The organism is Roseovarius aestuarii (assembly GCF_019966515.1).
Classification (GTDB): domain Bacteria; phylum Pseudomonadota; class Alphaproteobacteria; order Rhodobacterales; family Rhodobacteraceae; genus Roseovarius; species Roseovarius aestuarii.
In genome coordinates this window covers 571,586-662,973 of sequence record NZ_JAIMIB010000001.1, presented here as the reverse complement: position 1 = coordinate 662,973, position 91,388 = coordinate 571,586, and the positions used below count along the sequence as shown (strand labels likewise).

Annotated in this window: 84 protein-coding genes and 2 pseudogenes (1 of these 86 cut by a window edge); 41 read left to right on the top strand and 45 right to left on the bottom strand. The window is 58.5% G+C overall.

Going from position 1 to position 91,388, the window contains the following annotated elements; genetic code table 11:
• Positions 1 to 183: 183 nt before the first annotated feature.
• Positions 184 to 729 (bottom strand): AAA family ATPase, encoded by a 546-nt coding sequence (locus tag LC334_RS03110; protein WP_085798740.1) that lies wholly within the window; start codon positions 727 to 729, stop codon positions 184 to 186.
• A gap of 287 nt (positions 730 to 1,016) precedes the next feature.
• Between LC334_RS03110 and LC334_RS03105 the strand changes: the two genes are divergently transcribed.
• On the top strand, positions 1,017 to 3,023 hold the full coding sequence (locus LC334_RS03105) for an alpha/beta hydrolase family protein (RefSeq protein ID WP_085798739.1): 2,007 nt from the start codon (positions 1,017 to 1,019) through the stop codon (positions 3,021 to 3,023).
• 618 nt (positions 3,024 to 3,641) lie between these two features.
• Complete coding sequence (locus tag LC334_RS03100) at positions 3,642 to 4,061, top strand: hypothetical protein (protein WP_085798737.1); 420 nt, start codon at positions 3,642 to 3,644, stop codon at positions 4,059 to 4,061.
• Positions 4,062 to 4,081: 20 nt separating this feature from the next.
• On the opposite strand, the pseudogene LC334_RS03095 reads toward LC334_RS03100, so the two are convergent.
• Positions 4,082 to 4,525: pseudogene (locus LC334_RS03095) on the bottom strand (transposase); the annotation flags it as partial.
• Between LC334_RS03095 and LC334_RS03090 the strand changes: the two are divergent.
• The 6 genes from LC334_RS03090 to ccoP all read left to right on the top strand — a co-directional run bounded on the left by LC334_RS03090 (position 4,500) and on the right by ccoP (position 9,782).
• Entirely contained in the window at positions 4,500 to 5,213 is a 714-nt protein-coding gene (locus LC334_RS03090) for an aminomethyltransferase family protein (protein ID WP_223412859.1), read from the top strand. The pseudogene LC334_RS03095 and the gene LC334_RS03090 sit on opposite strands and share 26 nt — an antisense overlap.
• A 148-nt stretch (positions 5,214 to 5,361) precedes the next feature.
• Positions 5,362 to 5,865, top strand: coding sequence for a GntR family transcriptional regulator (locus tag LC334_RS03085; protein WP_223412858.1), 504 nt, complete (start codon positions 5,362 to 5,364; stop codon positions 5,863 to 5,865).
• 492 nt (positions 5,866 to 6,357) lie between these two features.
• Positions 6,358 to 7,962 carry a cytochrome-c oxidase, cbb3-type subunit I gene (gene ccoN / locus LC334_RS03080; RefSeq protein WP_085798735.1) on the top strand — a complete coding sequence of 535 codons (1,605 nt, stop codon included), beginning with the start codon at positions 6,358 to 6,360 and terminating at the stop codon, positions 7,960 to 7,962.
• Positions 7,963 to 7,976: 14 nt separating this feature from the next.
• Positions 7,977 to 8,705, top strand: coding sequence for a cytochrome-c oxidase, cbb3-type subunit II (gene ccoO, locus LC334_RS03075; protein WP_085798734.1), 729 nt, complete (start codon positions 7,977 to 7,979; stop codon positions 8,703 to 8,705).
• A 13-nt stretch (positions 8,706 to 8,718) separates the two neighbouring features.
• Positions 8,719 to 8,913, top strand: a complete 195-nt coding sequence (locus LC334_RS03070; protein WP_085798733.1) for a cbb3-type cytochrome c oxidase subunit 3 — start codon at positions 8,719 to 8,721, stop codon at positions 8,911 to 8,913.
• Positions 8,914 to 8,918: 5 nt separating this feature from the next.
• Complete coding sequence (gene ccoP / locus LC334_RS03065) at positions 8,919 to 9,782, top strand: cytochrome-c oxidase, cbb3-type subunit III (protein WP_085798732.1); 864 nt, start codon at positions 8,919 to 8,921, stop codon at positions 9,780 to 9,782.
• A 317-nt stretch (positions 9,783 to 10,099) separates the two neighbouring features.
• Here the strand turns inward: ccoP and LC334_RS03060 are convergent, their stop codons facing one another.
• Positions 10,100 to 10,237 carry a hypothetical protein gene (locus LC334_RS03060; protein WP_176237605.1) on the bottom strand — a complete coding sequence of 46 codons (138 nt, stop codon included), beginning with the start codon at positions 10,235 to 10,237 and terminating at the stop codon, positions 10,100 to 10,102.
• 101 nt (positions 10,238 to 10,338) lie between these two features.
• Here LC334_RS03060 and LC334_RS03055 point away from each other — a divergent pair, with 101 nt between their 5' ends.
• From LC334_RS03055 to ccoS, 5 genes are all read left to right on the top strand, one after another.
• Positions 10,339 to 11,226 (top strand): LysR family transcriptional regulator, encoded by an 888-nt coding sequence (locus LC334_RS03055; RefSeq protein WP_085798731.1) that lies wholly within the window; start codon positions 10,339 to 10,341, stop codon positions 11,224 to 11,226.
• 97 nt (positions 11,227 to 11,323) lie between these two features.
• Complete coding sequence (ccoG, locus tag LC334_RS03050) at positions 11,324 to 12,760, top strand: cytochrome c oxidase accessory protein CcoG (protein ID WP_085798730.1); 1,437 nt, start codon at positions 11,324 to 11,326, stop codon at positions 12,758 to 12,760.
• The gene (locus LC334_RS03045) at positions 12,760 to 13,215 is read left to right on the top strand and encodes a FixH family protein (protein WP_176237604.1); all 456 of its coding nucleotides are present in this window, start codon (positions 12,760 to 12,762) and stop codon (positions 13,213 to 13,215) included. Before ccoG ends, LC334_RS03045 begins: the two co-directional genes overlap by 1 nt.
• Complete coding sequence (locus LC334_RS03040) at positions 13,212 to 15,395, top strand: heavy metal translocating P-type ATPase (protein WP_085798728.1); 2,184 nt, start codon at positions 13,212 to 13,214, stop codon at positions 15,393 to 15,395. The genes LC334_RS03045 and LC334_RS03040 overlap by 4 nt, the downstream gene beginning before the upstream one ends.
• A gap of 6 nt (positions 15,396 to 15,401) precedes the next feature.
• A complete protein-coding gene (ccoS, locus tag LC334_RS03035) occupies positions 15,402 to 15,560 on the top strand; it encodes a cbb3-type cytochrome oxidase assembly protein CcoS (protein WP_085798727.1) in 159 nt (52 codons plus the stop codon).
• A 38-nt stretch (positions 15,561 to 15,598) separates the two neighbouring features.
• Here the strand turns inward: ccoS and LC334_RS03030 are convergent, their stop codons facing one another.
• The 8 genes from LC334_RS03030 to LC334_RS02995 form a co-directional block, all read right to left on the bottom strand.
• Complete coding sequence (locus LC334_RS03030) at positions 15,599 to 17,023, bottom strand: D-alanyl-D-alanine carboxypeptidase family protein (RefSeq protein ID WP_085798726.1); 1,425 nt, start codon at positions 17,021 to 17,023, stop codon at positions 15,599 to 15,601.
• A gap of 270 nt (positions 17,024 to 17,293) precedes the next feature.
• Positions 17,294 to 18,298 (bottom strand): ABC transporter substrate-binding protein, encoded by a 1,005-nt coding sequence (locus LC334_RS03025; protein WP_085798725.1) that lies wholly within the window; start codon positions 18,296 to 18,298, stop codon positions 17,294 to 17,296.
• A 29-nt stretch (positions 18,299 to 18,327) separates the two neighbouring features.
• Complete coding sequence (locus LC334_RS03020) at positions 18,328 to 19,167, bottom strand: ABC transporter permease (RefSeq protein WP_085798724.1); 840 nt, start codon at positions 19,165 to 19,167, stop codon at positions 18,328 to 18,330.
• The gene (locus tag LC334_RS03015) at positions 19,167 to 20,039 is read right to left on the bottom strand and encodes an ABC transporter permease (protein ID WP_085798723.1); all 873 of its coding nucleotides are present in this window, start codon (positions 20,037 to 20,039) and stop codon (positions 19,167 to 19,169) included. The genes LC334_RS03020 and LC334_RS03015 overlap by 1 nt, the downstream gene beginning before the upstream one ends.
• Before the next feature lie 18 nt (positions 20,040 to 20,057).
• On the bottom strand, positions 20,058 to 20,843 hold the full coding sequence (locus LC334_RS03010) for an ABC transporter ATP-binding protein (RefSeq protein ID WP_085798722.1): 786 nt from the start codon (positions 20,841 to 20,843) through the stop codon (positions 20,058 to 20,060).
• Between the two features lie 15 nt (positions 20,844 to 20,858).
• Positions 20,859 to 22,322 carry a dihydropyrimidinase gene (gene hydA / locus LC334_RS03005; protein ID WP_085798721.1) on the bottom strand — a complete coding sequence of 488 codons (1,464 nt, stop codon included), beginning with the start codon at positions 22,320 to 22,322 and terminating at the stop codon, positions 20,859 to 20,861.
• Complete coding sequence (locus LC334_RS03000) at positions 22,319 to 23,041, bottom strand: hypothetical protein (RefSeq protein WP_139836278.1); 723 nt, start codon at positions 23,039 to 23,041, stop codon at positions 22,319 to 22,321. Before LC334_RS03000 ends, hydA begins: the two co-directional genes overlap by 4 nt.
• The gene (locus LC334_RS02995) at positions 23,041 to 24,291 is read right to left on the bottom strand and encodes a Zn-dependent hydrolase (RefSeq protein ID WP_085798719.1); all 1,251 of its coding nucleotides are present in this window, start codon (positions 24,289 to 24,291) and stop codon (positions 23,041 to 23,043) included. Before LC334_RS02995 ends, LC334_RS03000 begins: the two co-directional genes overlap by 1 nt.
• A 126-nt stretch (positions 24,292 to 24,417) precedes the next feature.
• On the opposite strand from LC334_RS02995, the gene LC334_RS02990 reads away from it, so the two are divergent.
• The 3 genes from LC334_RS02990 to LC334_RS02980 all read left to right on the top strand — a co-directional run bounded on the left by LC334_RS02990 (position 24,418) and on the right by LC334_RS02980 (position 26,382).
• A complete protein-coding gene (locus LC334_RS02990) occupies positions 24,418 to 25,053 on the top strand; it encodes a TetR/AcrR family transcriptional regulator (protein WP_085798718.1) in 636 nt (211 codons plus the stop codon).
• 80 nt (positions 25,054 to 25,133) lie between these two features.
• The gene (locus LC334_RS02985) at positions 25,134 to 25,754 is read left to right on the top strand and encodes a TetR family transcriptional regulator C-terminal domain-containing protein (protein ID WP_085798717.1); all 621 of its coding nucleotides are present in this window, start codon (positions 25,134 to 25,136) and stop codon (positions 25,752 to 25,754) included.
• Positions 25,755 to 26,070: 316 nt separating this feature from the next.
• On the top strand, positions 26,071 to 26,382 hold the full coding sequence (locus tag LC334_RS02980; RefSeq protein ID WP_223412857.1) for a hypothetical protein: 312 nt from the start codon (positions 26,071 to 26,073) through the stop codon (positions 26,380 to 26,382).
• Between the two features lie 8 nt (positions 26,383 to 26,390).
• Here the strand turns inward: LC334_RS02980 and preA are convergent, their stop codons facing one another.
• The 4 genes from preA to LC334_RS02960 all read right to left on the bottom strand — a co-directional run bounded on the left by preA (position 26,391) and on the right by LC334_RS02960 (position 30,943).
• Complete coding sequence (gene preA, locus LC334_RS02975; protein WP_085798715.1) at positions 26,391 to 27,695, bottom strand: NAD-dependent dihydropyrimidine dehydrogenase subunit PreA; 1,305 nt, start codon at positions 27,693 to 27,695, stop codon at positions 26,391 to 26,393.
• Between the two features lie 28 nt (positions 27,696 to 27,723).
• Entirely contained in the window at positions 27,724 to 28,560 is an 837-nt protein-coding gene (locus LC334_RS02970; protein WP_085798714.1) for a class I SAM-dependent methyltransferase, read from the bottom strand.
• Between the two features lie 42 nt (positions 28,561 to 28,602).
• Positions 28,603 to 29,925 carry an NAD(P)-dependent oxidoreductase gene (locus LC334_RS02965; RefSeq protein WP_085798713.1) on the bottom strand — a complete coding sequence of 441 codons (1,323 nt, stop codon included), beginning with the start codon at positions 29,923 to 29,925 and terminating at the stop codon, positions 28,603 to 28,605.
• Between the two features lie 250 nt (positions 29,926 to 30,175).
• Complete coding sequence (locus LC334_RS02960; RefSeq protein WP_085798712.1) at positions 30,176 to 30,943, bottom strand: FadR/GntR family transcriptional regulator; 768 nt, start codon at positions 30,941 to 30,943, stop codon at positions 30,176 to 30,178.
• Between the two features lie 75 nt (positions 30,944 to 31,018).
• On the opposite strand from LC334_RS02960, the gene LC334_RS02955 reads away from it, so the two are divergent.
• The gene (locus tag LC334_RS02955) at positions 31,019 to 31,723 is read left to right on the top strand and encodes a hypothetical protein (RefSeq protein ID WP_139836277.1); all 705 of its coding nucleotides are present in this window, start codon (positions 31,019 to 31,021) and stop codon (positions 31,721 to 31,723) included.
• A gap of 198 nt (positions 31,724 to 31,921) precedes the next feature.
• Here the strand turns inward: LC334_RS02955 and LC334_RS02950 are convergent, their stop codons facing one another.
• Together LC334_RS02950 and LC334_RS02945 are read right to left on the bottom strand one after the other, a co-directional pair.
• Complete coding sequence (locus LC334_RS02950; protein ID WP_085798710.1) at positions 31,922 to 32,284, bottom strand: Lin0512 family protein; 363 nt, start codon at positions 32,282 to 32,284, stop codon at positions 31,922 to 31,924.
• Positions 32,281 to 32,627, bottom strand: a pseudogene (locus tag LC334_RS02945) (Lin0512 family protein). The gene LC334_RS02950 and the pseudogene LC334_RS02945 overlap by 4 nt, the downstream one beginning before the upstream one ends.
• A gap of 151 nt (positions 32,628 to 32,778) precedes the next feature.
• Here LC334_RS02945 and LC334_RS02940 point away from each other — a divergent pair.
• Positions 32,779 to 33,159, top strand: coding sequence for a hypothetical protein (locus LC334_RS02940; RefSeq protein ID WP_085798709.1), 381 nt, complete (start codon positions 32,779 to 32,781; stop codon positions 33,157 to 33,159).
• On the opposite strand, the gene LC334_RS02935 is transcribed toward LC334_RS02940, so the two are convergent.
• The 3 genes from LC334_RS02935 to LC334_RS02925 form a co-directional block, all read right to left on the bottom strand.
• Positions 33,156 to 33,524 (bottom strand): GFA family protein, encoded by a 369-nt coding sequence (locus LC334_RS02935; protein WP_085798708.1) that lies wholly within the window; start codon positions 33,522 to 33,524, stop codon positions 33,156 to 33,158. The genes LC334_RS02940 and LC334_RS02935 overlap by 4 nt on opposite strands.
• 124 nt (positions 33,525 to 33,648) lie before the next feature.
• Positions 33,649 to 34,101, bottom strand: coding sequence for a GNAT family N-acetyltransferase (locus LC334_RS02930; protein WP_085798707.1), 453 nt, complete (start codon positions 34,099 to 34,101; stop codon positions 33,649 to 33,651).
• Positions 34,102 to 34,126: 25 nt separating this feature from the next.
• Positions 34,127 to 34,609 carry a hypothetical protein gene (locus tag LC334_RS02925; RefSeq protein ID WP_085798706.1) on the bottom strand — a complete coding sequence of 161 codons (483 nt, stop codon included), beginning with the start codon at positions 34,607 to 34,609 and terminating at the stop codon, positions 34,127 to 34,129.
• A gap of 211 nt (positions 34,610 to 34,820) precedes the next feature.
• On the opposite strand from LC334_RS02925, the gene smc reads away from it, so the two are divergent.
• Positions 34,821 to 38,276, top strand: a complete 3,456-nt coding sequence (gene smc, locus LC334_RS02920) for a chromosome segregation protein SMC (RefSeq protein WP_085798805.1) — start codon at positions 34,821 to 34,823, stop codon at positions 38,274 to 38,276.
• 8 nt (positions 38,277 to 38,284) lie between these two features.
• On the opposite strand, the gene LC334_RS02915 is transcribed toward smc, so the two are convergent.
• From LC334_RS02915 to LC334_RS02900, 4 genes are all read right to left on the bottom strand, one after another.
• The gene (locus LC334_RS02915; protein ID WP_085798705.1) at positions 38,285 to 39,508 is read right to left on the bottom strand and encodes a DMT family transporter; all 1,224 of its coding nucleotides are present in this window, start codon (positions 39,506 to 39,508) and stop codon (positions 38,285 to 38,287) included.
• Between the two features lie 236 nt (positions 39,509 to 39,744).
• On the bottom strand, positions 39,745 to 40,908 hold the full coding sequence (locus tag LC334_RS02910) for a lytic murein transglycosylase (protein ID WP_085798704.1): 1,164 nt from the start codon (positions 40,906 to 40,908) through the stop codon (positions 39,745 to 39,747).
• A 39-nt stretch (positions 40,909 to 40,947) separates the two neighbouring features.
• A complete protein-coding gene (gene cbiB / locus LC334_RS02905) occupies positions 40,948 to 41,865 on the bottom strand; it encodes an adenosylcobinamide-phosphate synthase CbiB (RefSeq protein WP_085798703.1) in 918 nt (305 codons plus the stop codon).
• Positions 41,862 to 42,797, bottom strand: a complete 936-nt coding sequence (locus tag LC334_RS02900; RefSeq protein WP_085798702.1) for a threonine-phosphate decarboxylase — start codon at positions 42,795 to 42,797, stop codon at positions 41,862 to 41,864. Before LC334_RS02900 ends, cbiB begins: the two co-directional genes overlap by 4 nt.
• 337 nt (positions 42,798 to 43,134) lie before the next feature.
• On the opposite strand from LC334_RS02900, the gene LC334_RS02895 reads away from it, so the two are divergent.
• Positions 43,135 to 43,497 carry a response regulator gene (locus LC334_RS02895; RefSeq protein WP_085798701.1) on the top strand — a complete coding sequence of 121 codons (363 nt, stop codon included), beginning with the start codon at positions 43,135 to 43,137 and terminating at the stop codon, positions 43,495 to 43,497.
• 16 nt (positions 43,498 to 43,513) lie between these two features.
• Here LC334_RS02895 and LC334_RS02890 read toward each other — a convergent pair whose 3' ends face one another.
• Positions 43,514 to 44,488, bottom strand: coding sequence for a glutathione S-transferase family protein (locus LC334_RS02890; RefSeq protein WP_085798700.1), 975 nt, complete (start codon positions 44,486 to 44,488; stop codon positions 43,514 to 43,516).
• A gap of 176 nt (positions 44,489 to 44,664) precedes the next feature.
• Between LC334_RS02890 and cbiE the strand changes: the two genes are divergently transcribed.
• The 5 genes from cbiE (at position 44,665) to LC334_RS02865 (ending at position 49,634) form a co-directional block, all read left to right on the top strand.
• On the top strand, positions 44,665 to 45,858 hold the full coding sequence (gene cbiE / locus LC334_RS02885; protein WP_085798699.1) for a precorrin-6y C5,15-methyltransferase (decarboxylating) subunit CbiE: 1,194 nt from the start codon (positions 44,665 to 44,667) through the stop codon (positions 45,856 to 45,858).
• Between the two features lie 25 nt (positions 45,859 to 45,883).
• On the top strand, positions 45,884 to 46,396 hold the full coding sequence (locus tag LC334_RS02880) for a DUF6882 domain-containing protein (RefSeq protein ID WP_085798698.1): 513 nt from the start codon (positions 45,884 to 45,886) through the stop codon (positions 46,394 to 46,396).
• Between the two features lie 184 nt (positions 46,397 to 46,580).
• Entirely contained in the window at positions 46,581 to 46,925 is a 345-nt protein-coding gene (locus LC334_RS02875) for a hypothetical protein (protein ID WP_085798697.1), read from the top strand.
• Between the two features lie 468 nt (positions 46,926 to 47,393).
• A complete protein-coding gene (locus LC334_RS02870) occupies positions 47,394 to 48,317 on the top strand; it encodes a DMT family transporter (RefSeq protein ID WP_223412856.1) in 924 nt (307 codons plus the stop codon).
• 273 nt (positions 48,318 to 48,590) lie between these two features.
• Complete coding sequence (locus LC334_RS02865) at positions 48,591 to 49,634, top strand: aldo/keto reductase (RefSeq protein ID WP_085798696.1); 1,044 nt, start codon at positions 48,591 to 48,593, stop codon at positions 49,632 to 49,634.
• 19 nt (positions 49,635 to 49,653) lie between these two features.
• On the opposite strand, the gene LC334_RS02860 is transcribed toward LC334_RS02865, so the two are convergent.
• Complete coding sequence (locus LC334_RS02860) at positions 49,654 to 50,589, bottom strand: LysR family transcriptional regulator (protein ID WP_085798695.1); 936 nt, start codon at positions 50,587 to 50,589, stop codon at positions 49,654 to 49,656.
• Positions 50,590 to 50,697: 108 nt separating this feature from the next.
• Here LC334_RS02860 and LC334_RS02855 point away from each other — a divergent pair, with 108 nt between their 5' ends.
• A complete protein-coding gene (locus LC334_RS02855; RefSeq protein ID WP_085798694.1) occupies positions 50,698 to 51,702 on the top strand; it encodes a D-cysteate sulfo-lyase in 1,005 nt (334 codons plus the stop codon).
• The gene (locus LC334_RS02850) at positions 51,699 to 52,388 is read left to right on the top strand and encodes a cysteate racemase (RefSeq protein WP_085798693.1); all 690 of its coding nucleotides are present in this window, start codon (positions 51,699 to 51,701) and stop codon (positions 52,386 to 52,388) included. The genes LC334_RS02855 and LC334_RS02850 overlap by 4 nt, the downstream gene beginning before the upstream one ends.
• On the opposite strand, the gene LC334_RS02845 is transcribed toward LC334_RS02850, so the two are convergent.
• Together LC334_RS02845 and LC334_RS02840 are read right to left on the bottom strand one after the other, a co-directional pair.
• Positions 52,385 to 52,735 (bottom strand): hypothetical protein, encoded by a 351-nt coding sequence (locus tag LC334_RS02845; protein ID WP_223412855.1) that lies wholly within the window; start codon positions 52,733 to 52,735, stop codon positions 52,385 to 52,387. The genes LC334_RS02850 and LC334_RS02845 overlap by 4 nt on opposite strands.
• Positions 52,736 to 52,880: 145 nt before the next feature.
• Complete coding sequence (locus tag LC334_RS02840) at positions 52,881 to 53,927, bottom strand: Glu/Leu/Phe/Val family dehydrogenase (protein ID WP_085798692.1); 1,047 nt, start codon at positions 53,925 to 53,927, stop codon at positions 52,881 to 52,883.
• Positions 53,928 to 54,047: 120 nt separating this feature from the next.
• Here LC334_RS02840 and LC334_RS02835 point away from each other — a divergent pair, with 120 nt between their 5' ends.
• A complete protein-coding gene (locus LC334_RS02835; protein ID WP_085798691.1) occupies positions 54,048 to 54,503 on the top strand; it encodes an Lrp/AsnC family transcriptional regulator in 456 nt (151 codons plus the stop codon).
• Positions 54,504 to 54,806: 303 nt separating this feature from the next.
• Here the strand turns inward: LC334_RS02835 and lptE are convergent, their stop codons facing one another.
• Positions 54,807 to 55,280 carry an LPS assembly lipoprotein LptE gene (lptE, locus tag LC334_RS02830; protein ID WP_085798690.1) on the bottom strand — a complete coding sequence of 158 codons (474 nt, stop codon included), beginning with the start codon at positions 55,278 to 55,280 and terminating at the stop codon, positions 54,807 to 54,809.
• Between the two features lie 249 nt (positions 55,281 to 55,529).
• Between lptE and LC334_RS02825 the strand changes: the two genes are divergently transcribed.
• Positions 55,530 to 56,480 carry a glycosyltransferase gene (locus LC334_RS02825; protein ID WP_085798689.1) on the top strand — a complete coding sequence of 317 codons (951 nt, stop codon included), beginning with the start codon at positions 55,530 to 55,532 and terminating at the stop codon, positions 56,478 to 56,480.
• A gap of 234 nt (positions 56,481 to 56,714) precedes the next feature.
• On the top strand, positions 56,715 to 58,400 hold the full coding sequence (locus LC334_RS02820; RefSeq protein ID WP_223412854.1) for an ABC transporter ATP-binding protein: 1,686 nt from the start codon (positions 56,715 to 56,717) through the stop codon (positions 58,398 to 58,400).
• A gap of 7 nt (positions 58,401 to 58,407) precedes the next feature.
• On the opposite strand, the gene LC334_RS02815 is transcribed toward LC334_RS02820, so the two are convergent.
• The 3 genes from LC334_RS02815 to LC334_RS02805 form a co-directional block, all read right to left on the bottom strand.
• Entirely contained in the window at positions 58,408 to 59,376 is a 969-nt protein-coding gene (locus tag LC334_RS02815; protein ID WP_085798687.1) for a glycosyltransferase, read from the bottom strand.
• Positions 59,373 to 60,080 (bottom strand): sulfotransferase, encoded by a 708-nt coding sequence (locus LC334_RS02810; RefSeq protein ID WP_085798686.1) that lies wholly within the window; start codon positions 60,078 to 60,080, stop codon positions 59,373 to 59,375. Before LC334_RS02810 ends, LC334_RS02815 begins: the two co-directional genes overlap by 4 nt.
• A gap of 185 nt (positions 60,081 to 60,265) precedes the next feature.
• Complete coding sequence (locus LC334_RS02805; RefSeq protein WP_139836275.1) at positions 60,266 to 61,267, bottom strand: sulfotransferase family protein; 1,002 nt, start codon at positions 61,265 to 61,267, stop codon at positions 60,266 to 60,268.
• Positions 61,268 to 61,395: 128 nt separating this feature from the next.
• On the opposite strand from LC334_RS02805, the gene LC334_RS02800 reads away from it, so the two are divergent.
• Positions 61,396 to 62,079, top strand: coding sequence for a WbqC family protein (locus LC334_RS02800; RefSeq protein WP_217809097.1), 684 nt, complete (start codon positions 61,396 to 61,398; stop codon positions 62,077 to 62,079).
• 62 nt (positions 62,080 to 62,141) lie between these two features.
• Complete coding sequence (locus LC334_RS02795) at positions 62,142 to 63,206, top strand: DegT/DnrJ/EryC1/StrS family aminotransferase (RefSeq protein ID WP_176237603.1); 1,065 nt, start codon at positions 62,142 to 62,144, stop codon at positions 63,204 to 63,206.
• A gap of 64 nt (positions 63,207 to 63,270) precedes the next feature.
• On the opposite strand, the gene LC334_RS02790 is transcribed toward LC334_RS02795, so the two are convergent.
• The 8 genes from LC334_RS02790 to cysK all read right to left on the bottom strand — a co-directional run bounded on the left by LC334_RS02790 (position 63,271) and on the right by cysK (position 71,450).
• Positions 63,271 to 64,248: a sulfotransferase gene (locus LC334_RS02790; RefSeq protein ID WP_139836274.1), complete on the bottom strand. Its 978-nt coding sequence runs from the start codon at positions 64,246 to 64,248 to the stop codon at positions 63,271 to 63,273.
• A gap of 73 nt (positions 64,249 to 64,321) precedes the next feature.
• Entirely contained in the window at positions 64,322 to 65,209 is an 888-nt protein-coding gene (locus tag LC334_RS02785; RefSeq protein ID WP_085798681.1) for a glycosyltransferase, read from the bottom strand.
• A 148-nt stretch (positions 65,210 to 65,357) separates the two neighbouring features.
• Positions 65,358 to 66,818 (bottom strand): ATP-binding protein, encoded by a 1,461-nt coding sequence (locus tag LC334_RS02780; protein WP_085798680.1) that lies wholly within the window; start codon positions 66,816 to 66,818, stop codon positions 65,358 to 65,360.
• 7 nt (positions 66,819 to 66,825) lie between these two features.
• On the bottom strand, positions 66,826 to 67,869 hold the full coding sequence (locus tag LC334_RS02775; RefSeq protein WP_085798679.1) for an adenylate/guanylate cyclase domain-containing protein: 1,044 nt from the start codon (positions 67,867 to 67,869) through the stop codon (positions 66,826 to 66,828).
• Positions 67,859 to 68,230, bottom strand: coding sequence for a group I truncated hemoglobin (locus tag LC334_RS02770; RefSeq protein WP_085798678.1), 372 nt, complete (start codon positions 68,228 to 68,230; stop codon positions 67,859 to 67,861). The genes LC334_RS02775 and LC334_RS02770 overlap by 11 nt, the downstream gene beginning before the upstream one ends.
• A gap of 182 nt (positions 68,231 to 68,412) precedes the next feature.
• Positions 68,413 to 68,553 carry a hypothetical protein gene (locus LC334_RS02765; RefSeq protein WP_176237602.1) on the bottom strand — a complete coding sequence of 47 codons (141 nt, stop codon included), beginning with the start codon at positions 68,551 to 68,553 and terminating at the stop codon, positions 68,413 to 68,415.
• A 302-nt stretch (positions 68,554 to 68,855) separates the two neighbouring features.
• Positions 68,856 to 70,271, bottom strand: a complete 1,416-nt coding sequence (locus LC334_RS02760; RefSeq protein ID WP_085798677.1) for a pyridoxal phosphate-dependent decarboxylase family protein — start codon at positions 70,269 to 70,271, stop codon at positions 68,856 to 68,858.
• Between the two features lie 27 nt (positions 70,272 to 70,298).
• Entirely contained in the window at positions 70,299 to 71,450 is a 1,152-nt protein-coding gene (gene cysK / locus LC334_RS02755) for a cysteine synthase A (protein ID WP_085798802.1), read from the bottom strand.
• A gap of 388 nt (positions 71,451 to 71,838) precedes the next feature.
• Between cysK and LC334_RS02750 the strand changes: the two genes are divergently transcribed.
• Together LC334_RS02750 and LC334_RS02745 are read left to right on the top strand one after the other, a co-directional pair.
• The gene (locus LC334_RS02750) at positions 71,839 to 74,097 is read left to right on the top strand and encodes an ATP-binding protein (RefSeq protein ID WP_085798676.1); all 2,259 of its coding nucleotides are present in this window, start codon (positions 71,839 to 71,841) and stop codon (positions 74,095 to 74,097) included.
• Positions 74,094 to 74,804, top strand: coding sequence for a response regulator (locus LC334_RS02745; protein ID WP_085798675.1), 711 nt, complete (start codon positions 74,094 to 74,096; stop codon positions 74,802 to 74,804). Before LC334_RS02750 ends, LC334_RS02745 begins: the two co-directional genes overlap by 4 nt.
• A 14-nt stretch (positions 74,805 to 74,818) precedes the next feature.
• Here the strand turns inward: LC334_RS02745 and LC334_RS02740 are convergent, their stop codons facing one another.
• Positions 74,819 to 75,880, bottom strand: a complete 1,062-nt coding sequence (locus LC334_RS02740) for a DMT family transporter (protein WP_223412853.1) — start codon at positions 75,878 to 75,880, stop codon at positions 74,819 to 74,821.
• 345 nt (positions 75,881 to 76,225) lie between these two features.
• Here LC334_RS02740 and LC334_RS02735 point away from each other — a divergent pair, with 345 nt between their 5' ends.
• The 3 genes from LC334_RS02735 to LC334_RS02725 all read left to right on the top strand — a co-directional run bounded on the left by LC334_RS02735 (position 76,226) and on the right by LC334_RS02725 (position 81,755).
• On the top strand, positions 76,226 to 77,353 hold the full coding sequence (locus LC334_RS02735; RefSeq protein ID WP_085798801.1) for an efflux RND transporter periplasmic adaptor subunit: 1,128 nt from the start codon (positions 76,226 to 76,228) through the stop codon (positions 77,351 to 77,353).
• 1 nt (position 77,354) lies between these two features.
• Entirely contained in the window at positions 77,355 to 80,483 is a 3,129-nt protein-coding gene (locus LC334_RS02730; protein ID WP_085798673.1) for an efflux RND transporter permease subunit, read from the top strand.
• A gap of 480 nt (positions 80,484 to 80,963) precedes the next feature.
• Complete coding sequence (locus tag LC334_RS02725; RefSeq protein ID WP_085798672.1) at positions 80,964 to 81,755, top strand: DUF3800 domain-containing protein; 792 nt, start codon at positions 80,964 to 80,966, stop codon at positions 81,753 to 81,755.
• Positions 81,756 to 81,765: 10 nt separating this feature from the next.
• Here the strand turns inward: LC334_RS02725 and uvrB are convergent, their stop codons facing one another.
• Both uvrB and LC334_RS02715 read right to left on the bottom strand, forming a co-directional pair.
• Positions 81,766 to 83,967: an excinuclease ABC subunit UvrB gene (gene uvrB / locus LC334_RS02720; protein WP_085798671.1), complete on the bottom strand. Its 2,202-nt coding sequence runs from the start codon at positions 83,965 to 83,967 to the stop codon at positions 81,766 to 81,768.
• A 190-nt stretch (positions 83,968 to 84,157) separates the two neighbouring features.
• The gene (locus LC334_RS02715; RefSeq protein ID WP_085798670.1) at positions 84,158 to 85,147 is read right to left on the bottom strand and encodes a type I glyceraldehyde-3-phosphate dehydrogenase; all 990 of its coding nucleotides are present in this window, start codon (positions 85,145 to 85,147) and stop codon (positions 84,158 to 84,160) included.
• Positions 85,148 to 85,318: 171 nt separating this feature from the next.
• Between LC334_RS02715 and LC334_RS02710 the strand changes: the two genes are divergently transcribed.
• The 3 genes from LC334_RS02710 to LC334_RS02700 all read left to right on the top strand — a co-directional run bounded on the left by LC334_RS02710 (position 85,319) and on the right by LC334_RS02700 (position 87,975).
• Positions 85,319 to 86,551, top strand: a complete 1,233-nt coding sequence (locus LC334_RS02710) for an MFS transporter (protein ID WP_085798669.1) — start codon at positions 85,319 to 85,321, stop codon at positions 86,549 to 86,551.
• 87 nt (positions 86,552 to 86,638) lie between these two features.
• On the top strand, positions 86,639 to 87,523 hold the full coding sequence (locus tag LC334_RS02705) for a 50S ribosomal protein L11 methyltransferase (RefSeq protein ID WP_085798668.1): 885 nt from the start codon (positions 86,639 to 86,641) through the stop codon (positions 87,521 to 87,523).
• A 107-nt stretch (positions 87,524 to 87,630) separates the two neighbouring features.
• Positions 87,631 to 87,975, top strand: coding sequence for a hypothetical protein (locus LC334_RS02700; RefSeq protein ID WP_085798667.1), 345 nt, complete (start codon positions 87,631 to 87,633; stop codon positions 87,973 to 87,975).
• A 236-nt stretch (positions 87,976 to 88,211) separates the two neighbouring features.
• Here LC334_RS02700 and LC334_RS02695 read toward each other — a convergent pair whose 3' ends face one another.
• Complete coding sequence (locus tag LC334_RS02695; RefSeq protein WP_085798666.1) at positions 88,212 to 89,135, bottom strand: dimethylarginine dimethylaminohydrolase family protein; 924 nt, start codon at positions 89,133 to 89,135, stop codon at positions 88,212 to 88,214.
• Positions 89,136 to 89,155: 20 nt separating this feature from the next.
• Complete coding sequence (locus tag LC334_RS02690) at positions 89,156 to 90,715, bottom strand: zinc-binding metallopeptidase family protein (RefSeq protein WP_085798800.1); 1,560 nt, start codon at positions 90,713 to 90,715, stop codon at positions 89,156 to 89,158.
• 145 nt (positions 90,716 to 90,860) lie between these two features.
• Here LC334_RS02690 and LC334_RS02685 point away from each other — a divergent pair, with 145 nt between their 5' ends.
• On the top strand, positions 90,861 to 91,388 hold the 5' portion of the coding sequence (locus LC334_RS02685; RefSeq protein ID WP_085798665.1) for a LysR substrate-binding domain-containing protein. 372 nt of this gene lie beyond the right edge of the window; the window shows 528 of its 900 coding nt (coding positions 1-528); it begins with the start codon at positions 90,861 to 90,863; the stop codon falls past the right edge of the window.

The window sequence follows — 91,388 nt, the reverse complement described above, 5'->3', positions numbered from 1 at the left end:
ACACAAGACCGCATCTGACAAACAGCACACTTCAACTCAAAAAAGTCTTGCTATGCAGGAGACATCCACACAAGACATTCGCTGCGGGAGCGAAAACCGGAGCTGCTCCTATTAACTGTCTGCGGGACTTTCCGACCTTCGTTGCGTTTGCGCCAAGTACTGCCTGCTACAGTTGCGAAAAGCTCACGGCCCGTGCGCAGTGGAGATTTGAAAGTGCTTTGCTATAATGGAAGCAGTTTGACTAGCGCTTGCATTCTCTGTCGAGAGGCTAAGACAATTGTCTCTAGGCATGGCAACAAAGTTGTACCTATCCAAATAGGTTTTCAGGTCCTCTGGCGTGGCAAGTTTACCTCTTTTCTGACGCTCTGATGCAGATACGCGCGCCATCAATGTCTCTTTTGAGCAATAGAGATGGATGGGTTCGATTGTGCCCCCAAACTCCTCAATTGCACGTTCATAGTCTTGCACAAGAGGGTCATCTTCAGGTTTGCTATAAGCAGCGGTTGTGATGAGCTCTAGTATATTTGCCCTTGCAGCACCGTGCAGAGTTGCCACGCGCAAATCATGCACGAGATCCCAGAACCCTGGCTTAGCGAAACCAAACACCATTCTTGCAATATCTATGGCAGCGTGATTGTCGACGAGCGGCAACCCGGTAAGTGATGAGAGTGCACGCCCTACTGTCAATTTCCCCGTAGCTGGAGCACCGTGGATTAAAAAAAGTTTCATACGTGAGCACACTAAGATCTAACCGATCGTCAAACAACACGTCAGCATCACTCAGTTTATGGGCTCGCTTCAAACTCTGCCTGCAGTTTTTTGGGGTCGAGCGGGACAGCAATGCAATTTTAAATCGTAGCTTTGCAGTTGCAGAACAATTTTCAAACGGCCCCTCGATAATGACTAGTGCCGGTTCACGGACGCGAAGACTTGTTTGATTATTTCTACATCTCTAGGATGAACGCATATAAGATTTGGTCATTTTGCGAATAGCTCGTTTACAAGGAATCGCCTCCATGAAAAGCGCATACTCAAGGTATTCAGCTTTTAAATTCACTGCTACTTTGACGGCCGCCTTATTTTTCTGGCCGGTTTATTCGGTTGCGGATTCCTCCAACCCATTCATCCTAACCTACCAAGGGCGCAGCATTGACAGTGCACCTTATTCCTTTGCCTTTCCGTACCGACTTGAACACGCAACGATTGAGCATCAAAAAATTTACTTCAGCCGCCACGTGGAAGGGGAAGGTAAGCATCTCTTCGTCACGGATTGGGACCCATTAAAACCAATATCACTCGATAGCCAGTCGGCCACGAAAGTCACCAATACAGACCTCAACTCAATTAACTTCTGGCGCAGATATCTCAACACGCGCCTTGGCGGACTGGTTGCTGAAGCGGATGAGGACAAAGCGGAGCGGATAAACCTTTGGCTTTTCGCAGATGGAGCGGACAAGCCGCGCAGGTTGACAGACGTAGATTACATCTACGAATTTACTCAATCAAAAGATCACAGTGCGATCTACTACACTGCTCGGTATGGTTCGTCAGATGCGGCCAAAGGGTGCTTAGAAGAGCTGACAATCCAAAATAATGGCAGCACACAAACCCGTCAGTTGATATGCGATGATAATCCTGCGATGCCCGCGCGCATCAACTGGTGGACCAAACTCCGGGCAGATTCCGAGCGCGTGGTGTTTCCTGCGCTGAAGGACGGAGACCGTAATAAACAGGAACTGTACACCTACGATTTGTCTGATGGCTCTGTTTCCCTGATGTTCGAAGGTCATGGAAAGAGTTGGGTGGACGTGTGGCATGGTTGGGGTGACGAAGCTCAAGCACTGTTTTCAGCTGACCGTGATCTTTATCGCTACGATTTTAAAGCGGATGAGGCGGTTTTGTTACGTCGCTTTGATCGTGCCCTTTCAGGGTTTCGACCTGCAGGCTCTGGCGAAGCTCCAAATATCATGGTCACAACCGAAACGCCCTTTGAGACAAAGCTAGAAGTTTTTGCCGTCGCACCTGACCGTTTGACACTTCTTTCGACGACTACACTCTCTGAAGATGTTTGGCTTGCTGACGGTTACGATGGTCAAGTTATGGTCGGCAAATTTTCCCCAGAAACTTACGCTGCATTCGATATGCTAACGGTAGTGCATGATGGCAGCTTCACGTCACAGAACGCAATCAAAGGTCTAGCTGAGATAAATGACCAACTCAGCCAGTGTAACGTCGAACGGGTGCAAGTCACTCATGAGGACACAAGTAGTCAATCGCCTGGTACCCAAACTCTAGATGTGTTTATTTACCGCCCAAGAGACTTGCCTCCCGTCGAAGATCAGAAATTTATTGTAACCGCTTACTATGGCGGCAAGAATGAGTTTTCGTCCTACCACCATCTGTTCTGCGCCTTAGGCTTGACCAAAGTCAGCCCCGCCGTGCGCGGAGATTGGCGATATGGCACGGAGTTTGCCAACAGTAATGATCGTGAAAAGGCTGATGCGCCAATCCGCGATACTTTGGCTGTCGCACGTTATCTTATGGAACAGTTCGATATTCCAAACAGCCGACAGATCGGCACAACAGGATACAGCCACGGCGGGTGGGCCGCTGTTCGTGCGGTCAGCTATCCAGGACCAGAACGACTTGATCTGGGTTTTGCCATCGCAGGCGGTGGATTTTACGATCTGCCCGCTATCGTTGATCCTACAAAAAACGGTGAGACCAATATCCACGGCTGGTTCGACAAGGAATTTGGCACTGCCGATCAGCAGGAGCTCTTGCGTGTTCTGTCTCCCAGCCAGAATCTGGACGAGATTACAGCACCTATATTCCTATATCACGCTGATCGCGACACACGTGTCTCTCCCAACCAATCTTACAGTTTTGCGGAACGCTTGGCTGAGGCCGGAAAAACCCACGAGTTGATGATAATTCCGGACCAAGGTCATAGCATCCGCGGCCCCGAAATCTGGGCTGAAATCCGGCAACGCCTGCTGGATTTTGTCTCTCAAACTCCGTGACGCTCGACGACATGTAGGGTTCTTCGCGGCCATTAGATCGGTTTCAGCATGTTCACTGGTCCCTTTTGGTTACTCTTGCAAGGACGGCCCACAGCCGACATTTGGCTCTGCTCAAATTTGCTTAGCCGATTTCGTGAAAGCCGCCGTTCATGCACAACACAGCATTTTGGATTTTTAAGCGGCTACGCTTACTAGCAACAGTTGCGGCCCATTTTATCAAGGACCGCCTTAATTCTGATCGGCGTCCGCGATTTTACAATTCGAAGCAGACACAACAAGCTCTGTTTACTGCAGTCAGATGTTGCTGCCTTTCTCAAGCCCTCCTCGCCCTGGATCTCCGGACCGAATGTCTGAACGGAAACTTGTTCATGGACCTTGCCGATGCCCGCGAGAAATTGCAGGCTTGAGTACGAGAGCATGAGGAGGTCAAGCCCTTTAACTCGATCAGGTATGACGTTCCGGTCGAACGCCACATTCCCGGTGGTGCAGTAGCCCTTAGGCAAAATGGGAATAGGATTCCAGACCCCGGACGTTATGAAATATTTACAGAGTATCTCGCGCAAAGGCATTCTTACACTATGGTTTATTATTTTCAGCAATTGAGGGGTTTTCTACAAAATGAAGCAAGCCATTGTGATCATGCATGGAATGGGCGAACAGATCCCGATGTCAACCTTGAACTCCTTTGTTCATTCCGTCTGGACCACGGATGACCGATTGGTCGATCAGGGCAAACCTGATCCCAACACTGGAGGCGCGCGGAGCGGAAATACGTCGTGGGCCAAACCAGATAACCGAAACAACTCGACTGAACTTCGGCGCGTTACAACAGAGAAGGACGCATCGGTCAATTACACAGATTTCTACGAATTCTATTGGGCCCATTTGATGCAGGGCCTTAACCTACCATACTACCCAGCAGCCAATGTCCGGAATCCTTTAAGAACATCCCAGATTTGCACTTGTAGCGAAAGTCTCCTTTCCGCCGATTCTGTTGAAAAAAACGCGTTGCGAGCGCAGAATGTAGCAATGGAATGAGTGCGCGAGCGCCTTTCTGATCAGGCGGTTCCCGGTTTCTGCGGTGCAGGAAAGATATTCGCCAGTTTACTATGGTTCTGGGCGGTGGCAGCGAGGTGGAATTCGTCATTTGCGCCGCATGGGCCGCGTAGCCGGAGACGTCCCAGGCCGAGGGTGTGTTTGAGATGGGCAAAGAGTATCTCGACCTTCTTCCGAAGCTTCATCGAGATGTCGTATTGTCTGGTCTTGGCAATGTCGCGGGCGACCTGGTGGGCGTCTTCATGTTCTTCGCGGGTAATCTTGCGGGCATCGGCATTCGGGCAGCATTTTGACTTCGAGGGGCAGGCCTGGCAGGTCAGCTTCAACGCCTGATAGTTGACGACACCCTTGCCCGTGGGGCCACGGTTCGGGTCTGAGTAGTTTCGGCGGAACTGCTTGAGCGTCTCGCCTTCCGGACAGATGCATTGGTTGTTCCGGGCGTCCCATACCCGCTTGCGCCCATCGCCCTATTACGAGGCATCACTTGCAGAAGGCGTCACCTCATTCGCGCCCTATAACCAGATGCTGATCCCACTGGGATACGGCGATGCCGATGCGGAATATGACCGGTTGATGAACGGTGTCAGCATGTGGGACGTAGGCGGCCAGAGGCAGGTTCAGATCAAGAGGCGCGACGCCGCTCGGCTGGCGCAGAACCTGTCGCCACGCCATCTATCCGGGCAAGTCGCCGGACAAGGCAAATATGTGCCAATGTGCGATCACGCCGGTACTCTGATCAACGATCCCGTTGTCAACAAGTTGGACGATGATCTGTTCTGGTTTTCGATCACGGACAGCGACGTGAAACTCTGGGCGCGCTGCATCGTTACCGAACGTGGGCCTGAGGTGGAAATCACCGAACCGGACGTTTCGCCGATGGCCATTCAGCGCCCAATGGCGGCAGATGTCGTAGCGTCGATCTTTGGGAACTGGGTGCGGAATCAGAAATACTTCTGGTTCGGCGATGCCGAGATCGGCGGCATTCCGGTCAAGATCGCCCGATCCGGATTCTCGAAACAAGGCGGCTTTGAGATTAACCTGATGGACGGATTCAGCGGAGTCGAGCTTTGGAACATCGTGCATGAGGCGGGCACGTCTTTCGGGGTCGGTCCAGAATGCCCCAACCCCCCGTGAACGGATCGAAAGCGGCCTTCTGTCCTGCGGTGGGGATTCCGGCGACGCGACCAACCCATTCGAAGTGCGCCTCAGCAGATATAGCGACATGGACAAGATCATGAAAACCCTTTCAGACGCCGAAGCGACCTTTCAGGAACGCGAGGAAATGAATGTTCTGACCGAGTTGAAGCCGGGTGTAATGTATTCCGAAAAGGAACTTGCCGAGGATGTTGGATTCGACCGTACACCAGTTCGCAAGGCGTTGCAGCGCCTCGAAATCGAAGGGCTGCTGGCCATAAAGCAGCGCCGAGGCATTCAGATCACAGAAGTCGATGCGGATGTGCAATTGCGTCTGCTGGAAATCCGGCGACCACTCCAGAATTTCGCCGCTGAATATGCGGCAATCCGTGGCACAGACGACGACCGACGTATCATGCAGACATTTGGTGAAGAGTCGCTCGAGGCCAGCAAGGCGCCACCGGCATCACGCTCCCAGGCTCTGTCGGCGGTAAGAACCGCCCATGACCTTGTGGTCGACGCATGCCACAACGAGTTTGCCCAAAAAAACCATGCGTGTTGTCCAGGGCTTGTCGCGCCGTTTCTGGATTTTTCACATGAAGTGCGAAGATTTCAACATCGCCGCCGAATTGCACGCGCGGCTATTGCTTGACGTGGCAAATGGCTAGGCCGTGGCCGCAGTCGCCGCCTCAAATTTGTTGGTCGACTGTCTCGAGGCTTTCGCACGAGAAACCAAAGACTGGAAATGACCGATCTTTCTTTCTGCGGGTAAGCTTTGCGAATGACCAACATTCGTACCAAATCGCGGAATCGACAGGCCGGCAGAAACGGCCGCTTCTAGCGTCATGACCCACGACAACGTCTGCTTCACGCGCTTTGTAATCATTAGCGCTCTGTGCAGCATAAGTAAGTCTGGGCTCGAAGCAGACCCTCGGAGCCTCTGCCCCCAACCGCCGTCGGTCCACCCGGGCCGGTCTGATTGATGGTGCATAACTGTCTGCGGGTCGCCAACTTAAAGCTCCGCCAGCGCTGATACTTGATACAGATCAAGGTGCTCCGCTTTGGCTTCGTCCATTCAGGTCATGTCTGGACGCGCACGCGCGACTCGCCCGAGTCGCGCGGACAGAGACGAGGAAATGAAAAAATGATGAACTATTTCAAGCTGATCGCGCTTGGTCTGATCACGCTATTTGCGTTGATTGCGGCCAATTATGCCCGCGATCTGGCCTATATGGTCAATGCACTGGTTGTGGCATTGGCAGCTGCAGGCATGTTCCTGTGGGTGCTGCGCCAGACCGACGAACCGGTCGAACAGGCTGACCTGTCGGGCGAATATATGGACGGCGTGATCCGTGCCGGGGTGATTGCCACAGCGCTCTGGGGTGTGGTGGGTTTCTTGGCGGGCACGTTCATTGCCTTCCAGCTGGCCTTTCCCGCACTCAACTTCGAGTGGGCGCAAGGACTTGCCAACTTTGGCAGGCTCAGGCCCCTGCATACCAGCGCCGTGATCTTTGCCTTTGGCGGAAACGCCCTCATCTGCACCTCGTTCTACGTCGTACAACGCACCTCGGCGGCCCGCCTCTGGGGCGGCAATCTGGCCTGGTTCGTGTTCTGGGGCTATCAGCTTGTGATCGTGCTGGCGGCTTCGGGCTATCTGTTGGGCGCCACCCAGTCGAAGGAATATGCCGAACCGGAATGGTATGTCGACCTGTGGCTGACCATTGTCTGGCTGGCCTATCTGGCCGTCTTCCTGGGCACGATCGTCAAACGCAAAGAGCCGCATATCTACGTCGCCAACTGGTTCTACCTTAGCTTCATCATCACCGTGGCGATGCTGCATGTGATCAACAACCTCAGCATTCCGGTGTCGATCTTTGGCTCGAAATCCGTGCAGGTCTTTTCCGGCGTGCAGGATGCGATGGTACAGTGGTGGTATGGCCACAACGCCGTAGGCTTCTTCCTGACGGCGGGTTTCCTTGGCATGATGTATTATTTCATCCCGAAACAGGCCGAACGTCCGGTCTATTCCTACAAGCTTTCGATCATCCACTTCTGGTCGCTGATCTTCCTTTATATCTGGGCCGGTCCGCACCACCTGCACTATACCGCGCTGCCCGACTGGGCCTCGACGCTGGGTATGGTGTTCTCGATCGTGCTGTGGATGCCCTCGTGGGGTGGCATGATCAACGGGCTGATGACGCTTCAGGGTGCCTGGGACAAACTTCGCACCGATCCGATTATCCGGATGATGGTAATTTCACTGGGTTTCTACGGCATGTCCACCTTCGAGGGTCCGATGATGTCGATCCGCGCGGTCAACTCGCTCAGCCACTATACCGACTGGACCATCGGTCACGTGCATTCCGGCGCGCTTGGCTGGAATGGCATGATCACCTTTGGCGCGCTTTACTTCCTGGTGCCGCGGCTGTGGAATCGCGAGCGGCTTTACAGCCTCAGCATGGTCAGCTGGCACTTCTGGCTCGCGACCATCGGCATCATCCTCTACGCCGCCTCGATGTGGGTAACCGGCATCATGGAAGGGCTGATGTGGCGCGAGGTCGATGCCAACGGCTTCCTGGTGAACTCTTTCGCCGATACCGTTGCCGCCAAACTTCCGATGTATGTGGTGCGTGGCCTGGGCGGGGTGCTCTACATCACCGGTGCAATCATCATGTGCTATAACCTTTACATGACCGTCAGACGGAGCCCGGCTGTTGCCGCCACCAACTCCGTTGTCCCGGCAGAATAAGGGAGGGTCAGACAATGGGAATTCTCAAAAAGCACCATCATCTTGAACGCAACGTAACCCTGCTGGCCATCTTCGCCTTTTTGGTCGTCACCATCGGCGGGCTGGTGCAGATCGCACCGCTCTTCTGGCTGGAAAACACGATCGAGGATGTCGAGGGGATGCGCCCCTATACCCCGCTGGAGCTGGTCGGGCGCGATGTCTATGTCCGCGAGGGCTGCTATGTTTGCCACAGCCAGATGATCCGCCCGATGCGGGACGAGGTCGAACGCTATGGCCACTATTCCCTCGCGGCAGAATCTAAATACGACCATCCGCACCAATGGGGGTCAAAACGCACGGGGCCCGACCTGGCCCGTGTTGGCGGGCGGTATTCCGATGAATGGCATGTTGATCACCTGCGCGACCCGCAGGCGGTGGTGCCGGAATCGGTGATGCCGAAATACGGGTTTCTCGAAAACCGGCTGATCGACGGTAAATATATCGAGGACCGGATCAGGACCGAACGTCTGGTAGGCGTACCCTACACCGACGAGATGGTGGAAAACGCTGCAGCCGACTTCCGGGCGCAATCCAATCCGGACGCCGACACTGACGGTCTGCTGGAGCGCTACGGCGAGGCCGTGCCGATCCGCAATTTCGACGGTGCGGCAGGCATTTCCGAGGCTGACGCACTGATCGCCTATCTGCAAATGCTGGGCACGCTGGTCGATTTCTCGACCTTCACCCCTGTGGCAAGCCGGTAAGGGAGGGCAAGACATGGAAACCTATTCATTCCTGCGCGAACTGGCCGACAGCTGGATGCTTCTGTTCCTGTTTCTCTTTTTCGCAGGCGTGGTGTTCTGGGTCTTCCGGCCCGGATCGACGCGAACCTACGATAACCCCGCAGGTATCCCTTTCCGGCATGAAGACAAACCCGCGTCCGATGGTGACGCGGCCTCCAGGGAGGCATGAGAGATATGGACAAGAAATCGCAAATCCACGAAGGCGACCCGAATACGACCGGCCACGAATGGGACGGCATTCAGGAGTTTGACAATCCGATGCCACGCTGGTGGCTCTGGACGCTCTACGCGACCATCATCTGGGGCATCGGTTACGTGATCGCCTATCCGGCCTGGCCGGGCATCTCTTCGGCCACTGCGGGGATGCTGGGCTGGTCCACCCGCGCTGATGTCGCCAATGACATTGCCGCTGCCGACGCGGCCAATGCCACGATCAACGCCCGCCTGGCCGGGGTCGAGCTGACCGCAATCAGCAGTGACCCGGAACTGTCGGGCTATGCCACCTCGGCAGGGGCGGCCGTGTTCAAGACCTTTTGCGCGCAATGCCACGGTTCAGGCGCAGCAGGCGCCAAGGGCTATCCCAACCTGCTTGATAATGACTGGCTCTGGGGTGGGGATATCGAGGCGATCCATACAACGATTGCTCATGGTATCCGCAACGAGGAAGATGCCGATGCGCGCTATTCCGAGATGCCTGCCTTTGGCGAGATCCTGGAAAAGGATGAGATCAGCGCTGTCACCAACTACGTGATCTCGCTCTCGGGTGAGCCGGATGACGCCTCGCAAGTCGAGGCCGGACAAACTGTTTTCGCTGATAACTGCGCCTCCTGCCACGGCGATGCGGGTCTGGGTGATCGAGATCAAGGCGCGCCCAATCTTGCGGATGCAATCTGGCTTTATGGCGGTGATCACGAAACGGTTCTGCAAACCGTTACCTATAGCCGCTTTGGCGTGATGCCCGGATGGTCGACCCGTCTGAGCGAAGCCGAAATTCGCGCAGTCTCCGCTTATGTCCACCAGCTCGGTGGCGGGGAATAAACAAGAACACCCGCGAGATTATTCCCGCGGGTCAGGCACCGGCCCTTCCGTCCTGTTCGCGCGTTTCCTGGAAGGCCGGTGCCGCCCCTGATTGGGCCACAGAGGGAGAAGGCTGTGGCCCAAAAATTCTCTGGGTGGGCTGCTAGGCAGTTATGTACGTTTTGAGCGTACATTCTGTACGGGACGTACGTTTCTATCAACCATCCCGTTTGGCCGGGGCCGGCGGTGCGTGGCGCACCCACCGGCGGCCACGCCACGGCCAATGCCGGAACCGGCCGCCGTTACCAACGGCCGGTTCAAGGTCAAAGATGCGCGGTTCAAACACGCTTTCCGCTTGTGTTATGCGGAAACAGATCAAGGTCGCGGCGGTCGTTGAACCGGTCATGTTTGCCCCAGTGGTTGCGGGCGTCGGTCCGGGTGGCGGTATTGAAAGTTTTTGCGAAAATTCCCAGCATGTCGTTTCCTTTCGTGGTGTTAATTTCTGCATTGAATATTGCATCCGGGCTGGCTTTATGCGACCCAGGAAAAATTCAAAAATGTAAGGTGAGATTACATAATGGATTGGCTGGGATTTCCACCGCTATCGGCGCTCAGGGCGTTTTCAGCTCTGGCCGAAACCGGCGCGGTCGTGACGGCGGGCGAAAAGCTAAATGTCAGCCATGCCGCGATCAGCCAGCAAATCAAGACGCTTGAGGCTCACACAGGGCTGAAGCTGGTGGATCGCAGCGGGCGCAGCCTGACGCTGACACCCGAAGGGCAGCAACTGGCCGATGCGCTGACTCAGGGCTTTGACATCATCGCGCAGAAAATCAATGTCCTTACCGGCGCAGACGCCAACCGCCCCCTGCATATCGCCACGACGCCGATGCTGGCGGCGGCCTGGCTGATGCCGCAACTGGGCGGGTTTCACACCGAACACCCCGATATCAACCTGATCCTCAGCACCAGCCCCAAGGTCGAGCCGATGGAAAGCAACGATATCGACGTGGCGCTGCGCTATGGCGCTGGCAATTGGCCGCGTCTCGACAGTGAACCGCTGTTTCTGTCGCGCATGGTGGTCGTGGCGGCGCCGTCACTGGTGGGGGATCAGACGTTCCAAACCTTTGATGAACTTGCGGATTTTCCCTGGCTGATCGACGCGGGCCTGTCCGAAGCCAATAGCTGGTTGGCGGGGATCGGCACGCTGGAAAAACTGTCGCAGGGGTCGATCCAACTGCCCGGAAACCTCTTGCTTGATGGTGCGCGGGACGGACAGGGGGTGGCCGTCACCGTTCAGGCTTTTGCCGAAAAAGACTTGCAGGCCGGACGTTTGCGCAAATTGTTCGAAAGCGATGCGGTCAAGGGGTATCATATGGTCACCCGCCCCGGCGTGCAGCGCCCGGCCCTGCGCAAGTTCCTCAAATGGTTGCGAAAACAGGTGAAAACCTGTGAAATGGATAAATAGATCAGTTTCAGACTCAGAATTTGATTCAGGTCAAAGTCTGCCCGTGCCGCACCTGCCAATAACGGCCTGACAGGACCTGACATACCGGAGTGATTCCGTGGCCGATAACCAGCCCGACGCACCCAACAGCCTTTTTGCCGCCCGTGAACCGGTCTTTCCGAAGAAGGTCTATGGCCCGTTTCGCAATCTGAAATGGGTGATCATGGCGGTGACCCTTGGCATTTACTACCTGACACCGTGGATCAGATGGGATCGTGGCCCCAACCTGCCGGATCAGGCCGTGTTGGTCGACCTGGCGGGGCGTCGTTTCTTTTTCTTCTGGATCGAGATCTGGCCGCACGAGTTTTACTTCATCGCCGGTTTGCTGGTGATGGCGGGGCTGGGGCTTTTTCTTTTTACCTCGGCGCTTGGCCGGGTCTGGTGTGGTTATGCCTGTCCACAGACCGTATGGACAGATCTGTTTATCCTGGTCGAGCGCTGGATTGAAGGCGACAGGAACGCACGTTTGCGTCTGCACCGTCAGAAGAAATGGGACTTCCGTAAGTTCAGGTTACGGGTGATCAAATGGATCACCTGGCTTTTCATAGCCATGGCGACGGGCGGTGCCTGGGTGTTTTACTTCGCCGATGCGCCTTCGTTGCTGATCGATCTGTTCACTCTGAACGCCCATCCGGTGGCGTATACAACCGTCGCCATCCTGACTGCCACGACCTTCCTGTTTGGCGGCATTGCACGGGAACAGATCTGCATCTACGCCTGTCCGTGGCCTCGCATCCAGGCGGCGATGATGGACGAGGAAACGCTGGTCGTCGGCTATCGCGAATGGCGCGGCGAACCCCGCAAAAATTCCGACGCCGTCAAATCCGGCGAACCACAGGGCGACTGCATCGACTGCATGGCCTGCGTCAACGTCTGCCCCGTGGGCATCGACATCCGCGATGGTCAGCAGATGGAGTGCATCACCTGCGCATTATGTATCGACGCCTGTGATGACATCATGGCCAAGATCGGCAAGCCGCGTGGTCTGATCGACTATATGGCCCTGACCGACGAGGAAAACGAACGCGCGGGCAAAGACCCCAAACCGATCCTCAAACATGTCCTGCGGCCACGCACGATCTTGTATACCGCGCTCTGGTCGCTTGTCGGGTTTGGCCTGCTCTTTGCGCTTTTCATCCGTTCTGACATAGAAATGACGGTGGCCCCCGTGCGCAACCCGACCTTTGTCACCATGTCCGACGGCACTATCCGCAATACCTACGAGGTGCGGTTACTGAACAAACATGGTGAAGACCGGCCCTTCCGGTTGACGGTGTCGGGCGACCCGTCAATCCGGCTTCTGGTCGAGGGGCAATCCAGGGTAACCGTCAATGCCCCCGCGGATACAACGCTGAACCAGCGGGTCTATCTTCAGGCTCGACCCGGCTCAGACCCGGCGCTGGCGGAACGCACGGCTGTACGCATTTGGGTTGAAGATATAAAAAGTGGTGACCGGGCCTACAAGGACACGGTCTTTAACGGAAAGGGCAACTGATGGTGGTACGGCAGATCACGGGGCGGCATGTGCTTATGGGGTTCGTCGCGGCTTTTGGCCTGATCATCGGCGTCAACCTGCTGCTCGCTTGGAACGCGGTCAAAACCTTTCCGGGACTCGAAGTCAAGAATTCCTACGTTGCGAGTCAGCAGTTCGATGACCGCAAGACGGCGCAGGAAGCCCTGGGCTGGACAATCCGCGCTGATCACGAGGCTGGCATCTTGCGGCTTGCCATCACCGACGCGGTTGGCGGCGCGGTTGCTGTGCACAGCCTCGAGGCGACAGTTGGTCGCGCCACCCATGTCTACGATGACCAGAACCCGGATTTTAGCTTTGACGGGTCGGCCTATGTTGCGCCGGTTGATCTGGGTGAGGGCAACTGGAATATCCGTATGCTGGCCACGGCCAAAGATGGCACCGAATTCAGGCAGCGTGTGGTGCTGCACAAGAAATGACAGCCGTTCTGCGCCCTCCCGCGTCGGCCTGTCCGGCCTGTGCTGCCGCCCCGGTGGCGGCGCCGGAGGCCCCTGTCGAGAGAGAGGCGGCGCAGATCGCCCTGTCCCTTCCCACGATCCATTGCTCGGCCTGTATTGCAAAGGTTGAGCGCATCCTGAACGGCCATCCGCAGGTAAGGTCGGCGCGGGTGAATCTAACGCTCAAACGTGCCAGCATTGACGCGGCACCCGGTGTCACAGCGCAGGAACTGGCCGAACTGGTCGGCGGGCTTGGCTATGAGGCGCATGAGCTGGATGCGGGCACGCTCAGCGCTACAGCGAGCGATAAGGCGGGGCGGGATCTGCTGATGCGGCTGGCGGTGGCTGGCTTTGCCTCGATGAACGTGATGCTGTTGTCGGTCGCCGTCTGGTCCGGGGCCGAGGCTGCAACCCGCGATCTCTTCCACTGGATTTCCGCCGCCATCGCGCTGCCAACGATTGCCTTTGCAGGGCAGCCGTTTTTCCACAACGCCTGGGCGGCGCTGTCGAAGCGCCGGTTGAACATGGATGTGCCGATCACGCTGGCCATTCTGCTGGCGCTAGTCTCGTCGCTCTGGGAGACCTCCCTGTCGGGCGAACATGCCTATTTCGACGCGGCGCTGGCACTGGTGTTCTTCCTGCTAGCGGGCCGATATCTTGATCACCGCACCCGGGCTGTTGCCCGTTCCGCGGCGCAGGAACTCAGCGCGTTGGAAGTGCCTCGCGCGATCCGGGTTGAGAACGGCATTGAACGTGAGGTCATGCAGGCCGAGTTGAATGTGGATGATCTGGTTCTTGTGCGACCGGGTGGGCGCATGCCCGTGGATGGAGAGATCGTTACCGGCACGTCCGAGATTGACCGCTCTTTGCTGACCGGAGAGACCCTGCCTGTTCTGGCGCAGCCGGGGCAGGCGGTGTCAGCGGGAGAGGTCAACCTGACAGGCCCCCTGACCATCCGGGCGTCAGCCGTGGGCAGGGATACGTCGCTGCACCAGATGGCGGATCTGGTTGCTATCGCTGAATCGGGTCGCTCGCGCTATACCTCGCTATCGGATCAGGCGGCTAGGCTCTACGCGCCGGGTGTACATATCCTCTCGGCACTCAGTTTCATTGGCTGGTATCTCTATAGCGGCGATCTGCGCACTGCGCTCAATATCGCCGCCGCCGTGCTGATCATTACCTGTCCCTGCGCCCTCGGGTTGGCCGTTCCTGCCGTGACCACGGCCGCGTCTGGAAGGCTGTTTCAGCGCGGGATGCTGATCAAGGACGCCACCGCGCTGGAGCGTTTGGCGCAGGTCGATACGGTGGTATTCGACAAGACCGGCACGTTGACGGCAGGCACGCCCCAGCTGACCAACCTTGCTGACTTACCACAACAGGCGGTGGCATTGGCCGCCAGTTTGGCCAACGGGTCGTCACACCCGCTGGCCCGGGCGATCGTGCTGGCCGCTGCTGAGGCCGGAACCGCGCCGGTTCAGGTTGACGAGGTTACCGAGGAGCCGGGGTTTGGCACCAGGGGGCTTTGGCAAGGGCGGCAAGTGCGCCTGGGGCGTGCAAGTTGGATCGGGGCGCAACCGGCGACCGAGACCGCCACGTTCCTGCAAGTCGGTGATGGCGACCCCGTTGCCTTCACCTTTACCGACAGGCTGCGCGACGGCGCGGCAGAGGCCGTCCGGGCCCTGCAGGAAAGCGGCAAGAAAGTGTTTCTGATGTCGGGTGACACGACTGCGCCCGTCGAGGCGCTTGCCAGCCGTCTGGGCATCTCTCATTGGCTCGCCGAGGCGCTGCCCGCGGACAAAGCCGCCCGTATCCAGGAGCTTTCCGAACAGGGCGCCCATGTGCTGATGGTGGGCGATGGCATGAATGATACGGCTGCATTGACTGCGGCCCATGTCTCGATTTCACCGGCGTCCGCATTGGATGCCGCTCGCGTTGCCAGCGACATCGTGCTTTTGGGTGGCGATCTTGAACCTATCGCTGCGGCATGTGAAACCGCGCAACGGGCCACGCGGCGCATCCGTGATAACTTTCGTATCGCCACAATTTACAACCTGATTGCCGTGCCGCTCGCCGTGGCTGGTCTGGCAACACCGCTGATCGCGGCCCTCGCCATGTCGACAAGCTCGATCACCGTGTCTCTGAATGCGCTGAGAGTAAGGTGATCCGCGATGAATGTATTGGCTTATCTGATACCAATTTCACTGCTGCTAGGAGGCGTCGGGCTGATCGCTTTCATCTACACGGTCAGGTCGAACCAGTATGATGACCCCGAGGGCGACAGTCGCCGCATATTGGATGACGAATACGATAAACACCCCAAAGGGTAGGGCGCTTATATTCGCTGTCAGTTGTTTAGAATGCCGTCTTAGCTAGGCCCGATCATGAAGCAGGTCACCTGTTTGGCCTGAAGCCTGCGGCAGGCAAGGTCTGCGGTTTCGCGGGTCAGCCCCATGAAATTGGCATCATATCCGTTTGAACGTGCCACGACCTTGCGCAGGCTTCCATCCAGTGTGCTCATCTCGTTCAGGGCGGTCTGCAACAGGATCGAACGCGCCTTGTACTGGCTGGGATAACGTCCGACATTGATACCCCAGAGCCGCCCGCCAGAGGTGGAAAGCCGCGTCACGACCTCGGCTGCCTGGTCTTTGCGGGGAGCTTTCGCCTCGAGAATCGACTTGGGCCGGGCGTTGGGTTTTACCATGCGGATGGTTGCCGCCTCGGCGCCTTTAGGTTTTTCGAGCGCAGCCACCTCGGTGGTCTGGGCGGCCATGACCGCCTTGTCGATATCATCCTTGGCCGCTACCAGAATAGGTGTGTTCTGGGGGCGCGGCCGCAGTGCTGGGCGCAGGCTTTTCCTGACAGCCGCTGCTGCGGCAAGACGCACGGTCTTGCCCACGCCGCCAGGGGTGTCGTTGCCGATCTTGCCATAATATGCAGGTCGGCCCGGGCGATGCACCGCCACACGGCTTGGTGCGCGCTTGAAGCCCAAATCCAACAACTCGGCGACCTTGGCATTGCGCGTCCGGGTGGAGCGTCCACCAAAGACAGTGGCGATGATACGTTCGCGCCCGCGTTCGGCGCTGGCTACCAGGTTGAAACCTGCTGCACGGGTGTAGCCGGTCTTGATGCCATCGGCGCCGCGATAGCTCGCCAGCAGCTTGCGATTGGTGTGATAGACGGTTTTCACACCTGCATTTGCAGTCATGCGCGAGAACAGGTTGTAATATTCCGGGTAATCGTAAAACAGATGCCGGCCCAGCGTGGTCATGTCCCGAGCGGTCGATAGATGACCCGATTCCGTCAGGCCGTGGGCGTTTTTGAAGGTCGTGCGGGTCATGCCAAGGGCCTTGGCAGTGCGGTTCATCCGGCGGGCAAAGCGCGCCTCCGACCCTTCGATTGCCTCGGCCAGAGCCGTTGCCGCGTCATTTGCGGACTTAACTGCCGCCGCCCGCACCAGATACCGCAGCGCAATGCGCTGACCGGCTTTCAAGCCCAGCTTACTTGGTGGTTCGCTGGCGGCGTGTTTGGAGATACGCACCTTGGTATCAAGGCTGATCTCGCCATTCTCGACGGCCTCGAAAACAATATAGAGGGTCATCATCTTGGTCAGGGATGCCGGGTGCAGCCGCGTATCCGCGTTTCGCGAATGCAGCGCTTTTCCCGATCGTGCGTCGATCACCATCGCCGCATATGGCGCTGCCGCCGCACTGAGCGGCACAACGATTAACATCCAGATTGTGGCTAACGCCACCAGGCCCCAACGGACCGGCTGCCTGCTCCGCGCCTTCATGGAACTACTCTTTTCTGCCTCATGCCGCCGGTTTTCCGGCTGGCTTTTGTTTTGTCCTCTCAGGCTATCATAGCGATCTTGGTAAATAAAGCGTTCATTCCCAAGGAATTATTGCGGAGTGTTACACTGCGTCATCCAGATATAGCGGTTTTCGATAACCTGCCTACGACACCGGCGATTGTGGCCGCAATGTGGCGAGGTTGCCGGATATCGCTTAGACCGAAAAAAGGGCGCCGCGATGGGCGCCCTGATCATGGTTTTCTATCGCTGTCAGTTCAGCGCCTTGTCGGTAATGGCATGGGTCCAGGCAGCCTCGCCGGGGTTTGCGGTGATCACCGGATCGGAGCCACCAGACAGTAGCGATTCGACTGTGCGCTCGAAATCAGCCGGGTCCAGCGCGCCGTTGGAACCTGCGGTCAGCTTGGCGATCTCGCCCATCATCCGCTTCTGATGCTCTTCGGTCTGTGCGCCCGAGGCATCGTTATCCAGCACGATCATCGCGGCTTCATCCGGGTTCTCCTCGGCCCATTTCCAGCCTTTCATCGAGGCGCGCACAAACCGCACCATCTTGTCCTCAAAGGCCGGGTCGCTCAGGTTCTCTTCCAGAACATACATGCCGTCCTCAAGCGTGGCGACGCCCTGATCTTCGTATTTGAACACCACCAGATCCTCGGATGTAAGGCCCGCATCAATGATCTGCCAGTACTCGTTATAGGTCATGGTCGAGACGCAGGCCGCCTGTCCCTGCAGGATCGGATCGACGTTGAAACCCTGCTTAAGCACGGTCACGCCGTCTTCACCCCCATCGGTCGGAATGCCCAGCTGGCTCATCCAGCTCAGGAACGGGTATTCGTTGCCAAAGAACCAGACTCCCAGCGTCTTGCCCTTGAAATCATCCGGGCTTTTGATGCCCGCATCCTTGCGGCAGGTCAGCATCATGCCCGAGCTTTTGAACGGCTGGGCGATGTTGACAAGCGCCAGACCTTTCTCGCGGCTGGCCAATGCCGATGGCATCCAGTCCAGCACCACATCGGCGCCGCCCCCGGCGATCACCTGCGCAGGCGCGATATCCGGCCCGCCGGGCTTTATCGTGACGTTCAGGTCTTCTTCTTCGTAGAACCCCTGATCCTGCGCCACGTAATAGCCCGCGAACTGTGCCTGTGTGACCCATTTGAGTTGCAGCGTGACATCATCCGCCGCCTGCGCGGCAGTCGTGCCCAAGGTGGTCCAGGCCCCTACCGCGGCAAAGCCGATTGCCTTTGTGAAACTGTTCATTTGTTTTCTCCCTTGTTGTTATCAGGTGTTCAGCGCCGCTGAGATGGGTGCCAGAATGTCATTGTCTTTTCGAGAAGTGCAACCCCGCCATAAAAGCCCGAGCCGACGATTGCCGCCACCACGATCTCGGCCCAGACCAGATCCATCGCCAATTGTCCGACCGAGGTCGAGATGCGGAACCCCATGCCGCGCACGGGTGAACCAAAGAACTCGGCCACGATGGCCCCGATCAGCGCCAATGTTGTGGCGATTTTCAGTCCGTTGAAGATGAAGGGCATTGCCGCCGGCAGCCGCAATTTCAGCAGCGTTTTCCAGTACCCCGCCGCATAGGTCCGCATCAGGTCGCGCTGCATGGCATCGGTGTCCTGCAAGCCTTGCACGGTGTTGACCAGCATCGGAAAGAACACCATCACCACGACCACCGCCGCCTTGGACTGCCAGTCGAACCCGAACCACATCACCAGGATGGGTGCCATGCCGATGATCGGCAGCGCGGCCACAAAATTGCCCACCGGCAGCAGGCCTCGTTGCAGGAAGGGAAAGCGGTCAATGGCAATCGCGATCAAGAACGCGCTGCCACAGCCCAGAATGTACCCGGACAATGCACCTTTCAGCACGGTCTGCACGAAATCCTCCCACAGGATTGCGGTCGAGGCGGCAAAGGTCTGGGCGATCTGGGTCGGTGCGGGCAACAGCACCGGCGAAATCTTCAGCCCCCAGACGATGCATTCCCAGACCACGATGATCGTCAGGCCAAAGATGACCGGCACCGCCAGCCGCGTGAACTGCGTTCGCGGCCTGTGCGAAAGCCTTGAATTGAGCTTCCACCCCACAAGCCACGCGATAAAGCCAAAGACCAGCCAGCCCATCACGCCATCCCCATGCGTTTGAGAGTGATGCGCTGCAACAGCCCGATGATCCCGACCAGCACCGCCGCCAGTGTCGCGGCCATGATCAGCGCGCTCCAGATCTGGATGGTCTGACCATAGTAGCTGCCCGCCAGAAGCCGCGCGCCCAGACCCGCCACCGCCCCGGTCGGCAGTTCGCCCACAATGGCCCCCACAAGGCTCGCGGCCATGGCGATCTTGAGCGAGGTGAAAAGGTACGGCATCGACGAAGGCAGCCGCAGCCGCCAGAAGGTCTGACTGGCACTCGCGTTCCAGGTGCGCATCTGGTCGAGCTGCATCGCACTCGGGCTGCGCAGCCCCTTGACCATGCCCACGACGACCGGGAAGAACGACAGATACATCGAGATCATCGCCTTGGGAAGCAGGCCCGAAATGCCCACTGCGTTCAGCACCACGATGATCATCGGCGCGATGGCAAGGATCGGGATGGTTTGCGAGGCGATGACCCAGGGCATCACGCTCATATCCATCGTGCGGTTATAGACGATCCCGACCGCCAGCGCGATGCCAAGCCCCGTGCCCAGCAGAAACCCCAGCATGGTCGCACTGAACGTGACCCAGCTGTGATAAATCAGCGAGCGTTTCGAGAACCCTCGGCCCTTGGCCACCATCTCGCCGGTCGTCTTCCAAAGCTCGGCGCCCACCTGATGTGGCACGGGCAGTTTCGGTTTCTTTTGGCTCCAGGTATCGGTCACCATCTCGCTGAAGCTCAGCTCGGTGCCAGCGCGGGCGGCCTTGTCCAACGCCCAGGGTTTGTTGAGCTGGATCGCCGCCCCGTACCAAAGCGCGATAATCGCCGCCACGACCGTCAGAATGGGCAGGGTACGGTTCATGTCTGCGCCCGCCCGGTGTCACACGTCATCGCCATGCCCCGCCCTGAGCCCGTCGCGCACCCGGTGGGCGATCTCGATAAACTCCGGCGTGTCCCTGATTTCCAAGGGCCGTTCGCGGGGCAGGGTGCTTTCGATCACATCCGCGATCCGCCCGGGCCGGGGGGACATGACAACGATCTTGGTGCTCAGGTAGACCGCCTCGGGGATCGAGTGGGTGACAAAGCAGATCGTCTTATGGGTCGTGTCCCAAAGCTGCAGCAATTGCTCGTTCAGATGGTCGCGCACGATTTCGTCCAACGCGCCGAAGGGTTCGTCCATCAAGAGAAGATCGGCATCAAAGGCCAGCGCCCGCGCGATCGAGGCCCGCTGCTGCATCCCGCCGGAGAGCTGCCAGGGGAATTTCTTTTCAAATCCCGCAAGCTCGACCAGTTCCAGCACTTTGCGCACGCGTGCGTCTTGATCGGATTTCTCATAACCCATGATCTCAAGCGGCAGGCGGATATTGCCGCCAATCGTCCGCCACGGATAAAGCCCCGCCGCCTGAAACACATAGCCGTAGGCCCGCGATTTCCGCGCCTCTTCCGGGCTGACACCATTCACGGTAATCGTCCCGCCGGTTTGCTGCTCAAGATCGGCCATGACCCGCAGAAAGGTTGTCTTGCCACAGCCCGACGGCCCGATGAAACTGACGAAATCGCCCTTTTGCACCTCAAGGTTCACGTCCTTGAGCGCGTGTACCGGGCCGTCATTGGTCTGAAAGGTCAGGCTGAGGTTTTCAGCGCGGATGACTGCTTGCTCGCTCACTGGCTGGCTTTCTTGTCAGATCCCCGAGGGGATGTTCAACGGATCGCGTTCGATCATCTTCGGTGCGGTCAGGGCCTTCCATTTGCTCAGCGCTTCATGGGCTGAGGGGAAGGCCGGGCGGGGGACGAAGCGGCCTCGGCCCGGTTGGGGTTGGGAGTTCTGACCCCAGGCCCAGATCACCTCGCCGCGCGAGATCGTGTAGCGGGAATTGGCCGTCACCTCGAAGCCCTCGAAGACGTTGTAATCGAGGATCGAATGGTGGTTCGCGGGCGAAATCGTCTTGCTGATCTTCGGATCCCAGACGGTGATATCCGCATCCGCGCCTTCGACGATGGCGCCCTTTTTCGGGTATATATTCAATATCTTGGCGACATTCGTGCTGGTCGCGGCGACGAATTCATTCGGTGTCAGGCGGCCGGTCTCAACCCCATGCGTCCAGAGCACCGGCATCCGTTCCTCCAGCCCGTTCGAGCCGTTGGGGATGATCCGGAAATCATCGCGGCCTGCGCGTTTCTGCTCGGTATTGAAAGCCGCATGATCGGTCGCCACCACCTGCAGGGATCCCGCCTGCAACCCGGCCCAGAGGCTGTCCTGATGGTCCTTGGACCGGAAGGGTGGCGACATGACCCGCCGCGCGGCGTGGTCCCAATCCTTGTTGAAATATTCGCTTTCATCCAGCGTCAGGAACTGCACCAGCGGCTCGCCGTAGACCCGCATGCCTTTCTGACGCGCGCGCCTTATCGCCTCATGCGCCTGCTCGCAGCTCACATGCACGATATAGAGCGGCACACCGGCGGCATCGGCGATGCAGATCGCGCGATTGGCGGCCTCACCCTCGAACTCGGGCGGGCGACTATACGCATGACCCTCGGGGCCGGTGATGCCCTGATCGAAGTATTTTTGCTGCATCTCGGCCACCAGATCGCCGTTCTCGGCATGGACCATCGGCAGCGCGCCCAGTTCGGCGCAGCGCTTGAAGCTGGCGAACATCTCGTCATCCTCGATCATCAGCGCGCCCTTATAGGCCATGAAATGCTTGAACGAGTTGACGCCCATGTCGACGGCATCCTTCATCTCGTTGAAGATGTTTTCGTTCCAGCCGGTGATCGCCATGTGATAGCCGATATCCGAGCAGATCTGCGGCGCGGATTTGCGGTGCCATTCGTTGATCGCGTTCTTGATCGACCCGTCCGCGCCCGGCAGGCAGAAATCCACCAGCATCGTGGTGCCGCCGCAGGCCGCGGCCCAGGTGCCGGTCTCAAACGTCTCCGCCGCCGTGGTGCCCATGAAGGGCATTTCCAGATGGGTATGCGGGTCGATGCCCCCGGGGATCACATAGGCGCCCTCGGCATCGATATATTCATCGCCCGAGAGGTCCTCACCGATCTGCTTGATCGTTTCGCCTTCGATCAGGACATCGGCCTTCCAGGTGCGATCCGCCGTGCAGACGGTGCCGCTCTTGATGACTTTGGTGGTCATTGGTGTCTCCTGTCGTCTGATTGATTGCGAGGTTGCATGATGGCTTTGATGTTTTGCTGTGCGAGGAACTCGAACCGAGAGGAGGTCTCGCTGTCACTCGAACTACAGAAATTCATGGTGGTTGTTGCTTTGCGCCGACCATCCAAATAGGCATCTGTAACATCCAAGGCTTCGCTTAGACGGTTCTCCAAAACCAAAGCGGATATCAAAGCTCGCCCATAATCGTCACGACCATGAGGGCATCTGTAGTCAGCAACATAATCTGCAAATGACGAGTCCTTGATGCCATCCAGTCTTTTATCTGACGTAGCCGCAACTTTCAAAAATGTTGCCACATTTGCATCGATATCTGTCTGTTCGTCTTTCCACCACTCTTCGTACAATGGAGGAACCTCACAATTGCCAAATCCCAGTGCTCTATACGAATTCGATAACCTTTTGGGATCTTGAGCGTTTGCCAATTGCAACATGATATCGTCCAGCGCGAGTGGCTTTACTCGGAATTTTGCGCAAGTCTTGGGATAGTTGTTCGAAACCTCCAGATCGACCACGATGAGCCAGTCACCTTTTTCTCGATAGACGCAATCATCGCGTTTACGCCAGCCAGCCGCTACGGCCGCAGGGCGGAGCGCTTTCACCATAGCTTTGTGATACGAACGCCTGAGCTTTTCATCCACCATTTGTTTTGGTGAGCGAGGCCAAGTGTTGTAGATTGACATTACTCCACGATCCCCGCCGTTTCGACCACCGCGTGCATCAGCACATCCGCGCCGGCGGTGGCCCAGTCCTTGGAGATTTCCTCGGCCTCGTTATGGCTGAGCCCATCGACGCAGGGGCACATGACCATGGCCGTGGGGGCGACGCGGTTGATCCAGCAGGCGTCGTGGCCCGCGCCCGAGATCAGGTTGCGGTGGCTATACCCCAGACGCTCGGCAGCGTTGCGGACTGCGGTGACGCAGTTTTCGTCAAAGGTGACCGGGTCGAACCCGCCCGCTACTTCGAACTCCACGCCAAGGCCCATTTCGTCGCAAATCTCGGTTGCGGCGGCCTTCATGCGGGCCACCATGTCATTGATCACATCCAGATTGGGCGAGCGGAAATCGACGGTGAAGACCGCCTTGCCGGGGATCACGTTGCGCGAGTTGGGATAGATGTCGATATGGCCCGCCGCGCCGACTGCATCGGGGGCATGGGAAAGCGCAATCTCTTCGACCTTTTCCAGCACCCGGGCCATGCCCAGACCCGCATTGCGGCGCATCGGCATTGGGGTTGAGCCGGTGTGGGCATCCTTGCCGGTAATCGTTACCTGCGTCCAGCTGAGGCCCTGACCGTGGGTGACGACGCCGATATCCTTGCCTTCGGCCTCGAGAATGGGCCCCTGTTCGATATGGAGTTCGAAAAACGCATGCATCTTACGCTGCCCCACCGGTTCCTCGCCGCGCCAGCCGATGCGCTTCAGTTCATCGCCGAATTTCAGCCCTTCGGCATCTTCGCGGTCATAGGCCCAGTCTTCCTCGTGGATACCGGCAAACACGCCCGAGGCCAGCATGGCCGGGGCAAACCGCGTGCCTTCCTCGTTGGTCCAGTTGGTCACGACGATGGGATGCTTGGTCTTGATGTCCAGATCGTTCAGCGTGCGGATCAGTTCCAGTCCCGCCAGCACGCCCAAGACCCCATCATATTTGCCGCCCGTCGGCTGCGTATCGAGGTGGGAACCGACATAGACCGGGAGAGCGTCTGGGTCGGTTCCCTCTCGTCGTGCGAACATGTTGCCCATGGTGTCCAGCCCCATGGACATGCCCGCCGCCTCGCACCAGCTTTGAAATAGCTCCCGGCCCTCGCCATCTTCATCGGTGACGGTCTGTCGGTTGTTGCCGCCCGCAACGCCGGGGCCGATCTTAGCCATCTCCATCAGGCTGTCCCACAGACGCTCGCCATTGATTTTCAGATTCTCACCCGGTGCGGCCATGTCTCTCTCCCTTGGCTCGGGGCATCTGTCGGCCCTCTTGCAATCACTCGCATCCTGACCGTATGGTCAGGAAGAGAGCACCACATCCTGACCAACCGGTCAAGAACTTTTTGAGAGATACGCGCGATGTCCCAAACTGCCCGACCGCTGAGCAAGAAGGAAATCCGGCAGGAGAATGAGCGTGTCATTCTTGAAGCAGCGGAAAAAGTCTTTGCCGAGGCGGGGTTTGGCGGGGCGACGATGCAGTTGATCGCCGATCTGGCAGGGTTACCGAAAGCCAATCTTCACTATTACTTCCCCACCAAAGAGGCGCTCTACCGACAGGTGGTGCAGACGATTTTCCAGGACTGGCTGAAGGCCGCCGACAGCTTTGACGACGCACCCGGACCGGTCGAGGGATTCGGCGCCTATATCGATGCCAAGCTCGAAATCAGCCGTAAATATCCGGAACGCTCCAAGGTCTGGGCCTCGGAAATTATGCACCGCGCACCGGTCATTCAGGACTACCTGGAAACCACTTTGGTGGAATGGACCGATGGTCGCATGGCGGTGATCCAGCGCTGGATCGATGAGGGTAAAATGGATGCGATCGACCCGCGCCACCTGCTCTACATGCTCTGGGCGACGACGCAGCACTACGCCGATTTCGGCCACCAGATCGAGACATTGAACGGTGGTGTGCCCCTGTCGGACGAGCAATGGGAGGCGGCCAAAGACTCGGTCAAATCCATCATACTGGCGGGGATCGGAGCAAAGCGCTGATACGCCCCGACCTGGCTGGTCTTTCCCCCGGGGTGAAAATGCCGCATGCTGTCACCATACCTCATTGACTGAGCCTGAAGATGAATGACGCCCAACCGGTCAAGAAAGTCAGCCGAATCCAACAGCGTAACCGTGAGTTGATTCTGGATGCGGCGCTTGAGGTGTTCTCAAAGCAGGGGTTTCGGGGGGCAACGCTGGATCAGATCGCGACCCAGGCGGGTTTGAGCAAGCCCAACATCCTCTATTATTTCGAAGGCAAGGAGGATATTCACGTCACCCTTCTGAACCAGTTGATGGATACTTGGCTGGATCCTTTGCGGCGGATTGATCCCGAGGGGGACCCTCTGGAAGAACTTATGCGCTACATGCATCTCAAGCTTGACATGAGCCGCGAATATCCGCGGGAAAGTCGCCTGTTTGCCAACGAAATCCTGCAGGGCGCGCCAAGAATGCTGCCACATCTCGAAACCGGGCTGAAGCAACTGGTCGATGAGAAAGCGGCTATAATCACAGGATGGATTGACGCGGGCAAGCTCGCCCCGGTCGATCCGCGACATCTGATCTTTTCGATCTGGGCCACGACACAGCACTATGCTGATTTTGATGCCCAGGTGCAGATCCTGATGCCCGGGGGCGGTGCGAATTCGGATGGCGCTCGCGGTTATCTGGATACGCTTTTTCGCAAAGTGTTGACGCCGTGACATCCTGGCTGTGCACGCGGGCAACATAACCAATCGTTAATTAAGATTAGGAAAAACCGTTCCGCTATGCTCCTGCGGCTGGTATTTTGGTGGTGTTGGGGGGAGGTGTTTTAAGACACATACCAACGGAGCAGATATGCTGAACACATTGGAAACAGGTACTTTACAAGTTCATTCGGTCGCTGAACGGCGCCAGCAACTGCCACGAGATGCTCTTACCCAGTTTTCCACAGCCAAGGTGCGCGATGGTGCTCCGGATGCCTCTTACCGCCCCCCTTTGGCTGCGCAGAGCCAGGCCGGAAAATTGAAATCAACAATGTTGAAACAGATGTTGGCATCGGACCGGTCCGTAACCGAACGTGCGGCTGACCCCGCACCAGCTCCCGCCCCGGCCCCGGAATCACAGGCACAAAGCATCGTAGCGGCTCAGGTCGGTGATTTCCTGGCCAAATGGTTCGAAAGCGGCGGCCTTTCACGACGAAGCAGCTTTGAGTTGCCGACCGCAGGTGTCAGCGATGCGGCGGAAGAAGTATTCGAGTATCCGACGCTTGATGCGGCCTGGAAGATTATACCGACCGCAAGCTTTGACGCGGACACCCAGCGGGGATCTGTCGAGCTGCTGGTCTGACGCGCCTCTTATTCGGCGGCACATGTCCCCGGATTATTGGGATGTGTTGTCCAGTTGGCATATTCTTTCTCGACCACCTTACCGGTGCGCGGATCGGTGGTGCCGGGGGCCATCTGCTCCATGGTGATGCAACCTTCAACCGGGCAGACATTGACACAGAGATTGCAGGCCACGCATTCGTCGTCGATCACCTCAAAAACGCGATCCTCGGACATTGAAATTGCCTGATGCGATGTGTCCTCGCAGGCGGCAAAGCAGCGGCCACAATTGATGCAGAGATCCTGATTGATCTTGGCCTTGGCAACGTAATTCAGGTTCAGGTGCTGCCAGTCGCTGCAATTAGGCACGGCACGGCGCACGATATCGGCGGTATCGGTGATGCCTTTCTCGTCCATCCACTGGCTGAGCCCCGAAATCATTTCCTGCACGATCTTGAAGCCATAGGTCATGGCGGCGGTGCAGACCTGCACATTGCCAGCGCCAAGGGCCATGAATTCAGCAGCATCGCGCCAGGTGGTGACGCCACCAATGCCGCTGATCGGCAGGTCGGCCATCTCCGGGGAGCGGGCGATTTCCGCGACCATGTTCAACGCAATCGGCTTGACCGCCGGGCCGCAATAGCCGCCATGCGCGCCTTTGCCGTCGATGGTGGGCTCGGGTGCAAAGAGGTCAAGATCGACGCTGGTGATTGAATTGATCGTGTTGATCAGGCTGACCGCATCGGCGCCGCCTTCCATCGCGGCGCGGGCAGGGTTACGAATGTCGGTGATGTTGGGGGTCAGCTTGACGATCACCGGCAGATCCGAGTGCTTCTTGCACCAATGCGCGACCTGGCCGACATATTCCGGTACTTGGCCCACGGCGCTACCCATGCCGCGTTCACTCATCCCGTGGGGGCAACCGAAATTCAGCTCGACCCCGTCGCAGCCGGTATCCTCGACCCGGCGTAGGATCTCTTTCCAGGCGTCCTCATTCACCGGCACCATAAGCGAGGCGATCAGGGCGCGATCAGGGTAGTCCTTCTTGACCCGTTTCATCTCTTCAAGGTTCACCTCGAGCGGCCGGTCGGTGATCAGCTCGATATTATTGAGCCCCAAGAGACGCCGGTCCGCGCCCCAGATCGCGCCGTATCGCGGGCCGTTCACGTTGACGACCGGTGGTCCTGCTTCGCCCAGAGTTTTCCAGACGACGCCACCCCAACCGGCCTCGAAAGCGCGGCGGACATTGTATTCCTTATCCGTGGGCGGTGCCGAGGCCAGCCAGAACGGATTGGGGGATGTGATCCCGATGAAGTTGGACGTCAGATCAGCCATTGGCTTTCCTTCCCTATTGTCGCAGGCCCTATGCGGGCAGGCGAAAGATCATTTCCGTCGGGGCAATGTCGCCTGCCGACAGGTGGGTGATATAGTTTTCGATTTTGGTCTTGCCGGTCTCGTGCATGAGCAGGTGAATGCCCACGGGTGGCGGGCCTCCGGCCTGGGCGATCCGGGCAAAGACACGATCAAAGAAGTCCTTGGCAAAATCGGACCGGTCGCGTTCGGCCACCTGTTCGAACCCTGCCGCCGTGGCGGCGGTGCGATAATCCCCGGGTGGGCTGACGAAGGAAAATGCCGCCTCTTCCGCCCATGGAAAGGGATAGGTCAGTGGCGCGTCCGAGCCGCGCATGACATCGAAAAGCGCAAAGGTACCACCCGGAGCCAGCACTCGCGCGGCTTCGCTGCAAAGCGTGGTTTTGTCCTCGATATTCATGCCGACGTGGAACATCAGCGCCAGATCGGCACTGTCGTCAGGCTCGGGGATGTCGAGGGCGCTGCCGACCTGAAAATTGGTCTGATCCGCCATTCCGACCAGATCGGAAAGCGCAGTTGCCGTGGTAACGAAATCCGGCGTCAGGTCGAATCCCCGCACATGCGCTCCGGTCCGCGCCGCCACATGGCGGGCCGCGCCACCGATGCCGCAGCCGATATCCAGAACGCGGGTATCGGCGGTGATCGTCAGTTGATCCAGCAGTGCATCGGTGGCCTCCGACCCGCCGGTGTGAAACTCGTCCACGGGTTTGAGATCTTCGATACCGGGCGCGTCCGGATCAACGCCCGCCTCTTTCAACGCGGCGCGGATGTTGTCGAGCAGGGTTGCTCCCGCGTAGTGGCGCGCAACAAGGGTTTCGGTATCGGTCATGGCATAAATCCTCTGTAGGTAATGAAATATGCCCTCAGTTTATCACGAAATCAGGGTCGCGTGGATATCCTCGGCGGCATCGCGACCTTCGGCGACAGCCGTCACGGTCAGGTCATCGCCGCCGGTCGCGCAATCGCCACCCGCCCAGACACCCTCGATACTGGTACGTCCGGCGCCGGTGATCGCGATTTTGCGACCGTCCAGCGCGGGCAGATCATCGCCGTCAAGTGTTTGGCCAATTGCCTTGAAAACCTGATCGGCGGGCAGGCGCACGGTCTCGCCGGTCGGGTTCAGATCATTGTCGGTATATTCAAACTCGATCTCACGAACGGCCCCATTGCCGTGGACTGCCTTGGGTGAGGCGTTGGTAATAATGCGCACGCCCTTGGAGGCTGCTAGGTCTTGCTCGAACCCGCTGGCATTCATCCGGCCGCGGCCCCGACGGTAGACGAGGCTGACGTTGAGCGCGCCCAAAAGCTTGGCCTGAACCGCGGCATCCACGGCGGTCATGCCACCGCCGATGACCACGACATCGCGACCGATGGGCAGGCTTGACAGGTCATTGGATTGTCTCAAATCAGAAATGAAATCAACGGCATCCAGCATGCCGTCCTTGTCCTCGCCCGGCAATCCCAACGCGTTGACGCCGCCAAGGCCGATGCCGAGGAAAACGGCGTCATGGTCAGATTTCAGCTGATCGAGGGTCATGTCCCGGCCCAGCCGTTTGCCGGTTTCCAAGATGATGCCACCGATTTGCATCAGCCAGGTCACCTCGCGTTCGGCAAAGCTGTCGACGGTTTTGTAGGTGGCGATGCCGAATTCGTTCAGACCGCCGGGTTTATCGCGGCCGTCATAGAGCGTGACGTCATGGCCTTTCATCGCCAAACGATGAGCACAGGCCAGTCCCGCAGGGCCGGCGCCGACAACGGCAATCGTCTTGCCGGTCGGTTCGGCGCGCATGAAGGGATGTGTGCCCTTTTCCATAACCGTATCTGTGGCATAGCGCTGAAGCTGGCCGATCAGAACCGGTTTGCCTTCGGCGGCTTCGCGCACGCAGGCCTGTTCGCAGAGTGTCTCGGTCGGGCAGACGCGAGCGCACATGCCGCCAAGGATATTCTGGCCCAGAATGGTTTTCGCTGCCGCCTCGGGCGTGCCGGTGGCGATCTGGCGAATAAAGAGCGGGATATCGATATCCGTAGGGCAGGCGGTGATGCAGGGAGCATCATGACAGAAATAACAGCGATCGGCCGCCACTAGTGCCTCATGATGATCCAGCGGCGGATGCAGGTCTGAGAAGTTATCGGCATAGGCGGTCTGGTCGAGCCGTCCGGCGGCGATGCCGGGGGTCAGCGCATTGTTGGTCATGGCTTCCTCATCGGTGGCAAACTAGCTGCTTTTAGTGTGACACAATTAAAAATTTTATCAATTGGTAAAATTTTTAATTTATCGGGCTTGAGCTGTTACGCGGCACAATCACGGCTGGTCAGGTAGTAACGGGCTGTTTGGTAACAGAAAAAACTGCATCTCGATCTTGCCAATAGTGCACCGGAACGGATCACTAACTCATCCGGGATGACCGGATACGAAGCCGCATATGTAGGTGAGAAGGGTACGGTCAGCGCGCGTTTTCGTGTTCGAATCGCTGATTGGCGATGACCTCGTTCCGGTCCGCCTTTTGCTGGTCACTCAGCGATTTCTCGACATAATCCAGATGTGTTGTGACCGCGTTTCGTGCGGCCCGTGCATCGCGTGCTTGCAGCGCATCATTGATGGCGCGGTGCTGGTCCAGCAGCATGTCCCGAGTGGTGCGCTGCTTGAACATCACCTGCCGGTTATAGAAAACACCTTCGCTGAGCAGCTGGAACATCGACCGCATCATATGCAGCATTACGACATTATGGCTGGCCTCGATGATCGCCATGTGGAAATCGGCATCCAGCTGCGCTTCATCCCTTGGGTTGGACTTGGCATGGGCGGCATTCATCTTGTCAAAGACCGCTTGGATGACCTTGAGATCGGTATCCGATGCGAAACGGGCGGCACGTTCAGCCGCCATGCCTTCGAGGTCGCGGCGGAAGGTGATGTAGTCAAACACCGCCTCGTCATGTTCGGCAAAGAGTTGGACCAGCGCGGGCGAAAACGCGTTGCCCAGAACATCCGCCACAAAGATACCGGCGCCTGCGCGCGCGGCCAGCAAACCCTTTTCCTGCAATTCGGACACCGCTTCGCGCAACGAGGGGCGCGAAACGCCCAGGCGCTCGGCCAGCTCACGTTCCGCAGGCAGGCGCTCCCCGGGCCGCAGGATACCGCGCAAGATCAGTTTTTCGATCTGGCGAGTGACAGCGGTCGAGAGCTTCTCGGGCGTGACTTTCTGGAAGGGCATTGGCGTTCCTTGCATGATTGGTCAGATTATATGACCGCCCTTACGCAGGAACAAGCGCGGGTTTAGGGAGGATTGATGGATCGGTTAAGGGTCAATTTGAACCCAAAGCAGACGAAAAGCCAAATCACGGCCAAATTGAAGGAGCAAGCTGAAAACCTTTCTCCATATCGCCATCGTTTCACCAACTTTCCCGCTGAAGTTGCCGGTAGGATTTTGACACGGAGATTATGGATGAAACGTTATGTGGCCATTGCCATGATTTGCTTGCTCTCAGCTTGCAGCGGCGCCCCTCAGTACAACAACGCCTCCGGGGCCTTCAGCGGTGGGGCAGGGTATAGCCTTGATCCGCAGATATCAGTGGCGCCGCAACGGGCACCAGATGCCTCGAATTTCGCTCCATTGGCCACACATACTGCCCCGCCGACCTCGCTTCCGTTTCATTCAGAAAAGTCACGCCAATATTCAAGGCGCGGTAAAGCGCTGAACCAACGATCCGCAGCGCTTGCAGCCTTCCGGTCACGCGAGTCGTTCTGGCGACAGGGTGAATCAGAGGCCGTAAATCTTGGGAAGTACAAGTTGCTGATGCGTCAGGTGCGCGTGGACACTCACGACTTTGTCGTGGTGCAACATGCGTCGCACACCTTTGGCGCGCGTAAGTTTAACCTGAGTGCCAAAACTAAAGAGGCAGCGGATGCCAGGACATCGTGCAGTGTAACCGGTGATGGGTATTTTGTACGCGACAACTATGTGACGGGTATGGTCTTTCCACTGAGCTGTTGATGAATGTGACGGGCAATTTGAGAGCGCATATGCGCATCGCACGCTCTGTCCTGTCTTCCTTGGTGAAAGTCACGGATACAAACTGGCTGTTGGCAACTGCTAGCATCGTGTACTCGGCCTCCTTTTCGATCTTGGCCTTTTCTTCGGATTGGGCATTGAAAAGCCAAATCGGATGTCCGCTTTATCCGCTAAGCATCTTCATCCAACCCGCCACTTATCTCCCTGATACGGCAGGAATGCCTCAATGGCGGCGGTGGCGATGACCAGCGTTTCGCCGGTTTCCGGGTTGGTCACGTTCTGGCCACCCTTGACTGCCAATACGGCAGCGCGGCCCCGTGGTAGCATGTCGGCGAGCGCACCGGTGTCGAGCTGATTGGGCTCCTGCACGCCAATGGTGACCTGAACGCGCATCTCGGTGTGTTCAAGGCGAGTGGTCTGAAAGATCGGTAGGGTGGAATGGCGAAAGGCGTCCTCAATCGCGCGCCGCGCCGCTTTTTGGTAATCCATCCCGTGCAGGTCGTTGCCTATGCCCATTTCGATGATGAAACGTTGATCGCTCATGATGTGCGCACCATGTCGAAACTTACGGAAATCGCTGCATTTGCGATCACCGTGGGATTTCCCACGGGACGCGGGATATCGAGGCCACCGTGGGTGGTGGTGACGCTGATCTGGCCATAGGGAAAAACGCTGGTCAGTTGGCCTATGTCGACCTGATCGGGCTGTTGCACGGCGATCTCGACATCGATCAGCATCGCTTCCTTTTCGAAGCCAAACAGTTCGGCCATGTTGATGGAGTTATGCCAGAGCGCGTCTTTGAGCGCCCTTTTGCGGCTTCGGTATAGTCCTGACGGCGCAGGCTGCTGCCCATGCCGAACTCGGTGAGAACGCGATGTTTTGGCATCAGAAGACCTTTCGGGCTGAGCATGTGCGGGTAATCATGATGACTCCTGTTTTTGCTGTCGCGACTTTGGTGGTGCGGGGCGTCGAGGTGCAAGGGTGAAATTGGTCTCGGATAAGGTTTTGTTAACTCTGATAATGCCACGCTACGGGGCATGAGATGTATGGTCGCGATGGCATTGTTGGCGGTGATCGGGTGCGATGCGCCCGGGCCAGCATTTCGCCATGCAGACGTGACCAGGATCAGAATTGATCAGAGTGTTTTCGCCGTGCGGGTTCTGGACCTCCGGGCGCAGGCGATCCGGTTGAATGCCGAACCAGCGCCGAGGCTGGCGGCGGTAGCACCACGCGGGGTGATGGCCATTGAAAAGGCCAGCGGCTGCCGGGTGCGGCGGCTTGAGGGCGATGCAGCGGTGATGCAGGCATGGCTGGATTGCGGCGGGCAACTGAAGCCATTGCCGCGGGATGTCGAGTTCGAATGCCAGATTGACGTGGTCTATGACAGCATTGCCGACCTGAGTTGCGCGCCGATTTAGGCTGTCGCGTCCAGATGCCAGGGCAAGCGTTCGTCTTCATGGTAAATTTCTGAAGGCTTCACGGCTGCGGGGGTTTCAAGCAGTGCGGCGTGAAAATGCATCTCGTCGGGATACCGGTCCGAGGCATAAGCCACCGAACTGCCGCAGGTCGGGCAGAAATACCGGTAGTTGCCTGCGGATGACGTGAATTGCGTGGGGCGCGCGCCGGTCCAGCGCCAATGGCCGTTGGGATGGCCGATGAAGGTCACGACTGGCGCACCCGCCCCGCGTCGGCAACTGTCGCAATGGCAATGGCCGACCCAATTGTGTGGCCCGGTCAGCTCGAAACAGATAGATTTGCACAGGCAGTGGCCGCGTATGGGCATAGGAAAACCCTCGATGATGAACTTATCGTGCTTGGGTTTTGGTTTCGTGTCCAGCCTTGTGGCGCCCCCTCGGCGGAACGCCCACCCGCCCACCCCGTTCCGCCGAGGGGGCGGACCTTTGAGGTCAGGTCAGGTTCTTCTCCATGAAGATGCTGAATTGGTTGGGTTGGTAGTCGCCGAAAGCATCGCAACGATTAAATCCATGACGTTCATAAAGGCGAACAGCCTCGGCCAGTTCCTCGCCGGTTTCGAGCTTGATCTGGGACAGGTCGAGGCTGCGGGCCTGATCTTCGAGTTGGCGCAGCAGGGCCGCAGCCACGCCCTTGCCCCGCGCTTCGGGAGCGGTGAACATGGCTTTGACCTCGCCATACCCGTCGCGCACTGCAAGCGCGCCGGTTCCAAGCGTCTGCCCGCCGTCGCGTGCGGCGAAGAAGTGAATGTCCGGGGCGCAGAGGGCGTCGATATCGAGCGCAAAATTATCCTCGGGCGGGTAGAGGTCCAGCATCAGTGCATGGCTGGATTGAATGAGGGCGCTTGGGCCGGGGCTGCGGGGGTGGGCGGGTTCAACGATCAGCATGGTGGTTGCTCTGGGGTTTTCGGCATCATTCAATCGTTACCGTGGTTGTCGCTTCTATGGGTGCGCCACCTATGGCCAGCGCCGTATGGTCATTGGCGTTGAGCGTCACGCGGATGGTGTGGGTGCCCTTTGGCAGCGCCGCCAGTTGCATCCAGGCACCATAGGCACGGGCGATCTTGATGTTGTTGACATAGATATGGGCATGCCCTTGGCCGGGAACGTGCGGGCCGTTGACCGCCCCTGGGGCGAAAGTAAAATTAGTGACCCCGATATGCAGATTGCGGCTTTGGCGCCCGTCCGGGTGCAAGGTAAGGATCAGCGTCGGCACCAGGCCGCTGACATCGGTCAGCCGGGTATGCTCGGTGTTGTTGCCGTGATCATGCGCCGAATGGTCATGTGCTGATGCATCGGATGAGGGCGGTGCTTGATACGTGGCGGTAGCAAGCAGGAAACCAACGCCCATACCCAAAAGAAGGCCGATGGAGAGCAGGAGAAGAGGTTTTGACATATCCACTCGTTTCGGTGTCAGGGTTTGATGGTTGACGGGCGCGCCCGATCACAGTTGCTGCGCAGAATAGCAATCTGATCGGCATCATCTAGCGCAATATCTTGTGGATAACTGAGCGCGTTTAGCCATATTATGGGGTTTGCCGTTGACAGATGGCTTTGGCACCCCGCACATTTGGCTCTGATTGGAATCATTTGAACAGGGCGTGCCGTTGCAATTTTCCAAACTCCGACTGACCGGCTTCAAAAGCTTCGTGGATCCGACGGACCTGTTAATTCATGACGGGTTGACCGGGGTTGTCGGGCCGAATGGTTGTGGCAAATCCAACCTGCTGGAAGCGCTGCGTTGGGTGATGGGAGAGAACCGGCCCACGGCGATGCGCGGCGGCGGCATGGAGGATGTGATCTTTGCCGGGGCCTCGACACGGCCGGCGCGTAACTTTGCCGAGGTCAGCGTGCATATCGACAATGCCGACCGGTTGGCGCCCGCCGGGTTCAACGATGCCGATCATATTGAGATCGTCCGTCGGATCACCCGCGATGTTGGAAGCGCCTATAAGGTCAATGGCAAGGATGTGCGGGCGCGTGACGTTCAGATGCTGTTTGCCGATGCCTCGACTGGCGCACATAGCCCGGCGCTGGTGCGGCAGGGGCAGATCAGCGAGCTCATCAATGCCAAACCCAAGGCACGGCGTCGCATTCTGGAAGAGGCGGCGGGGATTTCGGGCCTCTATCAGCGCCGCCACGAGGCGGAGCTGAAACTGAAAGGCGCCGAGACCAACCTGACCCGCGTTGATGACGTCATCGAACAGCTGGCGAGCCAGTTGGCACAACTGGCCCGGCAGGCAAAGCAGGCCGCAAGGTATCGTGCGATCGGCGAAGAGTTGCGGCAGGCCGAGGGCCTGTTGCTGTATCGACGTTGGAAAGAAGCTGATGAGGCGTGCGCCCGCGCTGAGGCGGAATTGCGCGAGCGGACCACCGCCGCGGCGCAATCCGAAAGTGCAGCGCGTGCAGCGGCTACGCTGCGCCTGACATCGGACGAGGCCCTGCCGCCGCTGCGGGAAGAAGAGGCAATAGCGGCAGCGGTTCTGCAACGGCTTCAGGTGCAGCGCGATACGCTCAATGAGCAGGAGGCAGGTGCGCGCGACCGGATCGCCACGCTTGAGAAACGGATCGAGCAGCTAGCCCATGATATTGAGCGCGAGAGTGGCCTCAACCGCGATGCGGGCGAGACCATCGAGCGGCTGGAATGGGAAGCAAAAGAGCTTGCCAAGGCGGGCGACGGTCATGACGCACGGCTTGAGGCGGCGGCAGCTGAAGCGCGCGATGCGGCCAGTATCCTGCAGGAACGGGAAAGTGACCTGAGCCAGCTCACCGAAGATGTGGCGCGTTTGGCCGCACGGCACCAATCTGCGCAACGGTTGCTGAGTGACAGCCAGAAGACATTGGAGCGGTCCGAGGCCGAGGCGGCACGGGCCCGAGAGGCAGTGACTTCGTCTGAAGAGGCATTGGCGACGTCGCGGGCGGATCATGACGCCGCGCATGTGGCCGAGAAAGAAGCGGTTGCTGCTGCGCAGGCCGCCGAGGTCGCGCTGATTGCTGCCGATGATGCCCGGGCTGATACACAGGCCCGCGAGGTCGAGGCACGGGGCGAGCGCTCGGAAGCTGAGGGCGAAGTCAATGCGCTGAGGGCCGAGGTTACGGCACTGGCCAAACTGGTCGAGCGCGATACGGCTGAGGACGGTCAGATCATGGACCGGCTCAAGGTCGAACAGGGCTATGAAAAGGCGCTTGGCGCGGCGCTGGCGGATGATCTGCGCGCACCGGAAGTCAGTGGCGATGGCCCGTCGGGCTGGGTCACGCTGGCGGGGTACGCGCAGGCGCAACCGCTGCCTGACGGCGTTAATGCGCTGTCGAATTATGTCTCTGTCCCCGAGGTGTTGGTACGCCGGATGGGCCAGATCGGGCTGGTGGACGCCGAGGACGGCCCGCGCTTGCAGGCCGCGCTGAAACCCGGCCAACGGCTGGTCAGTGCGCAGGGCGATCTATGGCGGTGGGACGGGTTCCGCGCCTGGGCCGAGGATGCGCCAAGCGCCGCGGCATTGCGGTTGCAGCAGCTCAACCGGCTCGAAGTGCTGAAGCAGGAGTTGGAACACGCTTCCGCCCGGGCAGATGGCGCGCGTCTGGCGCATGAAGTACTGGGTGCCAAGCTGGCTGAGGTTACAAAGGCTGACCACGATGCGCGGCAGGCACGGCGTGCGGCGGACGTGGCAGTTAACGAGGCCAACCGGGCGCTGTCCAAGGCCGAGGCGGACCGCAATCTGGCACAGTCGCGGCTGGAGTCGCTTGGGCTGGCCGTGACCCGCCACGAAGAAGAAGCGATGGGTGCGCGCAAGCAACTGATCGAGGCCGAGAAGGGGCTTGCCGATCTGGGTGATCTTGATTCAGCGCGGGCGGGTGTCGAGGACGTCAAGATGACGGTCGAGGCCTCGCGCATGACAATGATGGCGCGGCGATCGGCTCATGACGAGTTGCGCCGCGAGGGGGAAGCCCGGACCAGACGGTCGCAGGAAGTCACCAAGGAGTTGAGCGGCTGGCGGCACCGGTTGGAGACCGCCGAAAAGCGCAGCGCTGAGCTGGCAGAGCGCAAGGCGACATCAGAGCAGGAGTTGGCGCAGGCGAAGGCAGCACCCGAAGAGATTGCAGCCAAACGCGCTGAGTTGAGCACAGAGATCGATAAGGCCGATGCGCGCCGGGCCGGGGCCGCTGATGCTTTGTCATCTGCAGAAGGGGCTGCTCGTCAGGCGGTCGAGGCAGAGCGTGATGCCGAACGTGCCGCCAGTGAGGCACGAGAGGCGCGGGCGCGGTCCGAGGCGCGATCCGAGGCGGCGCGTGAGACCCGCGATCAGGCCGCGAGCCGGGTCACCGAGGATCTGGAAACCACGCCCGAGCGCCTGCTGGAAACGCTGGAGGCTGATCCTGGGAACATGCCCGCGGCGGACGCGATCGAGGCAGATGTGAACCGGCTGAAACGACAGCGCGATGCCTTGGGCGCGGTCAATCTGCGGGCCGAGGAAGATGCCCGCGAGGTCGAGGAAGAACATGACACGCTGGTGGCCGAAAAGACCGATCTGGAAGAGGCGATCAAGACCCTGCGCAGCGGCATTGCCAGCCTCAACCGCGAGGGGCGCGAACGGCTGCTGACGGCGTTTGAGCAGGTGAACAGTAACTTCTCGCTGCTGTTCAAACATCTTTTTGGCGGTGGCGAGGCTAATCTGGTGATGGTCGAAAGCGACGATCCACTGGATGCAGGGCTTGAGATCATGTGCCAGCCACCGGGCAAGAAACTGGCAACGCTCAGCTTGCTTTCAGGTGGGGAACAGACCCTGACCGCGCTGGCGTTGATCTTCGCGGTATTCCTTGCCAATCCGGCGCCGATCTGTGTGCTTGACGAGGTCGACGCGCCGCTTGACGATGCCAATGTAGGCCGGTTCTGCGATCTGCTGGATGAGATGTGCCGCCGGACGGAAACGCGGTTCCTGATCATCACCCACCACGCGGTCACGATGAGTCGGATGGATCGTCTGTTTGGCGTGACCATGGCCGAGCAGGGTGTAAGCCAGCTGGTCAGTGTTGATCTTAAGAAAGCCGAACAGATGGTGGCCTGAGGAGCCCGTCAACTGCTCTGGAATTTTCCGTTCAGAAGAGGTGGAAAGTGACGCCGTTGTAGGGATGGCATGGTTTGTCGATCCGTCCGGCCCTTTGAGCGCGCCTTGTCACCTGGAGGAGGTGTCGCCAACGCGGCGGTACTCGTTAGGGGCCGGACGGCGACGTGGTTTGGCATCCAGCCCGGTATCTCCCAATAGGGGCGGATGACCACGTGTCTGTCCTTGGATTTCGCAGTCTGATCCTTTGCCGTATCCCTGCCAAGGTGGCCAATGACGATCGCGATCACGATCAGCACACCGCCGGGGATCAGGCCGGGGCCGGGATCCTCACCCAGCAGCGCCATTGCAATAAGGATTGCCGCCATCGGCGAAAACGAGGTGGCAAGCGATACCTCCCCCGCGCGGGCATGTTTGAGGCCGAAGTTCCAGGCGATCTGGCCCAGCACGATTACAACAATTGCATAAAGCCAGACCCACTGCCATAGCACCGGTGCGAACAGGTCCTGAAACTGATCCGCACCAAAGATCGCGGTGACAAGGATGAAATAAAGGCTGGCACCAATGACCGTGCGGAAAACTGCAAAGACGCCGATGGGCACATCGCGCAGCCCAGCGCGGGTCACGATGGTGGAAGCGATAAAAGAAAGTGTGGCGGCGACGGTCGCAAGTTCCCCCTTACCAAAGCTGACCATACCGCTATCCGCGCCGATGATCACAATCGCGCCGACTAGGGCTACAAGACCCGCTAGCATGGCCCAGGGGTTCAGCCGTTCACGCAGGAAAAACCAGGTGGCCAGCAGAAACAGCGGCGGCTCGATCCGGCCAACAAGCACGATATTGGTGACGGTGGTATGTTCAAGCGCATAGAAAAATAGCCCCGGTGTCAGTACCGAGGAAAGTACGGCAGAAACCGTCAGCAGCGACCAGTGGCGGCGGGTGAGGCGGCGCAGGTTGTCGCGTTTCAGATCCCGGCGATACAGCAGCGCCAGCGGCAGCAACGAGATCACCGAACCCAGTATGTAGAGGTTGGTATAGGTTATGGCATTGCGTCCGCCCGCGACCGGGTTCATCTGACCGATATCCACTAGGGCGGTGACGATGGAGTTCGATGAGGCATAAAGGATCACGGCGATCCAGGCCGCAAGTGCGCCAAGCGCAGCAACGGACGGCGCACGGAACCCGAATAGAGCGCCAAAGGTCGCCTGAAACTGATATGTGCCGGTCCGTACCATCTTTTCTGTTTTCCCTTGGGCCAAGGCCCGCTAAATGCACGACCTTGTTTGGTGTGCTGTCAGGGAGAGATACGAATTGCGGGAGCGAAAAATTTCAGTGTGGCAGTAATATGTTGCTCACGAAGCTGTTATGTCTTAAAATATTGTTTAAATACAATATTTTAGCTTAAATTATAGCTGTTCACGCCATCGCGACAACTGTTTCAATCAGCAGTCTGAACGGCGAAATGAGCCTCTCAGAGCTTCGACAAAAGTGCCTTGGTCGGCCAGGCATCGGCGGGCAGGCCAAGTTCCTTTTGAACATCCTGGACGGCCGCGCGGGTGCCAGCACCAAGAATGCCGTCGATGTCGCCAACATCATAGCCGCGCGCGGCCAGTTTCTTTTGCAAGCGCTTCATCTGTTTGGAGTCGAGGCCCGTGTCGGGGCGGCCCGCGTCGAAAACCGGCGCGCCCTCGAGCCGGTTGGCGAAATAGGCGGCGGTGAGCACATAGGTAAAGCTCTGGTTCCACTCGAAATAGACATTGAAATTCGGATAGGCGAGGAAGGCAGGGCCTTTCCGACCTTGGGGCAGAATGATACTGGCGGGCAGATCGGCGATCTGACCGTGACGGGGTGTGACACCCATTGCCGCCCATTCGGAAGCCGGTTTTGTGGTGCGTAGCCCGGTTTGCGACCAGTCGAGAGACTCTGGCACGCTGACCTCTTGCAGCCAGGGCTCTCCGGCGCGCCAACCCAGGTGCGACAGCATCTTTCCGCCGGACATCAACGCGTCGCGCGGGGATTTTTTCAGGTCGACCTTGCCGTCGCCATCGCCGTCGACACCATTGTCGAGGATATCGCGAGGCAGCATCTGGACCATGCCGATCTCACCCGCCCACGCACCGGTGGTGCGCGCAGGATCAAAGTCACCTCGCTCAAAAAGCTCAAGGGCAGCAAAGACCTGTGGGCGGAAAAGCTCGGGGCGGCGGCAATCATGCGATAGCGTGACGAGGGCATTCAGCGTGTTGAAATCGCCCTGAAACGTGCCGTAGTCGGTTTCAAACGCCCAGAAGGCCAGCAATACACCGCGACTGACGCCGTAGTCGCGCTCGATCCGGTCGAACGTGTCGCTGTAGGTCTTGGCTTTGCCACGTCCGGTGGTCATCCGGCCCTTGCTGATCAGGCGGCGCGCGAAATCTGTAAAGCTAAGCTGGAAGACGCCTTGCCGCCGGTCGGCGCTGATCACCTTGGGGTCTTGCCGGGTGACGGCGAAGAAACGATCAACGTCGGCGGGATTGTGGCCGCGGCTGACTGCTTCTGACCTCATCTCGGTCACGAAGCTGTTGAAATTGCCACCGCAACTGGCGTGAGCGGCAAGAGGGGCTATACCGATGGCCATTACAAGACTGAGCGCGCGCATGAATTCTCCGGGTCAATTGATCCGGTCAAGGTAGGGATGCTACCCGCCCGTGACAACCGCAACAGCAACGCTTGCCAGCAGCGCTGTGGCCCATGTGCGCCACAGGGCGGTGCAGGCCGAATCTATTTGCGGTGCGCCGATCTGCCTTTGACCGGCGTCAAAGACATAAGGGAAATCGTGCATTTCGCCTTCGTAAGAGCGTGGCCCCGCGAGCGCGACGTTCAGAGCCCGCGCCATCGCGGCCTCGGGCCAGCCGGCATTGGGCGAGCGATGTTGGCGGGCATCTGCAGCAATGTCGACCAGCGCGCGCATTTGCCCGTGAGACAGGGCAATCAGCAACGCGGTCAGGCGGGCAGGGATCAGATTGAGCAGATCGTCCAACCGAGCAGCGGCCCAGCCGAACGCCTCGTAGCGGTCATTGCGGTAGCCGATCATGCTGTCCGCGGTATTGGTGATCTTATAAAGCAGCAATCCCGGCAGCCCCCCGATCAAATACCAGAAAGCGGGCGCAATCACCCCGTCCGATAGGTTCTCGGCAGCCGATTCGATGGCTCCTCTGGCGATGGCGGGGGCTTGCATCGCGGTGGTATCACGGCCAACGATACGGGCCACGGCGCGGCGGGCATCGCCCAGCGACAGGCGCAGCGCGTCCGCCACGGCGCGGACATGATCGATCAGTGATCGCTGAGCCAGCAGGATCGCAACTATAATGATTTCGATAAATGGGCCGAACCAGCTTAGTACCCAACCTAGCAGAAGTGCGCAGACGCCCAGCAGTAGCATAGCGGTTACTCCCCTCGCTCGGCGCAGGGTGCCGCTGTTGAGGTACTCATCGGTCCAGCCGACGGCACGCCCCATCAGCACCGCCGGATGTGGCAGGCGCGACCAGAGCCAACGTGGCTCGCCCAGCAAAGCGTCGAGGATCATCGCTATGACCAGGATTAGCGCGGTGCTCATAGCACGGCCTCAACCCGCGCCCAGTCGCCGGGCGCTGGCAACCCGAGGCGGATCAGATCATCGGCATAGGGAAAGATACGGGTCCAGATATGTTGGCGTGCGAGGCGATCTTGCCAGGCAGCGGCGTTCGTGACGCGGTAGAGCCGAAACAGCAATGTGCCGCCCGCGACTTTGGCCCCGGCATCGGTCATCAGGGCGTCGAGGCGTGCGGCGTCGCCTTCAAGACGCTTTCGTGTGGCCATCGCCCAGTCGTGATCACGCAACGCGGCTGTGGCGATATCCTGCGCCGGACCAGAAACAGGCCAGGGGCCGGTCAACTGGGAAAGCTGCGCAATGAGATCCTCCGGACCAATGGCAAAACCCAGGCGCAGCCCGGCGAGGCCCCAGAACTTGCCAAAGCTTTTCAGCACGATCCGCCCCGGCTGGTCGGCCAGATGGATCAGTGATCGGTCAGCAGCAACATCGGCAAAGCTTTCGTCGATGATTGTCAGCGGGGCCGTCACTTCTGCGGCGTCATACCAGTGGCCAGTGGGGTTGTTCGGGTGCACGATGACTTTTGCAGACACGTTATCCGAGCCCATTTGCCAGCCTTGTGCCGCAAAGGCGGCGGCGTGTTCGTTATAGGTGGGGGCGGGGATGTCGACCACGCCTGCGGGTGCGAGCGCCGGAATGCGGGCGATGATCGCCGAGGCACCGGGTGTGGCCAGGATGGCCGCACTGTCCGGCACCCGCCAAAAAGATCGCGCTGCCGCTTCGAGGGCCTGTGATGCGGCCTCGTCAGGCAGCGCTGTCCAGGCCTCCGGCCGGATAGGAGGCAGCGGATAGGGCACCGGGTTGATGCCTGTCGACAGGTCGATCCAATCGGCCCGCGTACCGCCATAGGCGATGGCAGCGGCATCCACACCACCACCGTGATCACGTGGCTTTGTCACCTTATTCAGATCCCTCGCTGACGGTGGCAGACCGTGTTAACCGACAGGTCATTTCCGGCCGGTTCAGGCGTCTTGAGCCTGTTGCGCCACCCAGGAGAAATGTCCAGCCCAGGCGAGCGCGCCGCGCTATGTAATTTCTGGGAGTCATGCCGCAAAAGTCCAATTTTTACTCTTTCAAGCGGAAAACCGCGCAAGAAACAAGCGCTGGCGCTCACGGGTGAACACAAACTGTAACTGTTAACGCTTTGTTAACCGTTGGGGCGAGAGAGTCATATACATTAGCATAGTTCCACATAACCCAAATTATCTTTTCATGCCTTGGTTGATCGGAGCGGAAATGAGAGTTTTGATTGTCGAAAGCCAACCGGATTTAGGCGCTCTGTGGCGCAAACACATGGAGCGTCAGGGTATGGTTGTGCGCCTGGAGCATAGTCAGGCGGGCGCCGCCAACGCGCTTCAGACCCAAAGTTTTGATATTATTGTTCTTGATCTTGTACTTGATCAGGGCAGTGCCTTTGCGATTGCAGATCTGGCCAGCTATCGCTACCCCGACACGCAAGTGATCTTCGTGACCAACACGTCGTTTTTCTCAGACGGGTCCATCTTTAACCTTAGCGCCAACGCATGTGCCTATCTGCAGACTGATACGCCGCCAGAGGATCTGACGGCGATGGTTGAACATTACGGGCGCGCCTGCTGACCTTCGTTGTTTTGCTTTATCCACGCCCGTGCGGAATGTCGAAATCAATTTCTGGGTTGATCGGTATGATCCGATGCGGATTAACGGTGTCATGGCTGTAGTGGTAATGCCGCACGATGTGGTCAAAGTTAACCGTCCCGGCCACGCCCGGCCATTGGTATAGCTCGCGCAGATACTGCCACAGGTTCGGAAAATCGACGATCCGCGCGCGGTTGCATTTGAAATGCAGGTGATAGACCAGATCGAAACGGATCAGCGTCGTGAATAGCCGCCAGTCGGCCTCGGTTATTTGTTCACCCATCAGATAGCGGTTCCCGGCAAGGCGCTGTTCAAGCCAAACAAGGCTGTCGAAAAGAGGCACTACAGCGGCGTCATACGCGTCCTGCGACGTGGCAAAGCCCGCCTTGTAGACGCCATTGTTGACGGTGTCGTAAATGCGCTGATTGATCGGCTCGATCTTCTCGCGCAACACCTCGGGCCAATAATCATCGGTATTGCCGGTTATACCGTCAAAGGCGCAGTTGAACATACGAATGATCTCGGCGCTTTCGTTCGAGACGATGGTTTCGCGTTCCCGGTCCCATAGGATGGGCACCGTCACGCGCCCCGAGATGTCGGGGTCGACCTTCAGATAAAGATCGCGGACGAACGGAAGGCCATGAAGCCTGTCGCCAGTGGCCCACGGGTAGCTGTCATCGAAGGTCCAGCCATCAGCGATCATATCGGGATGCACGACCGAAACGCCGATATGATCGCTGAGGCCTTTGAGAACCCGGAAGATCAATGTTCGGTGTGCCCAGGGGCAAGCGTATGAGACATAAAGGTGGTAGCGCCCGGATTGCGCCGCGAAGCCGCCCTCACCTGATGGGCCGGGGGCGCCGTCCGGGGTGATCCAGTTGCGAAATTTTGCGTTGGAACGGACGAACTTGCCGCCCGAGGATTTCGTGTCGTACCAGCGATCTTCCCAGACGCCGTTTACCAGTTGCCCCATGTCTCATACTCCTTTGCGCAGGAATGTAACGCCACATGCGAAATCGGAAATGCCGATCCCCGCGCATGGCTGGTGCGCTTGCGCACAATGCAGTCCGGCGGAGATATCGTTTTGCAACCTATGCCAAGGCACATTAGACGAGACAGTGAGACGCAAAGAGATGTTTTAGAGGCGGGATGCCGACTACCTGGTTGCATATCGTGGGCATTGGCGAGGATGGGTTGGCGGGGTTGCAGCTGGCGACCCGGGCCGTGGTGGAAGCGGCTGATGTGGTTATCGGCGGGGATCGGCATGAGCTTCTTTCTGAGACGCTGCGGGCTGAGCGGCTGGACTGGCCGGAACAGTTCGACGACCTGATCGCGCTACTGAACGATCTCAGGCCGCGCCGGGTGGTGATGCTGGCCACCGGTGATCCGTTGTGGTTTTCCATTGGTGCGCGGATCGGTCGGGCGATCGACCCGGCGCAGATCACTTATCACCCGCAGATCAGTGCGTTTCAGATGGCGGCGGCTCGCATGGGCTGGTCGATGGCCGATCTTGAGACGTTGACCGCGCATGGTCGTCCGGTCGAGCAGATGATTGCCTTTATTCAACCACATGTGCGTTTGCTGATCCTGACAACCGGCCCCGAGACACCGGGGCAGATCGCGCGCTTTCTGACCGAACGCGGTTTTGGCGCCTCGCCGATGACTGTGCTGGCGGCGATGGGCGGACCCGAAGAGGAGCGGTTTGACGGAGTGGCTGAAACCTGGTCACACACGGTGCCCGCGTTCAATACGTTGGCGGTCGAATGCGTCGCCGCGCCCGATGCGGCGTTGTTGCCGCGTGTACCCGGGCTGGCGGATGAGCTGTTTCAACGTGATGAAACACTGACCAGGCAGGAAGTACGCGCTGTGACACTGGCCAAACTGATGCCGATGCGCGGCGCGCCTTTATGGGATATCGGCACTGGGTGCGGGTCGGTCGCGGTCGAATGGATGCGGGCCGCGCGCTATGCACGGGCCATAGGGGTCGAGCCACGTGCCGGCCGTCGGACCATGGCGGCGGCAAACGCGCTGGCGCTGGGTACGCCGCGGCTGGAACTGGTGGCGGGTCACGCACCCGAAGCACTGGAAGGGCTGGCAGCTCCCGATGCGGTGTTCATAGGCGGAGGGTTGTCCGAGGATGTGTTCCGCGCAACCTGGATGGCCTTACGTCCGCTGGGGCGGGTGGTTTGCAATGCGGTAACGGTGGAAGATGCGGTTTTATTGTCGGATTTACACAAACATCACGGCGGTCAGTTGGTGAAACTCACAGGCGCGCGCGCCGATGGTGCGGGCAACTGGCAAGAGCTGGATGAGATCACGCAATGGAGTTTGGTCCGACGTTGAATGTCGGGCGCAGGGAGAGACACGGATGAGAGATTTTTTAACGGAATTCGTGAACCGGAAAGCGGATCAGGGCGTGCGCTCGGTGCCGAAGAACTTCAAGAAACTTACCCGTGAAGCCAAGGCATATGTGGCGGATATAAAAGCGAAAAACCCGGTGCCGGATGTCACGGGTTTTGAGTTGGACCTTGAAACCGGAGATCTGGAGTTGAAATGCGAGGGTGAAGCGGGCCTGAACGTGATTGCGCAGGTGGCGGGCACCTATGCGGAAGACGGGTCTTTCATGTGGGGCTGGGGGCATCCGTCGGTGCCGCCGCCTATGCAGCAAGCCGCATGGGCGGCACAGCGCTATGGCGACCGGCAAGAGATCGAGGAACTTCTGTCACGCGGCGGAAAAGCGACAGCAAAACAGGTCGAGGAGTTTACCGCGATCACAGCTTATCTTGCCCATGCAGACGGGGTTTTTATCGGGGATCACGGTGGCGGTGGATCGGTTTGCGCGGTTTGGTTTTACCCGGAAAATACAAAACCTTACGAATAACCCCTCACTCCTGGCAGAACTGTTTCTCGGATCGACACAATCTGTTGAATATAGCGGAACAATTCACGTTTTAGCCATGAAAATACCGCCAATTGGTCCTAAATATGGGTATTCGCCATATTTAACGTGACCGTCACATATGCGTGCGACATTCTTTGGCTGTAATGGTTAAGGGAATCACCCCATGTCGACGTTTTTGTCACCGGAAGTTCAGGCTGGCCTGGATGCTGCGCGCAAGCAGGCGCTGAAGAAAAGCAACCGCCTGAGTGTGCGGGCGGGTGACCGGAGCTTCAAGATATTACGTAGTTGGAATAACGGCTTCTCGCTCGATGCTGATGAAGCACCACATCTGCGCGGGCTGGTGGATATGTTCGACGGCACCACGCATTTGTCGCGCTGCCTGATCGTGGCAAGCGGTGAGGAGGGCGACGAGATCGAGTTTGAGTACAAGCGCACGACCGAAGCCGCCGACCGTCAGCCGCTTGATTTCTATCGCCGCCCGGACGCGCCCATCGCGCTGTTGGAGTAGGGGCAGAACGTACGTTCCGTACATCCTATACGCGGGAAACGTACGCAATCAGATCTGATGTCGCTGGATAGCCACAGCAACATGTACAGCGCTGGTGTTGCTTCGACTCGGGCCGCCATTTTCACATTCGGTTCCACTCTCGTCGGATTGAGTTTCTCTATCCGGCTTGCGTGATGCGGGCGCCACGCCAGATATCGGCGCAAGATGTCGAGAGTTTTCGCCATTCAGGATGTTCGGACTGTGTTCCAAAACATCGCTGAGACCGATCACAAGCTTGGCACGACCGCTGAGTGGATGAGGTGCGGGACGAAGCGGAGAAAAGCTATGGGCGCCCCAAGACCTGCTTCGACATCCCATCCTTTTGACCTTTGTCGCGTTTTTAAATTCTATCCGCATGAAACGGGTCGTTTCTCTCCGGTCGAATAAGGTACCAGGGTATGACAAATTAGAAAACTGGACCTGCCGAGCATGACCAAAGCGCCCACGCTGACCCTGGATCGGACGTCCACTCTCATGCTGTTGCTGCTAGCAGCGGTTTGGGGAGGGTCGTTTTTCTTCGGCGAAATTGCTCTGCGTGAGGTGCCGCCGCTCACCATTACCCTTCATCGGGTCATCTGGGCTGTGCCGGTTTTGGCGTTGATTGTGCTTTTTAAAGGCATTGCGGTGCCTCGCTCCCTCCGGGTCTGGGGAGCTTATCTGGTGATGGGTGCGCTGAATAATGCCATTCCCTTTTCGTTGATATTCTGGGGGCAGACGCAGATCGAAAGCGGGCTGGCTTCCATTCTGAATGGAACGACCGCCATGTTCGCTGCCGTTGTCGCAGGTCTTTTGCTTCCGGATGAACCTTTGACGGCAAAGAAAATCATTGGTGCTGCCTTGGGAATTGCAGGTGTGGCGTTCATCATGGGGCCAAGCGCATTGACAGAGTTCAATCCCAGCAATCTGGCTCAACTCGCCATTCTTGGGGCGACGCTATCTTACGCCTTTGCTGGTGTCTGGGGCAAGGCAGCGCTAGCTGGTCAATCACCGCTCATGAACGCGCTCGGCATGTTGATCGGGAGTACAGTTTTGATGATCCCAATCGTGCTCGTGTTCGATGGCCCGCCAAGTTTTGCTCTCTCCGCAAGTGTATGGGGCGCTCTTATCGGAATGGCAGTTTTGTCGACGGCGCTGGCGTATTTCCTCTACTTTGCCATTCTGATACGTGCCGGGGCCGCCAATCTTTTGTTGGTCACCTTGCTTATTCCACCTTTCGCAATTGCCCTTGGCGTGATGTTCCTTGGCGAGCAAATGGGACTGGAAGCGTGGATTGGTTTCGCCATTATCGCGTTGGGTTTCGCGGTGACGGACGGACGCTTGTTTTCGCTCTTGTCGCGAAGGGCTTCGACCTGAGGTCGACATTGTTCAATCGTGGGTACATGACCGGCTTGGGCCCGAAAATGTGAGCTCGACATAGGTCGCAGGACTGGAAGCTCCCGTGCGTAAGCCGGAACTCAAACGCGTCGGCGCCGGAGCCTCATAGTAGGTCTGAATGTCTTTACACTGCGTCTTCAATCCCCGCCACGAGGTAAAATAACGTCAGGATTTCGCTGCAACCCCTTCTGCTTGCGAATGCATTGGCCGCTGCCCTAGGGTGGCCCGGGCGCAACAGGGAAGGAATGTGCGATGAAGATGAACCCGCTGGGTCGCACGGGAATGATGGTAAGTGAGCTTTGTCTGGGTTCGATGACCTGGGGGACGCAGAACACAGAGGCGGAGGGGCATGCCCAAATCGACCGGGCGCTGGAGCGCGGGATCAATTTTATCGACACCGCCGAGATGTATCCGGTGAACCCGATCAGCGCCGAGACCGCCGGGCGGACTGAAGAGATTATCGGGACGTGGAATGCCGCATCCGGCAGGCGCGATCAGGTGATCCTGGCCACCAAACATTCGGGCGCGGGGATGCGGTATATCCGCGACGGCGCCCCGATCACGGCACAGTCGATCCCCGGCGCGATCAAGGGGTCGTTGCAGCGGCTACAGACCGACTATATCGACCTCTACCAGTTTCACTGGCCTAATCGCGGCAGTTACATGTTCCGGCAAAACTGGTTTTATGACCCGTCTGCGCAAAATCGAAACGAGACGATAGCGCATATGGAAGAGACGCTGGATGCCCTGCAAAGGCAGGTCGAGAAGGGGACAATCCGCGCCTTTGGTCTGTCGAATGAAAGCGCGTGGGGGACGGCGCAATGGTTACGGGTCGCCGAGGACAGGGGGCTGCCCCGGGTGGCGTCCGTTCAGAATGAGTATTCCCTGATGTGCCGGTTTTATGACACCGATCTGGCGGAGCTGAGCGTCAACGAGGATGTCGGCCTGCTGGCGTTTTCGCCGCTGGCGGCGGGGATGCTGACTGGCAAGTATCAGGGCGGCGCGGTGCCCGAGGGATCGCGCATGTCCTATGTCGCCAATCTGGGCGGGCGCAGGACTGACCGGGCGTTCCCGGCGGTCGATGCCTATCTCGAGGTCGCGCGGAAGCACGGGCTAGACCCGGTGCATATGGCGCTGGCCTGGTGCCTGACGCGGCCGTTCATGTGCTCGGCCATTTTTGGGTCGACCAGCATGGAACAGCTTGATCTGGCGCTGGGGGCGGTGGATGTGACGCTGAGCGACGAGGTGTTGCGTGATATCGACATGGCGCATCGCGCCCATGCGATGCCCTACTAAAGAGGTTTGCCCGCGCTCCCTAGTCCGGGGGCGCGGTGTCGATCCCATCCACGCGGATTTGCGCGGCCTGCGTCCGCAGGCGCGCCCAGGCCGCATCGGCCAGCGCATTACCGCCCGAAAGCGTGCGCAGCAGCCGGATGTTGAGCCGTCTGCCGGGCAGGCGGTCTGAGAGGTCGGTCAGTTCGCCCCGCGCCAGCGCCTCATGCGCGACCGAACGCGGCAGCCAACCGATGCCCAGCCCCTGCCGGATGAATTGCAGCACTGCGGGCGTCAGCCCGGTTTCGGCGACATTGCGGGTGATCGCCTCACGCGGGAGCGCGGGCAGCAGGTGCAGGCGCAGGATTTCGCCCAAGTAGATATCGGCCGGGTAGATGATCAGCGGCAGTTCCATCCGGTCCAGCGCCTGCCGCAGCTGGGCGTTGCCCTGCAGGTTCGCGACGGGGATCAGGTGATCCGCGCCAAAGGCGATCTGTTCAAAGAGCCGCCGGTCAAAGGCGGTGGCCTCGTCATCGGTCTGGTAGACCAGGCCAAAGTCGATTTCCCGCCTGAGCAGCATCAACTGGCATTCGCTGCGGGTGCCCGAACGGATGCGCAGCTCGATATCGCGCTCTTCGGTCAGGCTGCGGGTCAGCAGCGGCGAGACCATGGTGGTCAGCGCGTGCTGGCAGCCCAGCGTCAGGCGCTTGCGGTTGAGCCCGTCACGGTCCGACAGCCCGGCGCGCAATTCGCGGAAACGGCGGGCAGCCTCGCGCAGCTCTGCTTCCATCGCGCGGACATGCGGCAGCAGGGTCACCGGTTTGCGGTCGCGGTCGAAAAGGGCGCAGCCAAGCGCATCCTCGATCCCTCGGATGCGGCGGGTAAAGGCCGAGGGTGTCAGAAACCGCCGTTCTGCCGCGGCGCTGAACGATCCAGTGTCGAGCACCGCCAGAATATCTTCGATCCATTCGAGCCTCATCTAAGTAGTATAAGTTGCAGGATATGCAAAAAGAAGTCCGGATTTCGAATTTGTTTGGGGGAATGAGATGTGTTTAATGTCGATAAACGTCAAATATGGAGAAACCCCATGAACCTTGCCAAATTCCCTCGGGTCCGTCTGGCCCATCTGGCCACCCCGCTTGAACTGATGCCGCGCCTGAGTGAGCATCTGGGCGGGCCGGAAATCTGGATCAAGCGCGACGATTGCACCGGGCTCAGTACCGGCGGTAACAAGACCCGCAAGCTGGAATTCCTGATGGCCGAGGCGCAGGCGCAGGGCGCGGACATGGTGATGACGCAGGGCGCGACGCAATCGAACCACGCGCGTCAGACCGCCGCCGCCGCCGCTAAGCTGGGCATGGATTGCCATATCCTGCTGGAAGATCGCACCGGCTATAATTTTGACAACTACAAATACAGCGGCAATGTCCTGCTGGATCACCTGCACGGAGCGACGATGGAACATCGCGGCCCCGATCTGGACATGAATGCCGAGATGGAAGCGGTCGCCGACAAGTTCCGCGCCGAGGGCCGCAATGTTTATACCATCCCCGGGGGTGGCTCGAACGCGACCGGCGCACTGGGCTATGTCAACTGCGCCTTCGAGATGCTGAACCAGTTCGTGACCATGGGTCTGAACGTCGATCACATCGTGCATGCCACCGGGTCGGCCGGAACGCAGGCGGGCCTGATCACCGGCCTCAAGGCGATGAATGCAAATATTCCGCTTTTGGGCATCGGGGTGCGGGCGCCCAAGCCGAAACAGGAAGAGAATGTCTTTAGCCTTGCAGTGAAAACCGCCGAAAAGCTGGGCTGCCCCGGGGTGGTGGCGCGCGAGGACGTGGTGGCTAATACCGATTATGTCGGACCCGGTTACGGTATGCCTGGCGAGGACACACTGGAAGCAATAGATATCTTTGCGAAAACCGAGGCGATCCTGCTGGATCCGGTCTATTCAGCCAAGGGCGGCGCCGGTCTGATCGACCTGATCCGCAAGGGCCATTTCAAAAAGGGCGAACGGATCGTGTTCCTGCACACCGGCGGTGCGATCGGCCTGACCGGGTATACGCATTGCTTTGACGTCCCGAAATGAAACCAGTCGGCATCCTGGGCGGGATGGGGCCCGAGGCCACCATCCTGCTGATGCAGAAGGTACTGAAGGCGATTCCGGCGCGTGACGATTCCGATCACGTGCCGCTGATCGTGCATCAGAACCCGCAGGTGCCGTCGCGCATCGCGGCGCTGATCGAAGGTGGCGGCGCGGATCCGGGCCCGGTGCTGCGCGGCATGGCGCGCGATCTTGGGGCGGCGGGGGCGCAGGCGTTGGCGATGCCGTGTAACACCGCGCACCACTATGCGCCCGCGATCGAGGCGGCCAGCGATCTGCCCTTTCTGAACATGATCACCATGACAGCGCAGAGCCTTGCCGCGTCCGGGGCGGGCCGCGTGGGCATGCTGGCGTCCCCCGCGACCCGCCGCGTGGGCGTGTTCGATACATGCTTTGCGGATCACGGGTTGTCACCGGTCTGGACCGGGGATGAAGACGCCATGCTGGCGATGATCCGGGCGGTTAAAGCGGGCGCAGAAGCAACGGAAACCGGCCCCGCAATGGCCGCGCAGGCGCAGCTTTTACTGGACAGCGGCGCCGATCACCTGCTGATCGCCTGTACGGAGCTGTCATTGCTGACAGGGTATCTGCCCGAAGCCACCTCGTGGCTGGACAGCCTTGATTGCCTGACCGACGCCATCGTCGGATTTGCCGAAGGTCGGATTACTTAGCGGCAGATGCGTTCGGCGCGTTCGGCATAGGCGCTGTAGGTTTTCCAGAAATGTTCATCGCTGGCACGTTTGGATTGCCGGATATCCTGCGCTTGTTGAGGGTTGGTGTAAAACAGCACTGCCCGTTGTTGCTCGCTGCCGGTAAGCGTCTGATTGGCGACGGCCTGAATGCAGCCACATAGCTTGCCGGATCGTGCGCCACGGTCAGATCGTAGACAGGCGTTGCTGAGCGGACCCGAAGCGAAGGGCAGGGGAGCCGTGCTGATCGTGCGTCGGGGCTGGGTGGAACTGCTGCCACAGCCGGAAAGCAATGCACCTGCCAAACCCAGAATCAGAATGTTCTTCATTGCTCCTGCCCCTTCGCTCTTTTGCGCGATACTGCTCGAGGGGATCAATGCCGAAACCGCCCGCGGTTTTCAATTCAAAACCGCCGGATGATCACCGGTTAACCACTCATTCCTTTCACACGGGGCTTAGCATTGACCGAGCGTATCAGACAGCTTCTTGCAGGATCAGTTCGTCCACGGTGCGATCCGCTACATGCGCCGGGCTGCTGCGTTCGGCGCGTGCTTTGGACAGGATCCGTTGCATCGTCTGGCGCAACGTGTCGAGTTTTTCGGCGACCCAGGGGGTGCGGTTCTCGATTTTCAGGATTTCGGCTGCGACATTGATGATGCCGCCGCCATTGGCGACATAATCGGGCAGGTAGAGAATATCGCGTTCGTCCAATATGTCTGCATCCGATGTTTGTGCCAGTTGGTTGTTGGCAGCGCCGCAGACAAGGCTGGCGCGCAGCTCAGGAATGGTTCGGGAGTTGAGAGTGCCACCAATCGCGCAGGGCGCAAAGATGTCGGCCTCGACCCGGTGAATCTCATCCGGCGCTGCCGGTTGCGCGCCGAATTCCTTGACCGTACCGGCAACGCGCGCGGCGTCCATGTCCGCCACGATCAGTCGGGCGCCGACGTCGTGAAGCATTCTGCACAGGTGCCAGCCAACATGGCCCAAACCCTGAATGGCGACGGTCTTGCCCTTCAGATCGGCGCTGCCAAAGCGGTGGGTGGCACCCACTTGCATCGCGTTGAATACACCCTCAGCAGTGACCGGCGATGGATCGCCGCTGGCATGGCTGCCGCTGTCCAACCCGGCAACATAGCGGGTTTCGCGTGCCAGTTCCGCCATGTCTTCGGGGCTCATGCCCATATCCTCGGCGGTCCAGTAGCGCCCGTCGAGCGCGTCGACGGCGCGCCCCATGGCGCGAAGCAGTTCCGGCGTTTTCTTGACCTTGGGGTCACCCATGATCACGGCTTTGCCGCCGCCGAGGGGCAACCCTGCCGCAGCATTCTTGTAGGTCATGCCGCGTGAGAGCTTCAGCACATCCTCAAGAGCGGCCTGAGCGCTGTCGTATTCCCGCATTCTGAGACCACCCGCCGCGGGCCCGAGCCGCGTGGAATGCAGCGCGATGAACCCTTGCAGCCCGGTCTCCGGGTCTGAGATCTGATAAACGGCTTCGTGGGTGGTAGATGCGATTTTCGTGAGCATGGAACGGGTCCTCCTACATGTAGGAATAAAGGATGCGATACGTGAAAAAACAGCGTATTGAGATAAAAATTGCGTTACGACAGCATGGAATCACTAAATCAGCCAAGGTTTTTAGAGAAAATGGACCATCTCGACAGGCAGATAATCGCGGCCCTGCAATGCGATGGCCGCCAGAAATTGGGCGAGCTTTCAGAGGCTGTGGGCCTGTCTCCGACGCCCTGCGCCCGGCGGATTGCCCGGCTTGAGGCGGATGGGGTCATTACCGGGTACTCGGCCCGCGTGGATCAGGAAAAGCTGGGCCTGCCGCTGAATGTCTTTATCTTTGTCGAACTCGATACCCAGTCGCGCGATGCCATCAAGGCATTCGAAGCCGCGCTGCTGCGGTTTGACGAGGTGATGGAGTGCTATCTTATGACCGGTACACGCGATGTGCTGATCCGCGTCGTGGCGGCGGACCTGTCGGCCTTTGACCGGTTTCTGGAGGATGGGTTGATGCAAATTGGCGGCATCCGTTCGATGCGATCTAGCTTTGCGTTGCGGACAATGATCAGAAGAAACTCTTTGCCTGCGAGCTAGGGTGGTGACGAAAAAGTCGGCCAAGTTATTGATCAGGCCAAGACGAGGATCAGCAAAGTCGCGATCAAAAAATCAGGAACGACGCGCCGGGCGTCCTATCGGCAATTTTTCGCATCCCACGGTATGGCCATTCCTAATGAAATGCATTGGCGTCTAACGTCGTGGGCCCAACTGGGCCTTATCGTCGCTGGCGCCGATGTTTGGCGTAATGTTGCCATCGCGCCATGGGGCTGAAACCAATATTTGGCGCGGTCACGTAATCGCCCCGGGGCGCAAATCATCGACTTTTTTCCTGATAGGGCGTTATGGCTGGGCCAGTTTGGCGATGAGTTCCCGGGTGACCTGATCTGCAAGGACGACGATCAACCGGTCGACAGCATCCTCGCGCGCGCTGATAAGCAACCCATCTGAAACCGAGTAACCGGCAAATGAATCCACACTCCCCGAGGCCACGAGCTTTTTGGTTTCGTTTTCAATCAGCCGATAGGTCACGACCCCAACAAAACGCCGTCGATCAGAATCGCTTTCGACACCTTCACCCCGGATTTTGACCTCATATTTCAGCAGCTTGCTCGGGTTTGTCGAGCGGCCGATACGATCTTCCATCTCGCGCACGAAAAGATAGCTTTGTTTGCTTTTCGGTTCCGCAATCTCGATTTCTGAAAGTGCCTGTTGCGTTCCCGTGCCCGGTGCATAGACCGGCGTGAAACCGCATGACGCCGCGCTCAGCAGCGATATCAACGCCCAGGTGATCAGAAAATACCTGTTTCGGTGCATTGTTGTTTTCCTGTTCCAGGGCGGCGGGCATTCAGTTCTGATCATTCTTACTAGAATTTGTCCACCGGACGAAAGCCAGAACATTGTGGGTGCCATTACGCAATCCGCAGTTTCACGGTTGCAACGTCATGGCGATATATCCATATGGTGCGCAAAAGTCAGGAAGGCGTTTTTCATGCCGATAGCGGTTGATCTTTATTTGCAGCCCTAGTAGCGGGTGCGCACGGTAGCCCACACCTAAAGATTGTCATGTCCAAATCTCAATATCGCGCGAGCATTTTGCTGCTTGCCTATAACCAAGAAGATTATATCCGCGAAGCGGTGAATTGCGCGTTGTCGCAAGACGCGGAAGGGCTTGAGATCATTCTGTCGGATGATTGCTCGCAGGATGCGACTTTCAAAATCATGTGCGAGATGGCGGACGCTTATGACGGGCCGCACGATATCGTACTGAACCAAAACCGGAAAAACCTTGGTGTCAATCGTCACATCAACCATCTGGTTGATATGGCAAGCGCAGAAGTGTGCGTGCCGTTTCCGGCCGATGATACATCGATGCCTAACCGGGTGTCGCGCTTGCTCGAAGTGATGGAGCGCGATGACGCTCTGTTGGTGCACACGGATGCCAGCACTGTCGACGGAGATGGAAATCCGTCAGAGGCATGGCACCATCACGCGCTTTTCTATCACACCACCGATGTAACCAAAGCAGCGTTGTCGGATTCGCTGTTTCTGGGCGCCACCTCGGCCTATCGCCGGGAACTCTGGCGTAAGTACGGTCCGCTTCCAAGTTATAGTAAGGCGTTTGAGGATCTGATCACCGGGTTCCGCGCGGCGCTTGAGGGGCGTATCAGCTATATCGACGAAAAACTGGTTTGCTACCGGCAGGATGTCGGAATTTCGAACGCTGGAGGCGTCAGCACACGCTACAGGCTGGATACGATGGCCGAGTCGCGAGAGCGCCGCAAGAAGATGTTCGTGCCCCGCATGACCTTGTTCGAGCAGCGGTTGAAAGATGCCCGAACCTTTGGCCTGCCTGAAGATCATGACATCATCCAGTCGCTTGAGGCCGCAGTCGAGAAAGTACGCCTGCGGGGCCATTTCTATATAATGCCCTGGTGGCGATATGTGCTAAAATACGGTGGTCCGGCCATTAAGACCACGCTTTCCGAACTTAATTACATCGTCAAACGCAAATGATGCCAGCTACCGCCTTGCCGGGGATCGGTCTGGGTTCAGTTGTCATTCTGAGGCAAATATGTAATTGGCGGGACGATATGGAAACTGCTGGCAAAGCACTCTTCTGCGCCTCTGACGGATGAGCTGACACTCATGACGAAAAAACAGAAAAAGAACTACGGTGCGCTCCTGTCCGTAAAGGACCAGGACAATCTGCAGTGGCTGTGGCACAAATATTGCCGCTCTCGCTGGAAGATGATTCTGCTGATCCTTGGCATGATCATCATTCAGGGCGTGGTGTATCAGCAATTTCTTGCGATGACTGAAAACGGCCTGCGCGTGATTTTCGAATCCGGCACGCTGCGGGAACTGTTTGGCGTCTGTCTCTACGTGTTCTTCCTGTTTTCGGTGCGCGGGCTTATGTCCTATCTGATACCGATCACGTCGATGCGCATGAGCAATGGTGTCGTGTTCGAAGTGCGCCGTGACATGATCGACCACATGATGAACCTGGATCTGGCCTATTTCGAGCGCACCAAATCGGGGAAAATCCTGCAACAGGTTGTTGGGCAGCCGCAAACACTGGGCATCTTCGTGGGCGGTGCGGTCGCCGGGGCCATCCGGGATTCGGTGACAGTCGTTATCGTGTCGGGATACCTGATTTATAAAAACCCGTATCTGTTCGCCACAGCGTTGATCGTTCTGCCGCTGATCATCTGGGTCATGAACTATGTCGCCGAACGGGTCAGGGAAGTTCAGGAAAAGATCCAGGAAGCATCGATTGAATACATGAGTGGCATCGAGGAGATGACCAACGGTATGCGAACGGTGAAGATCGCCAACCAGGAAGAGGTCGAACGTCGGCGCATGCTGAAAGGCACGGCGCTGATGCGCGATCTGGTCCTGAAGTCACAGACGACACAGGCGCTTGTCATGCCGTCGATCGACCTCTCGACGGCTTTTGTCTATGCCCTGGTGATCGGCGGAGGCGGCTATATGGTGCTGAGCCCCGATTTTGATGCGGACGGGGCCGAAATCATCACCTTCCTGCTTGGCATGGTCATGGTGTTCGACCCGGCGCGGCTGGTTGCCCAGTTCGTGAGCGGGATTCAGAACAATCTGGTCATTCTCAACCGGGTTCGCGGCTTTTACGACGAAAAACCCACGATCAACGATGTGGCGGACCCGATTGAGGAGTTTGACACCGGCGCGGACATCGTGCTGCGCGATGTCGATTTCAGCTACAGCGACGATCAGCCCTTGTTCAAAGGTCTGAACATGACCTTCGAAGGCGGTAAGGTTTCGGCGATTGTCGGATCCACCGGGTCGGGTAAAACCACGATCTTGTCGCTCTTGTCGCGGCTCTATGATGCGCAGGGCGGCGAAATCACGATTGATGGTATCCCCATCGACAAGCTGAAGCTGGAAAGACTGCGCAACTCGTTCTCGGTCGTGGCCCAGGATATCGTGATTTTCAACAATTCGCTCTGGGAAAACATCCGCTACGTGAATCGTGACGCCAGCGACGAGGTGGTCTGGAAGGCAGCCGAAGACGCCGAGATTGCCGATTTCATCCGCAGCCGGGGGAACGCGCCCGTTGGTCCAAAGGGGGCACAGCTTTCGGGCGGGCAGAAGCAGCGTATCGCCATCGCGCGGGCGTTCCTGCGGGACGCGCCGATCCTGTTGCTGGACGAGGCCACATCGGCGCTGGATCAGGCCACCGAGGCACGGATCAAGACCGCGCTTGATCGCCTGACCAAGGGCAAGACAACCATCGTGGTCGCGCACCGGCTGTCTTCGGTCTCGGATGCCGATAATATTTTCGTGCTGGAGAAGGGCAAGCTGATCGAGCGGGGCAAACATGCCAAGCTGCTGGCCGATAACGGGCTTTATGCCCAGCTCTACAAGGCGCAGAAACAGGGCTACGACGAAAAGAAATAGCTGGCCGTTATCGCCGCCGGATGATCCTGAGCCCTTCTGCGGCGGCAGCGGACAATGCCGCGCCTGGCGTGCTTAGGTTGCCGGCCACCATTCGCCCGATCCCGCCATAGCAGGCACGCCGCAATTCCGCCTTACGCTTTGCGCGAAGCAATTTCTTCATCACCGCATGATTGGCTGACATGCCATGCGTTGCCGCATCCGCCAGCCGCTGACTGAATGTTGCGATCATCATATCGAGGATCTTCCTGCGGCGGGTGCCGGCATCTTCCCGATGACGCTCACGGTTCAGCTGGTGGGATATGCCGACCCCCTCGCGGTACTTCAGCAACGGCTTGTCGATGAACGCCACGCGGTTCTCCAACGCTGCACGAAAACCCAGAATGTGATCTTCATAGACATTGGGATGACGTATCGGCCCGTATTTGCTGAACAGTTCGCGGTGCCATGCGCCGGAAGCGCCCAAGTATAGCGCCATCGATGTCGCTGTCTGCAAGGCGTCGGTGGTGCGATAGAAATCCGCCTTCCGGTAATGCGAACGGGTTTCATTGCCATTTTCGTCTATGGCGATCGCGTCGGAATGGACGAGCAGGGGTGCGCGCGCCTCGAACAGTTTTGCGATTTCGGCTACGCGCGACGGTAGAGAAATATCATCGCCATAGGCCGGGATGATGACATCCCCTGTCGCCGTCTCGACGATCTGGTTGATATGGGCGATTAGCCCCATATTCTTGGGGTTGCGGCGCATATGAAGACTGTGCGGCCCGCGATAGCCCTCGACGGCACGCTGTGCCGCATGAAAGGTGCCATCGGTCGAGCAGTCATCCGAGACCAGGATTTCGACAGGGAAACATTCCTGCGTCAGAACCGAGCGTATGGCATCGCCGATATAGTCTTCCTGATTATAGCTCAGGATAACGACGCTGTAGCGAAGTTGCGGGCGTTCGTCGGGCAGCTGGGACGGCGCTGTCGGTGTCATGCGTTGCCGGTCGATTGTGGCGATCTGTTCATGTGAACCTCTTGCGCCAATCCGGGATCATGTCCCAGATATTCGGCCAGCCGTCGCCATTTATCCGGATCTTCCAGCCTGCCGGTGAACAACCGGTTTGGGTCGCGGGCCTGAAAGAACTGGCGGGTCTCACGATTCCGGGTGCGATAAATATCAATATAGTGATCCTTGTGACCGGCCAGTTCCAAACCGTTCTGATCAACCGTTTCTGGGTCATCCGCTGCCGCGCACAGATCCAGATATTCGCTCTCGCGGCGGTAAATCTTGGCGTGAACGGCGGTAACACCCAGAGAGCGTCCCCCGGAATGGGACAGCATCGATTGAAACCAGGCATCGGCGTCACGCTCGAACAGAATAAACTTTGATCGCGGGAACCGGTGATACAGAAACCGGTAAAATTCAGGCGCGAACCAGGGCCCGTCTTCGAAGCCCTGATGCGCGATGAAATCTTTGCTTTCGGTAATCGCGTCGAATTGGCCGTCTACCCATTTGCGGCCCCATTGGTTGCGGTGCGATACGGACCAGTCGGCAACGGAATAGCCCAACTCCTTCAGAAAACCGCCAACACTTGTCGTCCCGGTACGCTGAAACGAAATGCAAAAAATCTTTTCGTCCTGACGTGGGTCCGGTTGGTCGGTTTTATTGTCTGAACTGAAAAGTTGGCGAAGTTTCATGCGATCTGTCTTGCGGTTGTCTGGCGAAAATCGGCCCTAATGCGATGGGTGTCGCTGATTGTGTCTGTCAAAGTGTCCCGTGTGTCCGGGGTATCGTGCCGTTGGTATCGTGCCCGATCACGATTTTCCATTGAAAACCGTCGCCCGCGCGATTGTCGGCGCTGCCGGTCATTCTGGCTTGTCGATCAGAGGCCGTATTTGTCATCAAGCTCCTGTTTGAGTGCGGACCAGGCTTTCAGCCGCGCGCGCTCGTCCTGAGGCAGATCCTGATAGGCCGGTTTGGTCCAGGGCTCGCGTGCTTTCAACGCCGCCTCGAGATCGTCAAAATTATCCTCCGATCCGAAAGGCGGGGCATCCGCCGGGCGGGATTTGGCATAACCGAACTGTGCCATCAGCGGGCCGCACAGGGTCTCGATATAGGCGATTTCATTGTCATCCAGCCGACCCTGAAACTTGTTGAAATTGTCGCGCATGATATCGCGGGACAGGTTTTGCCATAGCGCCGTACGTCCTGCGTCTTGCGCCACGCCTTCGCTGTTGCTGACATGTTCGAGCATGACCGGGGAGAATTCGATATCCAGTTCCTTGCAGACACGGCGCAATGTATCTTCGGACTGGCTGATCAACGACTCATAGGTCAGGTGCACGATCCGGCGCCCTTCTTTGTCGGCCTGCAGAGCCCCTTCGACGTCCGAGAGCCAGCGCCGGGCCGACCGCAAAACGCCGCCTCTCAGTGTCGGGGCGTTGACCCATGACACCGCCATGTCGCGGGGGTCGCGCACCATCAGCACATAGGTCGGGTTCCGGGATACCTGCTCGATAAAGGGCAGGAAGGAATGCGTGGAATTTTCCTTGAGAAAAAGACGCGGGCGATTGCGCAATCGGCCTTCGGCGTTCAGCAGGGTCGCGATTTTTTCTGCCGAGGTCCTGGCCTGTGCAAGCAATGCCGCGCGTTCTGCCTGCGGCTGGTTGTCGAGCATCCAGATGCCAAGTTTCCGATCGAACATGCGCAGGATTTCGGCGCTGAGATCGCGGTTCTGATCAAGCGTCGAAAACACCCGAAAAAGATGTGCCGGGCTGGGGGCGAAAAAATCCGGGTGGGCGTCAAAAATACGCGCAATCAGATTGCTTCCTGATCGCTCAGAGCACATCAGGAATACCGGGTTGACGAGCAACTTGTGGTGCAATTCAAAAACCCCTAGCTTGCGCGCGATATCGGCTGAGTAACATACCCGGCCCACTCTAGTAGATGAGTTTTGCGCTGCAACAAAGCACCGACATAAAGTCCCCCGGGCAAGGAAAGAGAGTGGCAATAATGCAGCCCTATTTTCTGCCCTATATCGGCTATTGGCAGATGATGCAGGCGGTGGATGAATTCGTGGTCTATGACGACGTGCAGTTCACCAGGGGCTGGATTAATCGCAACCGGCTGCTTTGGAATGGAAATGCCGAAACCTTCACACTACCGCTGCGCAAGGGCAGTACGAGGGTTGGAATCAATGAAAGATATCTGACCGATCATTGGGACGAGGCGTGCCGTGACCTGCAGAAGAAGGTGGCGCATGCCTACGCCAACGCACCCTATTTTCAGAATGTGTCGGCGCTGCTGGGTAGGATATTGCAACCCGACAGCCGCAATCTTGCCGATTTTCTTTATGCATCGCTGATCGAGGTTAAGGCCTATCTTGGCATTGATGTGCTGCTTCTAAGATCGTCCGATCTGCAGGCCGGGCAGGGTCTTAGAGCGGCCGAGCGTATTCAGGCGATCTGCAAGACGCGTGATACGAAAATCTATGTCAATGCACCGGGCGGACGTGATCTCTATGACAAAAGCGATTTCAGCTCTCATGGTATTGAGCTTAAATTCATTCAATCCAGCGATGTCGCCTATCGTCAGTTTGACGCCGAATTCGTGCCTAACCTGTCCATTCTTGATGTGATGATGTTCAACGACCCTGCTGAGATACGCGCGATGCTGGGATGTTACACGCTGGAATGACCGGTGCCCCGCTTGCGCTGGTGCGGGCGGGCTGATAGCCACGCATGCGGGGTTCGCCCCCTGTGATCTTTCAAGAAACCGAGGGCCAGCGCGTGATAAGATTTGTCGAAAACAAGACCCCTGCGATGGACCGTGTCTCGACCCTGCTCGAGGCCTGCGCCAGAGAGAACCTCTGGGCAAATCGGGGGCCGCTCTATCACCGGATGGCAGACGCTTTCGCCGAACACTTGCAAGTGCCGGAGGGCGCGAGAGTGACACCTTGCGCCAATGGCGGCGTGGCACTGGAGGCGATGGCGCGTCTGCACGAGCAGGCTGCCGGACAGAAGCTGCGTTGGGTGTCGTCAAGCTTTACGTTTCAGAACATGGGGCGCGGCTACTTTGCGGATGTGACATTTGTCGATTGCGATGCCCGCGGGATGCTCGATCTAGCGGCGCTCAGGGCGCTTGACCCGGACAGTTTTGATGGTGTCATCGTGGTCAATACACTGGGCATGGTGCAGGATTTTTCTGACTATATCGATTTTGCCAAAGAAACCGGTAAGGCTTTGCTGTTTGACAATGCGGCAGGTGTTCGCGCCGGCATTCCCGATTGGCCGTGGCAGAGTTTCAGCCTGCACCAGACCAAGCCCTATGGGCTGGGCGAAGGGGGGCTGGCGATCACCCCGGCAGACCAGGCCGAGGAATTTTATACGCTTCTCAATTACGAGGCGCCGCCCGAAGCCGCACATTTGTGGATGAACAACGGCAAGATATCGGATATCGCCTGCGCGTTTCACATCAGCCGGCTGGAAGCGGTAGAAGAATGGACGCCGCGCTATCACGAACAGGCCGCACGTATCGAAGAAATTGCCCGGGAAATGGGCCTGCGTCCACTGCTGCCCCCTGATGGGCCGACACCGAAGACCAGCTGTGCATTCCTGTCGGTCGAGCCGATCCCGCTGGAGCGTTTGCGCCTGACCAAGCACATCAATTTTGCCAAGTATTACAAACCCCTGGCGGATCTGCCGATGACGCAGGACGTGTATGCGCATATCGTAAATATCCCCACTCATCCCGACATGGGCCAGGCGACGAAAAGTCAGATCACGGAAGACCTTACCCGTCTCATGACGGGTGCGGATGCCTGACGTGGCAGCGCGAAAATCGATAGGTTAGCGAGCTGTTCTTGATATGAAAATCAAGGATGGCGCGTTAGCGTCTTTGGTAATCCTTGAAAGCCATTGCCACGTCTTCCGGTATGGCAGGCACGGACAGATTGGTGGGGGGCAGGGTGTTCGCCCCCTCCAGCGTCAGGCCATTCTTCGCATAAAGCGCGCGCAGTTTTTCGAACGAGCCATTGGGGTCGCCGCAAAGCTCGGCATAGTCCAGTGTCAGCCACCGTGTTTTTGGCAGGGCGTTCAGTTGCTTGTGCAGGTCACTGCGGATTGTCTCGATCTGCCCCATGACCTGTTCCGGGGCGGGAAAGGCTTTTAGTGCTTCGTGGTTCGGCGTTCTGAAAGAATACCATGTATTCTCATCGCCATGCATCCGTTCGCGCGCGCGCAGAAGCGACCATGCCGCATGCGCCGGGTCACGATCGAGATTTAGAAAAACCGCCTCTGGCATGTTCGCGGCGAAGCTGTCGAGTTGATGGTTGATGATCATGCCCTTGGTGGCAACGGGCCGGGCCCGAACGCTTGAAAGCTCGCGCAGTTTTTTGCTGAATTCTTCAAATTGAGCCACGGTGGCCCGGGTCAGATCAATCCCGATATCCTTGTCGTCGGGGAAAATGGCCCGCCAGAAATACCAGAACTCATTCGGGGCCAGCAGGCCGCGCGTTTTGCCTAGTTCGGAATTCTGTTCCGGGCCATGGTAACTGACATCGGAAAACTCTCCACGAAAGTCAAAATCGGGATCGGTGAGCATCTGCTGGGTCATCGCGCCAATAAAGGGTGACCGCCAGAAACGGGCGATGAAGTTCGATGGATAAGAGAATGCGCCGCTCGCTGCGAGCCATTGCATGCAATAGGTGGTGCCGCTGCGCGGTGTGCCCAGGATGAACAGCGGTGCTAGGGACGGCGTATCGCCACCGGGCATCGTGGTTCCGGCGATTGATGTGTTCAGGTTTTTCAAAAGGGCTTCGAGCCGGGCGTTCCTTTGAAAGGCCGATGTCCTGTCCGATTGGGTCAAGGTAATCTCCTGATCTGCGAAACGCTGTTTTCGTGGCAATCGCCGGTACGATGTCTGCTGCCCGGGCGCGACATCAGATACCGATCAATCTTCTGATCTTAAAGAGTGGTTTCTGAAAGACGCCCAATATCTCATCGACCCCGTTTCGAAGCCTGCGCGCCTTGTTGCCCGCAATTTGCTGTTCCGCTGTTAACGGGACACCGGTGCTTTCAGACTTCCAGTAGGCATCAAAGGGTTTGGGGGCATATTTTGCCACGTAGGCCTGCACGATTTGGGTCTTTGCCACGCGTTCCTCAAGCGATTTGCCAAACCACATGTTTTTGTCGTGAATGCGGTATTTGGTTGCTTCGATATGGATCAGCCCGATCCAGCCTTTGCGGGCAATCAAAGCGAATTTCGCGTAGTCGCCAAAACCGATCTCGTCAAAGTCCGACGGCAGTTTGGGCAAGGCCGAACGCCTGTGCATCACCGCCGAAGACAGTAGATAGTTGCCGGGCGCCAGATTTTCGAAACAGGTCCGCTCGCCGCGCTTTCCAGGCGGGGGAAAGTGTTCGATGGTTTCGCCGGTATTGCTGTTGAAGAAGATCGAATGGGTCTGGCTGATCATGCACCGCGGGTTCTTATCCATGAAGTCAACCTGGATCTGAAGCTTATCCGGTCGAATCCAGAGATCGTCACCATCCAGATAGGCGATATATTGCGCCTTGTAATGCGGCCAGACCAGTGACGCGATCCTGCAGCCCTGCTGAAACTGGTTCTCTTCCTGAAAAATACATTCGAAACGGCCAGGGTGGCGCTTGGCATAGTCCTGAATGATTTCACGGGTGCCATCGGTCGACGCGTCGTCGTGGATCAGGATCTGGTAATCATGCGTCGTTTCCTGCGCAAGGATACTGTCGAGCGTTTCCGCGATGAAGGGGGCATGATTGTAAGTCGGCACAACCACCTGTACTTTTGGCATTCTGGTTCTCGTATCTGGTCTGGTTGCGCCGCTGGCAGGTGTTTGCGTCACTCTCTACCCTCAAACAATAGTATTGGGAACAATGTCAGTCGCGCCGGGGGCGCGCGTCTGCCGCAACGCCTTTGCAGGATGGTTTTTGCCAACATGTTCATTCGTTAACGGCGATCGGCAGTTCAACGGAAAAAGTGGCCCCGGGGGTCGTGGTCCGTTCAAGGCTGATCTGACCCTTGTGGGCGGCGATGATGCGGTGGCAATAGGCCAGCCCGACCCCGGTGCCAACATCCTTGGTGGTGAAAAGGGGGTCGAAAATGCGGGTTTTGATGTCATCGCTAATACCCGGGCCGTTGTCGGTGACCCTGAGCGTGAGCGTATTGGCATTCCAGTGGCATCCCACCACGATCTGGTCCCCGACACCCGCCTGCTGCATGGCCTGTATGGCATTGGTCAGCAGGTTGATAATGACTTGTGTCAGCTGCACCTCATCGGCGATGACGGCGGGGGCATCCGGATGTGGCGTGGCGTCAAGCCTGATATTGACGGTTTCAGCCTCGTTTGCCACTGCTTCGATTGCGTTCTCGATCAGATTGGCCAGGTCCTGCGGTCTGAGGTCGAGCGGCTGTTGACGCGCGAGGGACAGGAAAGAGCGAATGATACGAACACAGCGATGCGCGGCCTGACTGAGCTTGCCGACACGTTGTTTCAGGCCCTCGTCTTCAATCTCTTCATGCAGGATTTCGGCATTACCCACGATGATCGACAGGGGGTTGTTCAACTCGTGGGCAACGCCCGCCAGCAGCTCCCCCAGGGCCGAGAGCTTTTCGGATTGAAACAACTGCTCTTTCTGACGGTCCATTTCAGCCTGAACCGCCAGTTCGTCGGTCAGGTCTTCAACAGTTGCGACAATGACATCCTCGCCGCGATAGTCGATCAGCCTGGCCGAAATCTGTGCCGGAAATTCGGTCTTGTCCGGGCGCAGGCAGGTGACGCGCATGTCGTCGATGGCGGCGTCGGGCAGCAGCAGCGTGACGAAATCGGCGCGCTCGCTGACATGGGCGAAATGCGAAAAGCTGCTTTTGTCGGTGCCCAGCAATTCCGTGGCGGCGGGCGAGCGATAGAGGATTTGCCCGTCAGCGATGCGCGACATGATAAGGCTGCTGGGACATGCCTCGAGCACTTTGCGCAACAGGATTTCAGCATCACGCGCCGCTTCGGTATCATCAACCGGACCGATGGCTTCGGATTGGGTCAGCGCAAAGCCGCCATCGCTTGTTGGCCCTAATCTTAGAGTGAGGGTTGTCGCCGAAGTCGCCGGCATCTGTACGTTGTTTGAAGGGCTTACGGTATCGCTCAGCCCGGTCTCGATGGTGTTCAGGCGTTTACTTACCGGCAGCGGCATGGCGCCCCGATTGACCGCCTCGTGTAGGAAAAGCGACCAGGACAGACCGGGTTTCAGGATATCCGATAGGCCCGGATAGGCGTTGCGAAAGCTTGTATTCACCAGGCGCAACCGAGCATCCGCGTCAAAGATGGCAATCCCGTCTTGCAGCAATTCGGCGATATCGCGCATCGCTTTGTCGGCAGGAAGTTGGATATCCGGTGCCGCTTGCATAGTCACATCAGCCTTTCCGGTCCTGATCGGCTATTTCCTCGATCAGCGCAAAACCGTTTTCGAACGGTTTGGTGTCACCCGTCACCGCCGAGGCAAGGAATTTGTCGCTGACCTGACGAGCAAAATCCTGATTTGTCGCAAGGGTCATCGGCTGCGCCGCGGACCGGGATTTGAGTGCCGCGGAAACGGTTGGGCCAAACACATCGTAAATGTAGTTTTGGGCGCCAACAACCGAGCCGATGACCGATCCGGCGGCGACGCCGATCCGCGCGTTCCACTGGATTGGATGCGTTGCGTTGCGACGTTCCAGATATCGCAGGAACCGGACAGCGGAACTGGCAACGGCCTTCGCATGGCCTTCGTTCGGGTCCGGCACGCCTGACACGGCGACATAACTGTCGCCATTGGTGCGGATGCGCTGGCAGCCGAATTGCGCCCCGATCCGGTCGAATGCGCTATAGATATCATTAAGCTCACTGACCACGACGCCGGGTTCATTCTCGGACAGCAGGGCATCGAAATCCGTAAAATCCAGCGCCAGCACCGAGACCGGACCAAAGAGGCGCGGCGAGACCACGCCGAAAGTCTTGTACTCTTCATAGGCGGCACGCGGCATCATGTTCAGAAGCAGTTTTTCCACCTGCTCCTTCTCGCGTTTAATCTCATGCGTATTGCGTTCAACCATCATCGAATAGGAATCTATCATTGATTCCAGTTCCTTGATGCGAGTGATGTTCTGACAGACCAGCACGGCGATGTTTTCGCTCGCGTCATCAGCGCGGTTGAATTCCAGCGCCACGGTCATTTTGCGGCGACGCAGCTTGAAAGAGGTTTCGGTGGTCAGTTTTCCGCCACTTTCTATCGCGGTCTTGAGCTCATCGAGATCGAGCGACGGGAAAAAATCGGGCACGGTCGAAGCGCCCTCGTTTTCACCGAACCATTCGTTGAACGTATCGTTCCGGTAGCGCACCGCGTAGGTGTCGAGCGCAATCAGGGCGACGCCCACGCCGATTGCACGTAGTAATTGTTCATTGATGGCTTCAATTGACATTGGGTTTCTCGACCAAAAGCGAGCGCCGGTCCTCGAACGCGCTGAGCACTGTCTTGATATCGTCTTCAGCCACGTCAAAATCGGCCAGCGTTTCCGACACGATCGCTTTCAGCTTGTCGAAATGCAGATGGTCGATGTCCATGTGGCTGTGGGCGCGTTCAATGTGATCGTCGGTAAACGAGGCTGGCCCGCCCATCAGCGACGAGACGAATTTCGTCTGGTGGTCGATCAGTCTGGGCATGTCGACATCATCGAAGAATGGCCCGACATCATCATCTTCAAGCAACCTGTCATAGAGCGACAGGACGATTTTGCTGACGGTTGAAAAACCGCCATATTTGTCAAAAAGTGCCTTTTCCATAAATCCCCCAATTCACGCTAATGGCGCGACGCCTTGCTTTTGGCATCAAGCCAGCGCAACCGGATTTTCGCAAGATTGCCTTAAACGGTCAATGTTTTCAATTTTGTAAGTCCTAGAAGTATTTGGTTTGTGACGTCAGGCCGTGCAATCGCGCCCCGGCTGATAAGCCAGGCGCCCACATCTCAGATCATCGCGACGTCAAATTCGATACGTTGGAAATATCCTTGTTTTGTCTCGGGCACGGGTTTTGAACGCCCATTGCGGGCAGAGGTGAGCGCCATCTGGGATGCAGCGAAGCGGTTGCTTATCTTGAAGCGGGCCATGTTATTTTCCTTTCTGTGGTCAAAGTCGTTTGGCTCCAAAGCCTGACAGATGATGTGTCCCCGAACACGGGGCAGGGAGGTAAGCGAGGAGATATCTACCGCGCCCGGGTTGTGAGACAGGATAAGATTTCTGTGTTTCAGCCCTTGGTCGCGCCTAGCGGTATTGCGTTTCATATGTTTCAGCAAAACCGTGCCCGAACGCGTGGCGCCGGATATCCGGCATAGAAGGAAAAACCCCGCCGAATTTCTCCGGCGAGGTTTCAGCAAGCGACACCGTGAGTGGCCGCTGGCCTTCCGCCTGACTAGCGGCGGATATCGTGCCAGAGCGCTTCGATTTTTTGCGCAAGCGTCTGGATATGCTCCGGACCGGTATCAACGCTGATGATCGAAACCCGCAGAACGCAACGCTCTTGCCAAGTGGCGGTTCGAAAGAAATGCTGCCCGTCGGCGTTCAGCGCCGCTTCCATCGCCTGGGTCATTCGGTTGGCATCGGCATCACCCCGGCCCCGGTCAAAGGACAGGATCAGCTGGTTCAGCATCACATCATTATGAATCCGGATACCGGGCAGCCTGCGTAGCTTATGGGCAAGAAGGCTGGCGCAGTCGCAATGGTTGCGTATCATGTCCGCGATCCCTTCACGGCCCAGCGCCTTGAGCGTTGCCCAGACCGTGAAACCACGTGCACGCCGCGACAGTTCGGTGTTGAAGTGAGTCGCATTGCGACCGTCATCAGGGTCGTCGGGCAGATAGCCGGCGGTGATGTTCATGGCGCGGCGATGGGCCTGGCTGTCCCGGACGATGGCAAAACCCGCGTCGAAGGGGATTTGCAGCCATTTGTGTCCATCCGTTGACCAGCTGTCTGCGCGATCAATCCCGTTGGTCAGGCTGCGGGTCGAAACGCTGGCGCGCGCCCAGAGGCCAAAGGCAGCATCGACATGCAGCCAGGCGCCATGCCGTTCGGCCAGATCGGCGAGGGCGTGGAAATCGTCAAAGGCACCCGAATTGATGTGACCGGCGGTGGCGACGATGATCCGGGGGCCGCTGACCCTTGCCACATGCCGGGCGATGTCATCGGTGATCATCCGCCCCTGATCATCGCAGGCGACCGCGACGATGTTGTTGGTTCCGAAACCCAGATACCGCAGCGCCGCAAGGTTCGACGCGTGAGTGTCTTCGGCGACGAACACTGTCACCGGTGGCGCATATTGCAGGCCGGTTTCGGCAAAGTCGTAACCGGCCCGGCGCAGCAGTTCGTCGCGAGCGGCGGCAAGGCCGATGAAGCCTGCCATTGTTGCACCTGTGGTGATACCAACGGATGCCTCGCGCGGCAGATCGAGAATGTCGAGCAGCCAGTCGCAGGCGGTCTCTTCGGCGGTAGCGGCGGCTGGCGAACCTTGGTAGAGCGCGGCGTTTTGCCCCCAGACCGATGTCAGCCAATCTGCGGCGACACCAACCGGATGCGAACTGCCCATGACCCAGGCGTGGAACCCGGGCTGAGTGTTGCCGACCAGCCCGGGCTCTGCGGCCTTGATGAGATCGGCAATAACCTGTTCGCCGGGTTGGCCCTTGGCGGGCAGATCGCCGCCAAAGGAGTTTCGCAACTGGGCCAGTGTTGCCGTCGGATGCAGGTTGGTCTTGCTCTCGCGATACCCGGTTGCATAGGCCGAGGCTGCAGCAAGCGGACCTGCGAGGGTGGGGAAGGAATGTACCTGTTTCATTTTGACGGCTCCTGTTGCGTCGGAAGTTTAGGCGTCGACGCTCTGTGTTGGCGCGTTGGCCTGACGGCCGGTGGTGATCGGGGTCTGCGGAGTGCCGTTGCTGACGGCGTTACCGGCTCCGTTAGGGGTGGGTAGGTCGAAACGCGCGCCCGGCGTGGAATGCGACAGCGCCATCTCATCTGCGGTCATGTCAGTCGGCACGTCCTCGAACAGCGGGGTTGAGAGATAGCGCTCTCCGGTGTCTGGCAGCATGGCGAGGATTTTCGATCCCTTGCGTGCCGACCTGGCGATCTGAAGCGCGGCGGCGAAGGTGGCGCCGCCGGTGATGCCACAAAAAATGCCTTCCTTGCAGGCCAACGCCTTGGCCATCGCCAGGGCATCTGCCCCGGCAACCGGTTGCATCTGGTCGATATAGCCGGCTTCAAGTGATTGGTTCGCCAGATCCGAGATGAAATCGGGCGACCAGCCCTGCATCGGGTGCGGGCGGAATTCGGGGTGGCTGGCGGCGGCGCTGCCATCTGCATTGAAGGGCTGCACCATGCCGCTGCCCATGAGCCGGGCATTGTCCGGTTCGGCGGCGATAATTTTGGTTTTTGGGCTGTCTTTCTTCAGCACGCGGGATACGCCGGTGAGGGTGCCGCCGGTGCCAAAGCCGGTTACCCAGTAATCCAACCCATCCTTGCCAAAGTCGCGCAGGATTTCCTGCGCCGTAGTGCGGCTATGTACTTCGGTATTGGCGGGGTTTTCAAACTGCCGGGACATGAACCAACCATGTTTTTTAGCCAGCTCGCGTGCCTTGGCCACCATGCCGCTGCCCTTTTGCGCGGCCGGAGTCAGGACAACCTTGGCCCCCAGGAACCGCATCAGCTTGCGGCGCTCAACGCTGAAACTTTCAGCCATGGTCACGACCAGCGGATAGCCTTTTTGTGCGCAGACCATTGCCAGACCAATACCGGTGTTGCCGCTGGTGGCTTCGATAACGGTCTGGCCGGGTTTGAGCGACCCGTCGCGTTCGGCTGCTTCGATGACGCCGAGTGCGAGACGATCCTTGACCGAGCCCATCGGATTGAACGCCTCAAGCTTGACATAAAGATCGACGTCGTTAGGGCCGATATTGTTGATTTTCACAATCGGCGTGTTGCCGATCGTGTCGAGAATGGATGCCTTGATATGGGACATGTGGTCAGACCTTTCGTTGTGGTGCCGGGGCCGTGCCCGGATGACAGGTTGCGGGAAAATCGCGGTGACACCGCGGTCGGGCGGGATAAGGCGCGTTGGCTGCACCGGGGGGTGGAAATGTATGTTTCATCCTGGTTTTCCTTCGCGTCGGATTGTTGCGATTGGAAAACTTCTGAAGGGTCAAGGTTGCAGTCTGTTGTCACCCAAGGCGCTTTTTCGTTTCAGTATTGAAACTTCCGAAGTAAAAAATCGAAAAATTGAAAAATACAATAAATACAATATAGTAAGGCGGAGCGTTGGATCAGAAACCGGCCGCTGCTGTTACAATTGAAACAAAAGACTGCCTTCCCGAAAAAGGGCTGAAACATTGCACGGATAAAAAAAGCCTATGACAATCGGAACTGAACCAGCGACTTTCGAACGCAATCCCGAAGCGGCAGATCTTGTGTGGGATGCGATTGAGGCTCTATCCGAAGGCATCGCTGTCTATGATTCCCAACATCGGCTCGTCACCTGCAACCAACGCTATGTCGACATGTTTCCAATGATCGGCGACCTGATCGAGCGCGGTGCGGTCTGGGAAGATCTGGTCAGGGCTGGCGCCGAGAGGGGCCAGTATGCGGATGCTATTGGACGGGTCGAGGAATATATGGCCGAAAGACTTGCATCGGGGCGGGCGTTCACAAAGACAGAGGGCCGTCAAAAACGTATTGTCGCACTGACCGACGGCTCGTTCTACGAAACGCGATTCAGCCCGACAAGCCGAGGCGGCTTTGTGGTCACGAATATTGACGTGACCGAGCGCCTTCAGGCCGAAGCGGTTGTTCGGGAACAGGAAAACATCCTGCGGACGGTGCTGGAAACCAGCCCGATGGTGATTGTTATGGCGCGGCTTGAAGATGGTCGCATTCTCTACCGGTCGCCCGGCGCGGTCTCGCTTTTTGGTAATACGAGCAGCGCGTTAGAGCATTATGTGAAGCCTATTGACCGTGAAAACTATATCAGCGAGTTGCGAAAGAAGGGCCGGGTTGACGATTATCACATCACCCTGCGGAACGCGGCCGGAGAGCTTTGTGCCACCACATCATGGGGTCGTTTGGTCGAATTCGAGGGTGATACCTACGTGGTGACCGCCATCATGGACCTGAGCGATCAGCAAGAGCGCGAGGCGATGATCCGCCGCGTTCTCGAAGCGTGTCCCACGCCAATTCAGATGACCAAGGCGGACACGGGCGAGGTGTTGTTCAGCAGCCCCGAAACGATATCGCTTTTTGGCCGGGTCGACAGCTCCAAACAGTTCTATGCCGATCCCGATACCCGCGCAGGTTATCTTAAAAAGCTGCGTCGCAAAGGATCGGTCACGGAATTCAAGGCTCAGTATCTGAATGCCAAGGGCGAACGGTTCTGGGGGGCGGTCTCGGCGCGGCTGATCGACTATGATGGGGAAGAGGTGATCGTGTCGCACACTCGCGATCTGAGCGAGCAAATGCAGATCGAAGAAGAACTCGCGCAGCAGCAGGACCAGCTTTATCAGAATGAAAAGCTGTCGGCGATGGGAGAATTGCTGGCCGGGGTTGCCCATGAACTGAACAACCCGCTTTCCGTTGTGGTAGGACATTCACTGATGTTGCGTGAAGATTGCAAAGACGCCGAAACCTTGCGCCAGGTGGAAAAGATCAGCCATGCCGCTGAACGCTGTGCCAAGATCGTCAAGACCTTTCTGACCATGGCGCGTCAGCAACCGGCCCGGATGCAGCGTGTCGATATCAATGAGATTATCCAGACGGCGGTGGACGTGGCGCGCTATGGTGACAAGGGTGATGGCGCGTCGATGGAATGCCGGTTGGCCGAGGGCCTGCCCAAGCTCTGTGCCGATCCGGATCAGATCACGCAGGTGTTCATCAACCTCATTCTGAACGCTGAACAGGCGATGCGCGATGGCGAAACAGGCTCTGAAATCACCGTTACCAGCCGCGCGACAAAAGACAAGAAGGGGGTCGAGATCATCGTCAAGGATGACGGGCCTGGCATCCCCGACAGCATCCGCGGTCGGGTATTTGAACCGTTTTTCACAACCAAGGATGTCGGCGAGGGGACCGGTATAGGGCTGGCCTTGTGCCATCGGATCATCCAGTCGCATAACGGCAGCATTTCCCTGTCATCTGCGCCCAAAGGCGGCTCGGTCTTCAGGATTTTCCTGCCCGTCGATGTCGCCGCGCCCCCGAAGCCGGAAACCAGGCAAATACACCAGCCGACTGATCGCAAAATCCGCATTCTCATTCTGGATGACGAAACCGAGGTCGCGGAACTTAATGCAGAAATTCTGACACGCAGCGGATTTGAGGTGGATGTGTTCAGCCAGGCGAGCAAAGCGGTGCAAAGCATGCAGCAGCATGAGTACGGGCTGATCCTGAGCGATCTGAACATGCCCGAAACAGACGGGCGCGGATTTTTTGAGATTATCAAGCGGGACTTCCCGCACCTGATTGACAAAACCGGATTCGTAACCGGAGATACGATGGGGCGTGCCTCGCAAACCTTTCTGGCCGAGTCAAAGCGGCCTTGTGTTGAAAAACCCGTATCACCCAAGGAGTTGCGTGGTTTCGTCGCCGATATCATCGCTTCAGCAGAGCAGGAGCCGGAATGAACTCTACCTCAACCATATTAGTGTGCGATGACGAGCGCGATGTGCGCGAGATGTTGCAGGAATACCTGTCTAAGCGCGGCTTCAATATCGTTGCTGCCGCGAACAGCGATGAACTGCGCGCGCGTCTGGACGAAACAGATATCGACCTGATCCTTCTGGATATCAACATGCCGGGCGAAGATGGGTTAACGACGTTGCGGTCGCTTCGGACGAGCAACCAGGTCCCGGTGGTGATGCTGACGGCGGCGGGCGAGGTGATTGACAAGATCGTAGGCCTTGAAATGGGGGCGGATGATTATCTGGCGAAACCCGTCGACCTGCGCGAGCTTGAAGCGCGCGTAAAAGCGGTGCTGCGACGCAAGGCCGAACCGGTTGATAAGCCCACCTCCGGTGAGGCGCCGGCGACCGCTCCTTTCGGTGAATTTACACTGGACCTGACCGCGGCGCAGCTAAAGACCTCCGGCGGGGACGAAGTGCCGCTGACTGCGATGGAGTTTAACCTGCTAAGCCTTTTTGCCCGTAACAAGGGCCGTGTTCTCAATCGCGATCAGATCCTCGAGCAGGCACATGACCGGTCGTGGGATCCGTTTGACCGCAGCATCGACATTCGTATCTCGCGTCTGCGCCGCAAGATCGAACCGAACCCGCAGAAGCCTCAGATCATCAAGACTGTCCGTGGGATCGGTTATATTTACGATCCGGATTGAACGCGCCACTGAAATCACCCACCGACGGGCGCCAGGCAATAAGCAGGCCGCGGGGCAAGTGCCCGGGCGAAACCACCTACCGCGATGACAGGCTGCCAACGCCGGATACGCGGCAGGATCGGCGTCTTCATCTGGCCAATGCAGATCGCCATCAGGATCAGCGCGCCGCCCGGCAACAGGCCCGCGCCGGGGTTTTCACCCAAGAGCAGCATGGCAAAGATGATGCCCGCCACCGGAGAGAAGGATGATGCCAGCGCCATGTCACCAGAGCGCGCGTATTTCAGGGCAAAGAACCAGGCCAGCTGACCGATTACAAATACGATCCCCGCATAGACCCATATCCATTTCAGCAAAACCGGTGAGAAGATGTCCTGAAACTGCTGAGGCCCTTGCAGTGTGACGATCAGGACGAAATAGATCACCGAGCCTGCCGCCGTGCGGTAGATCGAGAAGATGCCCATAGGGATAGCTTTCAACGCGCGGCGGGCCACGATGGCCGAGGCGATATAGGACAGGGTGGCCGCCGCGGCGACGACCTCACCCATGCCAAAATTGCACTCACCGCCTGCTTCGCGCAGTGAAATCATCAGCATCGCGCCCAGCAAGGCAACAAGGCCAGCCCCGAAGGCACGCGGATTGACCCGTTCTTTCAGGAACAAACCTGCAGCCAGCAAAAACAGCGGCGGTTCGATCCGGCTGACCAGCACGACGTTGGTGACGCTTGAATGCTCCAGTGCGAAAAAGAACAACCCCGGGGTCAGCGCTGACGACAGAAAGGCCGACACGGTCAGCAACCCCCAGTCGCGGCGCGAGAGGCGGCGCAGATTTGCACGGGTCCAGTCGCTCCGAAACAAGATTGCCATCGGGATGAGCGAAATCAATGACCCCAGAAACAGCAGGTTGGTGAAGGTGATCGCATTGCGCCCACCGGCCACGGGGTTCGCGGCGCCAATATCGACAAGCAAGCTGGCGATGGAATTGGACGAGGCGTAAATCAGCACACCGACCCAGGCAAAACCCATGCCAATCTGGGCGGGGGTGAGCCTTCTGAAGTAATTCTGAGTATTGGTCCGCATGACGGCGCTCCGGTTCATTGGAATGCGCAGTACTTAGAAAACGGATGTTTCGGGTGGATTTCCCGGTTTGTGTCACCGGGTTTCGTTTGTTTCGGGATCGTTTCGATGGGCGCGAAACCGGTATGAAATGAAACTTTGGGCGTTAGGGCCTGGCTGATTATTCTTTTGTTCTTTTGGCTTGCGTGTCAGATACGGTTTCTCTTGTGCAAAATAATCGCGACCAGTGTGCGCTATTGGATGTGTCAACCTTGGTTGGATATGACTAAGGTTGTCTTATGACACGAATGCCAATCGCGCCGGGACGGAATGCCCCCGGCCGACCGCATTATTTTGAGGGATCGTTTCATGAAAATAGCCACCACTGCCGGTATTGTCCTGATGCTGCTAAGCTGCATCGGCCCTCTGAGCGCGCAACAGGGACCGCCGCCCGTGACGGTTGCTAAGCCGGTGGTGAAGGAAATTATCGAGAACGACGAATTCGTTGGCCGGTTCGAGGCCAAATCCGAGATTGAGCTACGCGCGCGGGTGTCCGGCTATCTGAGCGAGGTCCATTTTACCGATGGCCGCGTTGTCGAGAAGGGCGATCTGCTTTTCACGATTGAGCAGCGGACTTTCGAAACGGCGCTGAGGCAGGCGACAGCGCAGATTAACGTGGCGCAGTCGACATTTGATTTTGCGCAGGAGCAGCTTGAGCGGGCCGAAGCGCTGATCACCAACGGCAACATCTCGCAAAGCTCGGTGGATCAACGACGCGAGGCGTTTCTGGCCGCACAAGGTGCGCTGGAGCAAGCCCGCGCGGCCAGTGAACTGGCCCAGATCGACCTTGAGTTCACGGAGATCCGCGCGCCGATCTCGGGCCGGATCGACCGCAGGCTGGTTAATCCGGGCAATCTGGTGACGGCAAATGAAACCGTGCTGACCTCGATTGTCTCAAGCGATCCGGTGTATTTCTATTTCGACATTGATGAGCGCTATTTCCTGTCCTATGCGCGCGATGCCCGCGCCCGGGGCGTGCCGTTGCAGGAGGGCGGTGGCGGGCTGGAAGTGACGGTCATGCTGTCGGATGAAAGCATCCCGCCGCAGGTCGGTGTGCTGGACTTTTCGGAAAACCGGATCGACCGTGAAACCGGTACGATGCGGGTCCGCGCGGTCTTGGAAAACCCCGATGACATTCTGACGCCGGGCCTTTTCGGGCGTATTAACGTGCCTGGATCACTGCCCTATGAGGGGGTGCTTGTCCCTGACCAGGCGATCGTCGCCGATCAGAACCGCAGGCTGGTGATGACCGTGGATGGTGAGGGGAATGTCGTGCCGCGTGAGGTGGATATCGGCCCGAAAGTCGATGGGTACCGGGTCGTCCGCTCGGGTCTGGACGGGTCTGAAACCATCGTTGTCGAAGGTATGGTGCGCGCCCGGCCCGGCGGTGTTGTAACGCCCGAGATGACTGAACTTCCGCTGGTTGCGGAGAACTAGGATGGGGCGCTTTTTTGTCAATCGCCCGATTTTCGCGGCGATCGTGTCAATTGTCATGACGATTATCGGGCTGGTCTCGTATTTCCAGCTCCCGATTGAGCAATACCCGCAGATCGCGCCGCCCTCTATCGTCGTCAACGCGGCCTATCCGGGTGCCGATGCCGAAACCATTGCCGCCACGGTGGCAACGCCGCTTGAGCAGGAGATTAATGGCGTAGAGGGGATGCTCTACCTGTCCTCTTATTCCACCGCCGATGGCTCGATGAGCCTGACCGTTACCTTCAAACTGGGCACGGATCTGGATGTTGCGCAGGTCCTGGTACAGAACCGTGTTTCTGCCGCCGAACCCCGTCTGCCGCAGGAGGTGCGTAACCTTGGTGTAACTACCACCAAATCCTCGCCCGACCTGATGATGGTCGTGCATATGCTGTCACCGGATGAAACCTTCGATCAGCTTTATGTTTCGAACTATGCCCGCGCCCGAGTGCGGGACCGGCTGGTCCGGCTCGACGGTGTGGGAAACCTCTTGCTCTTTGGCGAGCGCGAGTTTTCCGCCCGCGTCTGGCTCGATCCGGACAGGCTCTCGTCGCTGGGTCTGACGGCAGGTGATGTCGTGAATGCGTTGCGCGAACAGAATGTGCAGGTTTCGGGAGGCTCTCTCGGTGCTCCGCCCAATCGTGTTGGCAGTGCCTTCCAGATTTCGGTGACAACTGCCGGAAGGCTGGAGACACCGGAAGAATTTGGTCAGGTGATCGTGAACTCGACCGAGGATGGCCGGATCGTGCGTGTCCGCGACGTGGCGCGCGTCGAAATTGGCGCCCGGTCCTACGGTACGAACTCGTACCTCAACAACAAGCCCGCCGTGGCAATGGGCATCTTTCAGCGACCGGGGTCGAACGCCCTGGCAACGGCAGATGAGATCATCGCCGAGATGGACAGGTTGAGCGCGGATTTCCCGCCGGGCCTCGAATACCAGGTGGTCTACAATCCGACCAATTTCATCTCGGCGTCGATCAATGCGGTCTACACCACGATCCTCGAAGCGGTGGTGCTGGTCGTCATCGTCATCCTTGTCTTCCTGCAAAGCTGGCGGATGGCGATTATCCCGCTGGTCGCCATTCCAATTTCGCTGATCGGGACCTTTGCCATCATGCTGGCGCTTGGCTTCACGCTGAACCTGCTGACGCTGTTCGGGTTGATCCTTGCGATCGGTATTGTCGTTGATGATGCCATCGTTGTGGTCGAAAATGTCGAGCGTATCATCAAAGAGGGCAAATCCCCGCGCGAGGCCGCACTGGTGACGATGGACGAGGTCTCCAGCGCCATCGTCGGCATGACGCTGGTGTTGATCGTGGTATTCATCCCCTCGGCTTTCGTGCCGGGCATCACCGGGCAGTTCTACACCCAATTCGCGGTGACGATATCGGTAGCCACGATCATCTCTGCGCTTATATCTCTCAGCCTGTCGCCCGCTCTGGCAGCGGTTCTGCTGAAGCCCGAGGGGGAAACGGCGAAGAGCCCCTTGGCGCGGTTCGCCGATGCGCTGAGCCACGGATTCAACCGGGGCTTTGACCTGATGGCCTCGACCTATGCCCGCATCATAGCCTTTCTGGTGCGGTCATGGGCAACGCTTGGTTTGTCCTTGCTTGTTTATTTTGGCCTGCTGGGGGCTACCGCCTGGACCATCCAGACCGTACCGACGGGCTTCATCCCCGACAGCGATCAGGGCTATGCCATCGTGGTTGTGCAGCTTCCCGACGGGGCCTCGCTTGAACGCACAGACGAGGTGACGAAACGCGCGACGAATATCGCCCTTGAAACGCCGGGTGTCGAAAATGCCGTGGCCTTTGCAGGGTTTTCTGGCGCGACCTTCACCAATGCCTCCAATCAGGGGGTGATTTTCACCACCTTCGAAAGCTTTGAGGACCGCAAGGAAAGCGGCCTGAGCGCTGGCGCCATCGTCGGCAACCTCTTTGGGCGGATGCAGGGGATACGCGAGGCGTTCATCATCGCCATCGCACCGCCATCCGTACGCGGCGTCGGCACCGGTGGCGGGTTCAAGCTGCAACTGCAGGAGAAGGAAAGCGCCGACATGAACCGCGTTCTCGGCGCGGCCTATGCGATCATGGGCGCGGCGCAGCAATCCGACAAGGTGACCGGTGTTTTCACCACCTTCTCGGCCAGCAGCCCGCAGGTTTTCCTGGATATCGACCGGGTGCGCGCACAGATCCTGAACGTGCCTATCGGTGCGATCTTCGAAACCTTGGCGATCAATCTTGGCTCGGCTTACGTGAACGATTTCAATGCTTTCGGGCGGCTTTTTCAGGTGCGCGCGCAGGCGGATGAACGCTTCCGGCTGGAGAATGCGGATATCGCCAACCTGAAGGTGCGCTCCGCCACCGGCGCACTAATTCCGCTTGGTACGCTGGTGGCGATCCGCGATACGGCGGGCCCGGTGCTGGTGCAGCGCTACAACCAGCTTGTCTCGGTCCCGGTGCAGGGCTCTGCCGCGCCGGGGGTGTCGACCGGCGACGCGCTGATCGCCATGGAGCAGCTTGCCGAAGCGGTGCTGCCGCCGGGCATCGGATACGAGTGGACTGAACTGGCCTTGCAGGAGCGCTCGCAAGGCAATACCGCCGCCTATATCTTTGCCCTTTCGGTGCTGCTCGCCTTCCTGTTTCTGGCCGCGCTTTATGAAAGCCTGACCCTGCCATTCGCGATCATCCTGATTGTGCCGTTGTCTATTCTCGCAGCCCTTGGCGGGGTCACCTTCCGGGGCATGGACAACAATATCCTGACCCAGGTGGGGCTGATCGTGTTGGTCGGGCTGGCGGCGAAAAACGCCATCCTGATCGTCGAGTTCGCCAAACAGGCGCGCGAGGCGGGCATGGGCATCGTCGAGGCCGCGATCGAGGCCAGTCGGTTGCGCTTGCGCCCCATCCTGATGACCGCCTTTGCCTTCATCCTCGGCGTCGTGCCGCTGATGATCGCCACAGGGCCGGGGGCCGAGATGCGGCAGGCGCTGGGCACGGCGGTCTTCTTCGGCATGCTGGGCGTTACGATCATGGGGCTGTTTTTCACACCGGTTTTCTACGTGGCGATCATGCGGCTTTTCTCACGCAAGAAGTAGTGGATCGCGCCCGGCGCCGCGAATCAGCGTTAACGCGTTGAAATCGCTGAGAAGGGGCTGCCTGTATCACGTCGGTATTGCGTCGGTGCGGATGGCTGTATTGGGCGGGTTTAACAGGTCGACCGTTGCGTTTTGCGGAGATGCAGCGCTCGTTGACAGGTTTCGCCCGTTCATCAGCTCCGGTCCGGAATCAAGGGCGAAGCCCGCCGGGCCAGCGCCGACCCGCCCCCATGGGGCGGCGCTTTGGTGAGGTATGTGCGCCAAACTGAGCGAGGAGGTATTTGGCAGGGATAAAGTGCTCCGAACAGATGTTGGAAGCGCCACCCCGCGGGTCGGCGCTGTCCCAAGCAGTACAGTTTAGAAAAGTAGATGTAGTGGGGACAACCGGCTCATGTTTGACTAGAACGCGGATTGGCACTGCTGCTTCACTTGCTATGATCACCATAGAAAAATCAAATTGCCGGATACATATCAAAAGCCATGAAATTTACATTCTTCGTTGATGAAAGTGGCCAATCAGGTATCAAAAAAATTCGCAGCAAGACAGAAGGTGGTGCTTCACGCTATATGACCTTAGGGGGCGTTCTTGTTCCCAATCAACTACGCAACGGCATTCGAAACCGCTTATCCAAACTAGCTTCAGAATTTGGTAAGCCTGATCTCCACTGTTCAAAAATCAATCACAATCAAATTTGTCGATTCACTCAGGAGTTGGCGAAAGAGAAAATTCTGTTGTTCGGTGTCATATCGCTCAAAGAAACGCTCGGGTCTTATGGCGAAGACATTGAGGGAGACGACAAGCGGTATTACAGCAAATGTGCGCAGTATATCCTTGAGCGACTTGGATTGTTTTTAAAGTTGAATGGAATCGCAGAGGATGATGTCTCCATTTGTTTCGAAGAAGGAAACTTCGATTACTCGGCTCTGCGTGGTCTCGTAAGTAAATGTCGGCAAAATCCGATCTGGGCTGCAACGAAGAACTTGAAGCACATCAACCCTAACTCAATTTATTGTTCTCCAAAAGAAAACGAAAAACTGCTTCAGACGAGCGACTTGGTCGCACATGCATTGTTTAGATGCGTCGACGATGGACCTTCTACTTATGGAATTAAGGAAACTCGTTATATCAATGAGTTAAGGCGGAGATTTTTCCGTGAAAAAGAAACGCAAAAAATCATTGGATACGGGATATACCCGGTTCACAAGCTGAATCAAATCAAAGCAGACCCGCCAGTCAGAGAGTTTTTGAATGGTTTATTGGCGGAAGGTTAGGTTCATAAATCTACCTCTTCCGCCGCTTCACGTTTCCGCCCCGTTGGCCCGGTCTCCCGGCTGTAGACCGGCCTTTTCTACCTTTGGCGGCTTCACCGGCAGCTTCGACGGCGGATTGGCGGGCGAGGGGGTCGTCGGCGATGGCTAGGTCTACGGCTTCGAGGCGTTTGATCTCGTCGCGCAGGCGGGCGGCCTCTTCGAATTCGAGGTTTTCGGCGGCCTTGCGCATGTCCACCCGCAGCCCGTCCAGATGGGCCTGCAGGTTGGCGCCGTGGAGCGGTTTGTCGACCTTTGCCGTGACGCGGTTCATGTCCACGTCGCCTTTGTAGAGCCCGGCGAGGATATCCTCGACATTCTTCTTCACCGTCGCAGGCGTGATGCCGTGTTCCTCGTTATAGGCGATCTGCTTGGCGCGGCGGCGGTCAGTTTCGCCCAAGGCGCGCTCCATCGAGCCCGTGATGCGGTCGGCATACATGATCACGCGCCCGTCGGCGTTGCGCGCGGCGCGGCCGATGGTCTGGATCAGCGAGGTTTCGGAGCGCAGGAAGCCCTCTTTGTCGGCGTCGAGAATGGCCACCAGCCCGCATTCAGGAATATCCAGCCCCTCGCGCAGCAGGTTAATGCCTATGAGCACGTCAAAGGCCCCGAGGCGCAGATCGCGGAGAATTTCAATGCGTTCAAGCGTGTCGATGTCGGAATGCATGTAGCGCACGCGGATGCCCTGTTCATGCATGTATTCGGTCAGATCCTCGGCCATGCGTTTGGTCAGGGTCGTGACGAGGGTGCGATAGCCGTCGGCGGCGACCTTGCGCACCTCATCGAGCAGGTCATCGACCTGCATCTCGACAGGGCGGATTTCGACCATCGGATCGAGAAGCCCGGTGGGCCGGATCACCTGTTCCACGAAGACGCCACCGGTCTGTTCGATCTCCCACTTGGCGGGGGTGGCCGAGACAAAGACCGATTGCGGGCGCATGGCGTCCCATTCCTCGAACTTCAGTGGGCGGTTATCCATGCAGGAGGGCAGGCGGAAGCCGTGCTCGGCCAGGGTGAACTTGCGACGGTAGTCGCCCTTGTACATGCCGCCGATCTGCGGGACCGAGACGTGGGATTCGTCGGCAAAGACGATGGCGTGATCGGGGATGAATTCGAACAGTGTCGGCGGCGGCTCCCCGGGGGCGCGGCCGGTGAGGTAGCGCGAGTAGTTTTCGATGCCGTTGCAGACGCCGGTGGCTTCGAGCATTTCCAGATCGAAATTGGTGCGCTGTTCCAGCCGTTGCGCTTCGAGTAATTTTCCTTCGGAAACAAGCTGATCCAGCCGGATCCTCAACTCTTTCTTGATGCCAATGATGGCCTGCTGCATGGTTGGCTTCGGCGTCACGTAATGCGAGTTGGCGTAGACGCGGATATGGTCGAAACTGTCGGTTTTCTCGCCGGTCAGGGGATCGAATTCGGTAATGGATTCAAGTTCTTCTCCGAAGAAACTCAGTTTCCAGGCGCGGTCTTCGAGGTGGGCGGGAAAAATCTCGAGGCTGTCGCCGCGCACCCGGAACGACCCGCGCTGAAACGCCTGATCGTTGCGCCGGTATTGCTGGGCCACCAGATCGGCAATCACCTTGCGCTGGTCATAGTCGCTGCCCGTTTTCAGATCCTGCGTCATAGCGCCGTAGGTTTCGACCGAGCCGATGCCGTAGATGCAACTGACCGAGGCGACGATGATCACGTCGTCGCGCTCCAAGAGCGCGCGGGTGGCCGAGTGGCGCATCCGGTCGATCTGTTCGTTGATCTGGGATTCTTTTTCTATGTAGGTGTCTGAGCGCGCTACATAGGCCTCGGGCTGGTAGTAGTCGTAATAGCTGACGAAATATTCGACCGAGTTCTGGGGAAAAAACCCCTTGAATTCCCCGTAAAGTTGCGCCGCGAGGGTCTTGTTGGGGGCGAGGATGATGGCCGGACGTTGGGTTTCCTCGATCACCTTGGCCATGGTGTAGGTCTTGCCGGTGCCCGTGGCGCCCAGCAGCACCTGATCCTGTTCGCCGTCATTGACGCCCTGTGACAGTTCCGCGATGGCGGTGGGCTGATCGCCGGCAGGCTGAAACTCGGTCTCCATCACGAACCGCTTGCCGCCTTCCAGTTTCAAACGTTCGCGCACATCCGGCGCGGGCGCATGCATCATCGGCATGTCGGTCTTGTCGGAATGGGCGTAGGGCATGGCAGGTCCTCCGGGTCCGCTCCACATTTGATGTTTCGGCTAGCCACTTCAAGTCCGGTTACGGCTATTCCCGGGCATGCTGACGAAATCTGGCAGGATGTTTTCACAAGCGCCACGCCACCCGAGGAGGAGGCCGGAGGCGGGCGACGAGAAAATCTGCGCGCGTGAAACGCGCACAATTTGGTAGCAGCTACCGGTTGCCGATCTGGTGCGCCATGTCGAGCATGCGCTGAGAAAACCCCCACTCATTATCGTACCAGCCGAAGACGCGCAGCAATCCGCCTGTCGAAACCGAGGTCTCGCGGCCCGAAAGCACGATGGATTCGGGGCGCGCGCGCAGATCTGACGAGACCAGCGGCTGATCGGTCCAGCCGAAAACGGTTGAGCTGATTGCGGCCTCTTGCAAAAGCCGGTTCACCTGTCCTTCGCTCACCTTGTCTCGGGTCTGTATTGTCAGGTCGATGGCCGACACGCTTGCGGTTGGTACGCGAATGGCGCGCGCCTCAATCCGGCCCTTGAGATGCGGCAGCACGAGGCCGGTCTGATGCTGGGCCGAGGTTGTTGTCGGCACCATGCTGAGTGCCGCGGCACGCGATCGTTCGGGCGCATCACGGGGTTTGTCGATGGTCGGCTGGCTGCCTGTATAGCAATGCACCGTCGTCATCTGACCGCTGATGATGCCATAGGCGTCATCCAAAAGTTTCGCCAGTGGTGCCAGCGCGTTGGTGGTGCAGGACGCGTTGGAAATGATGCGCTGGTCGCCGAGTTCATGTTCATTGGCCCCCATTACAAGGGTGATATCTGCCTCAGCCGATGGCCCCGAGACCAGCACGGCACGCGCGCCAGCGACAAGGCCACGCTCAGCCACGGCGCGGGTGCCGCCCATACCGGTGCATTCCAGCACCAGGTCGACCCCCGACAGATCAAGGGTCGAGAGATCGGTGGCGTTCAGAAACGGGATGCGGCGCCCGTTCACGGTCAGGGATTGCTCTCCGGTCGTAACCTCACCCGGAAAGGGGCCAAAAACGCTGTCATACTTAAAAAGATACGCGCAGGTCCCCAGAGGTTCGATTTCGTTGATGAGTTGCAGATCAAAATCCTGTCCGTCCTGCAGCAGGATACGCAGGATGGTGCGGCCGATCCGGCCGAAACCATTGATGGCGATCTTGATCTTGGGCATGGGACACCTCGGGGCCTGATTGGCCCAATCGCTAGCGCAACGGGCGGGCGGGGGCCAGAGGGGCCATACAATGTTAGGTGAAGTCGATACAATGGTGCTGAGGCACGCCTGTGTGCTGGTGCACAGAACCCGGCCTCGCCAAGCCTGTACAATCGGCGTAAGGGACGGGGCATGACCAAGACTGTCCCCTTGGGCGAGGCTAAAAGCCTGCCATTCTGGCGCCGACCAATCACGCTGCTCTTTCTGATGGCGGCGGCGATGCCGGTTGCGTTTTCGACCTGGTCTGCACTTCTGAACAATTTCGTCATCGAGGCGGCGAATTTCGATGGCTCGGATATTGGCTGGCTGCATACGGTGCGCGAGATCCCCGGCTTTTTCGCCATCGGCGTGATCGCGATCATCATCTTCATGCGCGAGCAGGTGCTGGGGTTGGTTTCGCTGATCCTGCTGGGCGTCGCGACGGCGATGACGGCGTGGTTTCCGTCGCTGGGCGGCATCCTGACTATCACCATGCTCAGCTCGATCGGGTTTCACTATTACGAGACGGTCAACCAGTCGCTGCAGCTTCAATGGCTCGACAAGCGGACCGCGCCCAAGATGCTGGGCTGGCTGGTCGCCGCGGGGTCGGGCGCGACGCTGGTGGCCTATGTGCTGATCGTGATGACCTGGGAGGCGCTTGGGCTGACCTATAACACGGTCTATCTGATCGCTGGCGGCTTCACCGCGCTGGTGGCGCTTTTTGCTCTTTTTGCCTATCCGCAATTCGAGGCGCCCAATCCGCAGATCAAGAAGATGATCCTGCGGCGCCGCTACTGGCTCTACTATGCGCTGCAGTTCATGGCCGGCGCCCGGCGGCAGATCTTTATTGTCTTCGCGGGCTTCATGATGGTCGAGAAATTCGGCTTCGACGTGCATGAGATCACGGCGCTCTTCATGATCAACCTTGTGGCCAACATGTTATTCGCGCCGCTGGTGGGGCGCGCTGTTTTCGGCTTTGGCGAACGCAACGTGCTGATCTTTGAATATGTCGGGTTGGTGATCGTGTTCCTGGCCTATGGCGGCATCTATTTCTTTGGCTGGGGCGTGTTGCTGGCCGCCGTGCTCTACGTGATAGATCACCTGCTGTTTTCGATGGCGATGGCGCTCAAAACCTATTTCCAGAAAATCGCCGACCCGGGCGATATCGCGCCCACAGCCGCTGTGGCTTTTACCATCAACCATATCGCTGCCGTCTTCCTGCCGGCGGGGCTGGGCTATCTCTGGCTGGTGTCACCCGCGGCAGTGTTTCTGATGGCGGCAGGCATGTCACTGGTCTCTTTGCTGATGGCCTTTCTGATCCCGCGCCATCCCGAGAAGGGCAACGAAACCGTGTTTTCACGCTTCGCGCCTGCACCGGCGGAGTAAGGAAGAGTTCAGAGCGACCGTGTTGGCGCTGGCTTTCGGCGCAATGCCGGGCTAGAGCATCGGCTTGACCCGAGCCGGAGCCCGCACATGCCCACATTCACCGCACTGACGACCCTGTCGGGGAAAGGGCCCGCCGAGGCCTTGGCCGAGGCATTGGAGACGTTGAATCCTGAGCCCACGGGCGTGGGTGTGTTTGAAATGGAAGATGGTTCGGGCCTGTGGGAAGTGGGGGGATATTTCAATGAGGCCCCGGATGAGGCCGGGCTGGCGCTGCTATCAACACTGCACGGCGCGCGGCCCTTCGCAGTCTCGGAATTGCCCGAGACCGACTGGGTGTCGAAGGTAAAACGCGAGCTCGTTCCGGTCGCGGCGGGGCGGTTCTTCGTCTATGGCGGCCATGATGCCGACAAGGTGCCAGAGGGCTGTGAGCCACTGCTGATCGAAGCGTCGATGGCGTTCGGCACCGGGCATCACGGCACCACACTGGGCTGCCTGCGCGCGCTGGACCGGTTGGTTGATGATGGTTATAACGCGCAGTCGGTTCTGGATCTGGGGTGCGGTACGGCGGTGCTTGCGATGGCTGCCGCGCGGGTCTGGAACGGGACCGTGATTGCAAGCGACATTGATGAGGTCGCGGTCGATGTCGCATCGGCTAATGTGACCGCGAACGGACTGGAAGGCCGGGTCATGTGTCTTGAGGCGGCGGGGCTGGACCACCCTAAGCTGGCCGAATCACGGCCATTTGACCTGGTCTTTGCCAACATCCTCAAAGGACCGCTGATCGCGCTGGCGGGTGACATAACCGCCAGTTTACGCCCTGGCGGACACGTGATTCTGTCGGGCATTTTAAATGAGCAGGCAGACGAGGTGATCGAGATTTATGCGCGATCAGGAAACAGTCTGGTGGATCGGCAGGAGATTGGGGATTGGACGACGACAATGCTTTGCAGATTTGACGCAAATTTGCTTTGAAAACAATAGATTCAATGTTGCGGCCTTGTTTTCGCCTCATTTCAAACGTAGTTTTTTCTTGATCGTGGTGGGGGCCATGTTTGCGGGAAACTGCTATGAATAGAACAATGACCAATTCTTACGACGGGTTTGAAGACCGTCTGGAAAAAATTGATACCAAGCACGCAAAAATGGCGCGTGGGTACAAAGGCACGATTGATCGCGATGGTCTGATTGTCTTTCGTCCGGTACGTCGCCGGGCGGGTGTTCCCGTCAAAGCAATTGTCGTGCTGCTCATCGGATTTTTTGTCTTCAAGGGCATGGTGATGGCGCATACCGGGGCTTCGATCTATGAAGAACGGGTTGCTGCCTTGAAAAACGGCACGCTGATCGAGCAGGTCGGCGCGTTTGCCATGCAGCCTGACCCTGTCACCGTGGGTGTGGCCACGCAGCTGGGGCATATCTTCAACTAACCGGCAAGAATTTGCTGCGCGTGGTTCCCCTGTCCCGAAGGGTGCGCGCGGCGCTACTGGAGCTTTCTCTCTCGGTGTCCTCCAAGTAAAACGAGTTGTTCGGTAAAATAGAAGCCCCGCGCATGGTTCGGCGCGGGGCTTTTCTTTTGCCTGGAGCGCCCGCGCCGAACCAAGGCGCGAGGAATAAATCTTTCAGCTATCAGCCAAAGCGGGTTTTCAAACGCGTTTGACCGCTACTATGCCTCGCGCCGCAAGGCCTGTGCCATACAATGGATGCCGCCCCCGGTCTTGGAGATCTCGGCGGTTTCGACCGCTGCTACTTCGAAGCCACGGGCGCGGAGCTGGTCGATGAGGACCGTGGACGACGACGGCGCGATCACTTTGTCATTGCCTAGCGACATCATGTTGCAGCCCAGTGCCATCGTGTCCTGGAACGGCACATCGATGATCTCGTGACCTTTTGCGCGCAGCCAGTCGACGATCGCGGGCTCGGTGCAGGCGAGGCAGACGGCAGTCAGCTTGTCGGCCACGGGCACCACCATCAGGTCGATATGCACGTAATATTCGTCGATATAGGCAATGCGCACCTCCCAGCCCTCGGCCTCGAACCAGCTTGCGACCTGCTTGGCACCGGCCTCGTTGGTGCGGGCCTCGCCGCAGCCGATCAGCACGCAGCCTTCCTCGATCACGTTGAAATCGCCGCCTTCGAAGGTGCCGGCGGTGACCATGTCATAGATCGGGATGCCGAGCTTCTCATAGGCACGGATCGCCGCGTAGTTTTCACCCCGGCGCCACCATTGCGACATTGCGGTGATGAAGGCGCCATAGGGGGTCATGCAGGAACTGTCACGGGAATAGACCTGCATGGTCAGTTCCGGCTCGGCCTCCAGCATATGCACATTGACGTTGAAGTGCCGGTAGGCATCGACCAGTTCGGCGTGCTGGGCCTGGGCGGTCTGGATGTTGCAGGGGGCTTCGCGCAGATGCTTGCGCGACAGGCTCGACGTGGCGCGGTGAAAGAGATGCGCTGGCGAGCCGAGCAGCACGTCGGTCAGCGGGTCGGTCTCGTTTTTGAAGCCCCAGTTGGTGAGCGGCGCGGTGCCGCCCTTCGGGTTGCGGCGCTGCAGGGTGAAGGCGTCGGTTGTTTTATCAAGAGCCATGGAAGGGTCCTTTCTGAGGTTCAGGCGCCGGGCATGCTGGCGGGGATCCACCAGTCATGGCCGCGCGGGGTTGTGACGTATTCCGGCCAGCGGAAGTGAACCGGCGGGTCGTAATCGCAGAGCGGTGGGATCATTGCCGCGCCCGTGCGGGTCTTGAATTCCTCCATCGCCGCGTCGCGGGCGGCCTTGTCTTCCAGCAGGCGCAGGGCCGAGGCGGCCAGCACTTTGGAGGCCGTGCGGATCATCGGGTCGATGGTGGCGGGGATGCCTCCCAAAGCGTTCATCACCCACGCCGGGTAAGGCCCGCCCCTGAGGGCCGGGCGGGCGATGTAGAACCGGGCGATGGGGGCGTGCCAGCACATGTCGGTATAGTCGTCCGAGGTGGAGCTGATCTGGCTGGGCGGCAGATCGCGGCGCAGGATCGCCTCGGCCTCTTGTGGCGGGACCAGCCGGGTAAGCTCGTCGATGAAAGGCTGTGCCATCGGTTCGGTGCCCGCATTGCGCTGGATCTCGCGTGCGATGTTGTTTGCCGTTTCGTCCCAGTGCGGCGCGCCGACCTGTTGCAGCGCGTCCCAGACCACGTTCGCCATCGCGTGATTGGCAAGCCCCGGGCGGGATTTGCAGACCCAGTGACGCTCCACCCGGCAGCCTGTCATCGCGGCGGCGGCTTCTGCATTGCGATCCAGAACGGTGGTGATCCGGTCGGCCATTTCAATGGTGGGCACGCGCATCATGTACTGGATTTCGGCCAGCCCGGCGGGCAGGTTGTCGGCGGTGGCCTGCCCGGCGGTCAGGATCGCCTCGGAGACCGACCAGCCGCCCTGATGCGGCAGCATGGCTTCGCGCAGCGCCTTGGACGATTGGTACATCATCGTCAGCGCGTCATTGGCGCCGGGTGCGCGCACGTCGGAATGGCTTTGCGGTATGGGCGCGTTATCCGTCGCACCCCAGGTCTCGGGCGCATCACAGATGAAGCGGTAGATCATCGCGTAGGCCGCGCCGCAATGGGTGTCCCACCGCACGGTATTGCACATCGGCAGCATGTAGAACGGGTGGAAGGACAGCATCGCCGCCAGCCCGTCATAATAGCCTTTGGCCGCATGGATGGGTTTGGAGCCGCGCACCTTTTCCGCTGGTTCCCCGGTATAGCGCAGCCCGCCTCTGATGCCGTGCTTCTCCATCGCTGCCTTGGTAGCAAGCAGACCACCCAGCGTGCTGATGCCGAGCCCCGAATGCGGGTCGGTATGGCCGCCGGCCTGAAACCCAAGGCCCTTGCGTGGTTCGCGCCGGGTGCTGGGCGCTTGGCAGTTTCCGGGCACCGCATCGTATTCAGCATACATGCCGATGACTGGCCCGTCGCCATTGGACCATTCGGCGCAGAAGGCGGTGGGCATGCCGCCGGAGCCCTCCTCGACGGTGAAACCTTCGGCCCGCAGACGGGCCACGTACCATTCGGCCGAGCGGTACTCGCGCCAGGCGGGCTCTGCGAAATCGAAGATGGTTGAACACCATTCCGAAAGCTCTGGCATCCGGGCGTCAATCACGTTCAGGGCATCGGTTTGAGCATTCGACAGCGACATTGCAATCTCCTTGAGTCGCATTTAGCCCGTGAACTGTGCTTTCGAAAAGTGAAAGGTTCTCTCTCATTGGGTAATTTCCTTCACCTTTTGGGTTAAATCTGGCAAGATTTGGTGAGCAATATTTTCAGAGGAAAAGCGAAACAGCATGTCACGTATTCCGACGACCCAGGCCCTGCGCGCGCTTGAGAGCTTTTCGCGCCACGGTGTGGTCTGGAAGGCTGCAGAAGAGCTGAACCTGACGCGCAGTGCGGTCAGCCACCAATTGCGGCTGCTTGAGCGTGATTTAGGTTTCACGCTGTTCAATCGGGTCGGTACCGGGATCGAATTGACCAGCCGGGGCCGAGCCTATGCCAATGATGTAAGTGCGGCGCTGTCGATGATCAGCCGTTCGGCCTCGCGCCACGCTGGGGGCGGATTGAGCGGCCAGCTTATCGTCAGTTGTACGCCCGGGTTTGCAGCGAATTGGCTGAATACTAAGGTTTCGAGGTTCCGCGCGATATGCCCCGAGGTTTCACTGAGAATCGTATCGCCCAAAGCGCTGGACGATCTCTCGGACCCCGAGGCCGATGTCTTTGTGGCGTTTGGCGATCCGGCGCGTCATACCGGGCCGGTCGAAGTGCTGCGCGAGGTCGCGTTTACCCCGTTGGTCAGTCCGGTTCTGTTGAACCGGTTG

Bases quoted from the DNA above. Each gene is read 5' to 3' on its own strand.
- LC334_RS03110 (WP_085798740.1), bottom strand. From the start codon at position 729: ATGAAACTTTTTTTAATCCACGGTGCTCCAGCTACGGGGAAATTGACA.
- LC334_RS03105 (WP_085798739.1), top strand. From the start codon at position 1,017: ATGAAAAGCGCATACTCAAGGTATTCAGCTTTTAAATTCACTGCTACT.
- LC334_RS03100 (WP_085798737.1), top strand. From the start codon at position 3,642: ATGAAGCAAGCCATTGTGATCATGCATGGAATGGGCGAACAGATCCCG.
- LC334_RS03090 (WP_223412859.1), top strand. From the start codon at position 4,500: ATGCATTGGTTGTTCCGGGCGTCCCATACCCGCTTGCGCCCATCGCCC.
- LC334_RS03085 (WP_223412858.1), top strand. From the start codon at position 5,362: ATGAATGTTCTGACCGAGTTGAAGCCGGGTGTAATGTATTCCGAAAAG.
- ccoN (WP_085798735.1), top strand. From the start codon at position 6,358: ATGATGAACTATTTCAAGCTGATCGCGCTTGGTCTGATCACGCTATTT.
- ccoO (WP_085798734.1), top strand. From the start codon at position 7,977: ATGGGAATTCTCAAAAAGCACCATCATCTTGAACGCAACGTAACCCTG.
- LC334_RS03070 (WP_085798733.1), top strand. From the start codon at position 8,719: ATGGAAACCTATTCATTCCTGCGCGAACTGGCCGACAGCTGGATGCTT.
- ccoP (WP_085798732.1), top strand. From the start codon at position 8,919: ATGGACAAGAAATCGCAAATCCACGAAGGCGACCCGAATACGACCGGC.
- LC334_RS03060 (WP_176237605.1), bottom strand. From the start codon at position 10,237: ATGCTGGGAATTTTCGCAAAAACTTTCAATACCGCCACCCGGACCGAC.
- LC334_RS03055 (WP_085798731.1), top strand. From the start codon at position 10,339: ATGGATTGGCTGGGATTTCCACCGCTATCGGCGCTCAGGGCGTTTTCA.
- LC334_RS03045 (WP_176237604.1), top strand. From the start codon at position 12,760: ATGGTGGTACGGCAGATCACGGGGCGGCATGTGCTTATGGGGTTCGTC.
- LC334_RS03040 (WP_085798728.1), top strand. From the start codon at position 13,212: ATGACAGCCGTTCTGCGCCCTCCCGCGTCGGCCTGTCCGGCCTGTGCT.
- ccoS (WP_085798727.1), top strand. From the start codon at position 15,402: ATGAATGTATTGGCTTATCTGATACCAATTTCACTGCTGCTAGGAGGC.
- LC334_RS03030 (WP_085798726.1), bottom strand. From the start codon at position 17,023: ATGAAGGCGCGGAGCAGGCAGCCGGTCCGTTGGGGCCTGGTGGCGTTA.
- LC334_RS03025 (WP_085798725.1), bottom strand. From the start codon at position 18,298: ATGAACAGTTTCACAAAGGCAATCGGCTTTGCCGCGGTAGGGGCCTGG.
- LC334_RS03020 (WP_085798724.1), bottom strand. From the start codon at position 19,167: ATGGGCTGGCTGGTCTTTGGCTTTATCGCGTGGCTTGTGGGGTGGAAG.
- LC334_RS03015 (WP_085798723.1), bottom strand. From the start codon at position 20,039: ATGAACCGTACCCTGCCCATTCTGACGGTCGTGGCGGCGATTATCGCG.
- hydA (WP_085798721.1), bottom strand. From the start codon at position 22,322: ATGACCACCAAAGTCATCAAGAGCGGCACCGTCTGCACGGCGGATCGC.
- LC334_RS03000 (WP_139836278.1), bottom strand. From the start codon at position 23,041: ATGTCAATCTACAACACTTGGCCTCGCTCACCAAAACAAATGGTGGAT.
- LC334_RS02995 (WP_085798719.1), bottom strand. From the start codon at position 24,291: ATGGCCGCACCGGGTGAGAATCTGAAAATCAATGGCGAGCGTCTGTGG.
- LC334_RS02990 (WP_085798718.1), top strand. From the start codon at position 24,418: ATGTCCCAAACTGCCCGACCGCTGAGCAAGAAGGAAATCCGGCAGGAG.
- LC334_RS02985 (WP_085798717.1), top strand. From the start codon at position 25,134: ATGAATGACGCCCAACCGGTCAAGAAAGTCAGCCGAATCCAACAGCGT.
- LC334_RS02980 (WP_223412857.1), top strand. From the start codon at position 26,071: ATGTTGAAACAGATGTTGGCATCGGACCGGTCCGTAACCGAACGTGCG.
- preA (WP_085798715.1), bottom strand. From the start codon at position 27,695: ATGGCTGATCTGACGTCCAACTTCATCGGGATCACATCCCCCAATCCG.
- LC334_RS02970 (WP_085798714.1), bottom strand. From the start codon at position 28,560: ATGACCGATACCGAAACCCTTGTTGCGCGCCACTACGCGGGAGCAACC.
- LC334_RS02965 (WP_085798713.1), bottom strand. From the start codon at position 29,925: ATGACCAACAATGCGCTGACCCCCGGCATCGCCGCCGGACGGCTCGAC.
- LC334_RS02960 (WP_085798712.1), bottom strand. From the start codon at position 30,943: ATGCCCTTCCAGAAAGTCACGCCCGAGAAGCTCTCGACCGCTGTCACT.
- LC334_RS02955 (WP_139836277.1), top strand. From the start codon at position 31,019: ATGGATCGGTTAAGGGTCAATTTGAACCCAAAGCAGACGAAAAGCCAA.
- LC334_RS02950 (WP_085798710.1), bottom strand. From the start codon at position 32,284: ATGAGCGATCAACGTTTCATCATCGAAATGGGCATAGGCAACGACCTG.
- LC334_RS02940 (WP_085798709.1), top strand. From the start codon at position 32,779: ATGAGATGTATGGTCGCGATGGCATTGTTGGCGGTGATCGGGTGCGAT.
- LC334_RS02935 (WP_085798708.1), bottom strand. From the start codon at position 33,524: ATGCCCATACGCGGCCACTGCCTGTGCAAATCTATCTGTTTCGAGCTG.
- LC334_RS02930 (WP_085798707.1), bottom strand. From the start codon at position 34,101: ATGCTGATCGTTGAACCCGCCCACCCCCGCAGCCCCGGCCCAAGCGCC.
- LC334_RS02925 (WP_085798706.1), bottom strand. From the start codon at position 34,609: ATGTCAAAACCTCTTCTCCTGCTCTCCATCGGCCTTCTTTTGGGTATG.
- LC334_RS02915 (WP_085798705.1), bottom strand. From the start codon at position 39,508: ATGGTACGGACCGGCACATATCAGTTTCAGGCGACCTTTGGCGCTCTA.
- LC334_RS02910 (WP_085798704.1), bottom strand. From the start codon at position 40,908: ATGCGCGCGCTCAGTCTTGTAATGGCCATCGGTATAGCCCCTCTTGCC.
- cbiB (WP_085798703.1), bottom strand. From the start codon at position 41,865: ATGAGCACCGCGCTAATCCTGGTCATAGCGATGATCCTCGACGCTTTG.
- LC334_RS02895 (WP_085798701.1), top strand. From the start codon at position 43,135: ATGAGAGTTTTGATTGTCGAAAGCCAACCGGATTTAGGCGCTCTGTGG.
- LC334_RS02890 (WP_085798700.1), bottom strand. From the start codon at position 44,488: ATGGGGCAACTGGTAAACGGCGTCTGGGAAGATCGCTGGTACGACACG.
- cbiE (WP_085798699.1), top strand. From the start codon at position 44,665: ATGCCGACTACCTGGTTGCATATCGTGGGCATTGGCGAGGATGGGTTG.
- LC334_RS02880 (WP_085798698.1), top strand. From the start codon at position 45,884: ATGAGAGATTTTTTAACGGAATTCGTGAACCGGAAAGCGGATCAGGGC.
- LC334_RS02875 (WP_085798697.1), top strand. From the start codon at position 46,581: ATGTCGACGTTTTTGTCACCGGAAGTTCAGGCTGGCCTGGATGCTGCG.
- LC334_RS02870 (WP_223412856.1), top strand. From the start codon at position 47,394: ATGACCAAAGCGCCCACGCTGACCCTGGATCGGACGTCCACTCTCATG.
- LC334_RS02865 (WP_085798696.1), top strand. From the start codon at position 48,591: ATGAAGATGAACCCGCTGGGTCGCACGGGAATGATGGTAAGTGAGCTT.
- LC334_RS02860 (WP_085798695.1), bottom strand. From the start codon at position 50,589: ATGAGGCTCGAATGGATCGAAGATATTCTGGCGGTGCTCGACACTGGA.
- LC334_RS02855 (WP_085798694.1), top strand. From the start codon at position 50,698: ATGAACCTTGCCAAATTCCCTCGGGTCCGTCTGGCCCATCTGGCCACC.
- LC334_RS02850 (WP_085798693.1), top strand. From the start codon at position 51,699: ATGAAACCAGTCGGCATCCTGGGCGGGATGGGGCCCGAGGCCACCATC.
- LC334_RS02845 (WP_223412855.1), bottom strand. From the start codon at position 52,735: ATGAAGAACATTCTGATTCTGGGTTTGGCAGGTGCATTGCTTTCCGGC.
- LC334_RS02840 (WP_085798692.1), bottom strand. From the start codon at position 53,927: ATGCTCACGAAAATCGCATCTACCACCCACGAAGCCGTTTATCAGATC.
- LC334_RS02835 (WP_085798691.1), top strand. From the start codon at position 54,048: ATGGACCATCTCGACAGGCAGATAATCGCGGCCCTGCAATGCGATGGC.
- lptE (WP_085798690.1), bottom strand. From the start codon at position 55,280: ATGCACCGAAACAGGTATTTTCTGATCACCTGGGCGTTGATATCGCTG.
- LC334_RS02825 (WP_085798689.1), top strand. From the start codon at position 55,530: ATGTCCAAATCTCAATATCGCGCGAGCATTTTGCTGCTTGCCTATAAC.
- LC334_RS02820 (WP_223412854.1), top strand. From the start codon at position 56,715: ATGATTCTGCTGATCCTTGGCATGATCATCATTCAGGGCGTGGTGTAT.
- LC334_RS02815 (WP_085798687.1), bottom strand. From the start codon at position 59,376: ATGACACCGACAGCGCCGTCCCAGCTGCCCGACGAACGCCCGCAACTT.
- LC334_RS02810 (WP_085798686.1), bottom strand. From the start codon at position 60,080: ATGAAACTTCGCCAACTTTTCAGTTCAGACAATAAAACCGACCAACCG.
- LC334_RS02800 (WP_217809097.1), top strand. From the start codon at position 61,396: ATGCAGCCCTATTTTCTGCCCTATATCGGCTATTGGCAGATGATGCAG.
- LC334_RS02785 (WP_085798681.1), bottom strand. From the start codon at position 65,209: ATGCCAAAAGTACAGGTGGTTGTGCCGACTTACAATCATGCCCCCTTC.
- LC334_RS02780 (WP_085798680.1), bottom strand. From the start codon at position 66,818: ATGCAAGCGGCACCGGATATCCAACTTCCTGCCGACAAAGCGATGCGC.
- LC334_RS02775 (WP_085798679.1), bottom strand. From the start codon at position 67,869: ATGTCAATTGAAGCCATCAATGAACAATTACTACGTGCAATCGGCGTG.
- LC334_RS02770 (WP_085798678.1), bottom strand. From the start codon at position 68,230: ATGGAAAAGGCACTTTTTGACAAATATGGCGGTTTTTCAACCGTCAGC.
- LC334_RS02765 (WP_176237602.1), bottom strand. From the start codon at position 68,553: ATGGCCCGCTTCAAGATAAGCAACCGCTTCGCTGCATCCCAGATGGCG.
- LC334_RS02760 (WP_085798677.1), bottom strand. From the start codon at position 70,271: ATGAAACAGGTACATTCCTTCCCCACCCTCGCAGGTCCGCTTGCTGCA.
- cysK (WP_085798802.1), bottom strand. From the start codon at position 71,450: ATGTCCCATATCAAGGCATCCATTCTCGACACGATCGGCAACACGCCG.
- LC334_RS02750 (WP_085798676.1), top strand. From the start codon at position 71,839: ATGACAATCGGAACTGAACCAGCGACTTTCGAACGCAATCCCGAAGCG.
- LC334_RS02745 (WP_085798675.1), top strand. From the start codon at position 74,094: ATGAACTCTACCTCAACCATATTAGTGTGCGATGACGAGCGCGATGTG.
- LC334_RS02740 (WP_223412853.1), bottom strand. From the start codon at position 75,880: ATGCGGACCAATACTCAGAATTACTTCAGAAGGCTCACCCCCGCCCAG.
- LC334_RS02735 (WP_085798801.1), top strand. From the start codon at position 76,226: ATGAAAATAGCCACCACTGCCGGTATTGTCCTGATGCTGCTAAGCTGC.
- LC334_RS02730 (WP_085798673.1), top strand. From the start codon at position 77,355: ATGGGGCGCTTTTTTGTCAATCGCCCGATTTTCGCGGCGATCGTGTCA.
- LC334_RS02725 (WP_085798672.1), top strand. From the start codon at position 80,964: ATGAAATTTACATTCTTCGTTGATGAAAGTGGCCAATCAGGTATCAAA.
- uvrB (WP_085798671.1), bottom strand. From the start codon at position 83,967: ATGCCCTACGCCCATTCCGACAAGACCGACATGCCGATGATGCATGCG.
- LC334_RS02715 (WP_085798670.1), bottom strand. From the start codon at position 85,147: ATGCCCAAGATCAAGATCGCCATCAATGGTTTCGGCCGGATCGGCCGC.
- LC334_RS02710 (WP_085798669.1), top strand. From the start codon at position 85,319: ATGACCAAGACTGTCCCCTTGGGCGAGGCTAAAAGCCTGCCATTCTGG.
- LC334_RS02705 (WP_085798668.1), top strand. From the start codon at position 86,639: ATGCCCACATTCACCGCACTGACGACCCTGTCGGGGAAAGGGCCCGCC.
- LC334_RS02700 (WP_085798667.1), top strand. From the start codon at position 87,631: ATGACCAATTCTTACGACGGGTTTGAAGACCGTCTGGAAAAAATTGAT.
- LC334_RS02695 (WP_085798666.1), bottom strand. From the start codon at position 89,135: ATGGCTCTTGATAAAACAACCGACGCCTTCACCCTGCAGCGCCGCAAC.
- LC334_RS02690 (WP_085798800.1), bottom strand. From the start codon at position 90,715: ATGTCGCTGTCGAATGCTCAAACCGATGCCCTGAACGTGATTGACGCC.